This is a genomic window from Vibrio sp. qd031, assembly GCF_002100145.1.
Classification (GTDB): domain Bacteria; phylum Pseudomonadota; class Gammaproteobacteria; order Enterobacterales; family Vibrionaceae; genus Vibrio.
The window spans coordinates 1-115,343 of sequence record NZ_JXQD01000001.1 but is presented as its reverse complement, the minus strand read 5'-3'; the positions used below and the strand labels follow the sequence as shown (position 1 = coordinate 115,343).

The 115,343-nt window shown below is 45.9% G+C and carries 99 protein-coding genes and 1 riboswitch (1 of these 100 running past the window's edge); of the genes, 36 read left to right on the top strand and 63 right to left on the bottom strand.

Annotated elements, in window-relative coordinates; all coding sequences use genetic code 11:
- The 3 genes in view from ST37_RS00495 to ST37_RS00485 are tightly spaced (at most 12 nt apart) and all read left to right on the top strand, a layout consistent with a single transcriptional unit that may run on beyond the window.
- Positions 1 to 313: the 3' end of a sugar kinase gene (locus tag ST37_RS00495; protein WP_084882468.1), read on the top strand. 647 nt of this gene lie to the left of the window's left edge; 313 of the gene's 960 nt are visible here — the last part of the coding sequence; its start codon lies beyond the left edge, outside the window; it ends in the stop codon at positions 311 to 313.
- Positions 314 to 325: 12 nt separating this feature from the next.
- Positions 326 to 970, top strand: coding sequence for a bifunctional 4-hydroxy-2-oxoglutarate aldolase/2-dehydro-3-deoxy-phosphogluconate aldolase (locus ST37_RS00490; protein WP_084882466.1), 645 nt, complete (start codon positions 326 to 328; stop codon positions 968 to 970).
- A gap of 1 nt (position 971) precedes the next feature.
- Complete coding sequence (locus ST37_RS00485) at positions 972 to 2,075, top strand: 3,6-anhydro-alpha-L-galactonate cycloisomerase (RefSeq protein ID WP_084882463.1); 1,104 nt, start codon at positions 972 to 974, stop codon at positions 2,073 to 2,075.
- An 83-nt stretch (positions 2,076 to 2,158) separates the two neighbouring features.
- Here ST37_RS00485 and ST37_RS00480 read toward each other — a convergent pair whose 3' ends face one another.
- The 6 genes from ST37_RS00480 to ST37_RS00455 form a co-directional block, all read right to left on the bottom strand.
- Positions 2,159 to 5,059 carry a beta-galactosidase gene (locus ST37_RS00480; RefSeq protein WP_084882461.1) on the bottom strand — a complete coding sequence of 967 codons (2,901 nt, stop codon included), beginning with the start codon at positions 5,057 to 5,059 and terminating at the stop codon, positions 2,159 to 2,161.
- A gap of 8 nt (positions 5,060 to 5,067) precedes the next feature.
- Complete coding sequence (locus tag ST37_RS00475) at positions 5,068 to 5,709, bottom strand: hypothetical protein (protein WP_084882458.1); 642 nt, start codon at positions 5,707 to 5,709, stop codon at positions 5,068 to 5,070.
- 22 nt (positions 5,710 to 5,731) lie between these two features.
- On the bottom strand, positions 5,732 to 6,196 hold the full coding sequence (locus ST37_RS00470; protein ID WP_084882456.1) for a YhcH/YjgK/YiaL family protein: 465 nt from the start codon (positions 6,194 to 6,196) through the stop codon (positions 5,732 to 5,734).
- A 51-nt stretch (positions 6,197 to 6,247) separates the two neighbouring features.
- Positions 6,248 to 6,925, bottom strand: coding sequence for a GlyGly-CTERM sorting domain-containing protein (locus ST37_RS00465; protein WP_084882453.1), 678 nt, complete (start codon positions 6,923 to 6,925; stop codon positions 6,248 to 6,250).
- 59 nt (positions 6,926 to 6,984) lie between these two features.
- The gene (locus tag ST37_RS00460) at positions 6,985 to 9,879 is read right to left on the bottom strand and encodes a beta-galactosidase (RefSeq protein WP_084882451.1); all 2,895 of its coding nucleotides are present in this window, start codon (positions 9,877 to 9,879) and stop codon (positions 6,985 to 6,987) included.
- Between the two features lie 66 nt (positions 9,880 to 9,945).
- Positions 9,946 to 11,208: a carbohydrate porin gene (locus ST37_RS00455; RefSeq protein ID WP_084882448.1), complete on the bottom strand. Its 1,263-nt coding sequence runs from the start codon at positions 11,206 to 11,208 to the stop codon at positions 9,946 to 9,948.
- Between the two features lie 379 nt (positions 11,209 to 11,587).
- On the opposite strand from ST37_RS00455, the gene ST37_RS00450 reads away from it, so the two are divergent.
- From ST37_RS00450 to ST37_RS00440, 3 genes are all read left to right on the top strand, one after another.
- Positions 11,588 to 12,664 carry a family 43 glycosylhydrolase gene (locus ST37_RS00450; RefSeq protein ID WP_084882446.1) on the top strand — a complete coding sequence of 359 codons (1,077 nt, stop codon included), beginning with the start codon at positions 11,588 to 11,590 and terminating at the stop codon, positions 12,662 to 12,664.
- Positions 12,665 to 12,731: 67 nt separating this feature from the next.
- Complete coding sequence (locus ST37_RS00445) at positions 12,732 to 15,233, top strand: glycoside hydrolase family 2 TIM barrel-domain containing protein (RefSeq protein WP_084882442.1); 2,502 nt, start codon at positions 12,732 to 12,734, stop codon at positions 15,231 to 15,233.
- 96 nt (positions 15,234 to 15,329) lie between these two features.
- Positions 15,330 to 15,920 (top strand): NAD(P)H-dependent oxidoreductase, encoded by a 591-nt coding sequence (locus tag ST37_RS00440; protein ID WP_084882440.1) that lies wholly within the window; start codon positions 15,330 to 15,332, stop codon positions 15,918 to 15,920.
- Between the two features lie 199 nt (positions 15,921 to 16,119).
- Here the strand turns inward: ST37_RS00440 and ST37_RS00435 are convergent, their stop codons facing one another.
- Complete coding sequence (locus ST37_RS00435; protein ID WP_084882438.1) at positions 16,120 to 16,452, bottom strand: PBPRA1643 family SWIM/SEC-C metal-binding motif protein; 333 nt, start codon at positions 16,450 to 16,452, stop codon at positions 16,120 to 16,122.
- A 266-nt stretch (positions 16,453 to 16,718) separates the two neighbouring features.
- Here ST37_RS00435 and ST37_RS00430 point away from each other — a divergent pair, with 266 nt between their 5' ends.
- Complete coding sequence (locus ST37_RS00430) at positions 16,719 to 17,147, top strand: hypothetical protein (RefSeq protein WP_084882435.1); 429 nt, start codon at positions 16,719 to 16,721, stop codon at positions 17,145 to 17,147.
- Between the two features lie 60 nt (positions 17,148 to 17,207).
- A complete protein-coding gene (locus ST37_RS00425) occupies positions 17,208 to 17,660 on the top strand; it encodes a GNAT family N-acetyltransferase (protein WP_242426158.1) in 453 nt (150 codons plus the stop codon).
- 92 nt (positions 17,661 to 17,752) lie between these two features.
- On the opposite strand, the gene ST37_RS00420 is transcribed toward ST37_RS00425, so the two are convergent.
- Together ST37_RS00420 and ST37_RS00415 are read right to left on the bottom strand one after the other, a co-directional pair.
- On the bottom strand, positions 17,753 to 18,130 hold the full coding sequence (locus ST37_RS00420; protein WP_084882433.1) for a DUF393 domain-containing protein: 378 nt from the start codon (positions 18,128 to 18,130) through the stop codon (positions 17,753 to 17,755).
- A 57-nt stretch (positions 18,131 to 18,187) separates the two neighbouring features.
- Positions 18,188 to 18,865 carry a DNA alkylation repair protein gene (locus tag ST37_RS00415; protein ID WP_084882430.1) on the bottom strand — a complete coding sequence of 226 codons (678 nt, stop codon included), beginning with the start codon at positions 18,863 to 18,865 and terminating at the stop codon, positions 18,188 to 18,190.
- A gap of 301 nt (positions 18,866 to 19,166) precedes the next feature.
- Between ST37_RS00415 and ST37_RS00410 the strand changes: the two genes are divergently transcribed.
- The 3 genes from ST37_RS00410 to ST37_RS00400 all read left to right on the top strand — a co-directional run bounded on the left by ST37_RS00410 (position 19,167) and on the right by ST37_RS00400 (position 21,999).
- A complete protein-coding gene (locus tag ST37_RS00410) occupies positions 19,167 to 19,619 on the top strand; it encodes a DUF302 domain-containing protein (RefSeq protein WP_084882427.1) in 453 nt (150 codons plus the stop codon).
- Between the two features lie 447 nt (positions 19,620 to 20,066).
- On the top strand, positions 20,067 to 21,335 hold the full coding sequence (locus ST37_RS00405; RefSeq protein WP_084882425.1) for a GGDEF domain-containing protein: 1,269 nt from the start codon (positions 20,067 to 20,069) through the stop codon (positions 21,333 to 21,335).
- Positions 21,336 to 21,420: 85 nt separating this feature from the next.
- Positions 21,421 to 21,999, top strand: a complete 579-nt coding sequence (locus tag ST37_RS00400) for an HD domain-containing protein (RefSeq protein WP_084882668.1) — start codon at positions 21,421 to 21,423, stop codon at positions 21,997 to 21,999.
- 78 nt (positions 22,000 to 22,077) lie between these two features.
- On the opposite strand, the gene ST37_RS00395 is transcribed toward ST37_RS00400, so the two are convergent.
- From ST37_RS00395 to ugpC, 8 genes are all read right to left on the bottom strand, one after another.
- A complete protein-coding gene (locus ST37_RS00395) occupies positions 22,078 to 22,485 on the bottom strand; it encodes a MarR family transcriptional regulator (protein ID WP_084882422.1) in 408 nt (135 codons plus the stop codon).
- An 8-nt stretch (positions 22,486 to 22,493) separates the two neighbouring features.
- Positions 22,494 to 23,435: a CDF family Co(II)/Ni(II) efflux transporter DmeF gene (gene dmeF, locus ST37_RS00390; protein ID WP_084882419.1), complete on the bottom strand. Its 942-nt coding sequence runs from the start codon at positions 23,433 to 23,435 to the stop codon at positions 22,494 to 22,496.
- Positions 23,436 to 23,678: 243 nt separating this feature from the next.
- The gene (locus ST37_RS00385) at positions 23,679 to 24,437 is read right to left on the bottom strand and encodes a hypothetical protein (protein ID WP_084882415.1); all 759 of its coding nucleotides are present in this window, start codon (positions 24,435 to 24,437) and stop codon (positions 23,679 to 23,681) included.
- Between the two features lie 11 nt (positions 24,438 to 24,448).
- Positions 24,449 to 24,904 (bottom strand): outer membrane beta-barrel protein, encoded by a 456-nt coding sequence (locus ST37_RS00380; protein WP_143698077.1) that lies wholly within the window; start codon positions 24,902 to 24,904, stop codon positions 24,449 to 24,451.
- Positions 24,905 to 25,155: 251 nt separating this feature from the next.
- Positions 25,156 to 26,301, bottom strand: coding sequence for an amidohydrolase (locus ST37_RS00375; RefSeq protein WP_084882411.1), 1,146 nt, complete (start codon positions 26,299 to 26,301; stop codon positions 25,156 to 25,158).
- 219 nt (positions 26,302 to 26,520) lie between these two features.
- A complete protein-coding gene (aldA, locus tag ST37_RS00370) occupies positions 26,521 to 27,966 on the bottom strand; it encodes an aldehyde dehydrogenase (protein WP_084882410.1) in 1,446 nt (481 codons plus the stop codon).
- 66 nt (positions 27,967 to 28,032) lie between these two features.
- On the bottom strand, positions 28,033 to 28,779 hold the full coding sequence (locus ST37_RS00365; protein ID WP_084882408.1) for an FCD domain-containing protein: 747 nt from the start codon (positions 28,777 to 28,779) through the stop codon (positions 28,033 to 28,035).
- Between the two features lie 419 nt (positions 28,780 to 29,198).
- Positions 29,199 to 30,287 (bottom strand): sn-glycerol-3-phosphate ABC transporter ATP-binding protein UgpC, encoded by a 1,089-nt coding sequence (gene ugpC, locus ST37_RS00360; RefSeq protein ID WP_084882406.1) that lies wholly within the window; start codon positions 30,285 to 30,287, stop codon positions 29,199 to 29,201.
- 270 nt (positions 30,288 to 30,557) lie between these two features.
- Here ugpC and ST37_RS00355 point away from each other — a divergent pair, with 270 nt between their 5' ends.
- From ST37_RS00355 to ST37_RS00335, 5 genes are all read left to right on the top strand, one after another.
- On the top strand, positions 30,558 to 31,814 hold the full coding sequence (locus ST37_RS00355; RefSeq protein WP_084882405.1) for an ABC transporter substrate-binding protein: 1,257 nt from the start codon (positions 30,558 to 30,560) through the stop codon (positions 31,812 to 31,814).
- A 69-nt stretch (positions 31,815 to 31,883) separates the two neighbouring features.
- Positions 31,884 to 32,750: a sugar ABC transporter permease gene (locus tag ST37_RS00350; RefSeq protein WP_242426156.1), complete on the top strand. Its 867-nt coding sequence runs from the start codon at positions 31,884 to 31,886 to the stop codon at positions 32,748 to 32,750.
- Complete coding sequence (locus ST37_RS00345) at positions 32,750 to 33,646, top strand: carbohydrate ABC transporter permease (protein ID WP_084882403.1); 897 nt, start codon at positions 32,750 to 32,752, stop codon at positions 33,644 to 33,646. Before ST37_RS00350 ends, ST37_RS00345 begins: the two co-directional genes overlap by 1 nt.
- Positions 33,647 to 33,818: 172 nt before the next feature.
- Positions 33,819 to 35,069: an ABC transporter substrate-binding protein gene (locus ST37_RS00340; protein WP_084882402.1), complete on the top strand. Its 1,251-nt coding sequence runs from the start codon at positions 33,819 to 33,821 to the stop codon at positions 35,067 to 35,069.
- 71 nt (positions 35,070 to 35,140) lie between these two features.
- Positions 35,141 to 35,959: an SDR family oxidoreductase gene (locus ST37_RS00335; protein ID WP_084882401.1), complete on the top strand. Its 819-nt coding sequence runs from the start codon at positions 35,141 to 35,143 to the stop codon at positions 35,957 to 35,959.
- Between the two features lie 12 nt (positions 35,960 to 35,971).
- On the opposite strand, the gene ST37_RS00330 is transcribed toward ST37_RS00335, so the two are convergent.
- The gene (locus ST37_RS00330; RefSeq protein WP_084882400.1) at positions 35,972 to 37,144 is read right to left on the bottom strand and encodes a multidrug effflux MFS transporter; all 1,173 of its coding nucleotides are present in this window, start codon (positions 37,142 to 37,144) and stop codon (positions 35,972 to 35,974) included.
- Positions 37,145 to 37,245: 101 nt separating this feature from the next.
- Between ST37_RS00330 and ST37_RS00325 the strand changes: the two genes are divergently transcribed.
- Positions 37,246 to 38,190: a LysR family transcriptional regulator gene (locus tag ST37_RS00325; RefSeq protein ID WP_084882398.1), complete on the top strand. Its 945-nt coding sequence runs from the start codon at positions 37,246 to 37,248 to the stop codon at positions 38,188 to 38,190.
- 17 nt (positions 38,191 to 38,207) lie between these two features.
- On the opposite strand, the gene ST37_RS00320 is transcribed toward ST37_RS00325, so the two are convergent.
- Positions 38,208 to 39,233 carry a LacI family DNA-binding transcriptional regulator gene (locus ST37_RS00320; protein ID WP_084882397.1) on the bottom strand — a complete coding sequence of 342 codons (1,026 nt, stop codon included), beginning with the start codon at positions 39,231 to 39,233 and terminating at the stop codon, positions 38,208 to 38,210.
- Between the two features lie 196 nt (positions 39,234 to 39,429).
- On the opposite strand from ST37_RS00320, the gene ST37_RS00315 reads away from it, so the two are divergent.
- Positions 39,430 to 40,629 (top strand): enolase C-terminal domain-like protein, encoded by a 1,200-nt coding sequence (locus ST37_RS00315; protein WP_084882395.1) that lies wholly within the window; start codon positions 39,430 to 39,432, stop codon positions 40,627 to 40,629.
- Between the two features lie 64 nt (positions 40,630 to 40,693).
- On the opposite strand, the gene ST37_RS00310 is transcribed toward ST37_RS00315, so the two are convergent.
- Complete coding sequence (locus ST37_RS00310) at positions 40,694 to 43,207, bottom strand: EAL domain-containing protein (RefSeq protein ID WP_084882393.1); 2,514 nt, start codon at positions 43,205 to 43,207, stop codon at positions 40,694 to 40,696.
- Positions 43,208 to 43,700: 493 nt separating this feature from the next.
- Here ST37_RS00310 and ST37_RS00305 point away from each other — a divergent pair, with 493 nt between their 5' ends.
- Positions 43,701 to 46,064: a sugar-binding domain-containing protein gene (locus ST37_RS00305; protein ID WP_084882391.1), complete on the top strand. Its 2,364-nt coding sequence runs from the start codon at positions 43,701 to 43,703 to the stop codon at positions 46,062 to 46,064.
- A 101-nt stretch (positions 46,065 to 46,165) separates the two neighbouring features.
- Here the strand turns inward: ST37_RS00305 and ST37_RS00300 are convergent, their stop codons facing one another.
- From ST37_RS00300 to ST37_RS00285, 4 genes are all read right to left on the bottom strand, one after another.
- Positions 46,166 to 49,324, bottom strand: a complete 3,159-nt coding sequence (locus tag ST37_RS00300) for an efflux RND transporter permease subunit (RefSeq protein WP_084882390.1) — start codon at positions 49,322 to 49,324, stop codon at positions 46,166 to 46,168.
- Entirely contained in the window at positions 49,324 to 50,475 is a 1,152-nt protein-coding gene (locus ST37_RS00295) for an efflux RND transporter periplasmic adaptor subunit (RefSeq protein WP_242426153.1), read from the bottom strand. The genes ST37_RS00300 and ST37_RS00295 overlap by 1 nt, the downstream gene beginning before the upstream one ends.
- A 312-nt stretch (positions 50,476 to 50,787) precedes the next feature.
- Entirely contained in the window at positions 50,788 to 51,561 is a 774-nt protein-coding gene (locus tag ST37_RS00290; protein WP_084882388.1) for an IclR family transcriptional regulator, read from the bottom strand.
- Positions 51,562 to 51,639: 78 nt separating this feature from the next.
- Complete coding sequence (locus ST37_RS00285; protein WP_084882387.1) at positions 51,640 to 52,401, bottom strand: FCD domain-containing protein; 762 nt, start codon at positions 52,399 to 52,401, stop codon at positions 51,640 to 51,642.
- Positions 52,402 to 52,751: 350 nt separating this feature from the next.
- Between ST37_RS00285 and ST37_RS00280 the strand changes: the two genes are divergently transcribed.
- Positions 52,752 to 54,986, top strand: coding sequence for a beta-galactosidase (locus tag ST37_RS00280; RefSeq protein WP_084882385.1), 2,235 nt, complete (start codon positions 52,752 to 52,754; stop codon positions 54,984 to 54,986).
- Between the two features lie 57 nt (positions 54,987 to 55,043).
- Positions 55,044 to 56,282, top strand: a complete 1,239-nt coding sequence (locus ST37_RS00275; RefSeq protein ID WP_197687437.1) for a hypothetical protein — start codon at positions 55,044 to 55,046, stop codon at positions 56,280 to 56,282.
- 304 nt (positions 56,283 to 56,586) lie between these two features.
- Here the strand turns inward: ST37_RS00275 and ST37_RS00270 are convergent, their stop codons facing one another.
- Together ST37_RS00270 and ST37_RS00265 are read right to left on the bottom strand one after the other, a co-directional pair.
- Positions 56,587 to 56,970: a nuclear transport factor 2 family protein gene (locus ST37_RS00270; protein WP_084882383.1), complete on the bottom strand. Its 384-nt coding sequence runs from the start codon at positions 56,968 to 56,970 to the stop codon at positions 56,587 to 56,589.
- Positions 56,971 to 57,041: 71 nt separating this feature from the next.
- Complete coding sequence (locus ST37_RS00265; protein WP_084882381.1) at positions 57,042 to 57,902, bottom strand: NAD(P)H-binding protein; 861 nt, start codon at positions 57,900 to 57,902, stop codon at positions 57,042 to 57,044.
- Between the two features lie 195 nt (positions 57,903 to 58,097).
- On the opposite strand from ST37_RS00265, the gene ST37_RS00260 reads away from it, so the two are divergent.
- Positions 58,098 to 58,358 (top strand): DUF5062 family protein, encoded by a 261-nt coding sequence (locus ST37_RS00260; RefSeq protein ID WP_084882380.1) that lies wholly within the window; start codon positions 58,098 to 58,100, stop codon positions 58,356 to 58,358.
- Positions 58,359 to 58,598: 240 nt separating this feature from the next.
- Entirely contained in the window at positions 58,599 to 59,378 is a 780-nt protein-coding gene (locus ST37_RS00255; protein WP_084882378.1) for a PhzF family phenazine biosynthesis protein, read from the top strand.
- Positions 59,379 to 59,499: 121 nt separating this feature from the next.
- On the opposite strand, the gene tehA is transcribed toward ST37_RS00255, so the two are convergent.
- Positions 59,500 to 60,432 (bottom strand): dicarboxylate transporter/tellurite-resistance protein TehA, encoded by a 933-nt coding sequence (tehA, locus tag ST37_RS00250; RefSeq protein ID WP_084882377.1) that lies wholly within the window; start codon positions 60,430 to 60,432, stop codon positions 59,500 to 59,502.
- A gap of 292 nt (positions 60,433 to 60,724) precedes the next feature.
- Here tehA and ST37_RS00245 point away from each other — a divergent pair, with 292 nt between their 5' ends.
- Complete coding sequence (locus ST37_RS00245) at positions 60,725 to 61,561, top strand: LysR family transcriptional regulator (protein ID WP_084882375.1); 837 nt, start codon at positions 60,725 to 60,727, stop codon at positions 61,559 to 61,561.
- Here ST37_RS00245 and ST37_RS00240 read toward each other — a convergent pair.
- From ST37_RS00240 to ST37_RS00230, 3 genes are all read right to left on the bottom strand, one after another.
- Positions 61,558 to 62,109, bottom strand: a complete 552-nt coding sequence (locus ST37_RS00240; protein ID WP_084882373.1) for a hypothetical protein — start codon at positions 62,107 to 62,109, stop codon at positions 61,558 to 61,560. The two genes, ST37_RS00245 and ST37_RS00240, sit on opposite strands and share 4 nt — an antisense overlap.
- 61 nt (positions 62,110 to 62,170) lie before the next feature.
- A complete protein-coding gene (locus tag ST37_RS00235) occupies positions 62,171 to 63,949 on the bottom strand; it encodes an alkyl sulfatase dimerization domain-containing protein (protein ID WP_084882372.1) in 1,779 nt (592 codons plus the stop codon).
- Positions 63,950 to 64,127: 178 nt separating this feature from the next.
- On the bottom strand, positions 64,128 to 65,000 hold the full coding sequence (locus tag ST37_RS00230) for a LysR substrate-binding domain-containing protein (RefSeq protein ID WP_084882370.1): 873 nt from the start codon (positions 64,998 to 65,000) through the stop codon (positions 64,128 to 64,130).
- Positions 65,001 to 65,105: 105 nt separating this feature from the next.
- Between ST37_RS00230 and ST37_RS00225 the strand changes: the two genes are divergently transcribed.
- Positions 65,106 to 66,380: an MFS transporter gene (locus ST37_RS00225; RefSeq protein WP_084882369.1), complete on the top strand. Its 1,275-nt coding sequence runs from the start codon at positions 65,106 to 65,108 to the stop codon at positions 66,378 to 66,380.
- 7 nt (positions 66,381 to 66,387) lie between these two features.
- Here ST37_RS00225 and ST37_RS00220 read toward each other — a convergent pair whose 3' ends face one another.
- Positions 66,388 to 67,014 (bottom strand): histidine phosphatase family protein, encoded by a 627-nt coding sequence (locus tag ST37_RS00220; protein ID WP_084882367.1) that lies wholly within the window; start codon positions 67,012 to 67,014, stop codon positions 66,388 to 66,390.
- 258 nt (positions 67,015 to 67,272) lie between these two features.
- Here ST37_RS00220 and ST37_RS00215 point away from each other — a divergent pair, with 258 nt between their 5' ends.
- Positions 67,273 to 68,211, top strand: a complete 939-nt coding sequence (locus ST37_RS00215) for a VCBS repeat-containing protein (protein WP_084882365.1) — start codon at positions 67,273 to 67,275, stop codon at positions 68,209 to 68,211.
- A gap of 344 nt (positions 68,212 to 68,555) precedes the next feature.
- Here the strand turns inward: ST37_RS00215 and ST37_RS00210 are convergent, their stop codons facing one another.
- The 14 genes from ST37_RS00210 to ST37_RS00145 form a co-directional block, all read right to left on the bottom strand.
- Entirely contained in the window at positions 68,556 to 69,317 is a 762-nt protein-coding gene (locus tag ST37_RS00210) for an HAD-IIB family hydrolase (RefSeq protein ID WP_084882363.1), read from the bottom strand.
- Positions 69,314 to 70,096, bottom strand: a complete 783-nt coding sequence (locus ST37_RS00205) for an endonuclease/exonuclease/phosphatase family protein (protein WP_084882362.1) — start codon at positions 70,094 to 70,096, stop codon at positions 69,314 to 69,316. The genes ST37_RS00210 and ST37_RS00205 overlap by 4 nt, the downstream gene beginning before the upstream one ends.
- Before the next feature lies 1 nt (position 70,097).
- A complete protein-coding gene (locus tag ST37_RS00200; RefSeq protein ID WP_084882360.1) occupies positions 70,098 to 70,946 on the bottom strand; it encodes a carbohydrate ABC transporter permease in 849 nt (282 codons plus the stop codon).
- Entirely contained in the window at positions 70,943 to 71,824 is an 882-nt protein-coding gene (locus ST37_RS00195; protein ID WP_084882359.1) for a sugar ABC transporter permease, read from the bottom strand. The genes ST37_RS00200 and ST37_RS00195 overlap by 4 nt, the downstream gene beginning before the upstream one ends.
- 66 nt (positions 71,825 to 71,890) lie before the next feature.
- A complete protein-coding gene (locus ST37_RS00190) occupies positions 71,891 to 73,180 on the bottom strand; it encodes an ABC transporter substrate-binding protein (protein WP_084882357.1) in 1,290 nt (429 codons plus the stop codon).
- Between the two features lie 22 nt (positions 73,181 to 73,202).
- On the bottom strand, positions 73,203 to 74,222 hold the full coding sequence (locus ST37_RS00185; protein WP_084882355.1) for an ABC transporter ATP-binding protein: 1,020 nt from the start codon (positions 74,220 to 74,222) through the stop codon (positions 73,203 to 73,205).
- Entirely contained in the window at positions 74,219 to 74,980 is a 762-nt protein-coding gene (locus ST37_RS00180) for a DeoR/GlpR family DNA-binding transcription regulator (RefSeq protein WP_084882353.1), read from the bottom strand. The genes ST37_RS00185 and ST37_RS00180 overlap by 4 nt, the downstream gene beginning before the upstream one ends.
- A gap of 519 nt (positions 74,981 to 75,499) precedes the next feature.
- Entirely contained in the window at positions 75,500 to 77,302 is a 1,803-nt protein-coding gene (gene atzF / locus ST37_RS00175; RefSeq protein ID WP_084882352.1) for an allophanate hydrolase, read from the bottom strand.
- Positions 77,303 to 77,312: 10 nt separating this feature from the next.
- Positions 77,313 to 80,903, bottom strand: coding sequence for an urea carboxylase (gene uca / locus ST37_RS00170; protein WP_084882350.1), 3,591 nt, complete (start codon positions 80,901 to 80,903; stop codon positions 77,313 to 77,315).
- 91 nt (positions 80,904 to 80,994) lie between these two features.
- A complete protein-coding gene (locus ST37_RS00165; protein WP_084882349.1) occupies positions 80,995 to 81,633 on the bottom strand; it encodes an urea amidolyase associated protein UAAP2 in 639 nt (212 codons plus the stop codon).
- A 10-nt stretch (positions 81,634 to 81,643) separates the two neighbouring features.
- Positions 81,644 to 82,402 (bottom strand): urea amidolyase associated protein UAAP1, encoded by a 759-nt coding sequence (locus ST37_RS00160; protein ID WP_084882347.1) that lies wholly within the window; start codon positions 82,400 to 82,402, stop codon positions 81,644 to 81,646.
- Positions 82,403 to 82,412: 10 nt separating this feature from the next.
- A complete protein-coding gene (locus tag ST37_RS00155) occupies positions 82,413 to 83,198 on the bottom strand; it encodes an ABC transporter ATP-binding protein (protein ID WP_084882345.1) in 786 nt (261 codons plus the stop codon).
- The gene (locus ST37_RS00150) at positions 83,191 to 84,021 is read right to left on the bottom strand and encodes an ABC transporter permease subunit (RefSeq protein WP_084882344.1); all 831 of its coding nucleotides are present in this window, start codon (positions 84,019 to 84,021) and stop codon (positions 83,191 to 83,193) included. Before ST37_RS00150 ends, ST37_RS00155 begins: the two co-directional genes overlap by 8 nt.
- Before the next feature lie 32 nt (positions 84,022 to 84,053).
- Complete coding sequence (locus ST37_RS00145; RefSeq protein WP_084882342.1) at positions 84,054 to 85,127, bottom strand: putative urea ABC transporter substrate-binding protein; 1,074 nt, start codon at positions 85,125 to 85,127, stop codon at positions 84,054 to 84,056.
- A gap of 64 nt (positions 85,128 to 85,191) precedes the next feature.
- A riboswitch (guanidine-I (ykkC/yxkD leader) is annotated at positions 85,192 to 85,288 on the bottom strand.
- A 413-nt stretch (positions 85,289 to 85,701) separates the two neighbouring features.
- Here ST37_RS00145 and ST37_RS00140 point away from each other — a divergent pair.
- Complete coding sequence (locus ST37_RS00140; protein WP_084882341.1) at positions 85,702 to 86,046, top strand: hypothetical protein; 345 nt, start codon at positions 85,702 to 85,704, stop codon at positions 86,044 to 86,046.
- Positions 86,047 to 86,192: 146 nt separating this feature from the next.
- On the opposite strand, the gene ST37_RS00135 is transcribed toward ST37_RS00140, so the two are convergent.
- From ST37_RS00135 to ST37_RS00085, 11 genes are all read right to left on the bottom strand, one after another.
- Positions 86,193 to 86,747 (bottom strand): hypothetical protein, encoded by a 555-nt coding sequence (locus ST37_RS00135; protein ID WP_197687436.1) that lies wholly within the window; start codon positions 86,745 to 86,747, stop codon positions 86,193 to 86,195.
- A gap of 179 nt (positions 86,748 to 86,926) precedes the next feature.
- The gene (gene eno / locus ST37_RS00130) at positions 86,927 to 88,228 is read right to left on the bottom strand and encodes a phosphopyruvate hydratase (protein ID WP_084882339.1); all 1,302 of its coding nucleotides are present in this window, start codon (positions 88,226 to 88,228) and stop codon (positions 86,927 to 86,929) included.
- On the bottom strand, positions 88,218 to 89,189 hold the full coding sequence (locus ST37_RS00125; protein ID WP_084882337.1) for an aminoglycoside phosphotransferase family protein: 972 nt from the start codon (positions 89,187 to 89,189) through the stop codon (positions 88,218 to 88,220). Before ST37_RS00125 ends, eno begins: the two co-directional genes overlap by 11 nt.
- Before the next feature lie 9 nt (positions 89,190 to 89,198).
- Positions 89,199 to 90,677 (bottom strand): aldehyde dehydrogenase family protein, encoded by a 1,479-nt coding sequence (locus tag ST37_RS00120; protein WP_084882335.1) that lies wholly within the window; start codon positions 90,675 to 90,677, stop codon positions 89,199 to 89,201.
- Between the two features lie 11 nt (positions 90,678 to 90,688).
- A complete protein-coding gene (locus ST37_RS00115; protein ID WP_084882334.1) occupies positions 90,689 to 91,930 on the bottom strand; it encodes a hypothetical protein in 1,242 nt (413 codons plus the stop codon).
- Between the two features lie 202 nt (positions 91,931 to 92,132).
- On the bottom strand, positions 92,133 to 92,951 hold the full coding sequence (locus ST37_RS00110; RefSeq protein ID WP_172400897.1) for a class II fructose-bisphosphate aldolase: 819 nt from the start codon (positions 92,949 to 92,951) through the stop codon (positions 92,133 to 92,135).
- Positions 92,935 to 93,879 carry a carbohydrate kinase family protein gene (locus ST37_RS00105; RefSeq protein ID WP_084882331.1) on the bottom strand — a complete coding sequence of 315 codons (945 nt, stop codon included), beginning with the start codon at positions 93,877 to 93,879 and terminating at the stop codon, positions 92,935 to 92,937. Before ST37_RS00105 ends, ST37_RS00110 begins: the two co-directional genes overlap by 17 nt.
- A gap of 8 nt (positions 93,880 to 93,887) precedes the next feature.
- On the bottom strand, positions 93,888 to 95,408 hold the full coding sequence (locus ST37_RS00100; RefSeq protein ID WP_084882329.1) for a hypothetical protein: 1,521 nt from the start codon (positions 95,406 to 95,408) through the stop codon (positions 93,888 to 93,890).
- Positions 95,409 to 95,533: 125 nt separating this feature from the next.
- Complete coding sequence (locus ST37_RS00095) at positions 95,534 to 96,514, bottom strand: ABC transporter permease (protein WP_197687435.1); 981 nt, start codon at positions 96,512 to 96,514, stop codon at positions 95,534 to 95,536.
- Positions 96,515 to 96,525: 11 nt separating this feature from the next.
- Positions 96,526 to 98,001 carry a sugar ABC transporter ATP-binding protein gene (locus ST37_RS00090; RefSeq protein ID WP_084882327.1) on the bottom strand — a complete coding sequence of 492 codons (1,476 nt, stop codon included), beginning with the start codon at positions 97,999 to 98,001 and terminating at the stop codon, positions 96,526 to 96,528.
- 62 nt (positions 98,002 to 98,063) lie between these two features.
- Positions 98,064 to 98,972: a sugar ABC transporter substrate-binding protein gene (locus tag ST37_RS00085; protein WP_172400896.1), complete on the bottom strand. Its 909-nt coding sequence runs from the start codon at positions 98,970 to 98,972 to the stop codon at positions 98,064 to 98,066.
- 391 nt (positions 98,973 to 99,363) lie between these two features.
- On the opposite strand from ST37_RS00085, the gene ST37_RS00080 reads away from it, so the two are divergent.
- Entirely contained in the window at positions 99,364 to 100,272 is a 909-nt protein-coding gene (locus ST37_RS00080; protein WP_084882324.1) for an AraC family transcriptional regulator, read from the top strand.
- A gap of 100 nt (positions 100,273 to 100,372) precedes the next feature.
- Here the strand turns inward: ST37_RS00080 and ST37_RS00075 are convergent, their stop codons facing one another.
- Both ST37_RS00075 and ST37_RS00070 read right to left on the bottom strand, forming a co-directional pair.
- A complete protein-coding gene (locus ST37_RS00075; protein ID WP_084882322.1) occupies positions 100,373 to 101,371 on the bottom strand; it encodes a LacI family DNA-binding transcriptional regulator in 999 nt (332 codons plus the stop codon).
- Between the two features lie 219 nt (positions 101,372 to 101,590).
- Positions 101,591 to 102,592, bottom strand: coding sequence for an AraC family transcriptional regulator (locus ST37_RS00070; RefSeq protein ID WP_084882320.1), 1,002 nt, complete (start codon positions 102,590 to 102,592; stop codon positions 101,591 to 101,593).
- A gap of 253 nt (positions 102,593 to 102,845) precedes the next feature.
- Between ST37_RS00070 and ST37_RS00065 the strand changes: the two genes are divergently transcribed.
- The 5 genes from ST37_RS00065 (at position 102,846) to ST37_RS00045 (ending at position 108,283) form a co-directional block, all read left to right on the top strand.
- Positions 102,846 to 103,265, top strand: coding sequence for a hypothetical protein (locus ST37_RS00065; protein WP_084882319.1), 420 nt, complete (start codon positions 102,846 to 102,848; stop codon positions 103,263 to 103,265).
- Positions 103,266 to 103,445: 180 nt separating this feature from the next.
- Complete coding sequence (locus ST37_RS00060) at positions 103,446 to 103,982, top strand: DUF3332 domain-containing protein (protein ID WP_084882317.1); 537 nt, start codon at positions 103,446 to 103,448, stop codon at positions 103,980 to 103,982.
- 753 nt (positions 103,983 to 104,735) lie between these two features.
- Positions 104,736 to 105,497, top strand: coding sequence for a hydratase (locus ST37_RS00055; RefSeq protein WP_084882316.1), 762 nt, complete (start codon positions 104,736 to 104,738; stop codon positions 105,495 to 105,497).
- 71 nt (positions 105,498 to 105,568) lie between these two features.
- Positions 105,569 to 106,945, top strand: a complete 1,377-nt coding sequence (locus ST37_RS00050; protein ID WP_084882314.1) for an MATE family efflux transporter — start codon at positions 105,569 to 105,571, stop codon at positions 106,943 to 106,945.
- Between the two features lie 126 nt (positions 106,946 to 107,071).
- Positions 107,072 to 108,283: a cation:proton antiporter gene (locus ST37_RS00045; protein WP_084882313.1), complete on the top strand. Its 1,212-nt coding sequence runs from the start codon at positions 107,072 to 107,074 to the stop codon at positions 108,281 to 108,283.
- A gap of 154 nt (positions 108,284 to 108,437) precedes the next feature.
- Here the strand turns inward: ST37_RS00045 and ST37_RS00040 are convergent, their stop codons facing one another.
- Positions 108,438 to 108,887, bottom strand: coding sequence for a MerR family transcriptional regulator (locus ST37_RS00040; protein WP_084882311.1), 450 nt, complete (start codon positions 108,885 to 108,887; stop codon positions 108,438 to 108,440).
- Between the two features lie 313 nt (positions 108,888 to 109,200).
- On the opposite strand from ST37_RS00040, the gene ST37_RS00035 reads away from it, so the two are divergent.
- From ST37_RS00035 to ST37_RS00025, 3 genes are all read left to right on the top strand, one after another.
- On the top strand, positions 109,201 to 111,273 hold the full coding sequence (locus tag ST37_RS00035; RefSeq protein ID WP_143698076.1) for a heavy metal translocating P-type ATPase: 2,073 nt from the start codon (positions 109,201 to 109,203) through the stop codon (positions 111,271 to 111,273).
- A 77-nt stretch (positions 111,274 to 111,350) separates the two neighbouring features.
- Positions 111,351 to 111,866 (top strand): disulfide bond formation protein B, encoded by a 516-nt coding sequence (locus tag ST37_RS00030; protein ID WP_084882308.1) that lies wholly within the window; start codon positions 111,351 to 111,353, stop codon positions 111,864 to 111,866.
- Positions 111,856 to 112,491 carry a thioredoxin domain-containing protein gene (locus tag ST37_RS00025; RefSeq protein WP_242426151.1) on the top strand — a complete coding sequence of 212 codons (636 nt, stop codon included), beginning with the start codon at positions 111,856 to 111,858 and terminating at the stop codon, positions 112,489 to 112,491. Before ST37_RS00030 ends, ST37_RS00025 begins: the two co-directional genes overlap by 11 nt.
- Before the next feature lie 66 nt (positions 112,492 to 112,557).
- On the opposite strand, the gene ST37_RS00020 is transcribed toward ST37_RS00025, so the two are convergent.
- From ST37_RS00020 to ST37_RS00005, 4 genes are all read right to left on the bottom strand, one after another.
- Entirely contained in the window at positions 112,558 to 113,016 is a 459-nt protein-coding gene (locus ST37_RS00020) for an isoprenylcysteine carboxylmethyltransferase family protein (protein WP_084882306.1), read from the bottom strand.
- A 349-nt stretch (positions 113,017 to 113,365) separates the two neighbouring features.
- Positions 113,366 to 113,932: a VTT domain-containing protein gene (locus ST37_RS00015; protein WP_084882305.1), complete on the bottom strand. Its 567-nt coding sequence runs from the start codon at positions 113,930 to 113,932 to the stop codon at positions 113,366 to 113,368.
- A 317-nt stretch (positions 113,933 to 114,249) separates the two neighbouring features.
- Positions 114,250 to 114,762: a hypothetical protein gene (locus ST37_RS00010; protein WP_084882303.1), complete on the bottom strand. Its 513-nt coding sequence runs from the start codon at positions 114,760 to 114,762 to the stop codon at positions 114,250 to 114,252.
- 100 nt (positions 114,763 to 114,862) lie between these two features.
- Complete coding sequence (locus ST37_RS00005) at positions 114,863 to 115,219, bottom strand: 4-fold beta flower protein (protein WP_084882302.1); 357 nt, start codon at positions 115,217 to 115,219, stop codon at positions 114,863 to 114,865.
- Between the last annotated feature and the right edge of the window lie 124 nt (positions 115,220 to 115,343).

Genomic DNA, 115,343 nt, shown 5'->3' with positions numbered 1-115,343 from the left:
CGACATTATTGACCACCACTTAAAGCTAGGGGCAAAAGTTGTGGTCCTCAAGCAAGGCAGCGATGGCGCCACCGTAGCAGACGAGCAACAGCGTATTCACGTGTCACCTCATAAAGTTACCCCTGTTGACGCTACCGCGGCTGGCGACTCTTTTGCAGGATCATTTTGTACCCACTTTGTGAGAGGAGCATCGCTCGAGCAAGCACTATTGCACGCCAATGCTACGGCTTCTATCACAATCACTGGCTACGGCGCTGTCGCCCCCCTACCAACCCTTGAGCAGGTAGAAAACCGACTTTTAGAATCTAAATAAGGAAAGCAAATCATGGAGCTCCAAACCAAACAACTCGTTAAGCAACTTAAGCAATTTAAAGTTGTTCCCGTTATCGCCATTGATAGTGCACTGGATATACTGCCTTTGGGCGAGCAACTTGCTAACAACGGCCTACCTGTCGCAGAAATTACCTTTCGATCAGAGGCGGCAGTCGAAGCCATTCGCTTATTACGTGATGCCCAGCCCGAAATGTTGATTGGTGCCGGTACGGTTCTTAACGAGCAGCAAGTGATTGCGGCAAAAGAGGCAGGCGCAGACTTTATCGTTTCACCTGGGCTTAACCCAACCACCGTAAAAGCGTGCCAAAAGCATGGAATAGTCATTGTTCCTGGTGTAAACAACCCTTCTCAAGTCGAGCAAGCTTTAGAGTTAGGTGTTTCAACTCTCAAATTTTTCCCTGCAGAAGCCTCTGGTGGTTTACCAATGTTAAAATCACTGCTTGGACCCTATAGCCAAATTCAAGTTATGCCTACCGGCGGTATAAGTGCCAGCAATATTCAACAGTATCTCGACTTACCTGCGGTGCTTGCATGTGGGGGAACTTGGATGGTCGATAAAGGGTTAGTCAATAAAGGCGAATGGGGTGAGATTGGTCGTCTCATTCGCGAAATAGTTCAGCAATTAAAGGATGCTTAACATGTCGTACGCACAATCAACTCAAATTATCGATATTCAGACACGGCTATTTAAAATCCCACTGGATGAGATCCTTTCTGACGCAAAGCACGGGGATCACGACCACTTCGAACTCATCACAACCACTGTCACTACCGCCGATGGGCTCTCTGGCACCGGTTATACCTATACAGGTGGTAAGGGTGGTTACGCGATAAAAGCAATGCTAGAGCACGACTTGCAGCCTGTTGTATTGGGCAAAGACGCCGCCAATATAGAAGAAATATACGACTTTATGGAATGGCATATACACTATGTGGGCCGTGGCGGCATCGCGTCGTTTGCCATGTCGAGTCTAGATATTGCGCTGTGGGACCTAAAAGGTAAACGTGAGCAGCTGCCACTGTGGAAAATGGCAGGAGGAAAGAACAACACCTGCAAAGCCTACTGCGGCGGCATAGACTTGCAATTCTCCCTTGATAAGCTGCTAAGTAACATTCAAGGGTATTTGGACTCTGGCTTTAACGCAGTAAAAATCAAAATTGGCAAAAGCGATCCGCAAGAAGATATCGACCGAATTAAAGCCGTTCGTGCTCTCATTGGACCCGATGTTACCTTTATGATTGATGCCAACTACTCTCTCACAGTTAAACAAGCGATATCACTGTCTAAAGCAGTAGAAGAGTGTGACATTACGTGGTTCGAAGAGCCAACGATTCCAGACGACTACCAAGGATATGCTGCAATTGCAGAGGCCACTAACATTCCACTGGCAATGGGCGAAAACCTTCATACAATCCACGAATTCGGTTACGCAATGGAACAAGCAAAGCTTGGATTTTGTCAGCCAGATGCATCTAACTGTGGCGGGATCACGGGTTGGTTACAGGCCGCAAACTTGATCACTGAGCACCAAGTTCCGGTCTGCACCCACGGTATGCAAGAACTGCATGTGTCACTTGTGTCTGCGTTTGATACTGGCTGGTTAGAAGTGCACAGCTTCCCTATCGACCGCTACACAAAACGACCACTGGTCGTAGAGAATCATCGCGCAGTAGCGTCCGACGAGCCTGGTATCGGTGTTGAGTTTAAATGGGACATCATTGCCCAATACGAAGTCCATTAATAAATGGGGTCAGAGTCAATCGACTCTGACCCCATTGGGTTAAAAACGGGGTCGGAGTCGATTGACTCTGACCCCGTTTGCTTTTACTGACCGAAACGGCGGGTATAAAGCTCTTGGTTTACTTTTCTTGCTGACTCTACGAGTGGTTTGTAGGGCGTGTCGGTAACGGTGACAAAACCAACGTTATAGTTCTCGCCGTCCCAAGCTCGACCCGTTGCTGGTGAGTCCATGTACTGGAACCAGTGCGCACCGACAAAGTATGGGTTATCGATAACGCTACGCATATAGTGGGCATAGGCATCTGCCCTGCCTTGCTGGTTATCCATACTCACCAATCCTGGGTGAAACAGTCCAGAGTCGGTAGCACCGAAGTGAAACTCGCCAATAATACTTGGCATGTCCAATTCTGGTAAGTGCGACCAGTCACCCTTCGAATTAAGATCTTTTGCATACAAGTTGTAGCTCATAACGTCCACATACTTAGCGGCTGCGTTAGCGGCTTCTGGGGTTATCCCCCAATCAGAAAAGCGCGATCCCAAGTTCAGATGATTAGGCAGTACATTCTGCATTTCTTCGTCTACCACGCGGAAAAACTGGTCTGCTAGAGCCGACAGCAAAACACTCAGGTCTTGTTTCGTTGCCTCAGATAAGTCGCTTGGCAGGCTCACCCCTTGTGCAAAACTTTCCCACGACTCAAACGAGGTACTCCATGCCGCATTGAGCTTTTCGATAGAACCGTACTGCTGTTGCAGTATGTCATCGAAAGCCTTCTTAGCGGAACTTTGTTGCGAAGAGGCTTTCAATCCTGACAGCGCAAGAGCGTAATGGCTAGCATCAAATTGAGTGTTACCCCAGCTCAACTCGTTGTCGACAAAATATCCAATACAAAACGGATCATTATCAACGTCATCGGCCACAGATTTAGCCATGGTCGCTACAGAACGCCTAAACTCAGGATCAAATGGGTCGTGCATTGGACCCCAATAATCGTTCCCTGTGTTAATACGCTGATGGCTGCCTACAATCCAGCCGTGAGCCGTGTACGGTACCTTGCCATTGCCGTAAAAACTTGGATCAGACCAGTTGCCTAGAGAGGTAAAGCCCCAATCCATCATTCTTGCCAAGGTAACGTCTTGCCATATCGCCAAGGCATCTGCTTGAGACGACTGCTGATATTTACGCTGTAAGTTTGCCCCATAAAAACTAAACACTTCCCCATGCTTTAGCGGCCCTGTATGGATCATTTGGGTATAGTTGTAGTTTTGTGCGAGCTCAGAGTCGTAATCGGGTAATTCGGTAAACATTCCGCGACGCAGTGGAGAGAGCTGCGCTCGAGGTTGAGTACTTTCAAGATACCCACTCTTAGCCACTTGACTCGGTCTTAGATCATCGGTTGCAACGTCCGTGATGTCCGAAAATCCAATACCTGTGGTGGTATAACTATCATCCATACGAATATTATCAAGACCAGTCGCGAAGTATAAGTATCCATCAGGATCGACAAGCGCCCACTTTCCGTTGACCTTTTCCGTTCTAAAATAGCCAGTTGCGTTCAGTTTTGGACCATCGCTCCACCCGCCATACGTTGAACGGTCTGGCAGTAGTGCGGCTTTTTCAAGAAGTGCGTAGTCCTCTGCTGCGCGAGATTGTAAGTCCGCTAGATCCGTGACCTTTTCTGGCCACTGCTCTGCAGTATACTGACCAAACTCGTCGATGATATTACTGTAGCGACTGGTGTCATTGGTCAAGTTTGGAATAAGACGTAAATTATCAAATTCCAACTCAGCATCAGCTAATGGGTTCATCATATAGAGCTGAAAACTGACTATATTGGACAAATCGAGCTCTGTTTCACCCCAGCCAAACACAACCTGTGTGGCAGAGAACGCTTGTTTAGGCGGTTCGCCTCGCATTCCAGAGTTCATCGCTTCAGCTAAGTCTTTAAGCGTAAAGTAATATGTATCTTTCGACTGCGGCGGAAGCTGAACATACCCAGATCGACTGTGAACCACTCCAGTGGCCCCGCCCCCCAGCTTTTCGTCCAGGTCGTCATCGACACGCACAAACAGTTGCACACCTTTATCGCCGAGGTTTTTCGCATCAAACGCTAACGCCACGTCACCATATTGCGTCCAGTCCCATGATTCACCTTGAGTACCAGCAGAAAACTTAACGGTTGGATAAGCTTCAGCTGTAGAATATTGAACTCGCAGCGCGTGACCACCGTTATTTTCAACACGCGTTACCTCTGTTCCTAATTTTAACTCTAGAATTGAACTATCAGGGTCATCAAACTGACTTAAGCTCAGCACGGTAGGTACCGTGGCAGACGCGATAACATCCTCGCGAGCCTGAGATTTCACAAAATCGCCAGTACGCTCAATAAAGGCAATATCGTGCAGCCTCAAGCTTTGCTTAGGTGCAGGCCCAACAACATAGAACTGGAACTCAGAAATAGTTTTAAGATCTAATTCTTCGCCACCACGATAGCCGTCCATGCCCATCTCAGAGCCGTTAAATAGATAGTCGACAGTTTTGGTTTCACCAGCGGCCAGCTCGATAGGTTTATCCAGTTGATGAGTCGCAGCGCCCATAATACCAATGGAATCCGCAACTTTTAACTCAACACGCAATGGTGAATCATTAGGGTTTTCTAAGGTCAGCGTTAAACCACCTTTTGTATTCCAATCGGCGCTACCGTCGACAGGCCGAAACTTCATATTTGGCCATTTACTGTTGGCATCAGCTTGGCTTACTTCATCAAATTCAACCAATACACTTTCAGCTTCAACCGTGTAGCGACTGTGTTCGTTCGCCGCCGCAGCTAAAAAAGCAGCATCGGTTAACACAATCGGAGCGACGCTTGCTGTCATGTCAGTTTGTTGCGCTACCGTCGATGTATCTGTCGTTTGTGTACTGCATCCTAAAGATGCTAAACCGGCCGCAATGGCTATTGCAACCGCGGTTTTTTTTATTGTTCCCATAGCACCCTCTACTTAATGTACTCGATCGCTTGAACTTGAATCATCTGTTCGCCAATAGGACCCACAGCGTAAAACTGAAATTCTGGTATTTGTGTTAAATCGAGTTGCTCACCACCACGGTAGCCTTCTAGCCCCATTTTTTGGCCCGAAAATAAGAACTCAACTTCGCTGACACCGGTTGGCAAAAACAGAGGTAGATCCAACTGATGCGTTGCAGCGCCCATGATGCCAATGTTATCCGCAACTTTCATTTCGATGCGGGCCTCGCCGTCTCCGAAGTTTTCAAACGTTAACTTAAGCCCTTGATATTGACTCCAATCATAAATACCGGCAGCGGGTCGGAACTTCATATTTGGCCACTTTGATGCGGCTTGAGACTGAGTCACTTCGTCAAAGGTTATTGTGACAGCGTCACCTTCTACTTTGTAAGAAGTATGGGTGTTTGCTGATTTACTTAGAAACTCAGCATCTGCAAGTACAATCGGTGCTGATAGGTCGACATTCTGTTCTTCTGTAGTCATATCGACGGCACCGGTGGCAGCCGACCCAGAACAACCTGCGATCACTGCACTGGCCATTAGTGCTGATAAGAGATTACGTGTTTTCTTGCCGGTAATAGCTTGAGAGATCTGAGTAAGGGTAATAGTCATGATTCGTTCCTTTTTAAATGTATTATTCGAATAACGTTGCTGGGATTTTGATGATGGCTTTTTTAACCTTTGAAGGTGTGGTTAAGCAGCACAGTGGGCGATGTACTTGATTTGGATAAAACACCGCAAAATCACCGCTGCGCAGTTCGATAAATTGCTCTTTTTCTACAGCATCAAAAAACATCACATCGTTGTCTAAGTTGGTTAGTTGTTCACTTTGTGCGTCTATGTGATAAGAAAAGCCAATTTTTTCCTCCCCAGATAACACGATTTGCACGTCGATATAGTGCTTGTGAATTTCAGCTTTTCGCTCATTTAACGGCTCAGTTGCTGCATTCGCAACCACAACAAACGCGCCTGGAAAGGCGAGTTCATACTTACCTTCGGGTTGCGCTGCAGCAATGGGTAACGCTTCTTCAACCATAGCGATGATGCGTTGGTCACAATAAGCTAACTGGGAAAGCCGTTTAGTATTGCCAAATAACATGGAGATTTTCCTTAACGAAAAAAGGCGGCCCGAAGGCCACCAGTGGAAGGATTAACGACGGCGACGAAGCCAGATAAATGCGGAAAGTATGAGTATGGAAACAGCTCCCATACTTCCACCTTCGGTCCGATAAGAGGGAGTATTACTATCTGGTGGAGTATTACTATCTGGTGGAGTATCGGATGAAACGCCACGCACAGAGTCCACCTCTACAGAGCCTTGTAAAGATGCCCATGTAAGAGCATAAATTCGGATATAAGCAACTTCAGACAAATTGATATTTGAACAGGTAGCAAGATCGAGTGTCATTGTCTCCATTTTCGCAGCGGCATAACCATATTGTTCATGGTTACAAACTTCACCACTCGAATCTTCTAATCGAAATCCGAAGTCAATGCTACTTCCAAACGTGTTGAGCACATCAAACTTCACTTCGCTATATGAACTAAAATCAGTGGTTGTTCCGCCAATACCACCAAATGATACTCTTTGATAATTGTCTGCAGCATTTGCATTCCAAGAGATTTTCCACACGTTACCGCTTGCAAGAGAAAAACTCGCATCAGGCGCTCCTAACGAGTGAACGGCGCCAAGCTCATCGTAATACGTCACTGAATCAGTTGGGCTACCAATAGTACCTTCAAAGGTATTGATGAGAATTTCTTCACTCATTGCACTGAAGCTAGTTAGCGATGCGGCAATCAGAAAGCTTGTTTTCACATTATTCATATTATGTCCTTTTAAAAGTGGGACGCTTACAAAGCAAACGCCCCAAAATGTCGATAAAATTACTTCATCGTTCCAAATCGATTGTCATAGAGGGTACGGTTAAACTCGGTAGCAGCCTCAATGAGCTCCACATACGGCTCGTCAGCGATGGTGACAAAACCAATGTTGTAGTTTTCACCATCCCAAGCGCGGCCAGTTGCCGGTGAATCTAGGTATTGGAACCAATGCGCACCAACAAAATACGGATTGTCCACGACGGACTGCATGTAGTGGGTGTACATTTCGGCGCGTTTCGTCTGATTTGCAACCGTCACAATGCCACCATGGAACAGACCTGTGTCCGTCGAGCCAAAGTGGAACTCCCCTATCACGCTGGGCTTATCTAGCTCCGCAAGCCACTGTTTAAAGTGCGCTTTCTTAGGGTCATTTAGGTCATTGGCGTACAAGTTGTAGCTCATAACGTCCACGTATTTCGCCGCGCCTCGAGCAATCTCTGGTGTCACACCCCAGTCAGCAAATCTAGCGCCCATGTACATGTGGTTAGGTAGCACTCGATTTAGCTCTGCATCGACCGTTGAAAAGTACTTATCTGCCAACAGCGTCAACATGTCTGAGTAATCCGATTTCATACCCGCTTTTAATGCGCTGCGGTGTTCAAAGCTCGCATCAAAGGTTTCCCAACTGCTGATTTGCGTTTTCCAAGCACGATTTAGCGCATCTATGGTGGTGTATTTCTGTTTAAGGTGGGCCGAAAATGCCGCTTTGGCAGGGCTCTGTTTCGCATCAAGGCTCAGCGCATTAACGATTAGGCCGTAGTGGTTGGCTTCGTTCATTACGTTGCCCCAGCTAATCTCGTTGTCGACAAATATGCCCACAAGCCACGGATCATTCTTGTCTACTTGCGCGGCAACACCTTCTGCCATTTCGCGTGTACTGTTGACAAACTCAGGATCGAACGGGTCATGGATAGGCCCCCAGTAATCATTGCCGGTACTGATGCGTTGATGATTACCATTGATCCAACCATGTGCTTCATAAGCAACTCGCTTGCTGCCAAAAAACATGGGGTCAATCCAATTGCCAAGGGTTGTGAATCCCCACTCTTGCATTCGGTCTAACGTGACTTCTTTCCACATTTCCAACGCAGAATCGCGATCTGTCTGGTACTTACGCATCAAGTTTGTTCGATAAAAGCTAAACACTTCCCCTTTTTTGGTTGCGCCTGAATGCACATAAGGTGCGTAGTCGTAATTAACGGCATAAGGGTCGTCGTCGTCAGGTAGCCATTCGAACATGGAGTTACGCAGCTCAGACGCGACAATTCGCCCTTCACGTTCTGCAGGATTGTCAAAATCCACACCCGTCATTGTCACCGTGTCGTCCATGCGAACATTATCGAGACCGGTCATAAAGAACAGGTAACCTTGTGGGTCAACAAGACTCCATTTGCCATCGACTTTTTCAGTTCTGAAATATCCGGTAGCGTCTAGTTGAGGTCCAGCCTTCCAGCCGCCATAAAGGCTTCTGTCCGACATAGGTTTAACTTGGCCTAGCTTGGCAAGCTCTTCTTGGCCAGCGGCAATCAACTGTTCATCACTGGTGACTTTTTCGGCCCAGGTGTCACCGCTAAACTGCCCATATCGATCCACAATATTGGTATAGCGTGACGTATCGGCGTCTAAATTCGGAACCAGGCGTACCGAGTCCATAATGATTTTGGCGTTGCTTGTTGGGTTTTGTAAGTACAACTGGAACGACACGATATTGCTCACGTCCAAGGAGGTTAATCCCCAGCCATGGCTGATAGCTTGTGCACTGTAAGACTTTTTCGGTGGTTCGCTGCGCATGCCCGACGTCATGTCACCAGCCACTTCCGCCAGCGATAAATAGTAGGTTGAGCGTTGGTTTGGAAGCAGGGTCATATAGCTCGATAAGCTATCGTTAACGCCATCTGCGGTTCCACCCCAGTTTTTATTCTCGGCCTGATCCACTCGCACAAACATTTGCAGCGCATCGCTACTTGGGTTTTCGATATCAAACGCTAGATTAAAGTCACCAACCTCAGACCAATCGAAAGGGCTACTACTCTTAAAAGTGAGGTTTGGATAGGCATTATCGGCAGTGAACACCACCTCTATCGCTTTTCCATCGTCACGTTTAATACGTTTAACCGTGGTTGATGTGCTTCGATCTGAAATGAGCGAAGGCATGGTATCAAAATCGGTCACCATTTTAAGCGTTGGGATTGGACCCGCCTCAATCACTTTTTCCTGAGCAGAAACAAAGTCGCCTGTAGAATCTACAAGAGAAAAGTTATCCAAAACCACTTGTTGCGCATCCATGGGGCCTTGTACGAACACTTGCAACTCTACAAGTCGACGTAAATTAAGTTTTTGCCCATCCCAATAGCCATCTAACTGACGTGTCCCACCGTTAAAGAGCATTTCTACCTGTTGGGTTTCGCCAGCTGGGATCGTCACTGCATAATTAAGTTGATTTGTAGCGGCGCCCATTTGCCCAACATTATCGACCAGCTTAAAGATGATGTTAGCGGGCTTGTCTGTGGGGTTGGTCACATCCACCGTGAAACTGCCTTTATCATTCCAGTTCCAGGGTTCGCCTTGAGGGAAAATTTTTACGTTTGGCCAGTAGTTGTATTTGTCGGCCTCTGACACAGCGTCAAAATTGATAGCAAGAGCACGTTCGCCCTCAGTAACACCGTCACCAGAGACAGGTTTTACTGTTGCGTGAGTCGCAGAAGCTGCGCTAAAGAACGGTGTAGACTCAAAGTCAGGAGCCACACTAGTGTCACTTTGTTCGGTTTTTGAGATCGGCGAATTAGACGTTGTTGACGATGTCGAACACGCTGTCATCGTAAAGACAGCCACTCCCAATGCAGCGCATAGCGAAAGGGACAACGGCGAACGAGAGTATGTTTTAGAAGAGTCATTCATAGGAAACTGCACCTGTGAAAAACGCCCTAGCAAAAACTTACTAGGGCTAGATAAAAGAGGAAGGGTTTACCACCAAGCTTCGAACTGAGCACCAAAAGAGAGTGCATCTTGGAGTTTGGCATCGCCGTAACCAAATCGAAGGTCTTCATCCACATAGGTTGCAAAGAAGCGGATCACAGGACGGTCCCATGCGCCGCTACCAATATGAATGTTTTGAGAGAAAGTGACTTTGTAGCCTGCGTTAGTGTCGTCGGCTGATGTTTCGTAGCCTTTGAAGTCCATAAACTCGTAACCAAGTTCAAGTTCCGAAGACGTACGTTGGTTCCAAGCGTAAGAGTTACGCAACACAAATACATTCCAATGCGACTGCACAAAATCTGTACCGTTTACGTTACCGACACTCTTAGCAGCGCCTTCGCCACCGTCCCAGATCTCAGTTTCGTGCTGCCACAAGTACGAGATGCGAAAGTCATCGGTAATCCCTTTGTTGCCTTGCCAAAATGCACCAATTTGTTGATCTGGACGTCGCTCCCAGCTACGAGTAATTGACGCTGAGGTATTAGCGCTATAACGAACAAAAAACTCATCGTTATTCACCCAGTCGCCAAAGCGCACCTTTGCGGCAAGTTGGAAGGCATCGTCTGGCGTGTCAAAGTTTTCGTCAGCAACCGCAGGCCCCATGAATGTGCCATAGTTAGCATAGAGGGCTAAACGACCTGTTTCGGACACAGTGATGTCGGATAAGGAACTGGTAAAGGCAATTTGTTCACCCTTGTCTGGTGATTCGTCGTATAGATTGCGCGTCACCCCTAAGTGAAGGGAAGCAAAACCTAGATCGAAATTGTCCATACCAAAGCCCGCACCATCATTTGACATGGCTTGCGAATCATTAAGAAAAACATCAACACGGTTGTAGTAACGTTTACCTGCCCACAAGGTAGCTGTTGGGTTTGATGGGATCACACCACTGCCTTCTACCAACAATTCATCAAGCGCTAATGCACTGCCGTAAACGATATTGGTCTTTACACCCCACGTCATATCATTTTGCGGCGCCCAACCATAAGAGGTGTGCATTTCAAGCCAGTTAGCTTCATTGCCTAAACGACCACCGGAGCTGTTGGTGTAGCCGTTACCTTCCAATCTAAAAATATTAATGCCGTTGTTGGCCCAATCATACGCGCCTTGATTAAGGATCGCATCGTTAGTAATGCCGATACCGCCTTTCGCGTAACCATGAAACCCAAAACCCTCATCGATAGCTGCATACGATGGCAAGCAAACAAGCATTGCGCTACAAAGAGTGGAAATACGAAACGTATTTTTCATTGTTCATCCCTTTTATAAATTTTTTTGATTTTTCTTTTTGGTAAACCAATAATGCTGATTCGTTGATAAATCTAGAGTGGTTAACGTTAAATTTACGTGACAGGTTTATCAATTTCCGTTCATGGTTGACAATGCAAATCAAATTAGACCATACGTAACAACAAAGCATCCATTCCAATAAAACTATAAAAAACAACATCTTAATACAGATAAAGCCATCAGTTGCATACTGCTTCTGTCGCACGATTAATTCACCAAATTGTGTGTTCCATCACTGTTCCATAGAATTTTTAGTGGATTATGACCTGTGTCACTGAGAAATTAGACAAATTGGTTTACCTTTGTCGTTAATTAATATTATTTGAAACCCGAGACTCACATGGAATCTAAAAAACTCAGCGCAGCATCCCGTCGCGCTCTTGAGCGTGGCTACGATCAACGTGGCCCAGAATGGATGATAGAATTTGACGTTCACGAATTGACTGGCGACTTCGCCTATGAAGAAGGTGTGATCCGTCGTGACCCAACAGCGGTCATAAAAGTCGACGATCTATACCACTGCTGGTACACAAAAGGGGAAGGTGAAACCAAAGGATTTACTGGCGATATAAACGATAAGGTTTTTCCATGGGATAAAACCGAGGTGTGGCATGCCACCTCCAAAGACGCAATAGAATGGAAAGAGCAAGGCCCAGCCATTCAGGCCGGTGAATCTGGACGCTTCGATGACCGCGCTGTGTTCACACCAGAAATTCTTGCTCACGATGGTAAGTACTATCTGGTGTATCAAACCGTTCAAACGCCTTATACCAATCGTCAGTACGAAGAAATCGCCATCGCATGGGCAGACTCTCCATACGGGCCATGGAACAAGTCGGATGCCCCTATTCTAAGTCCCTCAAAGGACGGTGAATGGTTGGGTGAGGAAGACAACCGTTTTCATGTTAAGTCCAAAGGCAGCTTCGATAGCCACAAAGTCCACGATCCTTGTTTGATGTTCTTTAACGGCCAGTTCTTCCTTTACTACAAAGGGGAAACCATGGGTGAAGAGATGAATATGGGTGGGCGCGAAATTAAGCATGGTGTCGCTATCGCTGATAATGTTTTGGGGCCTTACATCAAATCGGACTACAACCCTATCTCTAACTCTGGCCACGAAGTCGCGGTTTGGCATCAAAATGGTGGCATAGCGTCACTGATTACCACTGATGGACCAGAAAAAAACACCATTCAATGGGCTGCTGACGGCATCAACTTTGAGATTATGTCTCATATTAAAGGCGCTCCAGAAGCGCTCGGAATATTCCGTGATGCACAGGAAGGGACTTTCCAAAACCCTGGTTTGAACTGGGGTATATGCCACAAATACGATCCAAGTTGGAACTGGAACTACATCTGTCGTTACACCATTAAACGACAAGTGTTAGACGCTGGTACTTTTCAAAACAGCAACTAGGCCGCCTCGCGATACGTTATTAACTGCATAAAGGTTTCCTATTGGAAGCCTTTTTTAGGACCCATCTATGCCTCGTCAAATTATAGACTTTACTCCCGGCTGGGAGTTTCAACTCTCTGATCACCTGCCGCAAAGCCCGCTATGGCGCTCAGTTTCTATTCCTCACGACTGGAGTGTAGAGCATCCTTTCGATGAAGCGCTAGACGGTGCAACGGGCTATTTACCTGGCGGCATGGGTTGGTATCGGAAACGCTTTTCAGCACCTACTCTCAAACCTAACCAGCGAGTATTCATTGTTTTTGATGGGATATATAACAACAGCGAGCTGCGTCTCAACGGGCAGTTATTGGCCCGTCATCCTTATGGATATTCACCGTTAAAAATTGACATCACGGACCATCTCGATTCCAGTAACGAGCTGATAGTAAAGGTCGACAGAAGACGATATATCGATAGTCGTTGGTACACCGGCTCTGGTATTTATCGCGCAGTGAACATGTTTATTGTTAACGCTACTCATATCGACATTTGGGGGAATCAGCTTACTGCAGATCGCATTTCACGCGAGTCAGCCACGATCACTCAATCACTTTCGGTTAACCTTCCGCGATATCTCGAGTCTGCTACACAACAAACGCTGCAGATAAAGACCTCATTTTTTGATTGCCAAGCTAACATGGACAAACCCGTTGCCTGTCATTTACATACTGCTTCTGAGTTTGATTTTGACTGCATTAAGCACTCTCAACCGATTTCTTTTGAGTTTTTGCTGCAAAACCCTAAGCTTTGGTCTCTTGATTCACCAAATCGATATCAGGTACTTACACAACTGATCGTAACCGACGAGAACGGCCAACAAGTCTGTGTTGACGAAGATACCCAGCCATTTGGATTTAGAACCATTCGGTTTGATCCCAACAATGGATTTTTTTTAAACGATCAGCCAACCAAGATTAAAGGCGTCTGCCTACATCATGATGGGGGCTTGGTCGGCGCTGCCGTGCCAGACGCAGTTTGGAGGCGCCGCTTGTTAAAACTCAAACAAGCTGGTGTCAACGCTATTCGTAGCGCCCACAATCCCGCTTCATTGGCTTTCTTAACGCTATGCGACGAGTTGGGGTTATTAGTTCAAGATGAATTTTTCGACGAGTGGGATTACCCTAAAGATAAGCGCCTCAACATGGGCGAACAACACGAAGATTTTTACTCTCGTGGGTACACGCAGCACTTTCATCAATATGCTGAGTCCGACCTAAAAAACACCCTTCGCAGCAGAGTTAACCACCCTTGCATATTCATGTGGAGCATTGGTAACGAGATTGAGTGGACGTACCCAAGAAACGTGGCGGCGACTGGATTTTTTGACGCCAGTTGGGACGGCAATTATTTTTGGAACTTACCGCCCCACTCGCCCGAGCAAATCAGCCAACATCTCAAAGAGTTGCCTCGTCAGCAACACGATATAGGCAACACGGCAAAAATGCTTAGTGGTTGGGTCAAGCAATTAGACACCTCTCGCCCCGTAACCGCGAATTGTATTTTGCCGTCTGCCAGTTACCTATCTGGTTATGCGGATGCGCTAGATGTGATTGGGTTTAGCTATCGACGCGTGGTCTACGATTATGGCCACCAGCACTACCCTAATCTGCCAATAATTGGTAACGAAAACCTGGGGCAGTGGCATGAGTGGAAAGCCGCAATAGAACGCCCACACATCGCCGGTATATTTCTTTGGACTGGGATTAACTACATGGGCGAATCTCATGGCCAATGGCCAACTCGCACCACCGACAGTGGACTGTTAGACGCCGCTGGGTTCGAAAAGCCGTCACATGCCATGTTTAAATCATTGTGGTGTGACGAGCCCGTATTAACCATGTTCACGCAGTCTGCGGACAGCACTGACCTAGTTATTGCACCAGAGGATAACGCCGCCTACGAGGCTGACCCAGACGCATGGCAACAAAAGCTCTGGACGTGGCCACAACGAAACCAGCATTGGAACTATGAAGAGCAGCAGATGGTGGTTGTTGAAGTGTATACCAACTGCCCAGCCGTAGAGCTTCAACTTAATGGGCAGTCTATGGGCAAGCGGATTCTATCAGAACACCCCGATCGCATACTCCGTTGGGCCATTCCGTTTTCACACGGCACACTCACGGCCATCGAAAGCGATCTTGACGATATCGAGTCTGATAAACGCCGCGCTTGTTCGTGTTCGTTGACCTCGGCTGACTCACCAAGTGACGTAGAAATAAACGTAGAGTTTAGCGACCAAGACGGTGCATATCGACATATCATTTTGAAAAATATAGACAGTCAACAAAGAGTCGTTCGTCATCAACAGGTGACTTACCGCATCGAGATTGAAGGTGGCAGGCTCTTAGGTGTCGACAACGGTGCTAAGGACAGCTTACAGCCCTACCAAAGCAACACCATTACAACCCACAATGGGCAAGCACTTGCGCTTGTTGTACTCGAAAAGCAATCAGCCACGCTCAGTGTCAACGGTGTCTTGTCCAACCCAGAGAATAGCAATGTCATCGAAAGGACGCGTCAACTTTCATAGCGGTAACACTACACCACTTAGCTCTATATCTAGCTCTTGGTAAAGCCAAGTGGTGTAACCAAAACCATAAACCGATACAACTGAACGAGTTAAGAGATGAATAACGTATTAATCCTAAATGGTGGCAAGCGCTACGCGAGCGCAGAAGGCAATTTAAACCTCGCTATGACGCACCTCGCAGAGGAGCACTTGAGGAGTTTAGGGCATAAAGTTAAAGTCACTCACATTGCGCAAGATTATGATATAGAAGCAGAACTTGATAAATGGCAATGGGCAGACGTGGTGATTCATCAATCTCCTGCCTGGTGGATGGGCCCGCCTTGGATCGTCAAAAAATACATTGACGAAGTGCTTACCGCTGGCCATGGACGTTTGTATCAAAGCGACGGTCGAACAAGAAGTGATAGTAATAAAAATTACGGTGCAGGTGGGTTGATACAAGACAAGCAATACATGTTGTCCGTAACATGGAATGCACCACTAGAAGCGTTTGAAGATCCGTCTCAATTTTTTGAGGGTGCGGGTGTCGACGGTGTCTATTTAGCTTTTCATAAAGCGCATCAATTTTTAGGGATGTCGGCTATGAAAACCTTTATGTGCAATGACGTCTTAAAGAACCCTGCTATTGACGGCGATTTTGAACGCTATAAATCACACTTAGATGACGTTTTTAAACAGACGCCATAATGGTTTCAAAACAGATAATTTCTGTGAGACTACCTAAAACTGTATTTACATTGCCTGGTTTGTGTATAAACAAGGCGAATGTGCGTAATCTCTATAAACTCCGCTATCAGAGGTTCGACTAGTAATGGTCTAATAACTGGTCGTCCAATAGCGGATTTTCTACGCATTATTGAGTAGGTATATCAAATCTCGACGCTGCTTAACCGCAGCACTTCTTGAATTTTTTCCCACTGCCACAGCTGCATGGATCGTTCCGGTTAGGAGTTTTCTCAAATACCATTGTTTTGGGCTTGTTTAAAATCACGTCAAGCTCTGTGGTATTTTCCTGTGCATCTGAATCAACAATAATCTCAGCCACTAATTGCTGCTCAGCCACAATAGCTTCAAGCTCAGCTTTACGCTCTAACGTGTTTACTGTGAGTGAGAGAGGTGCAAGCTCGGTACCTGCTTTGACTTCACGGTCGACATTGTAGCCTGACATCACGTGGTTTTGGCGCGTCTCGATACGGCCTTTAAAAAACATTTTTGACATACTGAACTCATCACAAATAACAAAGATAGGCGGCGATTATACGCATCGGGTGTCGATAAAACAGAGTTAGATCATGTACCCTACGGTTATTACGCACTAACGTTAATAAAATTAGCAGCTTACACAGTTGTCATCGGTTAACAAAGAACTGCCCAAAGGCGTTAAAACGGGTAATCACTCAAAAGTAGCGCAGTTTTGTTGACCAACAGGCAAAGGAACCGGACATTAAGCACTACGCCGTCGCGATAACACTATAGGTATACAACATGCACAGCGATACCACACTTATCGAACTTTTTAGCTATGAAACGGGTAACAAACAGCTTAGTGATGTGATTGACGTAAAGTTAGCCGTCAAGGCAACTGTTCCGTTTCAAACATGGCATGGCAACAAGCGAGCGTTAACAACAGAGGATGTTATTAGTGGTCAATGGGTGAAAACTTGCACCGCAGGATACATCACAGAGCTCTCGTTTAATCCGGATGGGCGCGTCGATGAATTTCGTCTGTTCGATCGCTTTCACACTCAAGGAAATTGGACTCTTGAACATGGGATTCTGTCTGTGCAAATAATGAAAGGCGAAAACCAGTATCAATTTGATGTTGTGGGTAACAGTGACGTTAATATTCATTCGGCCATAGAACGCAAAAATGGACGACTACACTCCTACCTTAAACTCATGCAAATCAAATAGCCTAATCACGTCGACAGAATGAGCGACAACCAAGGCGATGTTTAGAGGAAAATTAAGTTAATGAAAAGACGCGATGATGGCTGTTATATCACTGATTTTACCCCTGCAATGACCCAAGAATTGCAGCACTTATACTTGGAGTGTCGCACCAAAGCATTCAACTGGCTTGATACACAAACATTTTCACTGCGAGATTTCGCTAACGATACCAAGGAAGAAAGGATACGCGTGGCTGTGAAAGGCTCTAAAGTCATTGGGTTTTCATCGCTGTGGCTTCCTGAGCGGTTTATCCATCACCTATATATCTCTCCCGATTACTTAGGCCAGGGGGTTGGCTCGATGCTGATTCGAGAGTTGAAGCTTGACCACAAAAAACTACGCTTGAAGTGTATGGTAAACAATACCTCAGCGATTGAATTTTATCGTCATCACCAATTTGAATTGTCATCCACGCACCATGACAATGAAGTGCCTTATCACTTAATGATTTGGACCAATAACCTCAATGAGTAGTACCCCTTACTAACCTGAATAACCAAGCTCAGTAACTAGGCTCAACCTAACAGCGTTGACCATTCATAAGTGATGCCAAGCCTGTATCTAGGCTAACGACCGCAGTTGCATTTTTCGGCCCCAGTTAACCACTTCGAAATGCGATATCGATGGCGCGCAAATAAGACGTAAGCTTTGTCTGCGGCGGGCTTAACGATGGGCCAACGTAACGGGGCGTATAACCACCCACGCCCTAACAGGGACCAGGCTTTATGTGCCGCATCTAATCCAAGCAGCAATTGACCCTGGCTATCATAGGCGTGCAAAATCTCATTAGCTTTCTCGTAGTTCACGTTGGGATAGCGCATGAATTCTTCACTATTGATATCGACACTTTTAATCTGACGACGTTTGTCGTGCTTTTCTAGCGAGCTCATTTCTCTCGCACACAATGGGCAAGTCCCGTCATAAAAAAGCGTTAGCTCAATCATAGTGTTTACTCTTTGTGAGAAGGTTAATCTTAGATACGCATTGAAGGCTTTGAGCGATCAACCTTTTCTGTGTAGCCATTTCAACCCTTCGCGTTTGGCGAGCCCTTCGATTGAGTGTTGTTCAATAAAGCTCACTACCCAGTTAGCATCGGTTTTTGAATACTCTCTTAACATCCAGCCGATCGCTTTTTGAATGAAAAACTCGCTGTCACTGCGGTTTTCTAAAATGATTGCACTGAGCATCTCAACATCGGTGTCGGTTTTATACTTTAGTTGATACAGCAGCGCCGTTCGGCGTAACCAGATATTCTCAGACCGTCGCCACTTTGAAATATATTGAGCGGTTTGTTCGGGATAGCGGTTGAATAATGAGCCAACCACATGCGTTGCCAACATGTCGACGGTATCCCACCATGATTTAGTTGTTATCCAGCGCTCCACACTCGACAGCACTTCCACGGGCAGTTGGGTTTTACTCTTGATCAGCATATCCACTGCCACCATTTGATACTCACGCTGCGGTTTCGACCATAGTTCATCAACGAGTTCAGGGATTTCGACTGCACCTGGAAACCTCTTCTTTGAGAAAAGTGGTTTTAGAGCCTCCCTGCGTGGGCCCGATTTTATTCCATAGAATTCGAACTGCCCCCGAAGGTACGCCTTCATATATTTGGCGTCCTTCTCGTTTGCAAGTGGAATAAGTGCTAAATGAACATGTTCAATCCAAGGGTGCATAGAGTATCCCGAATGATTGCTTAAACGCGGTGAGTATAACGCAACCGTTAGCCTTCACTGAAATCTAGATTTCTTACCCAGCCCATGCCCGCAATTCTGTGGGCAGCATAGTAAGCGGTGTAACTTATTTTTGGATGAACAAGACTAAGCGCCGATTTTGCACTACGTTTTAATGGACCATGGACCACCACCTCAGGTGTTCATACGATAACATTTACAATCGCTAATCCTAGTTGAGCTCGGATCACCCGAAGTCATTCTGCAGTCCGAGGACAGCGTCTCATTAAACTTAGAGGTTACTATGAAAAAGTTACTCCCATTTGGCACCGCCTTGTTATTACTTTCCTTCTTTACCGATGCCTCTGACGGATTAGTGAGATATGAAAGCCAATATTCGGTAAAAGAAACCGCTGATCGCTTTGAAAGCATTGCCAAAACGAAAGGGCTCACCGTGTTTGCGCGGATAGATCACCAAAAGAATGCACAAGGCATTGATTTGCCTCTTCGCCCCACCGAAGTGATTTTGTTCGGCAACCCCAAAGTGGGTACACCTCTAATGCAATGCACACAAGAGGTCGCCATCGATCTGCCGCAAAAAGTCTTAGTGAGCCAAGATGAAGATAACATTGTCTGGCTGGCCTATAACAATCCAAACTACTTAGTCACTCGACATGACATTACTGGGTGTGACGACGTGGTTAAAAAGATATCAGGTGTATTGCAAGGCCTCGCAAAAGCGACTGTCGAAAAGTAGTCCGTGTTGAATAATGCTAACTCTATGAATGGGTGCGCAATGCACCCATTTCTCTTTGAGTGACTGCATCTCAAACTTCAAGCACCGCTAGCGATACAAATCGTTACAAAACTTGAAGCGCGTCTCGATTCTGGTAATTTATTTCACTAAAAACCGTTGATAATTGACCCTATAAAATGGTGTGGTAAAAAGGGTACTTACGGTTTCCCGTTCTATTTAGTTAGCTATTTTGAGCCCAGTAATGAGCTCAATATCTCCCTAATTTACACAGTAAACAACCTCTGTTGAGAGCCAGTTCAAACTCAGTTGTTTCAAGTAAGTAGCGTAACTCAAACCGTTAACCGAAATTCGAATTATCGAAGTGGATTTTGATGTCTGGTGATCCAGGCATGACCTGTGCAGTGTAAGCCTTAAGCATGACTTACCGCTGTCGTATAGGGACGTAGTATGATTCAGCTTTATTCATTGCCTCTAATTGTCACCTCAAGTATCAGTTTGATTTTAGGGCTATTTTATATGCTCTTGCATTATCGGCTGAAGACTCGTTACCAAGAATCTGTAAAGTACTACTACGTGTTTTCTTTGTCTGCCTTAGTGAGCGGCATATTCTTGGCCTCATTTGCTGTACTGGTAAACTCGGGATCTAATCTAGACATATTGAGTATTTCTAACCGTATAGCGATCATAACGTCAATGTTCACTATCGTATTAGGCTTGCATTTCTACGTGTCATTTTTTGACTACAAAGCACCCGTCTTTTTGAAGTGGTGTTACGCCATCTGTCTAGTCTTTTCCGTATTAGCGATTATCCCAAGCCCCTACTTCTTGGCGAAAGAGTTTTACCCTACTTCACAATACTATGTAGGGCTCGCTTTTGGGCCGCTATTTCAGCTTTGGGGTGCTTGGGTTTTGTTACTTGCTGCCTACTGTATCGTTATCCTGTTTCGCGTCTATCTACGAGAACATCGTGACGAAGAAAACCTATCACTCGGTACGGTACAGCTGCTGTTAGTCGCCACAACGGTTTGGATGGTAACAGGCGTTGGAGACACACTTACTGGACTGCAAGTCGTTGATTGGCCACCATTAACTTGGGTTGGCTCGTTTTTTGTCACTTGCTGTATCGCGTGGATACTCGTGCTGCACATCGACAAATTGTACGAAGATAGGCAGCAGATGAGCAATCGCCTTATGTACGATCATCTTACCCAGGCTTTTTCACGCAGTTACTTCGAAATACGCTTAACTCACTCGATTCAATCGATGTCACGCAGTGATCCAGACCGACTGTACATTTGCCTGTTTGACGTTGATGACTTCAAATCCGTCAATGACCAATATGGCCATGTTAACGGAGATGCCCTGCTTAAATCGATCTCCGAAATTGCCAAAGAAATAACACGACCATTAGACTGCTTTGCCCGCTTTGGTGGTGACGAGTTTGTGTTGCTGCTAACAGGGCTGCAAAACGACGAACAAGCGCTCACCGTTGTTGAGCGGATCCGAACGCGAATATATGAAACAGCACATGGAGAAGGGTCTCAGCAGTTCAGAGCAACCTGCTCTTTTGGTATCGTGAGTGCGGGCGGGGAGCACCTGTTTCAAGCCGATCTTGCCAAGCAGTTGTTGACACATGCCGATCAAGCTCTTTACCATTCAAAACATCAAGGAAAAAACGCCAGTTACTTAAAGCGTCTGCCTTTATTCGACTCATAACAGGTCGCTACTATATACTGGCATCAAGGAATGTAGAGTGCTAAACACGTATCGAAGCCTATTCGAGCAATTTATCCTAGCAGAGATGGTCCAAGATCCTGCTCACGATATTAACCATGTTCGACGGGTTGTTAAAACGGCGCTTTCATTATCTGAGCAACAACACGCTGAGATAGAGGTAGTTTTACCCGCGGCCTACTTACATGACTGCTTCACTTTTCCCAAAAATCACCCTGATCGAGCCACCAGCTCCACCATTGCCGCTCAAAAAGCGGACGCATTTTTGCGATCTATCGACTACCCTCAGCAATACCTAGAAGCGATAGAACACGCGATCATAGCTCACAGTTATAGCGCCAATATTAAGCCGAAATCACTGGAAGCAAAAATCGTTCAAGATTCAGATAGGCTTGATGCATTAGGTGCAATTGGTGTATCTCGTTGCCTACAAGTGAGTAGTGGTTTTGGCGCGAGTTTGTATCATGGTGATGATCCTTACGGTGAACACCGCGACCTAGATGATAAGGCGTATGCCATAGATCATTTTCAAACCAAACTTTTTAAGCTTGCCGACTTGTTGCATACCAACGCAGCCAAGCGGGAGGCAAAATCTCGCATCCAGTTCATGGAACATTTCCTAGAACAACTAAACTCAGAAATGTAATCTCAGTTTTCCTTGTTGGCTATGTGAGAATCAAAGCATTCCAGCTCTATCCTCACCACAACAAAGACACACTTTTCCTTAAAACTCGCGATTCATTTTCACTAGACAGTTTGCTAAAACTTGAACGGACTCATCATCAAGATGTCGAGTGATATCTTCGGTGAGTTGAAGATGCATGTGGTTATGATGCTGGTATAGATCGTTCCCTTCGGGGGTTAATCCCACCACTATAGAGCGTCTATCTTCACTGTGCGGATAACGAGCAATTAAGCCAAGCTTAACCAGTTTATCCACCTGCACGGTGAGCGTTCCGGTTGTGATCCCTAACCGGTCGGCTAACTCTTTCATGCGCATTGAGCCGTGTGACCCTAACACCTCAACAGTGTGGACCTGAGCCAAGGAGTAGCCAGTCTCTTTAACCACAGACTGTTCCCAAGACGATAGCTTGTCATAAAACTCTATAATTAGGTTGTTTAGGGTGTGCATAGCATGGCTCAACAGTGATTCACTTCAACGGTTAGGTGATGAAGTTTAGCAAATTTCGTTAGCTCTTGTTTAAACGATTCAGCGCTATTTTTCGTTGCAGTAACAATCACTAACGAGGCTGCGTAATGATCGGCACTGACCTTCCAAATGTGGATATCTGTCACTTTGGTCTGCCTGTGGCGCTCAATAATATCCACGATTTCTTGTTGATAGGCAGAATCAATATTTTCATCTAACAATATCGGGCTGGTTTGATTTATTAGGTTTAACGCCCATTTAGTAATTACCAGTGCGCCAACAATTCCGATAATAGGATCGAGCCACACCCACCCTACGTATTTCGCGACTAACAGTGCCCCAATTGCGAGTACAGACGTTAATGCATCGGCAAGGACGTGAAAATAAGCGGCTCTAAGGTTATGGTCTTGAGCATGATGGTGACTGGACTCCGAGTGAGGATCATGTTGATGAGCATGATGATGCGAATGATCGTGAGTGTGTTCATGCCCAAGAATGAAAATACTCACAACGTTTACCGTCAACCCAATTGCTGCGACCAATATGGATTGATTGACCTGAATGTTGATTGGCACAAATAGACGATGCACCGACTCACCGACCATAACCAGCGCCACTATCCCTAACGCGATGGCACTGGTGTACCCGCCAAGAACCCCGACTTTACCGACCCCATACGAAAACTTTTCGCTATCTATGTGTTTTCTGGTGTAGCGATAAGTAAACAGCGTAATGCAAAATGCAGCTGCATGCGTGCCCATGTGCCACCCGTCTGCCAGCAGTGCCATAGACCCGTAAACCGTTCCAGCAATGATTTCGACCACCATGGTTACTAGGGTAATCGCGAGTACATACCAGGTTCGACGTTCATTTTTCTGACTGATAGAAGAAAAATTGTGGTGGTGAGTGTGTTTAGTAATGATCTCGTTCATATCCATATAACTTGATAATCAAAATATAACCAACTATAGATATTTTGACTATCAAAGTAAACGAGTATGGAGATTTACTTTTGTGGTGTGGTATTTACGTTGATTCGATGGATAGCAGGACTGCTATCCATCAGAGGGCTACTAGGCTCACCTCACTATAAAGTGAAAGCAATTAAATCGAGTTAGCATTTGGTTATTTGCTATTTCTGAAACGCCACAAGCGGCCAATACTCTAGAGCGCTTCTACTGTAGAGCATAGAAAGGAGTCCCTGCCGGATTTCGATACAGCATTTTAAGGACCGCCATCGATGTGGTATTCCATTTGCCAAAATAATCAAAATGATGAAACAGCCCCAGTGCGTGCGCCATTTCGTGCAATACGATGCCTTTGTCCCAACTGCATTGTCGATTACCAAGATTAACCCACAGCAGTGTCGATGGTTCAAACGTGTGTGTATTAGTGTCGACATTAATGCTTAAGCCACCATCATAAGGCCCTTGACCCGCATTTGCGCACATAGTATTTGGGTTGGTGGTGTATTGATGTGAATAAAACGCCGAATCGATTGAGAAGACAATACCGCCTTCTATATTGTGAGTAATCTTGAAGGTGTCTTCGTCATAGCTGTCATTACCGATGTTTTCTTCGGCATGCAAAAAATTTCGGTATTGCTCAATATCTTCATTTAAAACCTGTATCTCGCTGAATGAAACACCGAGCTGATTCCTCATAACTTCGACTGATTCCAAAATACTCTTTGGCACGCTCTGGCCAACGTCTGTGACATAATAAAGCGGAATAGACGACGTAGTATCAAAGCGAACCGTTCCGCGTTGATCAAGACCGTGTAAATAGGGGAAGTGGTTTATCGAACGATTCGACGACTCTAAGTATGTTGCGAGAGTATTATGATCCACCAGCCCATCAGTTTCACCGGTGATCCCAAAACAGCCCAATAAGTTTAACGACAAGCCACAGATAACCAGCGATTTAGCGTTCATGACAGTCATCCTCAAAACAAGTAGCTCAATTTAACCGTTAACGCTTCGATATCCGACACGCCGATTTTGTAAAAATTGTATTCCGCGCCAATGGTTGCTCTTTGGTGTAGGTAGGTTTCTGCGCCAAGGCCATACACAAATTGTGCATCGATATCCGCTTCGCCATTGAATACATGAAACCCTAAGTTGCCGTACATTGTAAATGTCGCGAACTGGTACCTAGGTTTTACTTTAAATGACACTGTATCGTACGTGGTTTTATAGCCAGAACGATAATCGTCACCGAGTCGATCGATGCCAATTTCGGCCCCTAGGTAAGGCAAAGGCGTGTAACCTAAATGCAGCCCATAACCATGACTGGCAGCGCCATTAACATCGGTTAAGTTGGCATTGATGCCACCATTAAAAACGGCATGTACTGGCATACTTAGCATGACAAGTACGCCACTGAGTCGACTTAATTTCACTTTGTTATCCGCGTCTAAATGCAATCAACCCTTTCTTTTCGATACGGAAAAGAAAGGGTTGATCTGTTGTAAATGTTGATAATAATACAGTAAAGGATTTAAAAATATCCTTTAAAAACATTTAATTACAAAACAGTCACTTTGCAGTAAACGGAGCAGCTCTTACCTGTAGTTAGCGCACTACACAGCGAAGTCAATTGCCTAAACAGGCAGCGCATACACACTATGCTTGTTACCCAAACTATTGTAATCTAACAATGTATTTGCTTAACGATAGACATAAACAGAGTACTGGCGGTCTCAATGATCTCGTCGGGAAAGTCGTAATCGGGGTTGTGCAATTCTGGGTGAGACTCCCCACTGCCAATACAAAAGAGTGCCCCAGGATAGTGAATAAGGAACTCCGAGAAGTCTTCCGACCATCTCATGGGCTCACGCAATTCGTTAACCTTCAAGCCAAGGTGTTTGGCTTGTGTGCGAACGATATCAACATGCGCGTTTGAGTTCACGGCGGCGTTAAACGGCTCGTGCCAAGAGTGCTTAACCCCGAGCCCACTGTGCTTTTCAACCTCTTCTAACTTTAAACGAATCTTCGATTGCATAGCCTGAAAGGTCGAATTACTGTCGCTACGCAGCGTGGCCATTATTGTTGCTCTACCCGCAGAGACACCAAACGCTTCCTCACCCAGTTGAGCGCTTACAATGGTGACCAAAGCAAAGTTTTCCGTGTATTGCGAAGATAACCCTTCTAAAAACTGTAAAATCTCTATCATCGCCTTAGCGGGGTTTAGCCCATTTTCTGGGTACGCTGCGTGCGACGTCTTTCCTTCAAGTTGAATGCTCACTCCCGTCGATGCGCAAGCAAATGTGTTGTCTTTGATAACCACTTCATGCAGAGAGTGACCGGGAAGGTTGTGATACGCGAACACATTATCAATCTTTAGCTGTTTGAGTTCGGCAGAGTCAAGCATTGCTCTGGCACCCACGCCTGTTTCTTCTGCTGGCTGAAACAGTAAAATAACCTTTCCGCGTTTGGGTGGAGTCACCGCAAGCTTCTCTGCTACAGCAAGTAGCGATGCAGTATGCCCATCATGACCACAAGCGTGCATGATCCCATGATTGACCGACACATGCGAATGTGTGGCTTTTTCTTGAATTGGCAACGCATCAAAATCGGCCCGCAGTAACGTTGTCTCACCGTTTTGCTCACCCGCAACAGTACAAATGACACCATGACCGCCAATGCCCTCTACAGGGTGTAACCCAAACTGTCGAAGTTGCTGAGCAATAGTAAAAGCGGTATTGGCTTCGTGACCGGACAACTCCGGGTGCCTGTGGAGCTGCTTTAGAAAAGACTCGGCCTTAAAGCCGCTAGCTAATTGACGTTCTGTTTCCATTACACACATCATCCTTAATGCGGCAAAATACATTCTGCATTAAAGAATATACAAAACCTGTGCGCGTTACTATTCACAAATAATAGGGCTGTCACTCAGTGATTTACTGCCTAAGAAAGCAACTCTCAATAACAATGGGCAACGACGCAATACAACATGGTTGAGCATTAGGCAAAAAAAAGCCACCCGAAGGTGGCCATCAAGAATCCATCGTGCAACTTAGTCGCCAAAGTTCACGTAAAACGTCTTCTTCTCTAGGTATTGCTCAAAACCATATTTACCGTCTTCACCGCCGGTGCCACTCAACTTATAGCCATTGTGGAAGCCCTGATGCTGCTCGCCATGGCCACGGTTTACATAGATTTCGCCACATTCGAGTTCGTGGGTAAGACGTTGAATATACTTCATACTTTGGGTACAAATCATCGTCGCAAGGCCGTATTCACTATCGTTGGCATAGCCTAAGACTTCTTCAAAAGAATCAAACTTAATCACCGGTAGAATAGGACCAAACGCTTCTTCATGGACAATAGTCATAGACTGTGTCACATCCGTTAGAATAGTGGGTTCAAACCAAAAGCCTTTTTCAAACTCACCTGTCGTTAAGCGGTTACCACCATGCAATACCGTTGCACCTTCGGCTTTTGCTTGCTCAACCAATTCAACCATATGCTCGACTTCGCGTCGGTTCACTTTTGGTCCCATATCCGAATCTTCATGCATTGGATTGCCCACTTTAAGTGCTTGCACTTTTTCCATGAAGATTGCCATAAACTCATCATAAACCGCAGAATGCACGTACATACGCTCGTTACAAGTACACACTTGGCCGCAGTTATCAAAACGTGAATGCAGCGCAGCGGCCGCAGCTTGCTCTAAATTGGCATCTTCCATCACAATGAACGGCGCTTTACCACCAAGCTCTAATTGAACATGCGCCATGTTTGCTGCGCATGACTTAATGATTGATTGCCCAACAGGTGTTGAACCGGTCATGGTTACCATGTTAGTAAGCTCGTGGCCAGTCAATGCACCGCCTAGACTAGATCCACCACCGGTCACAATGTTTAGCACCCCTGCAGGGATCCCTACTTTTTCGGCTAGGTGGCCAAGCTCCAATGTCGCCAGTGGTGTTTCCGATGTTGGTTTCACCACAATTGCATTACCTGCTACCAACGCAGGACCAATTTTACGACCCGCTAGTGCTAGTGGGAAGTTCCAAGCGGTAATGGCTACAACCACGCCACGAGGGATTTTTTGGATCCAGATATGCTCGTCGGCATTATCCGACTGCACTATGTCTCCGTCCATCTGGCGCGCCCAGTCACAGGCGTAGTCAATAAACGATGCGGTAACATCCACTTCGCCACGTGCCACTTTAAGCAATTTGCCTTGCTCTTGGACGAGCAGTTCTGCCAAGAACTCACGATTCTCTCGGATTTCTTGAGCAAATTTTCTTAGTAGTTCAGCACGTTGACGTGCAGGGACTCGTTTCCAATCGGCTTGAGCGCGCTTTGCGACGCTTAGTACATAATCGGCATCACTGGCATCACCATCTTGGATCTCTGCAACTACTTCTTCAGTTGAAGGGTTAATGACTTGATCAATTTTGCCATTCTTAGCATCGACCCACTTTCCATCGACATAGTTTTGGTAACGTTTCATAGCTTTTCCATTCGTTATAGGAAGCTCGCTTCCTGTCTTGTTTGTAAAAGATTGTGTTGCTGGAATTCACATGTCTCCAGCGAAAAAAAAGTCGTCAATATCGGCATTGATGCCATCGCTGGTGGCAATTTTCATCAACTCCACCTTACTGTTTTCAATGTGCTGCCACACGGCTTGCTTCACGTCTTCGGCAGCGCGGCGTTGCAGCGCCAGCAAAATTCGTTTGTGGTCACAAATCCACTGAGATTGCAGATCGCCCTCGTGCAAGTACTTGTGATTTAGTGCTTTCCACAACGGATTTTGAGTTCGTACTGACTTCCACATTTCTGTGGCCTGATCGATCAACACGCGGTTCTGAGTCGACTCAGCAATCAATTGATGAAATTCATGGTCTAACTCTTCAAACTTTTTGCTGTCGCGGTTAATTTCATTTTCTTGAGCAATTAGAACTCGCTTGAGCGCTTTCAACTCATTAAATTTGATTTGAGTTGCGGCAAAACAGGCAATATTACTTTCCACGACCTGGCGAGCTTGCAGCAATTCGAAAGGGCCAATATCGTTATACTGGTTCGGCGGCCCAGCTTGGACCGGCTTAGATTCGATAAAGTAAATACCCGCGCCCTGCTTTACTTCAACTAAACCTTTTAGCTCCAACATAATGATAGCTTCGCGAATGGTGGCACGGCTGGTTTCAAACTTTTCACTCAATACGCGCTCTGAAGGCAATCTCTGCCCCGCTTTAAATACGCCACTTTCAAGCAACTCTTCAATTTGGGTGCCAATTTCAAAATAGCGCCGTTTATTTGATAACATCCTTTGATACTCCTAAGGCCACTAATGGTTGACCAAGATAAACTTTGTAAACCATTAAAATAACTTGATTGAAAACTGAGTAAATCAAGGTTTAACGGGTACTTGACGATCAAGATACCCGTTAATTATACGTGACTGTAAATATTATAAGTAGGATCTACGTCATAATTTATCAACCAAATGCAATTTTCAAACCCATATTGGTTGACCATGAAGTGATACTTACCTACCATTATCCTGTCTTACTAAGACACATCCTATAGAATGCGATGGCTCAAGCCTGTATCACGCTTGTTGCTCATTAGCTTACCTATTTTGCTCCAGCTCGCTGGAGCTTTTTTTTTCGCAAAACATTTACTTCGATATACGATTCTCACAAAAAAAGCTGCCGAAGCAGCTTTTTTTAGTCCAATAATGGTTTAGCTGGTAATACAGTTTCCGTCTTGATTAAACACATGACAATCTTGAACATGCAGCCCAAGCTTGGTGGTTTCAAACGAATGAATCTCTTTGTCTCCAGGGTGATGTACGATGAATCCACCTTGGCCTGCAAAATTACCAAACAAGTAGGTACTGTTTCCTAATCGTTCGACCACTTCACTAGAGAACTCTATTTGATAATCTCCTGTTCCACCAATTTCTAGATGCTCAGGACGAATACCGACATTAACTTTATCGCCAATATCGACTTTACCTTGAACCTCTGTCGGCAATGCCAATACTTGGTCATCGTTTAACTTGACGTGCAATAGCGAATCGGTCATATCGACGATTTGTGCTTCAATGAAGTTCATTCTTGGAGAGCCAATAAAGCCTGCAACAAACATGTTTACTGGTTTGTTATACAGCTCTAAAGGCGATCCTACTTGCTCAATTTGCCCTTCTTTAAGAACGACAATTTTATCGGCTAACGTCATTGCTTCAACCTGATCATGGGTTACATAAACCATAGTTGTATCAAGCTCTTGGTGAAGTTTAGCTATTTGCAATCGCATCTCAACACGAAGTTCTGCGTCGAGGTTAGATAAAGGTTCATCAAACAAGAATGCGGCTGGGTTTCGAACAATTGAGCGACCAATTGCAACGCGCTGTCGCTGTCCACCCGACAGCTCTTTAGGACGTCGTTGAAGTAGAGGTTCTAGTTGGAGCGTTTTTGCCGCCAACAACACTTGTTTCTTCGCGTCCTCTTTAGACACACCGTTCATTTTTAGGCCAAAGCCCATATTTTGTTCGACGGTCATATGTGGGTATAGCGCGTAAGATTGAAAAACCATAGAAACCCCGCGATCTGCAGGCTCTGCATCGTTTACCAATTTGTCTGCGATATATATGTCGCCATCCGAAATGGTTTCTAAGCCAGCGATCAAGCGCAGTAGCGTAGATTTACCGCAACCTGATGGACCAACAAATACTACAAACTCACCATGTTTGATCTCTAGATCAACACCATGAATCGTTTGTACTTTACCAAACCGTTTTTTCACACCTTTAAGTTGAATATCTGCCATGGGATCAGCCCTAATATTGTTATCAATGATTCGTCAACCAAAATAACTCATATACAGACCATTGGTTAACATCTTTTCGTTTTTTGAACAGTTATTGTGACCAAATTCATAGAAAGCACTCAATTGTGACACTTTATTAGGCTCTATTTTGCTTAATTTGAGCCTTGTCACATCAGTGGTTGACAATGGTTGTTAACCTAAGGATGAATTTGGTGAGCCAATTTAATTTTCACTTGGCAAACTGGAAAACAATAATTAAGGATTGAACCCATGAAAATGAAAAAGGTTGCTGCGTTTACTGCAATCGCTCTGTCAACAATGGCCTCTGCAGCCATCGCACAAACAGAACTTGAAGTCGCAAGCTGGAAAGGCGCTGGCACTGAAGTTGCCAATTTTCCTGCAATCATTGAGCGTTTCGAAAAAGCTCACCCAGACATTAAAGTGAAGCTCAACTATATGGCTCGTAACGACATGGTTACCACCATTCCAGCTCGCTTCCAAGCCGGAACGCCACCAGATGTTCTGATGGTTGACCGCGAGTTTGTTACTCACTGGGGTGGCAACAACCAATTGATGGATTTGAGCGAAGAAGAGTTTATCTCTCGCATTCAACCTGCTCTGCGTCCACATTTAGGTCTTGGAGATAATACTTACTACGCGATGCTACAAATTTCAGGCATGGGTGTATACGTCAATGACGATCTAATGAAACAAGCGGGTATCACATCATACCCAGAAACGTTATCTGAATTTACTGCTACTTGTGGCAAATTGCGCGAACAAGGCACGTTACCACTACTTTTAGCGGGCAACAACGGTAACTGGACACCGTATGTATTCTTTTTAGCACTTGCTCTGGCCGACGCTGACGTTCCTAGCCAAGACCGTTTAGCTAAATTTAACAGCGGGGAGCTAAAATTTGTCGATGACGCAGCGGTTAAAGGTGCTTTTGAAGCATTCCGTACACTGATTGATGCTAAATGTTTCGATCCTAAAATTTCAGCGGGTACCGACCCTTGGTCTGTTGGTCTAACAACCTTCCAGTCTGGCCGCGTAGCGATGCTGCCACAAGGGCTTTGGAATATCACTCCGTTCGCAAAAGATGCACTTCCAGAAAACTTTAGCTTGCACCCATTCCCGTCCGCAAACGGCACTCAAGGTATTACCATGGACTACTTAGGTCCTGGTTGGGCAATCCCTGCTGCTGCGAAAGACAAAGAAGCGGCTAAAAAATGGATCGATTTTTGGATTCAAGATGAGAACCTAACACTGTTCTTAGAAGCTGATACTGCATTGACAACCCTTGAAGGTGGTACTTCAGGCCTGCCAATGGACATCGCATCAAACTACGTTGAGTCTCGCAATGAAAACCGTTACGTGACCTTCCCAGTTGGAGCTCTGCCAATCGAATTGACCGATGACATGATGAATGCCGTGACGTCATTTATGTTAGACCCTAGCCAAGATTACAACAAAATCTTGCAGCGCTGGGATAGCATCGTCGAAAAAGATATTTCTCGTCGATAACCCTTTTGGTGACTGGGTTTACCAGTCACCTCTTTTTTGTAAGTCGTTATGTAATTTAAGGAATTGGTTGTGAAAATTGATAAACGATTTTATTTCCTTGTGCCGGCCTTATTGGTGTACGTCATCTTTATGATCTACCCGGTATTAAAAGGTGTGTCGCTCTCGCTGACCGAATACGCAGGTGTTGGGGAGGCGACCTGGGTAGGGATGGAAAACTACCAAGAAATATTTCAAGATGAACGCTACTTAAAAGTGCTTCGTAACACGCTTGTTTACGGCATTGTGGTGGTGGTTTTTCAAAATGGTATTGGTCTCATTTTTGCTGCCATATTAAATAGCTTACCCGCAGTTAGAGATATGTTTCGTACTGCGCTACTCGTGCCTTCTATGCTGTCGCTAGTGATTGCAGGTTACGTGTGGCAGTACCTTTATGCACCAATGGGCGGTGGCTTAAACGAATTGTTGGGCGCTCTCGGGCTACAAAGCTTGCAGCAAGTCTGGTTAGGTGACTCGGCGATTGCCTTGTTCTCCGTTGCTGCAGTACATGTCTGGATGTTCGTGGGTTATTCAACTGCGATTTTCTTAGCTGGTTACGCCGGTATATCGTCTGAAATCAAAGACGCAGCACGTATCGATGGTGTGTCGCCTGTTAAGTCTTTCTTCCATATTGATATTCCGTTGCTCGCACCCGCGATCACCGTCAACATCACATTGGCTACAATCGGTACCCTTAAGTCGTTCGAATTCCCATTCATCATGACTTTGGGTGGACCAGACTACGCCACCATGACGTTAGGGCTGAAGATCTTCACGCTGATCTTCCAAGACTTTAAGTATGGTATGGCTGCAGCATTGTCTGTGGTAATGATTCTTCTGGTTGCCATTATCACCATGGTTCAAAACAGTTACCTACGTGCAAGAGAGGACCGTATCTAATGAACAGTTCAACTCCACTAAAGACTAACACCGTAAGCACTAAGCCTACATCAAAACGTCTTAATGCGTTGCTCGCACCTCGTAACATCAAAAAGGTCACAATGACCACTCTGATGTCTCTGTGTACGCTGATCATCTTGTCACCGGTTTTCTACATGATTTTCATGTCGTTTAGAACGCGCCGCGAAATCATGCTTGATCCACTTGGCATGCCAAAGACCATTCAGTGGGAAAACTACGTCAACGTTATTGGCGACATGAACTACTTTGGTACCTTGTTCAACACTGTAGGTATCACAGTAACCACCATTTTCATGGTGGCCATGCTTTCGTCACTGGCGGCCTATCCACTAGCAAGAATTCGCGGCAAAATGTCGAACTTCCTGTACTTCTTCTTCCTACTCGGGATGATAGTACCGCCGTTCGCAGCATTGACCCCTCTGTACCTGTTCATTCGCGATTTAGGCCTGTTGGATACGTTTGCTGGACTGGTTATTGTATACACCGCGGGTAATTTGCCACTGGGTGTGTTCTTTTACACCAGTTTTATTAAGGCCATCCCCAAAGAGTTAGAGGAAGCTGCTCGATTAGATGGTGCAAGCTACTTCAAAACCTATTGGTACATCATCTTCCCGATGCTTAAGCCTATTACGGGTACACTTGCCATCTTTGTGACCTTGTCTTGTTGGAATGACGTAGTGAATCCACTGCTGTTTATTACCACAGAAGCCAAGCTCACACTGATGCCAGCAGTACTTCGATTCCTAGGAACCTATTCAGTTGACCCAACCCAGCTGTTCCCAGCTGCAGTATTGGCTTCACTACCGCTACTGATTGTGTTCTTCACCCTATCTAAACAGATCGTTAACGGCATGACCGCGGGCGCTGTTAAATAATTGAGTGTGCCCTTCCATGTGAAGGGCACTTCTTAGAATTTAAAGGAGGCTACACACTAAATACCAACATAAAAACAAGGAATTACCGTTATTTTTTTATAACTCGCCTTGCGAGATTACAAAGACTATCACCCTACAAATAACGATTAATTATCAAAGGAATGTTACAGCGATGAAACTACAAAAATTGACACTCTGTACTGCTATTGCCGCTGCTATTATGGCTTCAACATCAGTTGCTGCTAAAACTGAACTTGAAGTCGCAAGCTGGAAAGGCGCTGGCGCTGAAGTTGCGGATTTTCCTGCAATTATTGAGAGATTCGAACAAAAATACCCAGACATTGAAGTAAAACTGTCCTACATGGCGCGTAATGACATGGTGACGAGCATCCCTGCACGTATGCAAGCGGGCAACCCACCAGACGTAGTGATGGTTGACCGAGAGTTTATACTGCATTGGGGTGGCAACGGCCAACTTAAATCTCTTAACGACCTCCCTTTTGTCGAACGCGTACAACCTAACCTTCGCCCTTACCTAGGCTTGGGTGACGACGTCTACTATTCCATGCTAGAAGTTTCGGGCATGGGCGTATACACCAACGACGACCTTTTAGCCAAAGCTGGAGTGGATAGTTATCCACAAACCATCGATGAACTCGTTTCAGCCTGTGGCAAACTAAACGATGCAGGCATTCAACCAATGCTATTGGCAGCAAACAATGGTGGATGGACACCGTTTATTTACTTCTTAGCAATGGGCTTAGCAGATAGCGACAACCCTGATCATACTCGCATTGATAAACTCATTAGCGGTGAGCAATCGTTCGCAAACGATGAGTCGATGAAAATGGCCTTTGAAGGTTTCCGCAAGATGATCGATGCTAAATGTTTTGATCCTAAAATCTCTGCCGGTACCGACCCATGGTCAGTGGCCTTAACCACCTTCCAATCAGGTCGAGTTGCAATGTTGCCGCAAGGTATGTGGAATATCACTCCATTTATGAATGACAGCTTGCCTGAGAACTTTAGTTTCCATCCATTCTCTGCGATCAATGGTGATACAGGCATCACTATGGATTATAACGGTCCAGGTTGGTCTATCCCTGTTGCAGCCAAAGACGTTGATGCGGCCGAAAAATGGATTGATTTTTGGATGACCGATGAAAACCTACAAATTTTCCTTCGTGCTGATACGGGTATCTCTACGTTAGTTAATGGCACGTCTGGCGTCCCTTCAGTCGCTGACCCATTTAAGTCAGCACGTAGCGCGGGCCACATGGTAACATTCCCTGTAGGTACAATCCCACCGCAACTTGGTATCGATATGCCTAATGACATTACGTCGTTCATGCTAGATTCAACACAGGATTACAACGAGATCCTTAAACGCTGGGACAAAGTGGCTGCTAAAGAAAGAAAGTAGCGCTTAAGCGTCAGCCATAGTTGAAATAAGCCCGCTCATCGCGGGCTTATTTATTGAATGCGGGAGATACCATGAAACAAGTAATTGTGATCACCGGAGCCACTGGTGGCATTGGCAGCATGCTAGCAGAAGGATTAGTAGACGCGCAGCGACACATCGTATGTATAGGGCGAAGCGAAAATAAGCTAGTTAAACTTGTCGAAAACCTAGCCCACACTCACCGCCGCCATGCCGCGCAATACTCTTACCAAGTTGCCGATATGCTGAACCAACGTGATGTCGAAAGAGCAATAAGTAATACTGTTCACCAGCATGGTAAGGTCGATATGTGGATCAACAACGTTGGAGTTAATCATCACGATGCAATGGGGCCCAGTTGGACTATTGAACCAGCGGTGTGGCAACAAGAGGTTGAAGCCAACCTCTACAGCGCCTATTTAGGTTCTGTTGCAGCAATAAACATTATGAAGTCACAACCCAGAGGCTATATTGTTAATTTTGGCGGTGGGGGTGCCGACCAGCCAAAGACGTATGGATCTGCCTATGGCGCCGCAAAAGCCGCTGTGGTTAAGTTTACCGAAACCTTGCAACAAGAGTTGTGCGCAGAGCAGATTCCGTTGTGCGCGTTTTGTATCAATCCAGGGTTTATTAAAAACGAACGAACACTAAAGCTCACCAACTCAACCGTTGCTACAGACTATATGCCACACCTAAAAGCCGCAATGGACAGCGGACAAATGTCCGACATAAACGATACGTTATGGTTACTTAATTCGATGTTGTCTGGTGAGCTCGACCACTTAAGTGGCCGCTATTTACTGGCCGACACCATTCAGCAAAACCTTAAACAGCCGATTGGACACGACCAGTTTTGTCTCCGCGTCCAATAGACCTCTGTTCACTTAGTGAGTTGCTTGTTGCAACTTAGAGCGACGTTTAAAAATGCCGTACCAGACAATCGGCAGAATCGCTGCCAATGCCAGGGCGTGTACCGAGCTTAACGACAATGCGCCTATTGCTGCGACAACAACAGAAGCACCGGCCATTTGGAAGAACCCCATCAATGAGGAAGCTGTCCCTGCTCGTTGCGCGAAGGGGGCTAATGCCGCTCCACAACAGATAGCCAACACGATACAAAACCCCGTACTTGCGATAAATACGGGACCCATGAATGCAAATGGGTGAGCAATATGACTAAACGTCACCAACAATACAGCTGCCAAGGTGCACATCCCAATGGCCAGTTGTAATGCGCGATCTTTACCCAGACGAGCAATAACCATTGGTGCGGTAAATGATGCGATGATATTGATTATTGCGTTGCTACCAAACCACACCGAAAATGCCGTTGGGCTTAAACCCAGTTCAACCATAAGACGTTGCGGCGCGATACTCACAAACGCAATGATTATCGCCATAGCCAGCATGACTAACCCCACATTAAACCTAAATGTTGGGTTGTGGATGATTGGCTTATATTGCCCCCAATTAATGAGATTGTGTTGAACAATAGTATTTTGAGGACGGGTTTCTGGGAGTTTCCACAGTGCAATTAACATTACAAACACTGCATAACCCGTCATGAAGTAAAACGTCGAACGCCAACTCCAGGTTTCACTTAGCCAACCACCTACGAGTGGGGCTAATGCTGGGATCACACAAATAACACCGTTAATGTAACTGTATATTGTCGCAGATCGCTCTGCCGAATAACTGTCTCGAACGCCGGACATTACGCCAACCGAAACAGCACAAGTACCTAAACCTTGTAATACCCGTGCAAACCACAACACTTCAATTTGCAAAGCCATTGATCCAACAACAGCGCCTACAATGTATAGCATAAGGCCAAAAAATATCATCGGCTTGCGACCGTACCGATCCGCCAGAGGTCCCGCAAACAACTGGCCCATACCTAGCGCAGCAAGAAAAATCGGAATGGTCGATTGAACGTTAATCATTGAAGTGTGTAGGTTGTCAGCCATCTGAGGCAGGGCTGGCAAGAAGATATCGATCCCCATAGGGCTTACGATTATCAATAGCAAAAACAGATAGATAGGCGCTTTCTGCGTCATAGGTATTCTCGTCAAAAATGTACAGGGCGAATACTAACAAGCTTGCGATATGAATAATATTGAATTATCTTCATTCATAAATTTCCAAAATGGAATATTAAATGAAGCTTGACCATATCGACCTCAATTTACTGCGCTTAATGCTGGTGTTACTCGAAGAAAGAAGCGTCAGTCGAGCCGCAGAGCGCCTTAATGTGAGTCAATCTGCGGTAAGTAAACAATTAACCAAGCTTAGAGAGCAGCTCGGAGAGGTTTTAGGCGATCCACTCTTTATTCGAACTGGACGTGGACTTACGCCTACAGCACGTTCGGCGGCACTTGAAACACCACTTCGTCAATGGCTACGCGACTCACACATCATGTTATTGCCAGAGTCCTTTAATCCCGCAAAAGACGAACGTAGCTTCACCATCAGTATCTGCGAAACGGCTTTTCCAACGATAATTCCGCGTTTAATGCCCAAGCTGAGACAGCGCGCACCCGGATTGCAGCTCAGCATCGTTCCTAAGGTGAAAGAGAGTTTGAACCAGCTTAATCAAGGAGATTTAGACTTACTCATCGCTGCTAGAGACACTGACCAACGGGCTCAATCCCCGTTTCACATCTCTGACTTGGCTGGTCAACCGAATAAAGAATTGTACAAAGATAGGCACGTCTGTTTAGTCAGCGAATCTTATCCCGTGTCTGCCTCTAATTGGGACGTTGCGCTGTTTCTGGCGACGGATCTTGTCAGGATATTTGTTGAAGAAAACGAATTTTGGCTGCTAGATAGAGTCGCAGGCGAACTAGGCCATCGAATAGAAGACAAAGCAAAAGTGCCCGATTTTCACTGCGCGGCATTGCTCGCACAACACACTAATATGATGCTGGTTTCGACATCCATATTTGCCGAACAGTTGGCACAGCGGTATTCGCTAAAACCATTACCGCTGCCCTTTGAAATGAAACCGGTTAGCTATCGCATGCTATGGCCTGCCATGCTTGAACAAGATTCAGCTCACCAATGGCTAAGAGAGCTGATATCTGAGTGCTGCAGTGACCTTTAAATCAAGATTGACTGCGACTAAGTTGCGAGTAGCTCCATGAACTCATAAGGAATCACGACTTGTTTTATGCCTGAACACGCGCCAGTTGCCGACTCAATCGCCAGCTGGGCAAGCGTCTCTCCTGCCCGATTAAAATCCTGATAGTAGCAAGCAATTGGAATATCCAGCATCTCCAAAAGACTTGGCGTTGCGGTCGAACAGTACACCAGCAGATCCTGACCAATAGTTCGGTTGTTAGATACCGCAATCTTCTTAATTTGATGAACTAAATGCGGTGATATGGTGATAATGGCATCGCACTCTTGGACCACTTTCTCCATATGAGTCCGAGTAGCACTGTCATTGCTAACATCCACTTTAATTAACTTAAACAAGGCTTTGTTGGATGATTGAACAGTTTGTTGAGCATCTTCAAAGCCTCTCAGCTGATGCATGTAATGCAGGTATGGCTCTTGCGATACAACAAAGGCGATACTGGTTCTACCTTGAGCCACTAGACGTTTGACGGCATCAAACACAAAGGCGTAGTTGTCGAAATCAAAGCAATGCATTGACGAGGACTTATCAGCGAGACCAAAGGCCACTGTAGGTATCTGACGCTCGTGTAAACGAGCGACCCTAGCGTCATCCTCTTCAAGCTGCGAGACCACGAAAGCATCGGGATTGAACGTCGTTAAATAGGCGTCTAACACCTTGTCTCTTTCTGAGGCCGAGGTGTATGGCAACAGTTTCATGTTGTAGCCACTGGCTAAGCATCGACTTGAAAATGCAGCGATCAAATCGTATTGCGCTGCCCCCATCGTTGCTGAACTGCCTTGGCGATCAAAAGGTAACATAATGGCAATGTCGTAGCTTTTTCCCGTTCGCAATGCCTTACCGGCAAGACTCGGTTGATAGCCCAACTCTTTCGCTGCTGTCATAACCACATCAATGGTCTTTTGCTTGACGATATCTGGCGATGAGAAGACGCGGCCCACTGTTGCGGGTGACACCCCTGTTGCGCGCGCTATATCTTTGATCGTTATGTTTTTATTTACGGCCATATCTATGTCGTGAGATCACAATTATTGAAGGACAATTGATCCTATTGATTGACGCCAATATAGCACAGCGCTATCTTATTCACACCAATGAGAACGTTATCATTAATACCGCAACCATCAATTGATGGTTTTTCTTGAGCCCATAATGAGATCGTTCTCATAACTCCTGTATACTTTAACTTTATAAGGCAACACAATGAAACCAACCTTAATCACTGACATCGAAGTTATCCTCACTCGCCCAAAAGATCACAACCTTATCGCTGTTAAAGTTCATACTGACCAAGGCGTGTACGGGTTAGGATGTGCAACCTTTCAACAACGTCCATTATCTGTAAAGAACGTAATCGAAGAGTACCTAAAACCGCTACTGATTGGTCGCGATGCCAGTAACATAAATGACCTGTGGAATATGATGATGGTCAACGCATACTGGAGAAATGGCCCTGTGTTGAATAACGCAGTGAGCGGTATCGATATGGCGCTGTGGGATATTAAAGGAAAACTGGCAGGCATGCCTCTCTACCAACTACTCGGTGGCAAAGCCAAAGACGCTATCGATGTCTATTATCACGCAGATGGCGCGACCCCCGAAGAAGTAGAAAAGAATGTGCGCGCTTTGATGGACAAAGGTTTCCGACATATCCGTTGCCAAATGGGACTGTACGGTGGTAAAGCAGCCATCCCCCACATCAACAAGTCACAAACACCGGGCGCGTACTACGACCAAAAAGCTTATATGCGCAGCGTGGTAGAGCTGTTTACTCATTTACGCAGTAAGCTAGGATACGAAGTAGAGTTGCTGCATGATATTCATGAGCGTTTAACTCCAAACCAAGCACTGCAATTGGTCAAAGACCTCGAACAATTTAAACCATACTTCATCGAAGATCCGCTGCCACCGCATCAAACGGAATGGTTAGAAATGATCAGGCACCAAACTTCTACCCCAATTGCCATCGGCGAACTGTTTAATAATCCTATGGAGTGGCGACAGATCGTTGAGAAGCGTCAACTCGATTTTATGCGTGTACACATCAGCCAAATAGGCGGGATCACGCCGGCAATTAAATTGGCGCACTTATGTGAAAACTATGGCGTCCGTATGGCTTGGCATGGTCCGCAAGATATGACACCAATAGGTCACAGCGTTAATTTGCATCTTAATATTGCGTTATCCAATTCTGCCATTCAGGAATGGGATGGACCCAATGACAATATTCGCAAAGCCTTTCCTGGAGTCATTGAGGCCGACAATGGTTACTTGTATCCAACCGATCTGCCGGGTATTGGTGTTGACTTGGATGTTGAATTTGCAAAAACCTTTGACCTAGACTGGGGAGTCCAAGAATGGACTCAGTCTCGCACACCTAATGGTGCTATACACACGCCATAACAAGTAGTATTTAAGCCTTGTTCTCTCTATAGAGTAACACTCGGCATTTTACAGCCTTTTATGTTTAGCGATGAAGGTAAGCAACAGATTGCTTCTCTTCATCGTGACTATCCTGCAATCGTTGAGAATACTTAGTTTCAAATTCCAACATAGGGATCGCGCCAGACCAGTAAAACCCTTGCCCCAGTCGTCCACCTAATGCTTTGACCGTCTGCTTCTCATTTGCATTTTCAATACCTTCAATCACCACATTAGCATTGAAAGCGGCAGCTAAACCAATCAACGATCTTACGATCGTTTGGTGGGTGAAATTTTTATCGATGCCGCGGGTGAACATGATATCGACCTTCACTTCATCAATGTCCAATTGGCTCAAGTACGCCATCGATGAATACCCAGTCCCAAAATCATCGATAGAAATAGCAAAACCCAACTTTTTAATGGCAATCATTTTTGCAATACAGTCTTGCGACATTTCCATCTCACACGACTCAGTAATTTCTAAAGTAATGCAACCGGCTGGTACACGAAATTTATCACGCATGTTTTTTAGATAATGGACAAAGTCCTTTTGCTCTATATCCAATGCAGAAATATTCACCGAAAAGCGCATATCGCGCGGCTGCGTGGCGACCCACGAGAATACACGTTGGAGCACATACTTAGTCACGCTATAAATCAAACCACTCTGCTCTGCAATGGGTATAAACACGCCCGGGGACACTGATCCTAGCTTTGGGTGGTTCCAACGAATTAATGCCTCCCCCCCCACCACAAGGTTACTGTTTAAATCCACTTGAGGTTGAATAAAGATGTCGAGTTCATTGTTCGTAATTGCCGCTTTCAAATCGTGGAGTAACTCAATGTGTTTTTGCACTTTATTGGCCATGGTTTGGTTATATGGCAACCATCTTTTGTCGGCCTTTTTGGCCTCCAAAACCGCCATATATGCCTTTTGATGAAGATTCGGTAATTCGTCCCAGCCGTGATCAATGCGAGCCGTTGCTGCGCGAATATATACATCAGAGAGAAAGCAGCTATTATCAATCTGGTTATGCCAAATTTTGAGTAACGCTTGTACCTGCTTTTCTATCGGCTCTTCGTCGGTGACATAAATAAGCGTCTTATTAGGGGGGATACACACCCCAAAATAATGCTTATCGATCTTCAAATCGATCTGCCATGGAAGCTGCGAAATCTCCTCAGACATATTTTCGAGCAGTGATACAGTAGAGCGCGTAACAAGGTCGGTGCCCAAGGTGCCAATTATATCGTCCAATCCCTCCAGCTGGATCAACACCATACGAATTCGCTTCGGTTCTATTCCTGACTTAACAAACTGCTTGGTGAGTAGAGCGTGAGTGAAGTTCTGGTTGGGCATATCCAACGTTTGGTCTATTAAACGATGCTGCTTCTCCTTGTTTTCTTGAAATCGTAATCGAACCCCTAAACTTACCGACAATAATAATTGCTCTGCTAACGCGCCCAGCAAAAATGCGTGCATAAACAACACATTTTGCGGCAGAACATTAATATAGGTGAGGTAACCGCCCACCGCTCCTAATGAGACCCCTACCCAGGACAACAAGTAATAAAATGCGGGTCGATACCCTTTACGAAGTGTGTGAACGGCGCTGCCAATACAGATATACAGCACGATACCCATCATCGGTACAGTGATGAACATTCGTTGTAAGTTGGTGATATTAAATCCAATTATAATGAGTGGGATAAAAACCCAATAACTGTGTTTGATGTACCGCGCGAGGCGTGGCCTAAACCGCTTAATCTCGAGAAATTGATAGCCAAATTGCAGCGCACTCCAAAGCAAAAGCAAATGCATGATCCCCATATGGTTGGCTAACCAATGGCACATCGCTTCGGGCAATATGAGGTAACCAAAACCATACAGCGGTGCAAAGTTAAGTAACATAAATACTTGAAACACCAGATACCATGCATATTGCTGATTGTGGCGGTTTAACGCGAACACAAAACTGTTATAGATAACCAGAGCAATTAGCACACATATCGCTCCTCCCCAAAGAAAGTAGGTTACTGCCTGGTACTCAGCAAAGCTCTTACCGTCCATCATTACAAGCGGCATGATGCCTGGACCATCGGTTTGTTTATAGATAAGGACCGTCGTGGACTCAGAGGAGTCGGCTGAGAAGCGGAAGTACATACCTTTGTAGATGGAGGTTAACGATGCGCGGTCATTGATGCCTAACTGCTTGCTGGTTTGAAGTTGGCCATCTTTGAATAAAAATACATCAAGATGCTGTAAAAGGTGGTTTTGAAATACTAATACTAAGTCTTTTGACTGGCTAAGTTGGTCGGTTTGAATATTGAGTTTATACCAATAGCCATCGTCATCAGGTGACACCGATTGTGCATATAAGCTGGCGCTATAAAGATCGTTAAGATACATATCTTGCGCGGTCACATTAGTAGAGCCGACCGCTGTTAGCAGCGGGCTGTTCAACCCCACTTTAGTGAAGGAGTCAGTCACCGTAATGGTTTTGGCTATCCCCACCTGGCTGACGACAACCAAACATAACAAAATTAACCTAATCATAGCCTGACGATTCCCTATATTAAAGCAACGCTCAGCTATCTTGCTGACTTACTTACACTTCATCAGAAGTCTTGTTGCTTCTATCGCTTAGAAATTCTCTACAGTCACTTGAAAGTATAGGAAAGGCTATTTGCAGATCAACTAAAGTTATGCATTTGGTATCATTATTTAGTCGAACTAGACCGCTGCTTTATGTCGATTAACCAACCAACATTCAAAACTTCCTTTCGAAGTTTTTTGCTATTTATAGTGCTAATCCACTGATTACGTGTTCATTTATACGTCTCTGTAACAGTACATTTACTACCGATTATGTCGTACGACCTTTTCTCTCTAGCTAGACAAAAATAATTAATTAATTTGGTTCCTCTCAGTACATTTTTGCGATTAATAACTCATCTTTTGCGATCATGATCATCAATGCCCTCGTTAAAATGATTTATATTTAAATAAAGAATTTATATAGAAATTTGTAGGTATTGGAAACTGAACTATGACAAGGATAAATCTAGACCTCAGCGGTAAACGCTGGCAAATGGAGCGAATGCGTCCCGAACAAGGCGTTAAGGAAGGATTGCATTTACTCCCCGCGGAATATCAAGGCACACACTTTAGTTGGAACTTCGCCAAGGTACCTGGGGACGTGTACACCGACCTTTATCGTGCCAACGAAATTGACGATCCCTACTTTGGCCGAAATATGCATAGAGCAAAATGGGCTGCGGACTACGAATGGTGGTACAGCAGGCGTTTTGCGCTGCCCAACGAGATGCAAGGCAAACACATTCGTCTTATTTTTGAAGGGGTCGATTACAGCTGTGAAGTCTGGTTAAACGGCCATTACTTGGGCCGTCACGAAGGGATGTTTTCAGTGTTTGAGTTTGATATTAGTGAGGTCGCGAGCTTTGCTGATTGGCGCGACGGCTCCAACATGTTGATGGTTAAGCTGGATCCACCACCTAAGAACTACCGTAACTGTGGCGGCAAAAAAGTGAACTTCTCTGGTGATTATTTCTCTGGGTTGGTTCCGTTTGGCATTTGGCGCCCTGTTAGAGTCGAAGCGACAGACAAAGTACGTATTAAAGACATTCGCACTGATGTGAAAGTGTTAGGCGATGCTCAAGCTAAAGTCAGCGCCATCTATACTGTCGTAAACCATTCCAATACCTCACAAGAGGTTATCGTTAATTCATCACTAACAGGAAAAAACTGCAACACTCACACCTTGTATACCGAGCAACAAACCGTGGTGGCACCGGGTGAAAACCAAGTGGAAATGACACTTGAGGTTGACGACGCAAAACTCTGGTGGCCTTGGGACATGGGCGATCAAAACTTGTATACGCTTGAAGTACAAGTTTCTCAAGATGGCACAGAGATGGATCTAACCCAAGAAACCATCGGCCTTAGAGAAGTAGTTATGGATTACAATCCTGGTTACAGCCGAGAAGAGGCAGAGTTTCCTTGGACTTTTTACATCAACGGCAAACGACACTTTTTGCGCTCTGCCTGTTGGGGTGGTCAACCGTCTTTCCTTTACGGTCAAAATAGCCTTGCAAAATATGAAGACCGCTTGCAATTGGTCCGAGAAGCCAACATCAACAATTTACGTATTTTTGGCTGGCACCCACCAGAAATCCCAGATTTCTACAACATCTGTGATGAACTGGGTATCACCGTTTGGACTAATTTCACCTTGGCGACGCAAGCCTATCCGAGCGACGAAACCTTTGTAAATGGCGTTCTTCACGAGTGCATTGAAACCGTAAAGCAGCGTCGCAACCACCCGTCTCTCATCTATTGGATGGGCGGTGAGGAAGTATTTTTCTCTGGCGCACATGAAGAGAGTGGCAACAAAGCGTTGATGGAAGTCATCGGTGAGGCGGTAGCGCAATATACCAATACGCCTTACGGTCTTGCATCACCACTAAGCTCAGAGTCTGCGCAAAATATGGGGTTCAAAGCTCATGAATCCATTCACGCCAATGAGCACTACTATCAAGGTGGTGCGGAGTTTATGGAAGAGTATTACCCGTCTTTAGACTGCTGCATTATTCCCGAATTAACGGCAGCATCGGCACCGTCCATCGACAGTCTAAAAAAATTCATTCCAAATGACGAGCTTTGGCCAATGGGGCCAAGTTGGGCCTATCATTGGGCCGACATCGACATTTTAATTAATCTAAATTTTGAAGTGTTTAACGACTACAAAATGGGTTCATTGGAAGAGTTTGTCGAAGCAACACAAATTGCCCAAGGTACGGTGATTCAGTTTGCACTAGAAACCTATAGACGCCGCAAACCAAAAATGAGCGGTGTGGCATTATGCCATTTCATCACTCATGTGCCAGACATCAAATGGGGCGTGGTTGATTTCTATGGTGAAAAGAAAATCAGTTACGACTATTTGAAACGCACCTATCAACCTTTGCTACCGAGTCTTGAGTTTTCAAAAAGACGTTGGCAAGCAAGTGAACCGTTTGAAGCCAACCTATGGATTGTCAACGACTACCAACGTGAATACTCTGAACTTTCATTAGAGTGGACAGTCCGTTATCAAGATCAAAATACTGAGTGTCAAGGCTCAATCATGGCGGATGTTGATGCCGATTCGGCGTCAAACCTTCACCCTATCAAATGGGTGTTACCAAGTGACGCGAAAGGTAACTTTGAGGTGTATTTAACGCTTAAAGATTCTACCGGTAAAGAAGTGGCCACCAACCACTACACTCTACTGGTTGGCGATCAACAACAAGCGAAACAGCAAAGTCTCGAGTATTTAGCCAAAGCTCAGCAACGCATAGAAGAGCATGGCCACTGCGTCTATCGCTATTGGCCTGAGATGTGGGAGTCGTGAGTTTGCAACCTAAGCTATTTGTGCATTAACGCTTGGCACAATCCCAATAAAAAGAGCCACTTGTCAGTGGCTCTTTTTTTCAAACAATATTCATAAACAAGTTAGGCGGCTGAGCTTTCTAGCTCCCCTTGTTCAGTTGTCACTGCTTGTTTGCCCTTTTTCTTCGATGATTTAAGACGCGCAAGTTGCTTTTCCAACTGTCTACTTACAAATTGCGGCGACTTAGTGCGAGCACTCAATAAGCGGTACATCATCGGTATTACAAAAAGCGATACCAGCGTTGAGAACGCCATACCAAAGAAAATAACCGAGCCCACTGCCACTCGACTTTCAAAGCCCGCACCGGTCGACATGATGAGTGGCACAGCACCAGCAAGAGTGGTGAACGCGGTCATCATAATTGGACGCAATCGACGTGACGCGGAATTGATGGTTGCTTCTTCAAACGGCTGCCCTTGGTCACGCAGCTGGTTGGCAAACTCAACAATCAAGATACCGTTTTTGGTTACCATACCAATAAGCATGATCATCCCAATCTGGCTGTACATGTTCAAGCTTTGGTCAAGCAGCATCATACCAATAAAGCCACCAAGAATACCCATAGGAACGGTGAACATCACCACCAACGGACTGACAAAACTTTCAAACTGCGCAGCCAAGATTAGGTATGCAATCAATAGTGCTAAACCAAAGATGGCCATAGTACTCGATTGGTTCTCTTTGAAGTCTTTAGACTCACCAGAGTAGCTAATTGTAATATCGGCAGGAAGCTGTTCTATTGCTTGTTGGTCTAAGAAGTCAAGCGCTTGTCCCAAGGTATAACCATCAGAAACCGTTGCACTTAACGTCACTACTTTTTGTTTGTTTAGACGGTTAAGACGAGACGCTGACGCGACAACTTGAGTATCTGCAACAGTATCTAGAGTCACAATACCACCGCTTTCAGTTCGGATGTAAATCTGGCTCAAATCGGTGCTGCTGTTAAAGCTGTCTTCACTACCGCGTAAGTAAACATCGTACTCTTGACCACGTTCGACATAGGTGGTGACGCGCGAGCCGCCTAAGACGACATTTAAAGTATTGGATAAATCCGAGTAGCTAATACCTAGGTCCGCTGCGCGCTGCTTATCAATCGCAATGATCACTTCAGGAGTGCTTTCATTGTAATCGATGCTCGCACCTTCCATATAGGGGCTGTCTTCCGCAATGTGTTGGAGTATTTCGCCCCACTGTGCAAGCTCCGTATAGTCAGGGCCACCCAATACAAACTTCACTGCCTCATCAGAGCCACCACGACTGCCTGGCATCATTGGAATCGTTCGCACATCAATGATGTCACCAACAGTTTTACGGATCATGGCTGTGGCTTCTGCCGCGCTAAAATCTCGCTCACTCCAATCCGATAGTGGCATAATAACGAAGCCAATATTGTCGCCACTATTACCACCAAACGCTGGGGATTGAGAGCTGTACGCCGCAATGTAACCTTGGTCCATCAAAATTTGAAGTTTCTCTTCCACTTCCTCAATGTTACCAGCCATACGATTAAAGCTGGTCGATTCTGCGCCGCGGATCATCATAAATACAACGCCGCGATCCTCAGTTGGAAAAAGTTGTGACGGCACTTGTGTGGCCACTTGGTAACTGCCGTAGACACAGCCAACAATAATCAACGGCGCTATCCACCGGATCGTCATAGAACCACGAAGCAGCCAGCGGTAACCCGCTTCCAAACGACCAAACGCTGCATTTACCACACGGCTAACCCAGTTTACGGTCTCTTTTTGCTTAAATAGCTTACTGCCCAATACTGGCGCAAGTGTTAACGCCACCAATGAAGAGGCTATCACCGCAGCAGACAATACCACCGCAAACTCGGTGAACATGAGTCCCACTTGGCCATCCATAAAGGTTATTGGCAAAAATACAGAAGCCAAAACAACGGTAGTTGAAATAACCGCAAAGCCCACCTCTCGCGCGCCTTTATAGGCCGCAACCAGTGGCGTTTCGCCTTCTTCAATGTGGTGGAACATGTTTTCGATAACAACGATGGAATCGTCCACCACCAGTCCAATAGCGAGGATAAGCGCCATCAGTGTGACTAAGTTAATCGAATAGCCCATAAAGTAGGCCACAGTAAACGCGGTGATGAGTGAGATTGGAACGGTTACAGCAGGAATTAGGGTTGAACGAGCTTGGCCAATAAAAATGTAGAGAACAAGAACCACCAAGCCGCCTGTTATCACTAGCGTGCTGTACACCTCTTCGACTGAACGTTCAATAAATACCGTCGAGTCATAGTCAACGCGTAATTCACTGCCGTCGGGTAAAAACGGTTTAACCTTTTCCACTTCTTCATGCACTTTTTGTGCAACCTTCAGTGGATTGGCGTCCGATTGAACTTCAACACCTAATCCAACTGCCGCAGCGCCGTTACTGTTATAAATGGAGTTTTCGTTCTCAGCGCCTTCATAAACAGTCGCCACATCTTGCAGATAAATCGCCGACCCGTCGTTGGCCGTTTTCACTTTTAAGTATTTGAAGTCTTCAACCGCATTATATGAACGCTCAGTACGTACCGACATGGTCACACTGTCGTTGCGGATCTCACCGCCCGGTGCTTCCAAGTTTTCGGCTCGCAACGCATTCGAAATATCGGTCACACTGACGTTTCGACCGGCCATCAACTCAGGAATCAACTGTACATACATGACTTTATTGAGGGCACCGTTTACCGATACAGCACTAACGCCGTCAATCAGATCAAATCGGTCCACCAGCACACGGTCGGCGTAATCGGTTAGCTGAGTTCGATCCATCGTCTCCGAGGTAAAGCTGATGTACATCGAGCCTTGGCCTTGAGAGTTACTTTTGGTAATGATGGGTGTGTCGGCATCGGACGGCAAATGACGCTGTGCCTGAGAAACCGCTTCACGCACATCACTCAACCCTTCATTGATATCATGGCTGTAGTCAAACGTGACCGTTATGCGCGAGCTGTTGGCGCGAGATGTCGATGAGATTTCATCAATGCCGCTAATACCGGCCAATTGCGACTCTATCTCCGATGTCACCTGTGATTCGATGATGTCGGCAGAAGCGCCGCTGTAGGTTGTGCTGACTGAAACAACAGGGTTGTCCATGTCTGGCAGCTCTCGCACTGGCAGACTGGTAAAAGAAATATAGCCAAACACGATCAACAGCAAGCTGAGTACTATTGCGCCTACGGGACGCTTTACTGAAATATCCGAAATCAGCATTAGCTGTCTCCCTTAGCAGGCACACCTTGGTCAGCAGCGTCTTTTTCTTGAGCGCCACGACCGTCTGAGATCATAGGGCCTTTTGGCGTGTCGTTTTGGTCTGTGATCAAGCTACCATCGCGCAGTTTGACAGTCCCTCTCACCACAATGCGATCGCCAATGTCCAATCCATCAGTCACTACCACCTGCTCGTCATAGCTACTACCAAGCGATACTTCGGTTCGCATCGCTTTGTTGTCGTCACCAACAAGATACACATAACGCTTGCTGCCCGAATATTCGATAGATTGCACCGGAACAATAGGTTCAAAAACAGGCGCAAATTCCAGTCCAACCGTCATTAGCATGCCCGGCTTAAGCTGCGTATCTGAGTTAGTGAACTCGATGCGTGCAGTCATGTTAAGAGAGTCGGGATTTACACGGGTATCGACGGCCTTTAACGAGCCAGTAAATTCGACACCTGGCCACGCTTGGCTGGTTGCCGTTGCTTTCAAGCCGCCTCCAGAAAGTTGCTGCATGTACTTTTCAGGAACTGAAACGTCCACATACATGACAGAAAGGTCATCGATAGTCAGCAGCTCTGTCGCAGTAGACACCATTTTACCGCGGCTAAAGTTGATAAAGCCTGTGGTACCAGAGAATGGGGCTTTAATATAAAGCTCTTCAAGATCATGCTGAGCGCTTGCCAACTTCACTTCGGCGATTTGCACTTTTGCACGCTGCCCCGCTATGGATGTTTGAGTGATCGCTTTTTTCTCGGCGAGGCGTTCATATTCGCCCAGAATGCGCTGCTCTTCCGCCAACGTCAGTTTTGCTTCTTTAACGTTCATTTCTGCCATGGCGGTATCCAGTACCACCAACACTTCATTTTCTGCCACTTGTTGGTTATTTTGAACCAATATTTTGTCTACACGTCCCGCGCTTTCAGGGGCAATAACCACCGATTGGCTCGCTTCAAGCTTGCCGACTAAGTTAAGTGTTTGGTGTAATTCGTGCTCTGCAACGGTGGTCGTTTCTACTAACGTTGCTTGCGCGGCGCCTGATCTCGCACCGCCAGGGCCACCCGGACCACTTGGGCCTGCTGCATACACTGGAAGGGTAAGTAGTTGAGACGCGACGATGAATGCGACCATTCCATAACGTAATTTCATAAGGAACCTTTATGCTCGAAAATTGAAAGATGTAATCGGTTACAACGCATCATACAGAACACAATGTCGAATAACGTAAAGGTATGTAAAGTTATGAAAATCAATGCTAGCTAGCTGTTAATTTACACAACTAGACGCAATATTAAACAGTTTTTTGGGGGGACGCGGATGACGTCAAGAAATGAACTGCCTCAATAGCGCCAACGGGGGGCAGTGTCAGCACAACTTGCGCATTTATGGCGCGCATCGAATGTCAATAATGCTCATACCAATCCCTTAGAGCTTGGTCATTAGCTTAAAACAAAACAGCTACTAGCCACCTAATTGCTCGGTAATGTTGAACGCAGCCTGTAGAAGTTTTGCGATCAGTTCATTTTGGCTCATAACCTGATTCAATGGTGTAGGCATCGTTGATAGAGACAACGCTGCGATCACCGATCCCTGATGTTGACCAATCAACGTTGAGTAATCGGTCACCCCAGCCACAAATGGGCTGTCAGCAATGTGGTATTGCTCATCACGAATTTGAGCTAGTCGGGTTAACAACGTCGCCTTGTCACCTTTGGTCATACTTTGAAATGCGTCATCTCGTTCCAAAATCATGTCCTGGACTTCATTGTTGCTGTTGGCCAACAAGATGTTCCCGGGGCTGGTCGTACTGGTTGGGATCAAGGTTCCTTCCGCAATACTGAGCGACACCGGTGCGTGGCTAGAGGCATGGACGATAACCATAGTTTGACTCTGATAAAGCATCGTTAAATAACTTGAGCACCCTGTGGTGAACGCCAAGTCTTCCATATGAGGCAGCGCACACTGCCTTACTTTATCGACAGGGTTGATCCGACGAGAGAGATTATAGAGCTTTAGCGATACGCGATACTTACCGGATACATCATCACGATGCAGATACCCTCGAGCTTCTAAACCGACGAGAACACGATAGATTTCGTTTGGCGAGCGGCCTAAAGCAACGGCGATATCTGCTTGCGAACAAGGCGTCTCTTGTGAGGCGAGAAACTCTAAGATATCCAAGCCTTTATCTAATGCTGGTACGGCGTATTTGTTGGTCGTTGGCTTGTCTGCCATAGTCGTTATCACACTCTACAAAGACACAAGCCGAAGACGCAGCTTCGGCTTGAAATGGTATTACTAAGTTAAATCAATCTAGGTATCAAATTCCATAGCGAAGAAATAGTCATCCAGATCCGCATCGGCGCCATCGCTGTTGGCTATTTTAAGCAGCTCTTGCTTGCTGTTTTCAATGTGCTGCCACACCGCTTGGCGAGCGTCCTCTGCGGACCGCTTTTGCAACGCTATAAAAATACGCTTGTGGTCATTAAGCCATGTGCTTCTTAGATCGATATCGTGCAGATATTGATGATTAAGCTCTTTCCACAGCGGGTTTTCCGTTCGCACTGAACGCCACATGTCGTTCGCCTGATTGATGAGCACTCTATTTTGCGTCGACTCTGCAATTAAACGGTGGAACTGGCGATCGTACTCTTCAAACTTTTCACTGTCCCCATCGAGCTCATTTTCTTGCAAGCTTAGAACACGTTTAAGCTCACGCAACTCATTGATCTTAATTTGAGATGCCGCAAAGGCTGCAATATTACTTTCGATGATTTGTCTTGCTTGAAGCAGTTCAAAAGGCCCTATGTCACTGTGCGGGACAATACTCATGCTGTCGATTTTTTCAGGAGAATCGATAAAGTAAATACCCGCACCCTGCCTCACTATTACTAAGCCTTTCAGCTCCAACATGATAATGGCTTCGCGGATAGTCGCGCGACTCGTCTCAAAGCGCTCACTAAGCTCTCGTTCAGAAGGCAGTCTTTCGCCTGCTTTAAATACGCCTGAATAGAGCAGTTCTTCAATTTGTAAACCAACGTCAAAATAACGACGTTTAGTAGTAGGTTCTCTCATGGGTATACCTTCCTAGCCAATAGCTCAAACGGCTAAATTAGCATCACACATAAACCGAAATCCGAATTGGTACAGTTTAACTGATCTAATTGATTGAGCAATATCTTGTCTATCTTTCTTGGTATTGTATGACAAACAGCGCTTGGTAACTTTGACCGCTTTCTCATTGCCTTAGAATAATCGACTAAAAAGTGAGTAACAGTTTCATTAGTCTAATAATTTAACCACTGCACTTCAGATTACCTTGTGAGAGCGGGATCAAATATTGGTAAATGAGAACCACAAACTGGTAAACAAATAATTATAATTGGTCTAGTATAAATCCAATCCTAATAACGTTTGGAAAAAACATGTCCGCTTCTTCACTTTCAGTCATCACACCGTTGCTCACTTTCGACAGCATGACGATTCCAAACCAGATCTCTGCTTTTAATCAAACATTGTCCATGAAGCATAGTGACGATGAATACGCGCTACACTTCGCTTCGTTAAGCCAGCAACACTTCCACACTTCATTAGATTTAAAGCCTTTTGGTGACGAAAGGTGGGATTGGAGCACCTATGGCGATTTCTGTTTAGCACTGGAACTGAGTAATACCAACGCCCGTTCAACGCAAGTATTTATCAACTTGTTCGATCGCGCGGGCACGATGCACAGTCGTAGCATTACCGTAGATGGCCATTCTAGAAAGACTTACCTTATTGAACTAAAAGGCGAGTTTTTAAAGGGCAAAACCAACTACTACTCGGGATTACGCTCTAATCCAGCGCCTTGGTCGCACGACAGTGAATACGCGACTTGGATGTGGGGTTCAATGAATGTAGACCTCACCGATATCGTGCACATTGAGCTGAGTATCCACGGTTCACTTATCGACCACCAATTGGCACTGCACAGCGTCAACTTGGTTAACAGCCCAGACACTAACCCGCACTTTCTAGAACAGATCATTGACCGTTATGGGCAAAATGCCACAGCGCAGTATCAAGATAAAATCGAATCGGATGAGCAACTAGCTGCACTCACCAAGCAAGAACTGCTAGAGCTTCAAGAAGGCGCTTTACCACAACGTTCAAAATACAGCGGTTACACCGGGGGCCAGCAATACCAAGCAACAGGGTACTTTCGCACCGAGAAAATCGACGGCAAATGGTCGCTTATTGACCCCGAGGGCTACCCTTATTTCGCGACTGGAGTCGACGTCATTCGATTAGCGAATGCCTATACCATGACCGGTATCGACTACGATCATAGCCTGGTGCCACAACGAGATCCCAATGATCTCACACCTGAAGATTCTATTGAGAAACTTCCCATATCTGACGAAGCAAGAGCCAGCGCAGTGGTAGCCAGTCCGCTTCGTAAACACTGTTTTCAGTGGTTACCAAACTATGACGAACCGCTTGCTGAGCACTACGGATACATGCGCGAGCTGTTTGAAGGGGCGCTTGATGCTGGTGAAACCTTTAGTTTCTACGCCGCCAACCTAGAGCGTAAGTACGGCAAGGCGCGCTATTTAGAGCAATGGCGAAACGTCACAATCGATCGCATGTTGAATTGGGGCTTTACTAGCCTAGGAAACTGGGCAGCGCCCGAATTCTACAACAACGATTCTATCCCTTACTTTGCAAACGGTTGGATAATTGGTGACTTTAACGTCGTCTCTAGCGGTGATGATTTCTGGTCTCCCCTTCCAGACCCGTTTGATCCCGTATTTCGTGAGCGAGCTGAGGCAACCGTGTTACAAATAAAACACGAGGTCAAAGACTCACCATGGTGTGTGGGGATCTTCATCGATAACGAAAAATCATGGGGGCGCATGGGCACTATTGAGGGGCAACACGGCATTGCCATTCATACTCTAGGCAGAGATGCACGCGAGTGCCCGACTAAATCTGCGTTTGTTGACGCCCTTAAACAGAAATACACCAGCATAGACGCACTTAATCATGCTTGGCAAACCGACATACAGGACTGGCCGTCATTGAGTTCAGGTGTCAAAGATTTAGCCCACAATGCAGCGCAACTCGACGACTACGGAATGCTATTGGAGGTGTTTGCCTCTCAGTACTTCAAAGTCGTCAATGAGTCGCTTAAGGCACAGTTGCCTAATCACCTCTATTTAGGTGCCAGATTCGCCGATTGGGGCATGACGCCGGATGTGGTGAAAGCGGCGGCAAAACATTGCGACGTGATCAGTTACAACTACTACAAAGAGGGGCTCCATCCACAGCAGTGGTCTTTCCTTGAAGAAGTCGATATGCCTAGCATCATTGGTGAGTTTCACTTTGGCTCTAAAGAAACCGGCTTTTACCACCCAGGGTTAGTCAGTGCAACCAATCAAACAGAGCGGGCGCAAATGTACGAAGACTATATGCAAACAGTCATCGACAATCCGTATTTCGTTGGTGCTCACTGGTTCCAATACTTAGATTCGCCAATTACTGGCCGCTCCTACGACGGTGAAAACTACAACGTTGGGTTTGTCTCTGTTGCAGACGTTCCATACAAGCCCATGGTCGAGGCGGCAAAGCGCATCCATACCCGCATGTATACGCAGCGGCACACCGCTAAAGACAAATAGGCAAAAATACACCAGTCAACATCCCAAACTTCAACACACAGTTAAGCAAGGATAAAGATGAAAAAGACACCACTTGTTACTCTCATCGCGGTGACGCTCACCGCATGTGGAGGGGGCTCTGGCAGCTCAAATTCAGGCAGTAGCCAACTCACTCGTCACGATTCGCCGCCAAACAGCAGCAGTCAATTAACCACCATATCGAGCACAGGCTATACCGCTGGGCACGATACCGAAAACATGACCGGTTTACCTGTACCTGCTTTTATCGACGCGACCATGGAATGGCAACTGCAAAGCCAACTTAGCGATGATTTTAACTACACTTTTACGCCAACCAATAACATCACCACCGAATTTGGCTCTGGAAAATGGTATAACTTTTATCATAACCAATGGGACGGGCCGGGTGCGACATACTGGAAGCCTGATCACGTATCGGTTGACGGTAATGAAGGAAAATTGAAGCTACGCACCTCACGCAATCCTAGTACCAGCAAACAAGATAAGCCTGGGGTGAATACGGGCTGCATCTCTTCCAACGCGACGGTGCAATATCCGGTGTTTGTCGAAGCAAGCGTTAGCATGGCCGACATATCTTTGGCCGCTGCTGTATGGTTGCTCAGCCCAGATGACACACAAGAGATTGACATCCTAGAAGCCTATGCGGGCAATGGTAACGGCAACGGATACTTCTCTAAGCTTATTCATTTGAGCCACCACTCATTCATTCGCGATCCTTTCACCGATTATCAGCCTAGAGACCGTAACAGTTGGTGGGAAAACACCACCAGCAATGGACCTCTTGTTCAAGGCAACTACGACAGTTGGGGCGAATACAGTTGGAATAATGGGACGAGACAGTACCTGCAAATAGGGGTGAACTGGATTAACCCATGGCATTTTGAGTATTTCATCAATGGGGAGTTAGTGCGCGTGCTGTACGCAAATGCGTTTGCGACCAAAATGAACGATCGCTGGGAATACAGCTACCCGAAAGTCGCAAACGACGACTTAGTCATCGATGGCTACCAAACGATAGTGACCCATTCAACCGACAATGGCGACTTTGACTTTGCCGCGCTAAAAGCGGCAAGTAACGCCTCAAAGGTTTCGGTCATTGACCCATACGACTTTCAAAAAGGCAAAGGCTTTCACAAAGCGGCTGACATCATCATAAACATGGAGCTACAAAGCTGGTGGACACACGATCCAACAGACAGTGAACTTCTCGATAGCAGCGGCAAAACGACGATGCTTGTTGACTGGGTTAGAGTGTTCAAACCTGTAAACAAATAGCCCGGTTTTTAAAGGCGCACTTGTCATCAAATGCGCCTTTTTGTCCTCGAACGTCATTATCAACCAGCCGAGTCTCCCGCCCTCACTTTTCAGCCAAAAAATCTCCTAGTGATACAAATCGGCATTTTTTTAAAGACCAATATGCCTATTTCTTCAGCATTGTGAGAGTTATAGTAACTCTTACCGAACGGCAATGGGTTTCTAGCCCAGTCAATGACGCAATCAGCGCCACATGCTTTGAAGCAACACAGATATTGCGGTCAAAAGATGCCAAAGTGGTGATGGGTGATGCTCAATCGTAACGTTAATTCATTCTATTGCCATTAAGCGTAGATTCAGGAATTTCTCGCATCGCACCCCAGTGTTCAACAATTTTACCGTTATCATCAAACCTAAAAAAGTCCATCGTCACGTATCCCACATTGTCTAGCCATGTTTGATGCGTATGCAGTGCCACCAAGTCCCCTTCAGCAATGGCACGGACAAACTTGATCTCTTTTTCTGGGTACTCAGCCTGCATCCGTTCAAAGTACTGGATAAACCGCTCCGGTCCATTTCCAACTAACGGGTTGTGCTGAATGTATTCGCCACCAACGTATGTCTCTACTGCCTCTCGGGGTTTTCCGCGATAAGCGGTTTCGTAAAATGCGAATGCTTTGGGTTTATTTGCTTGAAGATCGTGGCGCATACTGCGCTCCGGTATATCTCGAATTAATGGTCCTTGCGTTGATGCGATAAGGTGAACCTGCACCACGCAAGTTATTGCTGAGGGTTCGATGCTTTTAGTGAAGAAAAATAACTGTCCCACGATTGGTGAGCACGCCCCGCCGCCGCGTCAAAATCGCTCGGATTATTGGATTTACCCTCGCGGATCCCGTGATAAATTCCCGCGATCACCGTACCGATAAAATCCCCTAGCTCTGCCACTCGGTCTTGCTTGTACTCGTCGACCGTCATGGACTCAAATTTAAGGTCAGTGCCAAACGCGAGGTTTAAATAGCTCGCGAGTTCGGTTTGCGTTAGCGCATCTCCGTGAAGGTTATAAGTGCTCCCATTGTGTTTATCTTCAGTAAGCATTCGAGCGTACGCATAACCAAGCTCTTGGCGTGTGGTATACCCGCACTTTCCGTCGGCCGCGCAATTTACTATCTTGCCCGCTTTTTTGTAGTTTTCGATGTACTCAACATCTGGCTCGATATAGATACCATTGCGACCAATGACCCAATCGAGTCCACTGTCACGTATGTCTTGTTCGGTTTGGCGATTGCTTTGGATCACCGGCGAGAAAGCCGTGCCTTCTTCCGCGCCTTGCACGCTGGTGTACACCAGTTTTTTCACCGCTGCCGCTTTTGCCGCGCGAATGACGTTTCGGTGTTGCTCAATACGTTTGTCTGGCGCATCCATTCCAGAAACGATGAGTAAAGTGTCAACACCTTGCAACGCTTGCTCTAACTGCAAAAGTTCATCGTAATCACCCGCCCTAACTTCAACACCAAGATGCTTGGCTCGTTGTGGCGTTCTCGCAAGCGCTATGACGCTCTCGGCAGAAGTACACTCGACAACCGCTTCTACAATCGCCGAACCCAACTGACCACTGGCGGCCGTCACTGCAATTTTCATAGACTTACCCTTACTTCCCTAACAAAGGTCATCTCTAATACTAGAGAAAAAACGCTCACCCCGCCTATCAGCAGTGCGCATTAATTAAGCAAACAAGCATAAACCCGCCCACTACGTCTCACTTTGGGGTCAGAGTAAATTCGCAAATTCACCAGTTTGATATACTTATTTCACGCTAACGTTAAGGAAAATACCATGTCCAAAACCACAAAACTGCACAATGAAGATAAGCTGGTCAAAAAGGCGTTAGAAGTCGGGCTGAAAATGGCAACGATGCAGGGATTTAAGCTTCCTACCTCGCCACAGCCGACCAAAGTGAAAGCTGTGTACTTATTCTTGGTCGAGGTGAATCAAATTACGCCACTGCCCGCCGAAAAAGAAGATGGTGCAAACATCAAAAAACGCCTCGCGCTGTGGATCCATAGCGTGCTACCAGACAACGACCCGCTCAAATAGCCCTTTAGGGCTTAACCCACTTATAGACAAAGACGCGAGGGCAACATTGGTGTTGTTTCTTGCGTCCACAATTTCGCAACTCGCCATCTTGCCCATCGCCGCAATACCCATTTTTCTGCACACCGTTTATACCCTTCATTACTGGAGAACCTTCGGCTAAAGTCGTTGAACAGCCTGCATTTATCCGTGTTATCGTATAGTTTAATGACGCTAGTATTCGAATTGATTAGGAGAACATGTATGGACATCAAGCTATACCAAGTCGACGCCTTTGCCACCAATGTCTTTGAGGGCAATCCCGCGGCCGTATGCCCACTCGATCACTGGCTTGATGACCACAAGTTGCAAAAAATTGCCGAAGAGAACAACCTATCTGAAACGGCGTTTTTCGTTCAGACAGAAACCAACGTAGAACTGCGATGGTTCACTCCTGAAGATGAAGTTGATCTTTGCGGTCACGCCACTTTAGCGGCGGCGCATGTGCTGTTTACCCACTTACACTACGCACAGCCGTCAATCTCGTTTTCAACTCGAAGTGGCATCCTCATTGTCGAAAAAACCGCTGAGGGATATAGCATGGATTTTCCTGCCACAATGCCAAGCGAAATAGACACACCAGCGACCTTAATCGACGCATTAGGGGTTATACCTAAAGCAGTCTACTTAGCCTTTGACTATGTGGTGATACTGGAGAACCAACAACAAGTGTCTGACCTAAAACCAAACTTTGCGAAAATGGCCGAACTCAATCACCGTGGGGTCGTCGTCACAGCGAAAGGCGACGAGCATGATTTTGTCAGTCGATGTTTCTTTCCTAAACTCAGAGTCAATGAAGATCCAGTGACAGGCTCAGCCCATTGTGAACTCGCGCCCTATTGGCAACGCAAGTTGAACAAAGACACCATGATCGCCAAGCAACTGTCTAAACGTTCAGGCGTTGTTCGCTGTGAAATCTCTGGTGAGCGAGTAGTGTTAAGTGGTCATGCGGTGGATTTCATGCACGGTACGATCACCCTATAGCTGTGTAAGTTAATTTTTTTGCCGCCAACCTCGCAATACTTATCGTAGATTGGAGTGCTGCCAAATAGTCACGGCGTACAGGTTGCTTTCCTTTTTGCCTGCTTATGGTCAGGCACAAGCACTATAGTTCGCGCGCAATAAAACTACCTAGCGTTCGCACACTCAGATAACCAATAAACAAGTTTGCGCCAATGAACACAGGTATCGAAATAACCTCTGCCGAGCCCACTCCTGCCGCGGCTAGTTTAAGGCCACTTACTGTGGCTGCGGCAATGCCGAATGTATAAGCCCAATACGAAGGAGAAAAAGGTTGAGAGCCTAACCATTTACCTAATCGAATACCTAACATAAGTTGATACAAACCATAACCCCACATCATTAGGATCCAGTGATCATTGCTGCCTGGCGTAATCGACAACCAAGCCATGGCACACACGACAGGTGGAGCAAACTGGATACCCAGTAGAGGTCTTTGCATAGTCGGAACCTCCTCTGCCAGCCAAATGCGTTTAATGATGAGCGACTCCATCGCCAACCAAGAAAACACGCCTGCCCCCAAAAATAACCATGCCCAATCAGGGTAGCCCAATGCGCCAAGTGCAGCAGCACTGGTAAAGTTACCGGCTACGGTTGGTAAATATAGGGTAGGAAGTGAATCTAAATTACTGCGGCCACCTTTCCACATAGAGCCATTGTGCCAAAGCGAAAAACCAACATGCCAAACAATACCCGCTGCGGTGAGTACCCAAGCCAACGTGCGTGAATAAGGCAAAACAGCAAGAACGATAAGTAATGTGGACACTCCCAATAGTGCAGGAGTGCTGCCTTGCACCGGATGGCGAAACTCTTGAGCGACCAAGGCAGGTTGTCGCACCGCTTGAACCATATACACAATGAGAAGCGTCAGCCATACCAATGTAGCAATACCCAATAAGCTTTCACCAATATACCGAGGTATTTGCCAAAGTGAGTATGCAACACGCCAAGCCTGCCCTAAACCGGACAGCCCAAGAACAATACCAAAATAAGAAGCGGGGATAGTTGTACTACGCATCTGGTGCTCGGTTGAAATCGAAAACGGACTACATCATATTCGACATTCTAGAGAAAAAAACTCGATAAAATCAAACAACTTAAAGTTCTTTGAACCGGTGCACCTACGTAGTCTTAACGTTAAACGTGATTTCTATCCAAACAAAACGACTCATTAGACAAAAAAACCATTCATTCAGATTTGATGGATTCCCCTTTCGTATAGAGTGACGTTACACTAACGGCATAGCCGTGCTTTATATATTTTTGACCATTCGCAAACACATTGACCCGGTTCTCATAGGCTGCGTATTATGAACTTAAACCTTCTGAAAATTTTTGTCACCGTCGAACAGCTTCAATCAATTTCACTGGCAGCGGAAGCCCTTAATATGTCCCAGCCTGCGGTGAGTCAATCGCTTAAAAAGCTTGAAACTCAGTTAGGGGAAAACATTTATGTTCGCAAGGGTAGAGGAATTGAGATTACTGAACGAGGTCGAGCAATAGCCAGTCAGTGCAGCCAAGGCATCGAGTTAATTGAGGGAGTATTTAACCAGTCTCGCACCTTATATGCCTATTGTGATGAATCGCTTCTCTACCAGTTAACGGGGATTAAAGGGTTGGTTTTTAAGCTTGTCCCCTTTGATCAAGAGAGCATTTTGGCTGACCTTCGTAGCCAAAGGATTGATCTCGCCATTAACCATGTGACGACAACCGACCCAAGTTTCATCGCTGAAGAGATATATAAAGAGCCTTTAGTGGTGATATGCAGAGAAGGACACCCCGATGTCGTCGACAAGCAGATTTCTTTCGAGCAGTATATGGAAGCTCAGCACATCGCCTATAAGCCAAAGAGAGACGGATTGCGACTCATCGAACTGGTAACCAATAAGCGACTGGAACACAGGGCTGAGGTTGTGGAGGTATCCTCCTCATCTTCAATGTGTATGCTCGCATCTCAGTCAGATTATTTTGGTGTTATTGGCGCGTCTCTAGCCAATCATTGGGCATCTAGACTAAACCTTCAAACTTTACCTATGCCAATGCCATACAAACATATTTCGGTACAGATGATATATCACCGCCGACACCTTCACGATCCAGTGCACAAAAAAATGCGAGACATTATCAAGTCTCGCTTACCTAATTAAGCTTTCTGTTGGTCGAACTTACACTTTATTTTATGAATAAAACGACATGTCTCATCACCTTCTGTAAGCAATGATTCAACCTCGACATAGTAATCACGATTTAGACTAGTACCGGTATTCAACTCCATCGCCAATATGATGTTACGACAAAAAGATCCACACCCTTGCCCCTTTGTTAATGCCATTAATTGGTCACATGCGGGACAGGATGTTTCAACCCGCACAGGATCTAGGTACTCATTTCGCTCCCAATGACCAGTGACGCCAAAAACTGGATCCTCAAAATCATGATAACGCCCAATAGAGCGAGGGCAAGACGGGTCGATTTTCATAACTCTGGCAATATAGTTGGCACGTAGCTGTCCATATTTTGTAAATGCAGGTATCCAAAAAGCCTCCCATCCTCTCTCCCCATGCTGTTGGTAAGTGCGATAAGCCAGTCTAATTAAGCCTTTGTTCACTGCTCTAACCACTGGCCTCAACCAAGCATGCTTTTGGGCTGAACTCATTGAAAAATGCAGCGCATGAGCAAACAGATTCACTCTCATTGTATTTCCTCTTAACCTCTCTTCACCCCAACATTTATGAGGATGAAGAGAGGTTTTTTGCTTAATCTAAATAGTCAAAAGTAGTTGGATAAAGTGGAATACTTCTATGTTCGTCAAATACCTCTAGCAGCATCAGTGCTTCACCAGACGCAATTTCGCTCGCAGACTTATTGCCTACGTAGTAATCAGCAAAGTCCTGTTTGGATACTTTCAACTCTACACCTTCCGACGATGGTTCGGCCGAGTATTCAGCAATTGAATTGCGGATTTCTAACGAACTCTTGTTACCTTCAATATTAAATATAAGTGTGCCTTGCAGCCCTTTCGCACGAGAAGGGTTCATTCGAGTTCTAAGGTAATTTACAGCCAAGTCAATTTCGCTGAGTACCCAATCGCGGCTTTGAGTTCCAGACAGCGTAATCTCGTCATTTCCTTCAAGGCTCATAGCGCCAGCTATATAAAAGTTACGCGCGATAAACCCTTCGCTGTTTTGACCCAATTTACGCAACGTATCTGCGAACAATTGTCGTGTTTGTTGGTCACTTGGTGAATTGAAATAGAGTGCCGACGCGAGTTCTTTTGCCCATAGATACTGCTGTGAATCCATGGCTTGCTGCCATTTATCACGTAAATTGTTTTCTCCACCGGCTAACTCAATCATTAGCTTTGCTTTTTCGGTATCAGGCAAGTTATGAATGGTATGAGGATGACCTGAAAAATAACCATGATTGTGGGTAGGGAAAGCTTCTGGGAATGTCTCAAATTGCCCATAGCTATTATTTACGTAGTGACTTTCCATAATCGACTCAGGAAGAACCATGTGGTGCTTAAGCTGATCAGCGGCAACGCCCATATTAGTCAGTCGAATCGCCTGATCATAAGTAAAGTTGCGCGCATCTAACACGGCGTTAATATTTCTCTTAATATTCTCTTTACCAACTAACGCTTTTGCACCAGCTCCTACAGTTAGGACGTATTCTGGCTCTAGGTCGCGAATATCCCTTAGCCCTTGAGACCAGGTACTAGGATCGCGATACGCATCACCTCGCAAGGTATACATGTTTGATGCTGGCCATACTACATTATCAATCACCATCTCATATTCTGGAATATAGAAAGTAACGGTATCCTTAGTATCGGTGACATGGTGATAACCTATAATTTCCAGTCCACCAATCGTGATTGATTGACCATCTTCTAAGGTGTGGGTTGCTGGCAAAAAGGCACTTTCATGGCCTAGTTCTACTTTCAATGGTACTGCCGAAGCGTCTGGACCACTCTTTGGATTAGCATTTCCGTAATGTATTTTTGCGCGACTTGCGAGATGAGGTTGCATTTCATCAATTGCGGCATTCGCTTGCCCATCGCCAGAGCGGGCTTGAACAATTTGATTTAAGTCTGGGTGAGCCACAATCACTGCGTCATCACCATCAAGCAGTGTTCCGGTTCCTGCAACATAGTGATTGTGATCGTACAACACGCCAATGACAGGTTTATCGCTAATGTTCTTACGAATATAATCACGGTATTTCGCACCATCCGCTGCACTTTCACCCGTACTGGCGATGATAAGACCTTCGTCTAACTCAATGACTACTGGTGTGTATGCTTCCCCTTCCAGAAAATAGACGTTATCTGTAATCTGTTGATGTTTAGTTTCGTTACCCATGCGACTAACAGGCGCAAGTTTTGTCACTGCGGTAATATTAGCAATGGACCCATTGGGCAGTTCAGCTACTGTATTGGGAGTGGGATTTCCATTATAGTGATCCCACTGGACAGTAGCTGAAGAGTAGCTGGTAATAGATAGCAAGCTTAATGCAATGAGAGACTTCTTCATCATCAATTCCTAATTGTTTTCTGGTCAAATCACCATGACAGCAATCTTAATCAGCGCTCTGACAACAAAAAACACATCAAAAATATATCGGATATAAGAAATACTTATATATTGGTCTTACACCTTTACTGCCTTAATGCGAGTCGAAGGAATCAGGAACCTCCAGTGAAGAACGAACTCACACATACCGCTTCACAAACTCAATAAACGTGCGGTCTGCCTTCGACAGGTATCCTTGCTTTCTCCAAGCAAGTGAGAGGTTCAATGTAATGGGTTGTTTAAACGGGATCCCAACCACGTCTTTTTCATGCTCTGTGACCAGGTTCAATAATGCAGTGATCGCAAATTCTTGCTTAACGATGGAAAGGATCATTGGCAGCAAGTTAGTTTCAAATGCGATTTTGGAGTCGAGTTGATACTTTTGTGAGGTGGCATCAATAAAATCACGATGGAAATAGCCGGATTTGAACATGATCAGCTCTTGAGCAAAAAATTCTTGGTAGGAAATTGACGCTTGGTTGGCAAGCGGGTGCTGCTTTCCAACTACGGCGAGCATTTCAGAACTCAATAGGTGGTCGGTTTCCAAATCTTCCGGTACATTTTGATGATTAATGACACCAATATCCAGTTCACCATTTAGCAGCATCTTACGAATAGACGCAGTACCCGCATCGATTATGGTGAGCTTTAAGTTGGGAAACTGGCTTTTGAACGCCATTACCACTTGTGGGAAAAAGTAACAGCCCATCATACTGGGTGCCCCTAATCGCACCTCTCCTTTGTCTAGCCCTTTTAACTCATTCATAGCGAGTTGAGCGTCTTCAAACTGCTGAGTGATCCTTTTAGCATGCTCAAACAACACTTTGCCTTCTTCGGTTAAGGTGATCGACTTCTCTCCACGTCGAAACAAAACCAGCTCAAGCGTTTGCTCCAGCTTTTTAATGGAAATACTCAGCGCTGGCTGTGCAATGTGGAGCGCTTTAGCCGCTTGTGTGAAGCTGCCAAACTGAGCAACCGCTAAAAAATGGCGCAATGATTTTGATTCGAGCATGGCAATATAATTTATATATGGATTTGATAGTTTTAATATATTTCTTTAATCAATCTTAAGCTGATAAGTTGTTCACAAATCGCATACTCACATAGGCTCAGCGCCATGATTGACAAAGGTAGCCCCCAATACAAACGAATCACGCAGTCACTTGCGATTGGCTCGTTCATCATATTTTGCAATCTCTATCTTTTTCAGCCTATTTTGCCTTATATGGCGGTTCAATTTGCCGTTTCTGAAACCCAAATAAATTGGCTCTTTGCCGCGACGACTCTTGGCATATCCATCAGCTTGGTGCCTTGGGCAATTGCCTCTGAAACCTTTGGGCGCAAACCCATTATCCTGCTCAGTCTTTTTGCTATTCCAGTCATCGGATTGAGTATGGTATTTACCACCACACTACTACAGCTTGTTATTGCTCGAGCACTGATGGGTATTGCGGTCGCCGCATTTGCTGGGGTTGCGGTCGCTTATATGGTCGAGGAGCTAACACCAAGAGCGTTCGCTGTGGCGATTGGTGGCTATATTGCAGCCAATTCATTGGGCGGTATTTTTGGACGCATTTTGGGTGGTGTGCTCACCGATTATTTTGATTGGCGCAACACCGTTCTGGTTTTTGTGGTGGGGTCTTTGATTGGGGCGCTGTTTATCGCTTTTACACTACCGAAGCAATACAGCTTTACACCGCAAAAAAGGATGCTCACTCATCACAACCGCTCTGTGTTACTACACTTACAAAACCGCACACTTTGGCTAGCCATGCTAATTGGTGGCGCAAACTTTGCGCTGTTTGTTAACCTCTATTCGGTAATGGGGTTTAGACTGGTCTCAGAGCCGCACTCGCTCCCAGTGGGCCTGGCTTCGCTCATTTTCTTATGCTATTTGGCAGGTACCATCAGTTCAAAGCTGACCAACCAATGGGTACAACGTCATGATCCTTTGAGCGGCATCTTACTCGGTGCTTGTGTTAGCCTAAGTGGCATGTTGATCTCAGGTTCGGAGTACATACCATTGATGCTGGCTGGTTTACTGCTGATCAGCGGCGGTGCATTTTTTGCCCATACGTTGGCGTACTCATGGGTAAGCCAACAAGCGACCACAGCCAAAGCTACCGCGACAGCGCTGTACCTAGTCCACTACTACATCGGCGGCAGTCTTGGGGGATTCTTACTGCTCTACTGCTGGCAAAGTTTTGGATGGTATGGCGTGATGGCAGGTGCGTCTTTGCTTTACCTTGCCATTTTCATTTGGATCCATCAGATAAAACAACATCAGCTGAAGACGTCTGAAAATAAAATGACCGTATCAAAAAACATAGTCAATGTTTGTGACCAACAACTAAGGGATCATGTAACGAATCAACTGCAGAAAGGGCCCTAGCCGTACTTTATGTGGTTAAGTGATTCAATTGCTTAACGAGCCAAACATCGGTTGTTGGGTAGTAGACCAGATCTATAAAACTGAGATCGCCAAGCGCAAAAATCACACTAGGCGTGTTGGCGGTGGGTTTTATGCCAAGTGCTGCGCTCACTGCAGCGTTGATCATTTTACCATGTGAGACGATCAGCACCTTTGAATGACCACTGCGCAGTATGTGCTGCAGTGCGAGTAAACTTCGGCAATGAAGCTCTACTTCAGACTCGCCATCTGATGCGCTTTTGATGTACGCCTCATATGGGTTCACGAAGCTAGCTTTTGGGAAACGCTTATCGGCATCGGCGAAGGTTAACCCAGCAATAGATCCATTGTCTTTCTCCTGCCAGTTAACCCCAACGTCCAACGGCAAATTAAGACCATTGGCAATGATGGACGCAGCGCTCATCGCACGTTGAAGCGGGCTAGATACAACGGTGTCAAACGAGCGACCTTCTTCTTGCCAGTGTGCCAATCGTCGCTTGGTTTGCTCAACACCCACCTCTGTTAGTGGCGAATCATATCGCCCTTCGCAACGTTTCTCATCATCCGCGAGCGAGCGTCCGTGTCGCAGCAGTGTTATCTCTATTGGTTGACTCATCTCATACCATTTCAGCGTTAAGAAAATATAAAACTCTACTTACTAACAGTACTTTGTCGCGCAATTTTCGGTCAAATCAATAGGCGACATTTGTGAGAAAGTTTCATGACCGAATTAACAAGAACTCGAAATATCAGGTATGGTAAACCCTATATTACTGTGGCCGCTATCAACAAATTACCTTGGATAGCTAAGATTTGGATTGGCAGGCATTTGTATAGTGTGAAAACCCCATCGATTTATAAAAGGAAAGCAAGGATGCGACTTTTTAAACACGGCACTAATTGTCGACACATCATTAATCGCCATCAAAGCACATTTTGGATGTTTTTGGGGTTTATACCACTGTACTTTATTATCGCTGCTACCACTGCTCATGCGTCGACTGACAGTGGTTCGACAACTTTTCCAGATAACCCTGTTAAGGTTGAAGGCAACGTACTAGAGTTTTTAGCCAACAACTTTGCGCAACTTCCAGAGAACCAGGTCACCACGAACAACGATGCCTCCGTCTATGCGCTATACGCGCAGCCAACCACGCGGTATCGACACGGGATTTTAGGTGACTCTACTGAAGCGCAGCAGCTAGTAGTGATTCAAGATGGCATGGCTTACACACATACCCTAACTGAAAACTATGTATATGAAGACATTCAGCCTCGCCTATTTGATGTAGACAATGACGGTAAGCCTGAAATCATTACCATTAGAACGCACCTAAATAATGGTGCTGGGGTCATGATCTATAAAATCGTGGATAATGTGCTGAGTGAATACGCTTGGGTTAAAGAAATAGGCATAGCCAATCGCTGGCTTAACATTGTTGCGAGCTATGATTTAGACAGCGATGGCATCGTAGAACTGGCCTGGATCCAGACACCACATATCGGCGGAGTGCTCAAAGTTGCCGACATTAAAGCCGGAGAGCTAGTTGTACTTGATGCATTATCAGGCTACAGCAATCATGCTATTGGAGAGCGCAATCTCTGTTTATCGGTGGTGACTAAAACTGAAAATGGCGTGGTCTTTTACGCCCCTTCGCAGAACCGCCGCCAAATTGCCGGATTTAGGCTCTCGGATAAGTCCATCAAAAAGGTAAACACTAATCAGCAAACTGTGGACTTTTCAATCCCTCTGCTGTCGCAACATGATTTCAGTGACAAGGTTTTAAAGGACGGCTTTTGTACTGGGTTGTAGGTTTAAGTATGTGCAGGATCTGCTTAGCTTAAGCGCGCATTTTGATCGCATACTTGAATGGACGCGATTGCAGTGACTTCGCATGCGTTGTCTTTGTGCGCCAACTTGAGAGCAAGATTTTGGGTTAAGAGCGTAAACAGGCTCACGGCCTTGGTTAGTGGGGTCATTGGCTCAATGGATAGAAAGCATTGCTACCAGATCTGTATTAGGAGGTTCAATGCATTCCAAAATAACCTAATTGGCCTTAGTAACTAGGATGACAATTCTGGCCAGTCTAACTGACCATCACTCACTTACTATCTACATTTACTAGCTACTTATAAACCCTAGTAAACCACGATGAACTACCGCAAAAGCCCATCAACCCACTCACTAAACCCAGCGCCGCCAGGCAATGACATTATCTGTTGAGGTTTGTGGTGTAATTTGTCGTAGAAAGGTGCGATGTTTGCAACCGCTGCCGTATTAGTAAAATACCCAAACATAGCGTCGTCGTTAAGTGAATCTCCGATATAGGCACAATGTTGTTTAATTTGCGGTTCCGTCCATTGTGGCCGATGTCTCGCTAACCACTGTAAGGCACCCTGTTTCTTGTCATGTTGACCTAGCCAAACGTTAATATGAATTGAACTTGCTGTGGCTTTAAATCCATTGGCGTGGATAAAGTCTAAAGCCGCTTGGATTTCAGCATCGCTCGACCCCTTACGCTGCTGATTGTAGTCAATGGCCAAATCGTAGCGGCGATAAGTATTGTCCTGAGCCAACGCTAGTTTAGGGAACATTGCTAAGACTTGAGAGGCAATGTCGGTAAGTCGGCGGTGATGATCGCGTCGTTGACTCTCTTGCTGAGTCTCAATATAGCGCAGTCCTGCCTCATTGCGTTCAATGCAAAATGCTCCGTTCTCTCCTATTACCGCAGAAACCGGCCACAAACGAGCCATCTGATCACACCAACCGGCACAAGCGCCAGTCACAGGTATAACCTCAATGTTGGCATCGCGCAGTTTGTACAGCGCAATCAAAGTATCAACGGGTAACTCTCCATGTAGGGTTAACGTGTCATCGACATCAGTAAAAATTATCTTGGGTGGAATATTGGTTGTCATAAGTTTTCTATATGTAAAACGATAGGTTGATGGTCAGATAAAGTGGTTTGTGCGTCTGTCTCCACTTTTGCACCTAGCGCGTAATTGTTGGTAAAAAAATAGTCACGTCGATCGGCACCATGCTTCCACTGCTTAATATCAAAAATGCCGCAAGTGGGTTGTGGTTTGTTTGCGGCCAAATCTCGCCAATGTCGTTTACTGGCAAATAGCTGCTGATATTGTTCCGTACTATCTGCAATATTAAAGTCACCGCAAACAATGGTGTCGATGGGCAAAGCACGCGGCATATACAAACCCTCGGTCGCCTTACTCGGGTATTGTTGGAGGGTTTTTGCCACGGCAACAATGGCTTCAATTTGCTGAACTTGGGCGCGCCTATGCTGTTCACAAAAATACTCTAGATGACAGGTGAGAACTCGAACAGCCTTTTCTTGATAGGCAACAACAAGCTCCCCTACTGAACGCGGCATGTGTTGCTCTGCCTGGGTAGGCGATGGCAACAAACTGTGTGCACGCCACTGTATTGATGTACCTTTTAGTGCACCGATTGCGTTGCCAAACTCCGTCCACTGACCATTGTGGGAGTAGCTCAATGACGGAGCGAAATGCCATTGATAATCGGGTAATGCTCGTTCAATCGACGCAATATAAACATCGTCAACTTCTTGCAGAGCAATCACTTCGGCTTTTTGCTGCGCTATATATTGGTGCTGCTGAGAGGCTTTATCTTCTCCATAAGCATCTACACCATTTTGCACGTTCCAACTGACAATACGCATATTATTTGAGCCCCGCGTTCATAAAAGATTGCATAAATTGACGCTGGAAAAGAAAGAACATCGCCAGTAAAGGGGCAATGGCAATTAGCGTTCCTGCACTCAGAACGCCCCAGTCCACACCGACCTCAGGAGATCCAAACAGTGCCAAGCCCACGGTAATCGGTCGACTGCTTTCGGTATTGGTGACAATGAGCGGCCACAAAAAGTTGTTCCAGTGATAGCTCAACGACACTAGTGCGTAAGCGAGATAGGTAGGTTTTGCCAATGGTACATACACTTTGCAAAGAATGGCTATGCGACTCAAACCTTCGACACGCGCCGCATCTTCTAATTCCTGCGGTACTTGCATAAAGGTTTGGCGCAGTAAAAATATGCCAAACGCGCTCGCAATATAGGGCAATGCAATACCTAAGTAAGTATCAATAGCGCCAAATTTAGCCACCATTTGATAGTTCTCGACCACTAACGCTTCTGGCATTACCATAAGTTGAATAAGCACTAGCGCAAAGACCAATCCACGACCTCTAAACTCTATCCGAGCCAGCGCAAACGCTGCAAGCGTACAGACAATTATTTGAAAAAACAGCAGCAATGTGACGGTTGCGAACGTGTTCCAAATATAGCGAATAAAAGGAGCAACTTGCCACGCCTGACTAAAGTTTTCTAATGACCATTTACTCGAGAAATCTAAGTAGATCGCATCCGATCCTGTGTGAAATGCCGCCCAAACCATATAGAGCAGTGGCAATACCCACAGCACGCCTACAAACCATGCGCCCAATAAGCTCAATGCGTGATTCACTTTTAACCAGTGCTGCGGCGAGTAAGACAGTTCAGTCGTGGTATTCATCGGTAGTGGACTCGCTTACGGCTTAATAGGAATTGGATAGCAGAGCACCCAGCCAAAATCACCAGTAACACCATGGTGAGTAGCGCGGCATACTCGCGATCAAAATAGGCGAACGCAGTTTCATAGATGTAGTAGAGCAACAATGTACTGGCGTTGTTTGGACCACCTTTGGTTAAAATAAATAGATGATCAACGACCTTAAAGGCATTAATAACCGCATTAATAAACACAAACAGCGTCGTTGGGCCTAACAGTGGAAGGATGAAGCGTCGCAGACGATAGAAATAGCTTGGCGATTCGATCCTAGCGGCGTCATTCAACTCTTTTGGAATCGCTTGCAATGCTGCGAGATAAAAGATCATAAAAAAGCCAGCTTCTTTCCAAATCGCGAGCAATATTATGGCGCCTAGTGCGGTATTTGGATCCCCCAGCCAGTTCAATCCTTCAATTCCAAACATTGCCAATACTCGATTAAACAAACCGATGTTTGGTGAATAGAAAAACAGCCAAATATTCGCCGCGGCCACCATTGGCAGCATGGTTGGTAAAAAATAACAGAGTCTTAAAAACCCTCGGCCAACAAACTTTTCATTGACCCACAGCGCCATAATAAGCGCAAGTCCCATAGACACTGGAACGGTCACAATGCCGTACCAAAAGTTATTGACCAGTGCTTTCCAAAATACGGGGTCTTGCTTGAGGTCGGCCAAGTTATCCATCAAAACTAAGCCTGTGTCATTGCTGTAGGAGCTAGTAAACACGCTGCTGTAAAACGAATTAAACGCTGGAAAATAGGTAAAGCAGCTTAGCAATACCAACGCGGGCAATAGCAGCAACCAAGCCAATCCTGAATTTGACGATAATAGAGAACGAAGCATAAGAGTTATCTGTGTGAGCAATGCGCTGATACAATTGATCTATCAGCGCATTGGTTTTACTTGAACTTAACCGCGATTAGCGCGACGTAGGATTCGCTCTGCTTGAGACTGAGCAGAATCCAGTGCTTCTTGTGCACTGCTTTGGCCTGTAAGCGTAGATTGAATCGCATCATCTAGTACACGACGTACTCGCCCTGCTTCATAGGTGGCTAATTCAGCAGTAGCCACTTTAAGCTGGTCACGAGCTACCAAGGCTTGTGGCAGTTTTTCAGCATGAGCGGTCATCTCTGGCGTATCATAAGCCGCTTGACTGACACCAACGTAACCGGTGGCAATACTCCATTGAGCGCTGCGCTCTGGCGCGGTCATAAACTTAACCAACTCGTAAGCGGCTTGTTGCTCTGACTCACTGCCGCTATTGAGCAGGTAGAAGTTACCGCCACCTGTTGGAGAACCCGGTTCGATATGAGCAGGCAACTGAGCCACACCTACATCAAAACTGGCGCTGTCCATGACGGCCGTTAAGTTGCCTGTTGAGTGCCACATCATCGCCGTTTTTTGCTCTAAGAACTCTTGACGAAGTGTCCCCCACTCAATGGTTCCCTCAGGCATCACCTTATGTTTGCTGCCTAAATCACGCCAGTACTGTAATGCCTCAACCATAGGCTCGGAGTTAAAGTTAACTTGGGTACCCTCGCTGTTCATTAACGTCTCGCCTTGCTGCTTTGACAGCGCACCAAACATCCAATAAGGGTAGCCCGTCGAAGGGATCATTAAGCCCCAACGTTCAACATCACCGTTCGCCGATTTCTTGGTTAATTTACCCGCAACCTCAGCCATCTCATCCCATGTTGTAGGCGGTTGGTCTGGATTAATGCCAGCATCACGGAACGCATCCTTGTTGTAATACATGACGATGGTCGAACGCTGGAATGGAATGCCATAGGTTTTCCCGTCTAACTGACCATTTGCCATCAGTGCAGGGTAAAAGCTTTCTAACCACTGCTGATCTTGATCCGTCTTAACAAAGTCATCAAATGGACGAATCACTCCATCATTTTTTAGCGCCAGCAAATCAATAGAAAACATCACCGACGTTTGTACTGATTCACCTGCATTCAGTGCTGCCATCGCTTTTACACGGGTATCGTTATAGTTACCGGCGTAAATCGCGTTAACATTCACATTTGGGTTATTCGATTCAAAATCGTCAATCATGCCATCAACCACTTTCGTTAATGGGCCACCGACTGCAACGGGGTAATACATAGTAAGGTCAACTTGCTCTGCACTTACATTAGCTGCGGCAAATGATGCGACCACCCCTAGTAACGTAAGCTTGGTATTAAGTTTCATTTGATTATTCTCCGTAATAAAATCAGTTAATTGCCATCTTTTCTCTAATCAAAGAAGGCTGAATAGCAGCGTGAGTTTTACTGCAAAATTGGTGTTGATCTTCAGGATTCCAATCAATTAATACTGATTGGTCGGGTGTAAACTGTTGCCAGCGCTCAACTTTGACCAGAACGTCGCAATCGTTGTGCAAGCGGACTTTTAGTAAGGTGCTGTCGCCGTGATAATCGGTATGAATGACACGTCCAGATATTCCTTTTTGCCCCAACACGATATCCTCTGGTCGCACACCTATCAGGTCGTCGACGCTAGGTAACGAAAACACATTCATGGCAGGAGAGCCGATGAATCTTGCGGTAAACGTATTATTGGGATGGTTATACAGCTCTTGTGGCGTGCCAACTTGCTGAATTTGGCCTTCGTTGAGTAATACGATTCGATCCGCCATCGACATCGCTTCCACTTGGTCATGCGTTACATAAATCAGTGTCAGTCCAAGTGATTGCTGAAGTTCTCGGATCTCTGCTCTCATCTCAGCTCTGAGCTTTGCATCAAGATTAGAAAGAGGCTCATCCATCAAGCAAATTGGATGCTGGCTAACAATTGCTCGTGCTAGTGCAACGCGCTGGCGCTGACCACCGCTAAGTTGACCAGGTAACTTGTCTTGCTGATCGGTAAGCGACACCAGGTACAGAGCGTCTTTTAAGCGCTCATCCCTTTCACGCTTAGAGACTCGGCGTGCTTTTAGACCAAACAAAATATTCTCTTTTACCGACAGATGCGGAAACAAGGCATAAGATTGAAACACCATTGAGATATGACGCTGTGAAGGCGAGAACTGAGTGATGTTACAACCGTCAATAGAGATGTTTCCTGCACTTGGCGGCTCCAGCCCTGCGAGTATTCTCAATAGCGTTGACTTGCCGCATCCTGATGGGCCTAACAGGGCAATAAACTCGCCTTTTTTAACCTGCAAGCTCACATTATTAATTGCGCTAAACTCGCCAAATTGTTTGTTGAGTTGTTCGATGTTCAAATAGCTCATGCCGCATTCCCCACACAATGAAGCTGTACCTGATGGGACTGACACAGCAGAGAAAGCTGCTGCGATTGGCAATCTGTATAAAGAGTGTCGATAAAGGAAAGAGTGGAGATACTGACACTGGCATTTCGCTGATACTTACTTGAGTCGGCAAGTAATACGGTTTTTCGGCTATTCTTTAACATTGTTTTTGTTAACTCCCCTTCATCAAACTGAAACTCGAGCAGTTCACCTTCGCCTGAAATACCGCCGATCCCTAACACGGCGACATCGGCTCTAAATGATTGAAAGAAGTTTTGGGTTTGAATTCCGCTGACATCTCTGTGTTGGTGGCGTAACCGCCCCCCCGCAACCCACACATCAATATTGGGCATTTGGGTCAAATAAGAGACTGCATCCAGATTGTTGGTAACAACGGTTAGAGAGATATCCTTAGGTAAGCTTTTGGCAAATAAGGCCGCCGTAGAGCCGTAGCTTAGAAAGACCGTATTGCCGGATTGAACTTCCTGGCGTGCCTGCTCGCATATTTGCTGCTTCACTTGCTTGTTGGTCACAGCGCGTTTACGAATGGATAGATTATCTCTGGCAGGAGGTAAGGTGATCCCACCATGTTGCTTGCGAGCTAAACCAGACTCACACAAAGCATTAATGTCACGTCTAATGGTTTGAGAGGTCACGTCAAAAACAGTTGCTAACTCTTCAGTAAGCAGACTGCCTTGTTGGTTTAACTGCTCCAAAATTTTCTGTTGACGCAATTCCATATCTTCATTTGAACCTTGAAAACTTTCATACGAAGATAGTGATCCACTATTTCAGTTTGGTGGCAGTTCTATGATTAAAGCGTTAACAAACCGTGACACTAATAATCGATACAGGGCTTGTGACGATACTAATTACGGTGACCTGTCTAACAAGCTTATTCTCAATCAAAGGTTGGAGACACGCCAGCACAAGAATGTTCATTTGAAAATCGCTGTACATAGATAGCGGCGCAACCTCAGCTGAACTGCTCCCCCATATACGTCAAGTATTCCAGTCTTAAGGTACGTTAATAGGCACATATCCATTGAGTGAGTAATAAGCTGCTCACGACGCGACATCCTGCTCAGCCTAGTACTAACACAGTAAAGCTGCTTATCTATTTGTCTCTTAACTTCCCATAAAAAAAGCCGCTAAAACAAATCAGCGGCTTTTACTTCTAGAAATTTGGTTTGGGGTTGGTAATGTTGAGCTTTAATCGTGGTTCCACGGTCTATCAACCAGCGTACACGCGCTACTAATTAAGCACTTTGAGCCAAAAATTTCCGCCACCCTCCTAAGTGTGTGATCTCTTTTGCACCTACAAGCCCTATTGACTCACAGATAAAGCCTTTAACCCATTCACCCGATTCCAGTTCAACGGTTCCTAAGCCCAGAGGGTGTGGGATCTGTGCCAATAAAGCGCCCACTTTGTTTTTTGGCATTCGCCACACTTCCACTGCAATGGCTTGGCCATTTTCTTCGTTTCGAACCAAACCCGGTCTCAAAGGTGGTCCTCCAGCTAAGCAGTAAAGCGAGTAATTGCTGGATGTGAGAGTACTTTGTTTCAAGTTGGCGCCCAGTTCAATCATTTGATGATTCAGCGCCAAGTCCTTCATATGCGCTCCGCAGACCAACAAATCCATGGTTTCTACGTTAGGTAAACTGCGACCTGTCGCGCCCAGAGGCAAATTCATTATTTGCTCCCAGTGATGGGCAAGCGACAACAGCGACTCATCGTTAAAGGCGTGGCTAAACAAGGTCACACCAAAAGGCAGCCCCGTTTGGGTGAAACCTGCTGGCATAGCCAGTGCACTGTAATCAAGCAAGTTCATAAAGTTAGTGTAGTAACCAAGATTTGAGTTTAGCTCGATTGGATTCGCCTCAACGTCATCAATGGTATAGATGGTTCCTGCGGTTGGAGTTAACACAACATCGACGCTCGCCATTAAGCGATCGCATTGCACCTTGTAAGCTTGCAGTTGATACATCGCTTTGTACGCCTCGCTGGCCAAGAGTGATTTGGCCCCTCCCACTATGGTTTGGATCACCTCTAGGCACTCAGCGCCCTTTTGCTGGTAAAACTCTTCAATCGCAGCATAACGCTCGGCTACCCAAGGACCTTGATACAGCAAACTAGCGGCGTTTTGAAAGGACTCAAAATCGAAAGGGATCACCGTTGCGCCAAGTGATTCAACGCGTGCTACGGCTTGGGCATAAAGCTTCTTGTATTCCTCGTCACCAAAGAACTGCAGATGTTTCTCGGTTAAGACACCTACTCGAGTCCCTTTAAAAGAGTGCGGTTGCGATTGAGACGGTTGCTCTACCGGGCGGGCGTAACAATCATCACTGTCATACTGTGCGCCCACCTTGTACAACAGTGCGAGGTCTTGCGAACATTTGGCAAAAAAGGTTACGCAATCCAAGGTTCTACATGCGGGCACTACGCCACTGCAGCTAACCACACCTTTGGTTGGCTTTAATCCATACAAATTATTAAATGCCGCTGGCACGCGCCCAGAGCCGGCTGTATCGGTACCCAACGAAAAATAAACCTGCTCAGTAGCCACTGTTACTGCGCTGCCAGAACTTGAGCCACCCGAAATATACTGAGGATCAAAGCTATTGCTGACCGCTCCCCAAGGGCTTCTCGTTCCCACTAAGCCGGTGGCAAATTGGTCTAGGTTGGTCTTACCCAGTGGCACGGCTCCAGCGGCAATAAGCACCTTAACGATAAACGCCGACTCTTTCGGTTGATATCGATAGGCGTCACAGCCCGCGGTCGTTTCCAGTCCTTCGAGATCGATGTTGTCCTTGATGGCGAAAGGAACCCCATATAAGGGAAGATCGCTAGCATCTCGTTGAGATAATCGAGCCAGATAATCATCGAGCTGCTCATCAGAGATCACCGCAAGCCACGCATTCGATGACTCAGTGCGAATACGATCCAGCTTGTTTTTCAAATAAGCTTTCGGCTCTAGAGCACCTTGTCGATAGGCCTCCACAAGCGATTGAATTGTCGTAGGTTCAGCAGATGTTGTTGGCTTATTTAATTCTATATTCATTTCTTAGCTCCTATGCTTCACAGGTATTTACGACAACTAATGGCTCGCCCGCATGAACCTGAGCGCCGGCATCATGACAAATATGGTCGATCACACCTGAAACGTTTGCTGTCACCTCGAGTTCCATCTTCATCGCTTCTAATATCATCACAACATCGTTCTCTTTGACGGTTTGACCGGGCTCTACTAGCACCTGCCAAATGTTACCTGCCACATGGCTTTCAATGGCCTCTTGACCTTCATCAAGCTGCGTAAACACCGTAGACTCCTCGATTTCAGTTGCGACAAAATTAGCCTGACCCGTCTCTTCCCAGCGTTGTCTTTCTGCTTCAAAAGCGGTTTGCTGGCGGGTTTTACAAGATTTGATCTCTTGCGCATGCTCGTCTAGGAGCTGCTGATAATCGGCCAAGCAAAACACTGTCTCTTCAATCTTCATTGGGAATTGGCCGAGCGGATGTTTTTCACGAATATCAAGCAGCTCGTCGGCACTGACTTCGTAAAACTTAATCTGATCAAAGAAGCGCAGCAGCCATGGCTTATCAAACACATCCGTTTGGCGATAACGGTTCCACATCTGCAGCGTGCGGCCAACAAATTGATACCCCCCTGGACCTTCCATCCCATAGACACACATATAGGCACCACCAATGCCAACGGCGTTTTCCGGTGTCCAAGTTCTGGCTGGGTTGTATTTGGTGGTCACTAATCGGTGGCGTGGATCCATAGGGGTAGCTACGGGGGCGCCCAAATACACGTCGCCTAAACCCATAACAAGATAGCTTGCGTCAAACACAATCTTTTTGACGTCATCGACAGAATCTAACCCATTGATTCGGCGGATAAACTCAATGTTGTCTGGGCACCATGGTGCATCTTTTCGCACGATTTCGTCATACTTGCGAATGGCCAATCGAGTGGCTCCGTCATCCCAAGACAGGGGCAAGTGGACCACTCGAGCAGGAACCTTAAGGTCATCGATGTTTTCTAGTAAAGACTCAATCTCTTCCAGCTCAATGAGAAGATCTTCTCGCGGCAAAACCAAATTATCGTAATGGATTTGTAGCGAGCGAATACCTGGTGTAAGTTCCTGAACACCTTGTAGCTGTTTTTCCTGTAATTTCAGCATTAACGCATGGACTCTAAAGCGTAAGCGTATGTCGAGTTTTTGTGGGCCATACTCCACCAACAGGTAGTCTTCACCACTTGGGCGGTACACCACCTGCTCACCAAATTTTTCTGCGGGTATGGTTTTAATAACGGGCGAGCTCGGCGCTTCACGATCTAGCGCTAACTCTTCAACATTTGCCGTCGTCAGCTGATCAAGTTGATGACGCTCCGCTTGTTCAGCACTTGCTATAGAAACCGGAATAAAGCGAATTTTATCACCCGCCTTTAATTGCCCCATCTTCCACAAATCGGCTTTTATGATGGTCGCAGGACATACAAACCCACCTAAACTTGGGCCATCAGGACCTAAGATAACGGGCATATCTCCCGTAAAGTCAATTGTCCCCACCGCGTACGCATTATCGTGAATGTTTGATGGATGAAGACCTGCCTCACCGCCGTCTGCGCGAGCCCAGTTAGGCTTTGGCCCAATCAACCGAACCCCTGTGCGACTAGAGTTGAAATGTACTTTCCACTCGGCATCAAAAAAGGCGTCGATATCGTCGTCGGTAAAGAAATCTGGCGCACCGTGTGGACCGTAAATCACGCGAATTTCCCACTCATCGGTAATGCGAGGCTGTATCACGCTAGTGAGATTCGACGCTGTGTTTGATTCGCTCGCATTAAGGTGTAGCACATCACCAGAGCACAAAGCACGTCCAGCGTGGCCACCAAACTGCCCTAAGGTAAAGGTTGAACGACTGCCTAGATACTCTGGACAGTCGATGCCACCGTCAATGGCCAGATAGGTTCGAGCACCTTCTAAGATCTTACCTAACTTAAGGGTTTGGCCTGCTGCAATATCAATACGCGTGCCCATAGAGACACTATCACCCTCAAGCGAAGCTTGAATGGTGGCTCCGGTTAAACACACAGACGTTGCCTGGTTAAACTTAAGAGTGGGTCCCGATACGATGATCTCAAGTCCCGCACAATCAAGGTTGTTTCCCAACAAAGTGTTGCCGAGTTGAAAGCTTAGGCAATCCATAGGTCCAGACGGTGGAACACCGATGTCCCAATAACCGGTTCGTGCTGGGTAGTCTTGGATAGTTGTTTGAGTACCACCGCTAATCACATCAAAAGTGTTGGGTTGGTATTCAAATTGATTGAGAGACTGAGTTAGTACCTGACCGTCTTTAACAAGTTGGCTGTCCAACAACTGACTTAGGTAAGCTTTATTGTGCTCAATCCCATAAATTGTACTGTCATCCAATGCTAGCTTTAATTGTGAGAGCGCTTCATCGCGGCTCGATGCGTGCACAATAACTTTTGCCAACATCGGGTCAAAAAATGGCGAGACTTCAACACCGGCCTCTATCCAGTGTTCAACACGTAAGTTGTCTTGCGTAGCCCACTCGACGTGGCTTAACAATCCGGCGCACGGCTGGAAGTTTTTATTGGCATCTTCTGCATACAGGCGCACCTGAATCGCATGCCCTTGCGAGCGTAAATTTTGCCCTAAGGCGGCAAGATCAAGGTCATTTGCGCCTTGACGCACCATCCATTCGACCAGATCAACACCAAAGACTTCTTCTGTAACGCCATGCTCTACTTGCAAGCGCGTATTCACCTCTAAAAAGTAGAATTCTTGACTGCGTTGGTCGAGAACGAACTCCACAGTGCCTGCATTGCGGTAGTTCACCTGCTGAGCTAATCGGATAGCGGTATTTTGTAAATCTGTTCGTGTTTGCTGGCTTAAGTTTGGAGCAGGGGTCTCTTCAATCACTTTTTGGTTTCGGCGCTGAGCGGAACAATCACGCTCACCCAGTGCCACCACATGCCCTGCTCCATCACCAAAAATCTGTACTTCGATATGGCGTGCTTGCTGAATGAATTTCTCTAGAAAAACACCGCTGTTACTGAAGTTATTCTCGCTTAATCGCTTAACACTTTCGAACGCATCCGACAATTCTTTCGCGCTGCTGCAGCACTGCATACCGATGCCACCGCCACCGGCGGTACTTTTAAGCATGACTGGATAGCCAATGCGTTCAGCTTCTACTAGTGCTTGCTCTTTTCCGGTGAGTAAACCAGTACCTGGAAGCAATGGAACCTGAGCTTTCTGTGCCACTTCGCGAGCAGAGTGTTTTAAGCCGAAGGTCCGCATTTGGTCTGATGTTGGCCCTAGAAAAACCAACCCCTCCTGCTCACAACGCTCGACAAACTCAGGGTTCTCACTTAAAAATCCATAGCCGGGATGAATGGCTTCTGCGCCCGTCTGTTTTGCAATCTCAATGATTTTGTCTTGATCAAGATAGGTGTCTGTCGCTCCTCCTTTACCCAGCGAGCACGCTTGGTCAGCAGCAACAACATGTAAACTTTGGGAGTCCGCCTCGCTGTATACAGCGACACTCGAGATATTGAGTTGTTTTAATGTGCGGATAATTCGACAGGCAATGGCACCACGGTTAGCAATTAAGACCTTACTAATCATAATTTCGTCCCTAAAACCCGGGTCGTCCCGGAAAAATAAAGAGCATTCGATAGGGTCGTCCCTTGCTCATTTTTTAATTATGTGACTGACTTTATTGCCAAACAATCATTTCTACAGGCGTAGGATTGTAGGCATTACAAGGGTTGTTTAACTGAGGGCAGTTAGACATAAGAACAATCGTATCCATGTGCGCTTTAAGCTCAACGTACTTGCCCGCGCCGCTAATCCCATCTTCAAACGTCAGTCCGCCGTCAGAGGTAATTGGCACGTTCATGAAGAAATTGATGTTGTGAGTGATATCGCGCTTGGACATGCCAAACTGTTCATTTTCAGCCACCGCAAGCAACCAACTGTCTCTGCAAGCGTGCATGCATTTCTTTTCGACAGAGTAACGAACGGTATTGCTTTCGGTTGCGCACGCGCCGCCTAATGTGTCGTGTCGCCCACAGGTATCCGCGACAATTTCAAGCATCACGTTACCAAGATCCGATAAAATCTTAGTCCCTGCCGTCAAGTAGACATTGCCTTGCTCACGGATGGTATCTATCGCGCTATAGCGCTCCGAAGGATCGGCGGCACTGTAAAACAGTGTATCCGCGGCTTGATTGCCTTCTAAATCTAGAATGCGTAGGGTTTGCCCTTTTTTTATCACCTTCATGTAGTAGTCCCCGGCAGGAACAACGTCACGATGCAAGGCGGCTTGCGGATCTAATTGGCTTTCTAAAATCATAATGCGTTCCTTAACAGCAGTGACTAGTGGCGGGTGAAGTAGGGTTTGACTGCGCTAAGTAGCGTCGATTATTTTCAAATCCACGCGCATTCTCGTCTCGATGGTTGTAGCAAACATCGCTGTCTAGGCGCTTTTCCGATTCGAATACACACACTTCGACTGGTTTGAACGGGTACTCAGTCTGAGGGTTCATTGGGTGTGGACAGGTGGTCATCACCACTAAAGTATCCATCTCAAATCGAAGCTCGATACAATCACCTGCTTTGCTGTGGGATTCACCAAAAACTAGGTTCCCTGCGTCATCTGTCGACACTTTACTAAACAAGTTTACGTTGGCTGCTAAGTCACGTTTGCCTAGCCCGTATTTAGCGACTTCGACAAGCAAGGCATCAAACCCATTTTGCTTCCACTGGTTACGATCGCTTTGGTAATCGCGCTCGCCCCACTTTTGCGCGACTTTACGCTTGTTTGCAACGCCACATACCGTGTCTATCCAACCTGTGTCATCACGAACAATAGAGCAAAAAATCCGCCCCATATCAGAATATAGGCAGTTACCTTGGGTAAGTTTAAACGTGTGTTGACACTTCAACGTGTCGGGGGCGTTGTAGCGCTCTAGCAGGTTGCTAGGGTTGTAGAACAGCAGGCTCATGTTTGCCCCACCTTCTACATCTTTAAATTGTACTGTGTGGCCTTTTGGTACGACCATCGACCAATGAGAGGCGCCTGGAAGCGTATCGGTAAAAAGGCTTTCCTGATTTGCTAACATAATGTGTCCTTTATGCGATTTTTTTCTGAATCAAGTCAGGCATCGAATGTTCAACTTGTTCTGTAGGAATATCAAAAGTGACTTGAGCGCCGAACCTTTCTGGCGCTTGTTCATCGTTTCTGGCGTGATCAAATACCCATAAACGGCTGCCTAGGTGAAAGCCTTCACTCAAATCATGGGTGATCATAAACACCGTCAAGTTTTGTTCTTTCCATAAAGACTTCACTAAAACGTGCATATCCTTACGGATGCCAGGATCGAGCGCACCAAACGGTTCATCGAGCAGCAGGATGCGAGGCTTCTTAATCAGTGCTTGCGCTATCGACAATCGTTGTCTCATGCCCCCTGATAGCTCGTGCGGATACTTATCTTGAGCAGACAAAAGCCCAACTTGATCTAATATCTTTCTTGCTTGCTCGATCGCATCTTGCTTACGTTGCCCAAACAACCGTCCTAACAGCCGAGAAGAGGTGCCTTGAGTGTCGACTTCTAACCCCAGAACAACATTGTCCAGCGCCGTTAAATGCGGAAAAACAGAGTACTTTTGAAACACAATTCCGCGCTCTACACCCGGCTCCTGACTCAGAGGTTCCCCATCCAATAGAATCTCTCCACGAGAAGGGGTCTCAGTGCCTAGCAGCATGTTTAAGAACGTCGTTTTCCCGCAGCCTGAAGCACCGACAATGCTGATAAAGTCACCTTGGTTTACACTCAGATTGAGGCTTTCGAGTACGATGTTGCTGCCGTACTCTTTCCACACTTGATTGATCTCGATGATGGGTTGTTGATCAGCCATTTTCTTCTCCTTGCGTCTGGTGATACCAAGGGCTTAGTTTTTTCGATAACAAGCGCAATAGCCAATCCATGCAATAGGCCAATACTGTGATCCACATGACGTAAGGCAAAATCACATCCATCGATAAGTAACGTCGAACTAAAAATATTCGATAGCCCAATCCTTCTGTTGCCACTATGGCTTCTGCGGCAATAAGAAACAGCCATGCACTGCCTAATGTCAGCCGAACCGCTTCAATTAACTTGGGCATGATCTGAGGCAAAATGACTCTGACGATGATTTGCCAACTGTTGGCGCCCAGTGTCTGCGCTTTTATCAACTGCTCGTCGGGTAAGCTCTGAACTCGCAATTGAATATCTCGAATGATGATTGGACAGACACCAATCACTATCAGCACAACTTTCGACACTTCACCTACACCAAATGAAATGAACAAAATGGGTAGTATTGCCATCGGCGGAATTAACGAAATGGTGGTGATCACCGGTGACAGTGATGAGCGCACCAATGGGATGATCCCGGTCGCCACGCCTAAGCAAAGACCAAGTAAAGCGCTGAGCCCTATTCCCCACGCTAAGCGGGTCAAACTGGCAAATGTGTCTGTCCAAAGCAGATACTCGCCAGTACGACGGCTTGGCGTAAACGCCATTCTTTCAATGGCGTCAGCAAAGCTACTAAAGGCAGGGAGTAACTTATCTGCCGAGTTGGCTGCTAGCCTCGCATCGGAGGCAACAATATAAACCGCCAGCAAGATAAGAAACGGCATCACACCCAAGAACACTCTTCCCTGTCGAGAAGGGCGACGATTAATGAGCTTGGTCATAATAACTCCATAGATAATGACCTAAAGGGAGATTACAGCTTCTGGTCTGCGGCCATTTGCATGTACTCAGAGGTAAATCTCAACTTGATATTGCTCTCGTCACCGTATACGCCAGCAGGGGTCTCTATACCAATGAATCCAGCATCAGGAGCGCCCTCACCAAGCAAGCCATGCTCAAACGAGAACTCACTCACTTTTTGCATGGTGGTGGCCAGTGCAGGGCTTTGAGTAAAGCTCACCGCATCACTGGCTGAATAAAACATATTGGTCGATGCAAGCTGCGCCTTATATCCGTCGAGATCCGTGCCAGAAGCTTGCGCCATAAAGGTTTTCGCTTCGTCGCCCTCAGACTGTGACTCCATGATGGCCATGATTTCATACCAAGCACCGGTAAGCGCTTTACCCAACGCAGGGTTGTCGTTAAGTGTCTCGGTATTCACCACCAAAAGGTCGATGATTTCGCCAGGAATATTTGAAGAGTCAAAGACAAAAGAAGTGTCTGGCTGAGCGGTGATTTCGCTAAGAAGCGGGTTCCAAGTGACAACAGAAGAAACGTCGTCTGTGCTAAATGCTGCGACTAAGTCAGCGTCAGAGGTGTTGACCACGCGGACATCTCGCTCACTCAGTCCTACGCTCTCTAGCGCACGCGCCATAAGGTAGTGAGAAACACTGAGTTCCACTAAGTTAATCGACTGCCCTTTAAGGTCTTCGAGTGCTTTGTCACCTTTAAGGACAATGCCGTCGTTACCGTTAGAGAAGTCGCCCACAACCAGTGCTGTAGAGTCAATGCCACTGGCCGCAGGAATGGTTAATGCGTCCATATTGGTCATAACCGTGGCATCAAACTGGCCGGTGGTAAATTGGTTGATGGACTCGATATAGTCATTAACCTGAACGACGTCGATTTCAATGCCGTATTTATCCGCCCACTTATCGAGAATACCGGAGTGATCAGCGTAATCCCAAGGCATCCAACCAACGTAGATAGACCAAGCCAATGTGAATTTCTCTTTTTCTTGAGCGAGGGCAGAAGTAGAAAAGGTAGACGCAAGTAACGCCGCACCGACAAGTGATGTGATTAGACTTTTCTTAAATAGAGCTTTCATTGGAATCTCCTCCTGGAGTCACTGGGATATCGGAACAAGAGACATAACCAAGTGGCTTGGTTTAATCTCCCGGGCTTCTATCCCTCCGTGTGACCCCTTGCGAGGTTGACAACTCTCGACCCAGACACTGCGCAGCAGCCGGAACCCTAGATGTCTATTTCCAAATTGTGGTTAACCGTTCCTATACAGGACCACTTAACATTATGCTCTTGCGAATACATTGTGATTAATCCAAGGATTGTGCCATGATCACTAATCTTTAATTATCAACACTTTAGGGTATATACGTAATTAAATTCACAATGCTATTTCGATCCTATTGGTGCAAACTCCCCAAAGTGGTGCGCCATTTAATCAACAAACCTCAAAGAAACGTGAACACATAAATTGGCTGCTCTACTCACCAACATTTGCATGACACAACAGCAAAACCTTGCGTATCACATAACCAATTTTTGCTATGGGTACACAAGTTTTTTTCACTCTGTTTACTAAGGTGCTTAGCTTGATATAACACCCAAACCTACCTATAAATAGGTAGGTAATCCTTCATCACGACACGGAGGGAATGAGTATGAGTATTCAAATAGCGTTCTTGCTGGTGTTCATTGCAGGTGGCTTGTCTGTGTGGATATTAATGCGAATGTCCAATCGGGTTGAAAAGGATCGAATGGCGGTGATCAAACACAAAATCAGCGCTATGAATGGGAAAGTGAAAAGAATAGATCAAATTGACAGAACTCACTGTCCATTCAGTTCGGAATACCAAGATCCCGACTTAACCTATAAGTTTTACAAGGTTAGCTACGATAAGCACAACCAATCGAAAGTGTGCTGGGTGACGCTATTAATGAGCCAGCGGAGCTATGGACCAAGTAGCGCAATTCAGACTGACTGGGTTTGGCGTGATTTAGCCTAATTTAGTGTCTGATTGTTGCCAAGCCTATGGTTCAACAAACAGTAAGCCCTTAAAAATTAAAGCCCACGTTCTCCCTTGTCATTTCAACAGAGTTACGTGGGCTTCATTGTTCTTATGAGTGAACTGTTCTTATTTGTTACCCGTTCTTATTTGTGAACAATTAAGGCATCAATAATTGGATCCTCAGAAGCACTCATCACATCAGGGTTCACACCGTAGTGGCGACTGGTAAACGTAAAATCATGACCTTTGGTGTCTATGTTGTTGATCGCGCTTTCACCGCAGTTAAACGAAACCGTGACCGTGCCATCGATGTTTTTATCCCAAGAGTGAGAGCTAATATGCCTAACTCCATCGATTAAATATTTATCTCCATCGTAGGCGGTAATCGAAGTGAAAAACTTATTCTCTGGATCATTGAACGTCGTTGTGTAACAAACGTCTGACTTCAATTTTGGGCTGTTAGAGTATTTATTACCAACAAATGCTTCTGGGCTTGCACCACCCCAACCTGCCGCGTTTTCCAGATTCCACTGGTACAGATCAGTGAGCTGATCCGACGTTCTTGGGAATGTATGGGTAAACTTCTCCATGCCATTCACTTCTTGGGTGTATTTTTTCACCCAAGTTTCAACCTCTTCATAATCGTAGGATTGAACCTCGTAGTCCAACGCAAAATTAAACTCATGAACGTTTACCAAATCCAGCTGACTCGCCGCATATCGCCTGGTAAAGAGCTTATTATCATGTACGCGATATTGAGAAAGACCTATCGATTACTCATCAATAGGTCTTTGCTGATGTATCCAAGTTGAGGGAATTGATATCAGCAATGCCAGTCATACGTAACCCAACATAGCCTATTTCGCTATATGAGCAACTACGCCACAATACTGGTGCTGGTTAACTTAGCGTATATTGTGCCTCCTTCAAATCGCGCGTTGTCGCCTAGTTGCTGCGCAATGCGAATGACCTCATTCCACTTCACCATGCGCTCGCTGCGAGTAAATGAGCCCACTTTTAATTGCCCTGCGTCGGTTGCGACCGCAAGGTGAGATATAAAGGCATCTTCCGTTTCACCAGAGCGAGCTGAAACAACTGGCAGCCATCCTGCTTGCTGCGTAATTGCAATCGCCTCTAGTGTTTCTGTGACCGTGCCAATCTGGTTAAGTTTAATTAGCACACTATTAGCTAAGTTTTGGTCTATGCCCTGTTTAATGCGAGCAATATTGGTGGTAAAGAGATCGTCGCCGATGACTTGAATTCGGTCCCCTACTTGCTCAGTAAATCGTCGCCACATTTCAAAGTCTGTGTCGGCAAACGGATCTTCTATCGATAGCACTGGATAGGACTCGCACCAATCCAACATCAATTGTAAAAACTGCTCAGATGTGTAGCTTTTACCGTCAAGAGGTAAATGGTAGAGGCCGTCTCGATAGAGATCACTGGCAGCAATATCTAGTGAAATTGAGACCTCTTTGCCAGGTTCATAACCCGCTGTGGTAATGGCTTCAACCACAAACTCAAAGATAGCTTGATGATTATCAAACGTTGGCCAAAAGCCCCCTTCGTCAGCGGCGCCAGCCAACAGACCCCGCTCTTTAAGAAGAGCTTCGGCAGTGCGATAGATATTAAAGGTCACTTCTAGGGTATCTTGATAAGTCGTTGCGCCATTGACAATGATCAGGAAGTCTTGAATATCGGTGCGCCACTGCGCGTGTGCACCACCACCCACTAACTGGATCTCGGGTAACGGCAACAAAGTCCCTGAGCCTGTTGGTGCGAGCGACTTGTAGAGTGGTAGCTTGAGTGCCTTTGCTCGTGCATCAGCAACGGCAAGTGACACTGATAAAATAGCATTGGCACCTAATCTCGATTTATTGTCAGTGCCATCTAACGCGCACATTTGACTGTCGACGTCAGATTGCTTTTCTACAGACTTGCCAATAAGCGCTTGTTGCAGCTCGCCTTTTACGTGCTCAATCGCTTTAAATACCGACTGTCCCTTAAAGCGAGACAGGTCACCATCACGCATTTCTAAGGCTTCAAACTGGCCTGTAGAGGCGCCCGAAGGCACCATGCCCACACCACGCGTTCCATCGTCTAAGGTAACAACGGTTTCTAGTGTAGGCTGACCTCGAGAATCAAAAATTTGGTAGGCGTCTATCTGTTTAATGTACATCGTTTTTTACTCCTAAAATTAGCTGTTCCACAGAAGAGGCCGGATAGGCCAATTGCGATAATATCCATTGCCTTATCTGGGCCTTTTTATCTGTATTAAGGTATTCAACTGGCGATTTTCCATCGAGCCTTGCTAGCATCATGTAAAGTGACAGGGTAACCATGTGTTGTGCTTCAAGTTGTGAATAATGGGATGATCCCAGTGCGTGTTGATAGGCATCGATGAAGTGCTGCGCCAACGCGCAATAGTCTGACTGACCAAAATGGTGCGCTTTGAGCAGAAGATGATGGAGCATAAAGGCCACATCAAATGCAGGGTCACCAAACCAAGCAACTTCGCAGTCCACTATTTTAATTGCCTTAGCGGACACCAAAATATTTTTGGGACTAAAGTCACCGTGCACTAAGCAGCGTTTAGTGGTTGCTACTCGCTCTATCAATTCGGTGATCTGTGTAGCTAAACTTGGATGATTAGAAATCAACGATTCAAAATAGGGCTCAAGACGTAATTGGTAGAAATTTTCGTCCGAATCAAACAGCGCTTGTACATTGCTGTCGTCCCAGCTCAGGGCGTGAATATCCCCTAATGCCTGTCCAATGCGGCTCGCCACTTCAACCGAGCACTCTCCAACCATTAAGCGCTTTTTCCAATCTTTGTACTCGGCAGGAAGATACTCCATGGTAAAAAGCTGCTCTTCTTCTAACGAGTTCAAAATTTTAGGAACATAGTTAGGCAGCCTATCCCCAACATAGGTCAAGTAGCGTTGTTCGAAGATATTGCGATTGGTGTTTGCAAACCATTCTTGCTCTACATTCAGCTTGGCCAGCGCTCGCTTGGCAACAAAACGGCGCTGCTGGTCCTCTATCAGATAGATCTCGCAGCTTACCCCGCCCGTAAGCGGGGTTGCTGTCGCATGCTGTTTAGAGACCACATCGTGTTGCTGCAGTATGTCCAAAATCATGCGAATTCCTTAGCGCACTGCGGCAACTGATTGATGGCGTAAGTAACCTTCAAAGGTCGCTTTACTGTTTACTCCACCCCCACAGCCACTCTTATTACACGCGCCATAATGCAGGCCATACTCAAACACGTTGTGAGCGTTAATCCAGCTGTTCCCTCCAACTAACTGATGCGCGAGCACTTTGGCTTTAGCGAGGTCTTGGGACCACACACTGTTGGCCAAACCATAGAGGTTGCGGTTAGCTCGCTCAATCACTTCCTGCTCGTCGTTAAACTTCAGCAAGAACGAGACCGGACCAAAGATCTCTTCGATGGCCCACGGGTTATCATCGGCACCGGCCAAAAGTGTTGGCGTGATGTAGTTACCATCACTTAAGCTTTCGTCGCTAGGTCGCACACCCCCAGTGACAATAGTCGCGCCATGAGCCTGAGCATCGCCTATGCATTCAAAAATCTTGGCTAACTGTTTTTTAGTACAGATGGGGCCCATCTGCGCACTTTCGGTTAGGCCACGTCCCAATACAATCGATTCAAATGCCACTTTTGCTTTGGCAACAAATTCATCGTAGATATCATCATGGATATACCATCGCGATGCGGTGCAACACACTTGTCCAGCATTGAGCGTAATTGCCCCTGTCAGTCCTTCTACAGCGGCGTCTACGTCTGCATCGCTACAAATAATGGCTGCACCTTTGCCGCCTAGTTCTAATTTTGCTGGCACTAGATTACGGCCACAGACTTCACCAATATGACGGCCTACCGCCGTTGATCCCGTAAACGACATCAGCTTTATGCGTGGGTCAGAAATAAGGGCTTCACCCGCAACAGAACCACTGCCTGGAAGAACGTTAATAACGCCCTTAGGAAAACCGGCTTCTTCGGCTAACTTGGCTAAATATAGTGTCGATAACGGAGTCTCAGAGGCAGGTTTAATCACCACTGTATTACCCGCAGCAAGTGCAGGAGCAATCCCCCAAGCGCACAAAGTGAACGGGAAGTTCCAAGGGAAAACAAACGCCGCCACACCATAAGGTTTTTTCACCGTGTGGCTGTCTGTGACTTCCAGTCCGAGTTCGACCTCGTACTGTGCCTCTACCGCAAGGGTGGCAAAATAGTCGTAGCTGTCGGCCGCAAAGGGCACATCAAAACCCGTTGCTTCGGCTTTAGGTTTACCAACATCAATAGATTCTAGTTCGGCCAATATATCTTCATCACGACGAATCAAACTCGCTAGTTTTTGCAGCAAAGCTTGTCGCTTAGCAGGAGCGGTTGCTCCCCACGACTTAAACGCCACTTCTGCATGGCTAACCGCATCATTCATATCTTGCGGCTGCGCCATTGCTATTTGTGTCACGGCTTTGTTTGTTGCCGGATCGACCACATCAATACTTTGACCCGATCGTAGCCACTCTCCGTTGCTAAAAAACGCCAGTGGTTTGTTTTCAAGAAAAGCCAGGGTGTTTGGGTTTAGAGTCAGTTGTGTCATCTCTTTTGCTCCTAGTTATTATTCGCTACCGCTACAGCGGTAAATGAGAGGTCTAATGTGGCGATATGCCGCATAACTGCCGCCTCCATAATTGTGTTGAGGGTTGTAGGGTGTTGAGTAGAGTCTGTTGCGAGTGCGAGTTCATCGGACGTCAGCTCGAACAAACTGTTAATGCATGGGAAGGTGACGGTTTGCTGCGCTTTAATCCCGTAGCAGCTTGGTTTATCCATATAAGTACGTTGGCTTCGGCTATGCTCCAAACCTTGGCAACTCGAACCAATTGCTGCCTCCATCCCGAGCGCGTAGGTACGGTCAACGCCTCCTTGATAATCTGCCCACGGGGTAAAGTCTCGACCGCCGCAATGATTCCAATAGTTCATCGATTGAGCATTGACTTGGTTAGGTAGTCTAGAGAGCGGAATCACCGACAGATACGCCAGGTTTAAATAGGGATTAACGCACAAGCTCCACAATAGTTCGGGGTTATCCGTAGTGCCTGACACGAAATCTGAGTGCCCTGTATACCCATCCATCTGGTGTAAATTTTTCTGTCTTGCAGACTTAGTCGGTGCGGCTGAAAAATCGGTAAATTCAAGGTTGGGCTCTAACTGAGTGGTTTGATCAAACTCGGTTCCTGCCGGCGCCACTTTAAAGTGATTGCAGTTGTTAAACACCAGACATCCACGTTCTAAAAAGGGCGCGCCCAAGGTCGTATGCCATGCAAGATTAATATCGACGGCTTGTTCATTTGGGTTATGGACTTGCAACACGCAGTAGTGCGCACTCTGGTCTGCATACAAATAGTCCCATTTTTGGTATTGAAGTTGGCGATACTGGCCTTGCAGCTGCCAATGCGCGATGTTGGCCTTGTGATGGCTGTGTTGGTACTCAACGTCCACTTCATAACAGCGATTAAGTTGCCAGTTTGTATTGGCGCAATCTCCATGGGGTAATAGCTGATCATTGCCTGGGCCAAACGTTGGCGCACATGGGAATGTCCCTGCCGCTTGCCTCAATAATTCAATGCCCCAGTAGCTGGATTGTTCGGGATCGTTACTGTCCATGAACCCAGATTGAGACGCCTTAAAGTGAGGCTGCCAGTGAGTGTTAAGCCAAACTGCCCCGTCTTTATCGCGTAATCGCGTTGAAAACTCGGGAGTCATGCCACCAAAGTGTTGAACAAACAACCGGGTCGATGAGTTGGTGATCCATACTCCTGATTGCCCTAAATATGACGACTCTTGAACTGGCATAATGGCTCCTTGTGCTAAATTTTGGGTGCAGTAACCCCCAAAAAGTGTGTCACTTTCTGTCGTTGAAAAAACTTTTAGCTGTGAACTGCGTTAGCGGGCAGTCCACTGGTTTAAGCGCGTGGGTTGTAGGGAACCTATTGAGTGCTAAAGGCCGTTAACCTGCTAACACCTAACACAAGCCCCCCCACAACATTGGCACTGTCTAGCTCAGCATGTCCGTATATTTTTGGACCTCTTGCTCAATTTTGGGCAGCACACGTTGCATCGTCAGTGGTGGATAGGCCGACAATCCATCAACCTCAATCTCGTGCCCAAGTGTTTGCATATAGGTGGTATGTATGGCCGTGCCTACGTTGATTTTGGTAATTCCCATGGTGATGGAATGGCGAATATCGTCGGCGCTGATGCCCGTACCGCCATGTAAAACCAGTGGCGTACTAACAGCCTCATTAATTTGCGATAAGCGTTCAAAATGTATTTCTGGCTCGCCATCGTAATAACCGTGCGCGGTTCCTACGCCAACCGCGATCAGATCCGCACCCGATTGCTCTGCTAAGGCTTTAACATCACTCACCGCTGCAAGATAATCGCCGTCGGTAAATCCGCGACCTCGGATCTTGCCGATTTCAGCTTCAACCACCACACCTTTAGCGTGCGCATAATCAGCCACCTTTTTAGTGCCCTCAATGTTTTGCTCCAAACTTAACGCAGAGCCGTCATACATCACCGAGTCAAAACCGGCATCGACCGCCGCTAAACAGAGCTCTATATCGTCACAATGGTCGAGATGAAGATAAATTGGCACTGTGGCGTTTTTTCGCAGCCCTTGAGTCATCGATACAATAAGATCGAGACCTAAAGCATCCACCACGCTGGTATACGCCATCAAAAGCACCGGCACCTGCTGTTTTTCTGCAACCGCTACGATGGCTTTACCGTCCCAGATATCATTGAAATTGAAACCAATAATGCATTTACTGTTTTGGTGATATTCTTTAAGTAGCTCAGACAACGGCTTCATAATTATTTCCCTGTAATTCAATTTGTTGGTAGTTTTTGATTGCGCCTGTGGAGCCATATTGCTGAACCACTATCGCACCTGCTCGGTTGGCAGTGTGTACAGCATCTTTAAAGGGTAACCCGCGGGCAATTGACGCTAGAAATCCACTGACAAACCCATCACCGGCACCCGTCGTGTCGATAACACCGTCAATAGGTTTAGCGTTCACCCAAAAACCTATTTGGCCATCATGGGCGTAAGCGCCTTTTGCTCCCGCCTTAATCACAACCTGTGACACTCCTGCATCAACAAAGTATTGCGCGCACTCTTCGATGGTTGATTTTCCGGCGATCTGTTGGGCTTCGTTGAGTGTTGGTAGAAAGTAATCCAGGTTGGGTAACATAGGCCCAATGGTCTTTAACCACCGACCTCTATTATCCCACCCCACATCCAAACTGGTCTTAACACCTTGCTCGCGAGCCTTGGCAAACAGTTTGGGTAGCCCTTTTTCTTCAAGGCTTGGCAGCAGAAAGAATCCGCTACAGTGAACTATGTCGTGACGTAAAATTGCACTCTGATCGAGATCGCTTAGCGCCAGACTGTCAACGGCCCCACCACGGTATAAAAAGACTCTCTCACCGTGCTTATCCACCAGAGCAATCGCAACACCGGTCGAGTCACCGTCTGTTTGGTTGACGTACTGGGTATCGATGCCTTCTCCCGCATAAGTGTTCATAAGCCAATCGCCAAAAAGATCGCTTCCTAATTTGGTGTGCAAACTCACTGGCACGCCCATTGCTCCGAGGTTAAGCGCGACGTTAGCCGCATCGCCCCCTGGCTTCGTCGTCACCGTATCTAGCAGGGTCACATCTTGGGTAAAATGGAATGAATCAGTAGGACCTACTATCAGATCCGCGACCGCCATTCCTACGCATGCGATAGATTTCATAGCGCCCTCTACAATCGTCCAAAGCCGGCATGTTGACCCGCGTTGCACACTGGCAACTCTTCAACGCCTAACCAATAATTCAACACTTTTAAATCACTTAAGAAATGTCCGCGACCGACAATCCAATGGTGGTCAAGGCCTTGATCCAAGATAGTGCCTACTAGCTGTGCTGCCGTATGCTCGCGCGTTACAACTTCACCGTAGGTGCCTCTAAACTTCATGTCTGATTCCACAATATCGCCCTCAAAGGCTAATACATGGTCTATCGATGGAGCCTGATACTTAGCAATGGTTACCGGACCTGGCTCAACCAAAAACTCAAACAACATGCCCCAGGCGGTGTCGCTGTCGTAGTTTTCTAAAATGCCGTGTTTACGAGACTCAAAACCGCTGCCTTGTTTTCTAAGACGAGTTGCTGCCGAGCCGTTGTGCCAAACGCCTAAACGTTCACCGTCGTCAGATAAGTACGATATGTCAGAGAGCATAGGGATAGCAGCACCTGAAGAAAGCTCGTTAAACAGCATCATGGTGATCATTGCGCCTGTGTCCGCCTCATCCGACACCACAATGCCCTGGTCATTCATTAGCGCCATTGCTCCGTCACCTGCCACATTAAAGTGGTCAAATAGCTCTGGCCAGTTTTTAAAGCTGACACCGATGTACTCGCCCTCGCGCGCCACCGTCATCAAGGCGAGAGAGAGTCGAATGGTGTCGTGGACTTGTTTGTCAGGAACGTTATTGAACTTGCAATCAGGATCGTTCAATATCAGTCCGGCGACCTCAGCAACGTCGTGCTCAGAGAAATCCGCCATACGCGAGGTGATATCAACCAGATTGACCCGGTCAAACCCCAGCTCGAGCTTCTTCATAATTGCAATTTCGTTGATTTCACAGTCGTAAAAGCCCGGAACGCGGCTTGCGCCAGCAATCAATGCTTTGCGACCGCGAATATTGCCCAAAGCGCGGCTTACTCGTGCAAATCTCTGCACCTCTTCGGCTACGCGAGGTTGGTCTTCGTTGCAAAACAGCCACTGATATTTCACATCCAATGAATTGAGTATGCCCAATACAAAGTTTTGTGAGCACAGTCTGTTGGCCTGTAAATTTACACCATTACCCATAGGCTCAGGCATTGCTAAGCTAAATATTGGGGTTTGATGTTTTGCCAGCCAAGAGCCAAGTTGAGACCCCACCTCACCAGTGGTATACGCAGAGTGGCACAATACAATGCCATCTAATCCGCCGTGCGCCGCATCATCTAAGAAAGCTTTAAGCTGCAAATGGTCTTGAAACGGCTCTGGAGCTACAACCAGTTGATACTCCTCACTTGGCAATGCGTCTTCAACAATTTGCGCAACCTTGGTGGTGGTCTCGCGCGCCAAATCCCAATTAAAATGGATTTCTATCGCGACAGAGACAAAGGCGATCCTTGATACGCGCTGTGCTTTCGGTGCAGGTATAAGTGAGGCGATAAACTCACTGGCGACGCCGGGTGAAAATTGCGCCTCTGCAGTTGGTGTTGTTGTCATTGTTAATCTCCATTTACTAACGCTTTAATGCACTATCTCTAATAACCTAATCGGTCCACTTAACGAGGGCTAAGTCGCCCTCAAAATCTCATAACGAGTGAGGGCATCCCCTCTAAAACAGCGAGCTACTTGCTCTTGTGACTGGTCAATTGGTCGAGGCCAACTGCCGTCAGTAGCACCATTCCTTTCACCACCCACTGCACATACTCGTCAATGTTGAGTAGGATCATGCCGTTTGACAGCACGCCCATGATCATCACACCAGCGATCACACCAGTAAGTCTTCCTGACCCACCCATAATCGAGACACCACCAAGTACCACCGCGGTAATGATGTCCATCTCGTATCCTGTACCGCCGCGTGGTTGGCCGCTGTTTACTCGCGCCATCAATACGATGCCGGCAAATGTGGATAGGAAGAATCCAATCAGGTAAACCTTGGTTTTAAGTCGCTCAACATTAACCCCAGATAAGCGCGACGCTTCTTCATTACCGCCAGTGCCATACAGGTGGCGACCAAACGCGGTTTTGTTCAGCAATACGTATCCAAAGATGAACACAGCAACCATAAGAATGACGGGGAAAGGAATGCCAAACACCCAACCTTGACCGATAAATTTCACGGACTCTGGAAGGCCATAAATAGGCAGACCGTCGTTAAGTATGTAAGCAACGCCGCGAAGTGCGGTCATAAGACCTAAGGTGGCAATCAGTGGTGGAATGCGGATCTTGTTGATCATCAGTCCTGTAATAGCGCCGAAGAACAAGCCAATACCTAACGTACCGACAACCGCAATAATCGGAGGTACGCCAGCATTAAGCATCAGCGCACAGGCCATCCCGGCTACACCGATCATCGAGCCTACGGACAGGTCGATACCGCCAGTAAGAATGATCATTGTCATCCCCACCGCGCATATGCCGATGATGGACACTTGTCTTAAAATATTGAGCAAATTGACCTTGGTTAAAAAGCTGTCAGACAGCAGGCTAAACGCAATCACCAATACGATGAGAGCAATAAAAATCCAGTACTGAGACAGCAATGTAAGTAGATTTTTGCTGTTCCATTTTTCCACTGGCATCGATACTTGAGAGTTTTCCATAATCGATTCCTTTAAAATCCTGAAGCGTATTTGAGTACCGTCTCTTGGCTGTACTCATTAGGGAGGAGTTCTTTCGCGATAGCGCCTTCGTGGATCACCAACACGCGGTCAGACATGCCCAGTAGCTCTGGCATTTCTGAGCTGATCATGATGATGGAGACGCCTTTCTCGGTGATTTGACGCATTAAGTCGTAGATTTCGGACTTTGCACCCACATCAATACCGCGGGTAGGCTCATCAAAGATCAGAACCGAGCAATCATTTAGCAACCATTTGGCTAGCACCACTTTTTGCTGATTCCCGCCAGATAGATTGCCAACCAACTGATCGATAGAAGGGGTTTTCACATTCAATTTTTCGATAAACTGAGCGGTCGCCTCTCTCTCTTTATCGGGCTGAATGATCCCCTGCTCTGCAAATCGTGACAGACACGAATAACTCACATTGTCACTGATCGACATACTCAGCAGTGCGCCTTGCGTTTTGCGATCTTCAGGGAGTAATCCAATACCGGCATTAATGGCATCGTGAGGGGTTTTGACTTGCAGCGTGGTGTTATCCAGCACGACTTCTCCCGAGGTCATTGGGTCTGCACCAAATATTAGGCGGGCAATCTCTGTTCTACCCGCACCAACCAAACCGGCTAATCCCAGGATCTCTCCCTTACGCAGGTTAAAGCTAACGTCGTTGACCAGCGGAGACGATAGGTGCTTGACCTCCAATGCAACCTCACCAACTGGATGCAGTCTAGGTGGGTACTCATTGGTAATGGTGCGCCCTACCATTAAGCGAATCAGCTCATCCTCATCGACTTTGTCGATGTCGCAGGTGGTGATGTATTGGCCGTCACGTAAAATCGTCACGCGATCGCACAGGTCAAACACTTCATTGAGCCTGTGGGAGACATAAATAATGGTCACCCCCTGGCTTTGCAAGCGTCTAACCGCCTCATACATAAATTTTACTTCTTGGTTGGTCAGAGGTGCTGTCGGCTCATCCATGATCAGCAAACGGCACTCTTTGGAGACCGCTTTCGCCAGTTCGACTAACTGCTGAAAACCAATGCTCAAGGATTTAATTTGAACCGTTGGATCGATATCAGCACCAAGGCTGTCGAGCAGTTCACTGGCCATTTGGTTCATGCGAGGCTTGTCCAGCAACATGCCTTTATAAACCTCATTACCATAAAATATGTTCTCGGCAACGGTGAGCTCCGAAAACAGACTTAACTCTTGATAGATAGCGGAAATTCCCAAATCAATAACCGCTCTAGGATCACCACTTGGCAGTGATTGACCTTCAAATACGACTTCACCTTTGGTGGGGTTTATTGCCCCAGTAATGGTTTTAATTAGCGTGGATTTTCCGGCACCGTTTTCACCCATGATGGCGTGAACTTCACCGGCTTGCAGATCAAAGCTGACGCCAGCCAGTGCTTTAACACCGGGATACTCTTTCACTACGGATTTAAGACTCAAAATCGACATAAGTGCATCCTTTCAAAACTGGATTATGGGAGCCAAATGAGGCTCCCCATCGTGGCTCCGCTCTACTTAGCAAGCAGTGGGAACATTTCGATTTTCACCATTTCATCAATTGGGCCGTCATCTTTTACTTTCAGTGCGACTTCGACAATCATCTCGCCAGTCACGTAAGGCGCGATATCAACAGTGCCTTTGTACATCGTGTTTTGAGCGATTTTATTTTGCGCTTCTTCGGTAGCATCGAGTCCAAACAGTGCAAACTCTTCTTCGTTGACGCCCATACCTTTAAGCGCTTCAAACGCGCCAAGGATACCTGCGTCGTTCATGCCAACGAAGACACGCACATTTGGACGTGACTGCATAACAACTTCTGCAGCGCGAGCGCCCGTTTCTGGGGTGTAACCGCTCTGCTCGGCTGCAATCACTGCGTTTGGAGCAAAGTCCATGATGCCTTTTTTAATGCCGTTAGTGCGTTCAACCAATGCAGAGACTTCAGGCTGGCCTAGTACGGCAACTTCTGCTTTACCGTCCATGTGATCGGTTATGTACTGCCCTGCAAGCTTGCCGACTTCGTAGCCGTATTCAAACTCAATTAAACCAATTTGGGCGTCTGCACCTTCCATTGCTTGGTGGGCGTTGACCACGGGGATGCCGTTTTCATGGGCAAGCTTAATTAATGGCTCAACAGCAATGGCATCAATTGGGCTGATCACAATCGCGTCCATGCCTTGAGCCACGAAGTTTTCAACGGCGGCAATTTGACTTGCCGGGTCCGATTTTGCATCGTGTATGGTTACTTTTACGTCCAACGCTTTTGCTCTGTCTTTCACACCATTAGTCACAGCGATAAAGTAAGGATTCGCTAAATCCATGGTGGTGTAACCTATCTTGGTGGTTTTTGCTTCAACGGCGGTTGCAACGACAGACGCTGCAAGTAGTGCGGTACCTAGTAGTAACTTTTTAATATTTTTCATGTTTACCTCAGTTCCATCCATTTGGTAATCAATCACAAGTCAATACAGCTCACTTTGGCTTTGATTTATTTGTGGGTACTGGTGTAGGGCCAGTAATCACTAGCCTACGTGATGAAAAGTCACTGCACTGGGCGTTTTTTGTTCGCTTCTGGTCCAAAATTAGCTTTGGGCTTGCACTATGATGGGGCTCACAAATTGGCTAGACCAATTATTGAAAACGACCTTTTAAGGTCACAATAGAAGGATTATTTAGGGGTAACACCATGATTTTATTGCTATATTTTTCATTAAATTAGCCTTTAGTCGCAGCTGTGACCCGATTCTAGTATTGGTCACCACCCGCTATACAAACTCGAATTAAATGTTAACAATATAATCTTCAGGTCATGTATTGAGCTGTATCGAAGCGTCGAATATCGTTTATATCGAAGTCGGAGTCGAAGGTTTGAGAGCAATTAAAGAAAATGTTCTATGTACTACCGAAACATTTACCGCGTACTTATTTGAAGGGGAGCAATTTAACCATTCTTATCATTTTCATTTTGAAATTGAGATCGTCCTAATAGTCAAAAGCCATGGCAGTTTGGTGATCGGCGATCACATCTCTACCTATCAGGAAGGGGACGTCTATCTGTTTGGTCCAAACCTCCCACATTCGTTTGTGTGTGGTACAGATACCCACCTTGCTAAGTCATTAGTGATCCAATTTGATAAGAACTGTTTTGGCGAGCTGTTTTTCTCGTTGCCTGAATTTAAAACCATTAATCTATTACTCGAAAAAGCCACCTTGGGGCTAAGGCTTCGCCAAGACGCCAATGATATTTCCAGCAGGATCAGTCAAACCTGCTCGACGCAGGGTGCGAATTCCATCATTAGCCTGTTAAAGTTATTGCATGAATTGAGCAGCAACGAGAACGTAGAAACAATATTAGATGACTTCCACCTACAGCAGCACAGTATTGAAACCCACCGACTCAATGCCGCCATCAATTGGGTGGATGTCCACTTTAATAAGCCAATACAGCTAAGCCAAGTCTCCGAGCTGGCCGCGCTTACTGAGCACGCTTTTTGTCGCGCGTTTAAACGAGCCACAGGTAAGACGTTTTTGCAGTATTTAAATGACAAACGGGTGCACGAAGCAGCCCAATTGTTGATCGAAACAAACCGGCAGATCACCGACATTGCCTACGACGTCGGTTTCACTAACATCAGTAGTTTTAATCGCTACTTTAAAAAGGTGAAACAGCACTCCCCGTCAGACTTTCGCAGAAGTTTTAATATCCTTGAGCAAGATAGCTGACTGCATTAGCCGGGCATGTTTGCTGAAGAATATTTGACTCAACAGACTACCATTCAATGACAATGTTTAAGCTAAACCCAACTTGGTACGCGACCGACAATCAGATAACTGCGGAGTTTCTTTCTATCAACTTAGGGACAAACTCTAATTCCTCTTCTGACACAGAGGGAGTCGCGTCTTCAAGCAGTTGTATCGACAAATTGGCGGCGCATTCGGCCATTTCTCTGATTGGGTAGCGAACGGTCGTCAATTTAGGGTACAGGTAACGCGCAAGTTCGATATCGTCAAACCCCACAACGGACACTTGCTCGGGGATTTTGATCCCTTCACTATGCAGATAATCCAAAACACCCGACGCTAACGCATCGTTATAGGTCACAATGCTGCTCGGCAACTCGCCTTGTTCTGCAAGCTGTTTAATTGCGTTATATCCTGCCTCAGCAACTGGGTCACAGTGCACTACCCACTGGTCATTAAACTCGATACTGCGATCTTCTAGTGCTTTTTGATAACCCAAATAGCGATCGGTGGCATCCTGAATATCTTCACTTGAACCTATGTAGGCAACGCCGTTGTGGCTATCTAACAAGCGCGAAACGGCAATATGCATTCCTTGGTGATTATTTAGAAACACGCATCGCTCTTTGATGGCATCAATGTAGCGATTGATCACTATCATGCCGGGTATTTCTCGGCTGTATTGAGTGAGCTCTTCGTCGCAAAGGCCTTTCGAATGGACAACCAAAGACTGGCAACGATGACTGAGAAGGTACTCAATCATGTTTTTTTCTTCTGTTGCATCGTGATAACCATTACAGATAAGAAGGTGCAATCCCTTTTGACGGGCCACCTCTTCGATACCTTTAACCATTTCGCCAAAAAAGGGGACGCCAACATCCGACACTAACACACCAAACATTTTTGAGGTTTTGCTCACCAGTGCCTGCGCAACCGCGTTGCGGCGATACCCAAGTTGGCGTGCAGCGTCATGCACCGCTTTATAGGACTCTGGACTGATTTTGGAAGAGCCGTTAAGCACTCTAGATACCGTGCCAACCGACACATTCGCCACTCTTGCTACATCTTTGATTGTTGCCACACGGTCCTCAATAACTTTATATGATTCTAATTTCCTAAGTTAAGGATAATAACCATTTGTATCGAGCAAGTCTTTGAGCGATGCCCTGATATTGAGTTTCATCATACAATTACTGGGTGAATCCCATTCCGTGAAACGAAGCTGCTAGTGCACAAAGCAGCAGCAACCACGATAAATGCAATAAAAGTAGAAGCGCCAAGGCTCCGTTCTCAACTGAAGCTAAACAGGTTTTCTCACTGTTTGCTTGTATACATTGGGCGTCAGACCTGACATGCGTTTGAAGGCTCGCGAGAAATGAGCGAGATTGGCGTAACCGAGTTGGTTAGACACGTACGTTAGAGAATGCCCTTCCTCGATTAATTCGCAAGCGACCGAAAATACTAAGTTGTCTTTAATTTTTCGAAACGAGGTTTTTTCCTTCGTGAGTTTTCTTTGCAGTGTTCGCACAGAATAATCGAGTAACTCAGCGGCATATTCGATCGTTAAATCACGCTCTCTTACGTAAGGTTTGAGTACTTCAAATACATTGTCGGTAAAACTAGTATGCCACTCCACCAAAGTGGGTTTTTCTCCCAATGCCGCAGAGCTCAGTGAGATCGGCTTGGTCAGCAACTCGTTCGGGATCCTTACGCTGGTGTATCGATTTTCGACGAATATCCTGCAATGACTTGGCACCATGTTCTTGATAATATCAACATCTTTACCTTTCAATGTAATGGTCTCTGGCTGCCAATTACGATTGAGTAGCGCACTCATTAGCTGTTGAACATAACTAATGGTAAACGCTTCTGTCCATTGAACATAGGGGTTGTTTTTACCGATAGATTCAACGCAAAACCAACTCTGCCCATGCTCTTGCAAAAAGAAAACTGAGCTACTTGGTGTGTCAGCCGTAAAGATGGCGTTTATATCGTTAAGTGCATCGCCAATCGTTTCATACCGTTTAAATTGATGCAAAATCACCGGCAGGATCCGTTGTCCAATTGCCATGTTCAATATTTCGATGAAGCTGTTAACACCTAGCTGTGTCGACGCCAAAAAGATAAGACGTTTAATAGAGTCCGATGGAATAAACTCACTGTCAGAATTAAGTAGGTCTGCTGGCAAGCCTGCATCTTCCAAAAGCTGATGCAGATCCAATCCAAATTCTGTACACACCTGCACTAAGACTTTTGCATAGTTGGTATGTATTACTGGAATATCAAACTCACGCTTTCCCACGCACCACTCTCCTTGTGTCTACACCAATAGATTTTAGCCACCACTCAACGGGCGATTGCGTCTTAACTCACTTTACCACATTTGCTCACGCTCGCTATGCAACCATAGTTAACTTGCATACAACAGGTTACCGAAATAGATGGCGTAAAATGGTAAGTATAGATGGTATCAATCATTCAAAATGGTTTCATTCGCTGAGGGGCAACAATCAACTTAGCAAACCGTTATCACTACTAATATGAAGAGAGACAACATGACTTCGACTATTCCGTTTCTAACTAAATCAATCATTGGTATCACTGCAGTGGTTATTGCTAATCAATACTGGTCTTGGTTTACGGTAGACAGTCTTAACACCGCAATTCTTGTCGGCGTTATCATGCAGGTTTGTTTGAGCTTCTTCATTTGGTTAGAAGGTTACGCCGCTAACAAATGGCAGCAAAAAGGCTCGACCAAGCTGCACAAGATTGGTCGTGGCGTGACCTCATACATCTCATTGGTCGGTGGTAAATTTGTCACCATGGGTATCATCGGTGCCTTGTTTGGCTCTTCTGTGGTCATGACTGGCTACTTCAGCGGTATCGTTGTGTTCTTCGGACTGATCTTCCTCATTTTGGGTCTAGAAAAAGCCGTAGAAAAATCGTTTTACACCTCTGAACTCGAGACCGCGTAAGCACAGCCGATGCAGTTTCCAGCGTCGCAAATAATTAAACATATTCTAGCAAACTGACTGATTCAGTTTCGATTAAACAAAGCATGGTTGTAATGTAGCGCAAAATGATAAGCCTGATTCATTCATCCAATGGATACTACAACCGTTCTACCAAACATCTTAAATTTAAAAGGTAACTTAATGAAAAACATCGCACTTAAAGTCATTGGTCTTACAGCTCTAGCAGCGTCATTAACAGGTTGTATCGGTAGCAATGCTGTTACCAGTAAGGTAATGAAATTTAACGTTGAAGTTGTTGATAACCGCTATGCTCGTGCAGGTGTAAACTTCCTGCTGGCTCCTGTGTACGGTATCACCACAGCGGCTGACTATGTGTTGTTTAACTCACTAGAATTCTGGACTGGCAGTAACCCTCTAAATGGCAATCCACACATTTTTGATTCAAAAGTAGACACCAAATATAAGATTAATGATGACCTAGCTCCGAGCCTCACTGATGCGCCAATTGATGAACTGTCTAATCGCACCATTCAAACCGGTGAAATGCACAAAATTGATGACAACACTATCCAAATGGACATCGTATATAACAATGGTGACACTGCCACTCTTACCGGTGTGAAAAGCGGCGAGCAGGTAAGTTATTACATGGATGGCGAGCTGGTATCACAAACCACGATCTCTGAACTAGAAGCGGCGAGCAGCGCTCAATCTTAAACTATTAACGCTTACACGTTAATTGAAGAAACCCAACAAAAACAAAGCCCATACAATGTGGGCTTTGTTTGTTTTATTGCAGCCAACCTTGTTTTACTCGAAACAGTAAACTGACCTGGGTTTTAATGTATGCAGTTAGAACGGCAGCCTTAGAGTTAAGCAGTAAGCTGGCCATAATACCAAGTGCACCTACGTCAGTGCATAATCGTTTTCATCGCGCATCCCAACATTGACCACTTAGTAGCCTAGCCCACCCGCAAAGCTAGTGAATTCAAACTCGACCATTGGGGTCTTACTGGCTTGACTGTATTCCATCAATAACGCGATGTTCACCCTGAATTCCCATAATTTCTTGTGTGCAAAGCTACAATAATTGTCTTATTTTATCGCACACAATTTTCGGGCAACAGACCAACAACGAAGAGTGTGGGTTAGCGACGGTTTTCACTCTCTTTTGTTACTGTTTGGAAAACCACTTCGTTGATGCAATTTAGCCTAGGTGACTGTAATGCATATAAAATTTTGTCTATACATTCTTCACATTTGTTCTCAATATGTCATGCAATAGCTGAAATTACGAAAAGCTGTGCTTAATTAAGCCTCATCACGCTACCGATTCAATTACCGCTCTTTTTACCTTCTGTATCCAAGGTTGGCTATTTCTGGTGAGTACAGCATCACACTCTTATTACCTGTAACTACCCAAACGGCAAATTTTTCCTTAAACTACGCGAAAAATAAAGGTGGTATAATATGACAAATAATTCCTCTCTCGCAGCGCAAGAGCTGCTAAGTCGCCGCATTGCAGGCACTAAAGCCCCACGGATAGACGCGTCTATCCGTCCAGAATCTCTAGACGACGCGCTGGCCATCCAATCAGCGATGGTTGACATCCACCCAAGTACCGTTGCAGGCTGGAAATGCTTACAACCTCTAGCGGAAAACAAATTTGTTGTCGCGCCAATCTTTGCTGCCGATGTTCAATCAGGCGATACGTGTGAGCTTTTTGCTGACAACGGCGTTGTGCGCATCGAACCTGAAATCGCGTTTGTATTGGCAAAAGACCTGCCAGCTAAAGAAGGCGGATACACTGAGCGCGAAATTGACGCGGCAATTGGCTCGTGCCACATGGCGCTGGAGCTTATCCAGTCACGTTTTGCTGACGACAGCGACGCTGAGTTTTTCGAAAGACTGGCTGATGGTCTAGTCAACCAAGGTCTGTTTATTGGCCCAGAAATCGACCGAGAAACAGCGTTTAATGCAAGTAAGATTGCCATTACCGCAACTCATGGTGACAAGGTTCAAACCTTCGACGGCACGCACCCAAACACAATGCCATTGCGCCCTATTTACTGGCTGATTAACGAAATGACTCAACGTGGTGTCACCTTTAAAGAAGGTGAAGCGATGATCACTGGGTCTTACTGCGGGATCGTCGAATTCGAATTTGATCAACCAACCACCGTTAACTACCAAGGAATCGGTGAATACACGGTTACATTTTCGGCGAAATAATCATTCGTAGATAATAAACCATCGCTATAAGGTGATGGTTTATTGCTACCCAATGTATGGACAAGGTTTGAATGCTGCTGTCTCAACCTTACGTTAAAAAGAACTTTTCTCTTGCGTGGCCGTTAGCCCTTAACGGTCTATTAATGCAATCAATGTTGCTTATTGATACCTTTATGGTCTCGCCACTTGGGGAAATCCCATTGGCTGCTATGGGTATTTCTGGCACCATTCTAGCCGTTATGCTGGCCATACAGATGGCGCTGGCCAACGGTAGCCAATTGGTATTGAGTCGTGCCGTCGGCTCGCAATCTCAAACAACCCTATCCAAAGCCTTTTGGGCAGGGCTTCTCATTAACTGTTCGGTCGCTACCCTATTTTGGACTTTACTGACACTTTTTGACCAACCGTTAATCACTGCGCTCACCGGCGACTCACAGTTACAAATAGAGATTGGTCACTACCTTGGGATCTCTAAATATCTGGTCGTACTAACCGCTATCACGCAGGTAATGATTGCCCTGCTCAATGGATTAGGCAAAAGCAAAATACCGTTTAAAGGTTTTTTGATTGAGTTACCCCTAAACGCTGGCTTGTCTTACTGCTTTATTTACGGTTTTAGTCTAACCAACAACCTGTCAATGGAAGGACTGGGCGTGCAAGGTGCCGCAATAGGGAGTGTGCTAGCCATATCCGCGCGGCTTCTCTTTTTGGCCTTATCCATAAAGCGCAGCCCTGCTGTTTCGCTATCTCGCATCGTTCTTAATAGCGCTATGTTGAAAAACATTAAGCAGCACTTTCATGAAATATTTCCCGTAGCCGCAAATGTCACAATATTAATGTTGGGCGCAAACATGTATCAGTTGATGTACACCCAACTCGATATCTATGCGTATGTTGCGATCACCTTGGTGGCTCCTTGGCTTCGCTCTGGAACGCAGTTTGTGGGTTCTTGGTCTCAGTCATCGGCCATAACCATTAGCCAAGCGATTGGGTCTAAAAACCTCACCGATCTCAGTAAAAATATCAACATCAGTATCGATATCGCTGTGGGGATTTCTTTTGTTGTCGCCGGTCTATTTGCAGTGATGAGCCTAGTCATTGCCAACGTGTACCCACATCTAGAAGAGTCCACCTACATCGCGCTTGCCGCTATCGCTCCGCTGTATATTATTTTGCCTATCGCTCGTGGCTACAATACGGTCCATGGCAATATTTTGCGTGCGCTCGGCAAATCAAAAGACGTCTTTCGCATTAACTTTATTGGGCAGTGGATGATTTCGATTCCGCTGTGTGCGGTGTTGGTACTGATTTTTGATTGTTCGGTGTTTTGGGCGTTTGCGGTACAACCGTTTGAAGAGATCATCCGCGCGCTGCCTCTGCGTCATTTGGCACGAAAAACCTTGGCGACCTTTGACCAGCAAGCCGCAGAGAAACTCATGTATGAGTAAACTCATTTAACGCACTGATCTTACTCTGACTTTATTAGTCTTTTCTTTGATTAGAGGCGTGCATGTCGCGTTGGCTACCTTTACACTATTAAGACTTGTAATCGCCTCTAAAGATAAGGCTAATTCATGGATATAGACGCAATTTATACCACCCTAGGGGTTCTCTTTATTGTGGTATTCCTATATTCAATTTTGGCCGCAAAACTGGAAGACACCATCCTATCTGGTCCGATGGTATTTATTGCCATAGGTTGGGTATTAGGCACGAGTGGTCTGGGGCTGATTGGCTCTGGCACCACTCCGACCGACTTACGTTTTCTTGTCGACATTACCTTAGCCTTAGTCTTGTTTTCTGATGCCGCACACTCAAATCTAAAAGTCGTTAAAACTCAGATCTTATACCCATCAAGAATGCTGCTGATCGGTCTACCAGGCGCAATAGTGTTAGGCAGCATCGTGGCGGCTTTGTTCTTTAACCAATTAACGCTGATCGAAGCAGCAATACTGGGCACTATGCTCGCGGCCACCGATGCCGCGCTAGGAAAAGCCGTCGTTAGCAATCCAAAGGTCCCCGCCCCCGTAAGAGAAGGATTAAACATTGAAAGTGGGCTCAACGATGGGTTATGCGTTCCCATTTTGCTGATTCTGCTGACCCTTTCCAACCCTGCATCAGAGGGCGTCACCTTAGGATATGGCCTATACCTAGTGGCAGAAGAGGTTGGCATTGGCCTTGTCGTTGGTCTCAGCTTCGCGTTTATTGGCGCCAAGTTACTTGAAGCCAGCGCAGCAAGACAGTGGTTAAGCGAAGTTTGGGTGCAAGTCACGGTGATGGCGATTGCGTTATCGAGTTTTTATGTCGCTCAAACGTTCCATGGCAGCGGATACATCGCCGCTTTTTCAGGGGGCTTGTTATTTGGTTATTTGCTGTCAAAAAAGACTCACCAATTGGTTCTAGCCACCGAAGGTATGGCCGAGCTGTTCGCCATGTTCACTTGGATCTTGTTTGGCGCAACCCTACTAGGCACACTGTTTGACCATATGTCTTGGCAAGTCGTGGCTTATGCCGTAGCCAGTCTCACCGTGATTCGCATGCTCCCAACCTACTGTGCGTTTATCGGTACTCGCGTACCGACTAGGGAGCGCCTATTTATGGGATGGTTTGGTCCCCGAGGACTCGCCAGCCTTGCTTTTGCTGTATTAGTGATTGACGCGCAAGTTGAGCACTCTAGTTTCATTGCCTTGGTGGTAAGTACAACGGTATTGTTTAGCTTAGTCGCCCATGGTATTTCGGCGAAACCGCTCGCCGAAAAGTTGGGTCGTATCGAACGCAAGAGTTAAGAAAGGTGTCGGAAGAAAATTTAGATTGTTCAATCTCTAAAACGTTTTTGGACAAAACCTTGTTAGAGTAATCACTTAAATTAGAGAAATGCGGATAACTTTCGTATTAGAAAATCGCTTAGTGATGTGTCCAGTATGGTTAATGCAGATCGGTCTAATGAACACCACCTAAATGACCATTTTTGCTTATAGAGATGGAACTAGTGTTTTTGTTGGTCTTGAGCTTTTTTACAATCCCGCATTCGTGCAGCTCATGTCCAGACCCGCATTCACTCTTGAGTAACTCGAGTTCACGCTCTAGCAGTTTTAGCTCTTTGATTCGCTCTTGTACATGCTTTAAGTGCTCACTAATAACCTGCACTATTGCAGAGCACGATGTGCTGTCTGAGCTCATAATTTGCAATAATGTTCGTATTTCATCTTGAGTCATATCCAACGCCCGACAGCGACGTATAAACAAGAGCCTCTCAAGATGGATAGCAGCATAATAACGGTAATTGTTCGCAGACTCTCTTTTCGCCTTTGGTAATAGCCCTTGTTTTTCATAGTAGCGCACTGTCTCAACAGGACAGTTTGCTTTCCGAGCAAGTTCTCCAATTTTCACTGATACCTCTCTATTTCTTGACCCTGTAGTGGGATCAGGCTTTTTAATGTAATTATAGTCCATTAAAGAGATGGTTAAAATGAGCGATTCCACAAGTAAAAAAGTCAACTCTGATAGCAAATCATACTGTGCTTCAACATGCGTTGAGACCCCAGTGACAAGTGATTGTACGAACAATAAATTACAGTCGGAGTTAGAACAGAAGCCTAGCAAAAATATTAGTAGTTCGTGTTGTACGTCCTCACACGAGGAGCTTAAAAGCTTATCTAGATCTGAGGTAGTAGGAGACAATATCCGCACGCAAGTTCGCATTATGCAAATGGATTGCCCTGTTGAGGAGCAACTAATTCAAAAAAAATTAGGGGGAATGGAGCAGGTTAAGAGCCTTGAGTTTAATCTAATGCAAAGAGTCCTTACAGTGACTCACTCCCAAGGCTCTTTGGAGGAGATTCTTTCTTCGATTCGTTCACTTGGATTTGAACCAACCATCTCTGACAATGACCAGCCAACTAATAACGTAAATGAGCATAAAAGTGGCTCGGAAAAACCGTTTTGGCTGTTAGCTTTCGCCGCATTTGCAGCAATAGGCTCTGAAGCTGCACATTGGGCTGAGATGCCTGTATGGATTCAGGCCGCGCTCGCATTGATAGCTGTGTTGTCTTGCGGGGTTACAACTTACAAAAAAGGCTGGATAGCTATACGCAACGCCAATCTCAACATGAATGCATTGATGAGTATTGCCGTTACCGGTGCGTTTATCATTGGTCAGTGGCCAGAAGCTGCCATGGTGATGGTATTGTTCACTATTGCGGAGTTAGTGGAAGCAAAATCCCTAGACCGAGCAAGAAATGCCATCAGCTCACTGATGAGCTTGACTCCTGATACTGTCATGGTCAAACAACCGGACGCTTCTTGGAAAGAAGTCGATGCTAAGATCGTTCAACTTGGCGAGCGAATCAGGGTAAAACCCGGGGAGCGAATTGGTCTCGATGGTCAAGTCGTTAAAGGGCAAACTACTATTGATCAAGCACCGATTACTGGAGAAAGTATGCCAGTTGATAAAGTAGCGGGAGATCCTGTATATGCAGGGACTATAAATCAGGCAGGTTCATTTGAGTATACTGTAACAGCTGTGGCGAATGATACGACACTTGCACGCATTATTCATGCTGTCGAAGAGGCACAGGGAGCTAAAGCTCCGACACAACGTTTCGTAGATCGTTTTTCTCAAGTTTACACACCACTAGTCATAGCTTTAGCTCTCGTAGTCGCCGTGCTACCACCTTTAATGGGTTTTGGGACGTGGTTCGACTGGATATACAAAGCACTTGTCATGCTTGTAATCGCATGTCCTTGCGCTTTGGTAATCTCAACCCCAGTCACAATTGTTAGCGGCCTTACCGCAGCTGCCCGTAAAGGTATTTTAGTTAAAGGAGGAGTGTACCTAGAGCAGGGCAGAAAACTTGAAGCACTTGCGTTAGATAAGACAGGGACGATCACCCATGGAAAACCAAAACTAGTTGACTCTGTGGTTCTTGATTGTTTGAACGAGGAGCTTGTTTATTCAATAGCATTCAATCTGACCAATCTCTCTGACCACCCTGTTTCAACTGCGATAGCCAAAGCGCTGTCAGCGCAAGAAAGCGTAGATGTAGAAAACTTTGAAGCAGTAGCAGGTGCTGGAGTTTCTGGAGTCGTTAATGCGCAGAGATACTATCTTGGAAATCGCCAATTAGCGGAAGAACACTTTAAGATATCAGGGAAATTAGAAGCTGAGATCCAACTTTATGAAAAGCAAGGAAAGACAGTGTCATTACTCCACAACGGTTCCCATGTAATGGGGCTTTTCTCCGTAGCTGATACTGTAAAAGAAAGCAGTCACATTGCTATTCAGCAGCTTCACGATCTGGGTATTAAAACGATCATGCTCTCAGGGGACAATCCGCATACTGCTTCCGCCGTTGCGACACAAGTAGGTATAGATGAAGCGCATGGTGATCAATTACCAGAAGACAAGCATCGCTTTATAGAGCGTTATGCATGTAAAGGAACTATTGGCATGGTTGGAGATGGCATCAATGACGCACCAGCGCTGGCTGCCGCAAATATAGGTTTCGCTATGGGGGCGATGGGTACAGACACAGCAATCGAAACAGCTGACGTTGCTTTGATGGATGATGACCTTCGCAAAATACCCGCATTTGTTGGCCTCTCTAAACGTACTCACCAAATACTGGTTCAAAACATCACATTTTCTCTAGCAATCAAAGCTCTGTTTTTAGGCTTAACTATTGTTGGGATTGGTACCATGTGGATGGCTGTATTTGCAGACGTTGGAGCAAGTTTGATTGTCGTGGCGAATGGTTTAAGGCTCCTGAGGCAGTAGTCAACGAATATTATCCATAGTAAGTTGTCTCGATGATATTACAGAGCAAATTAACTTTCTGAATCCTTGGAGGTATTTTGAAAACACTAACCAACTCAACCCTAGTTGGGTTATTCTTGCTTCTGTCCAGTGTGGGCATGGAGCTGTTCGGACTTTTTACGCAATATATTTTGGGTTTCGAGCCTTGCGCGAATTGTGTACAAATACGGCTCTTTATTCTGTTTATAGGAGTGGCTGGAATACTACATCTATTTGCCCAGGGCAATGCCGTTGCTAAGATATCAACCTTGCTGTTAGCGATGGCTGGAGCTGGTTTATCTTTATTATTTTCGTGGGATAATCATCTAGTTGAAACAGGACAAAAACTATCAACATGCGGTTTCGGCTCTCCATTTCCGAGTTTCCTGCCTCTTGATATTTGGATGCCTGTTATGTTTGAAGCTAAAGGTCCTTGTGGTACACCTTCACCACTATATGGAAATATAACTTTTACTGACCTGTCTATTTGGGGTTTATCGTTACTTCTTGTGGCGATCTTACTACTACTGTCAGCAACCATCTATCAACTAAAGGAAAAAAAGGATGATGAATAAGAACAAGATTGTAATTGCTATCACTTTACTAATGGGCTTATTACTTGCAGCCTTTATGTTTAGTTGGTATCAGCAACAAAGCAGTGGTGGCACTGTTACAACAGATAATAAACTTGAGAGGACTTACTCACCAAGTTTCGGCCCTGAATCAGCAAAAGTCACCATCGTCGAATTTTTTGACCCTGCTTGTGAGGCGTGCAGAGCTTTCTACCCTTTTGTTAAGAAAATGATGGACGAAAACCCAAATGATATCCGACTCGTGTTGCGCTATGCTGCCTTTCACAAGGGGTCGGACGAAGTGGTGTTAATGCTTGAATCAGCGCGACGTCAAGGGATTTACAATGAGGTACTGGTACCTTTGTTGGCAAGACAAAACGCTTGGGCCTCTCACGGCAGTCCTAGCCTATCTACCGCCTGGGAAATTGCAGAGGAAGCTGGGCTGGATATCGTTAAAGCCCGTGAAGATATGAAGGACCCAGACTTAATAAGAGTGCTTGAACAAGATACTGCCGATATTAAGTCCCTAGGGATACAGAAAACCCCCACTTTTTTTGTCAATGGAAAACCTCTAGAAACCTTTGGCTCTCAACAGCTTTATGACTTAGTGCAAAGTGAATTAGAGTAAACATAACTCCTTGCTGAGTGCCTTGAGCATAATACTCTAGGCACTCGCTCTATAAACTACGAACCTCTATAACCATCGTCTAACTTCCCGTTGATACTGTTTGTACTCGTTACCGAATAGACCTTGGAGCGCTCTCTCTTCAGGTATGATCTGGAAAATTGTCATGTAGGAAAAAAATAGTGGGACAATGAATAGAGATTTGACATCCCCTAATAGAATCCCAAAAGCGAAAAGAAACAGCAAAAAACCAAGATACATTGGATTTCTTGAATACTGATATATTCCAGAACGTACAAGGCTGCCGGAAGATTCAGGATCCATTGGGTTCACAGTAGTTTGATGGCGCTTAAACTCCCACACCCCTAACAAGCTAACAACCGCAGCTGTAATACTTATTGCCACCCAAAACGCAAATCGAATGGTAAAGGCTCCATCTGTTAGTGCACCGCTACTTACCATGAACATTAACAAAAAGCAGATTGAAAGTTGTATTAGTGGGGGGATTTTAAGTTCCATAAATTTCATAAGTCGTCCTTGGTATGATGTTAAAAGTAGGCTCTATTCGACAATCGGAAACCTTGTTCCAATTACGTCCTCGGCTAGAAACTAGGAAGTTCACGGTTTAGATGGGTGCATCTGTAGAATACGATGCCCATACATCCAACTATACACCTTGAATATTACTCCAGAGTCAATCATTATTTGATAGCTATTGTTCATTAACGTTTTAACTTCGTAGTAAGCATTGAAATGTTAACAACGTAAAGAAGAAATAATCGAGGATTGTACAAAGAAATATTGAAAAAAAGATACGAGCATAATTCAACAAAAAAAAGGCGCTTTGGGCCAAAGTTCTCAGCTAAGGGAACACACATTAGGTGCTGTGTTTTATAAATGAGCTTGTTGCTTTATACAAAGTTATCAAGAAAACAACCATCAGAAAAAGACTTAGATTTGTTAGTGATTCAATTCCTAGCCGCTCAAAAGCTGACCCAAAGAGGTACCCACCACCGACTAAAATTGTTGTCCATGTCAGTGCTGAAGCAAAGTTAAATAAAGTGAATTTCATCCAGGTAATGTCCGTCAGTCCAATAGGCAACGCCCCAATTGTTCGCATACCTTTTGGGTATCGGTAAATGAATATATAAGAGGTATCGTACTTCTCTGCTAGGCATCTAGCCTTTTGCAGTGCACTGGAAAGTCGTCCTTTCGCAGTAAGCAAGCGAGGTCCGTAGATTCTAGCTAGAATAAACCGTAGTTCGTCCCCGAGATATCCACCCAAGAGAGTAACAATTGCGACGTACTCGATGTCAAGAGAACCTAGGTATGCTACGTAACTAGCAAAAAGAGGTAGCCATCCGCTCTTCAGCGCACAGTAACCGAGTAGTATCCAATAAATTGCTAGTCCATATTGGTCAGTTAATAATAACACTGCTTCCATTTTATCATCTCGTCGGCAATTCGTAATTCATGTTTTTGAGCCATGTTGACTCTTTAGGTGTCTATACGATCGAAAATGGTAACTTGTTCAATAAAAGTCTCCACCCTAGCGAGTAGACATTACACAGCTTAGAAAAAGTAGGTCAAATCACCTGACTATGGTTTTTTATGTTGAGCCGTTCTGGCAAGGAATGGGGCAATTTCGAGTTAGTTCTTTAGCTCTAACACGTGAGTTTTGCATTACGATTTCTATGGGCTAACTCCCGCGTTTGCAGCTGATTTGGAGTGCAGCGGAACTAATCTGACAACATACGCTTGTTAGAGGTTGCTGGCATAGACTTTGTACCTTTGATCCTTGGTTGGGTTTACCAACATATAGTAAGACCGGAAATTTCCACGAACTATGTGCTTCCTAAAGCGCTCTTGCTCTAGCAAATCTTGCCAAGGATATAACCACATTTCAGAAACAACATAATCCTCATTAAGATGCACAAACATCAAGTGTGTGGGGATTTCCTCCCCTTCAATGTTTGGGATCGAGCTAGTTCGAGTCCATCCACTATTAGTACCACGACGAGTTTTAACCGATATGGCCATTCCAGTAATTGTCTCAACATCATGCTCGAAGCTGTCATCTACAAGGTAACCACCTACAGCAATCTTTGTGTAAATTTCACCTAGCCATCCTACTAGCTCATCTCCTTTGAGCACTTTCCCATCAGAGTGCTCAGCTAGTAGTTCTCTGATTTTTCTCTGAGTCATGGAGAGTGTTACGAATAAACCTGAAAAATCCTTTTCTATTCGATCCATTGAGTCGAAATCGAAATCCATTGAAAACCTCTAACGCTGTAATGTAGGCCCAGCCACGCAGTGGCACCCTTAATTGCAAATCCTATACCACCGCCTTGTGCGGTGGTGATTGTTTGCTTTTTTAAGCATTGAAGTAGGTGGCCAGATCGTTTTGAGACCAACCGCCCCGACCCGGTTTTCCGGGTGCGCCCGCAAGACCCGGTCTACCGGGCCTGCCCGCAAAACCAGGTGTTCCCGGAGTACCACCAATGCCTGGACGACTAGGTAGATACCCTGTGGAATTACGTAGAAAACCTAAAGCCTGATTACGATTGTCGTATAGCACTCCGGCTTCAAACCAGCCAACATGCTGACCACGAAGTGAATGCACATTGTCTCCGTTTAACCAAGCTATGACTTGGCCTCGGTTATTACGAATGCAATCGTCATTTAAAATCATTGTTGCTTGACCATTTTTACCAAAAATCCAATCTGACACATTACTCTCCTTGATGCTTAGACATAATGACCCCGACGAGGTGCTAGCCTCCAGTATCGTGGGTTAGCTTGACGCCAGAGCCATAATTAGTGTGCAAACAACTAAATCTGGAGGCTAGCATGAA

Bases quoted from the DNA above. Each gene is read 5' to 3' on its own strand.
- ST37_RS00450 (WP_084882446.1), top strand. From the start codon at position 11,588: ATGGAATCTAAAAAACTCAGCGCAGCATCCCGTCGCGCTCTTGAGCGT.
- ST37_RS00480 (WP_084882461.1), bottom strand. From the start codon at position 5,059: ATGGGAACAATAAAAAAAACCGCGGTTGCAATAGCCATTGCGGCCGGT.
- ST37_RS00400 (WP_084882668.1), top strand. From the start codon at position 21,421: ATGGTCCAAGATCCTGCTCACGATATTAACCATGTTCGACGGGTTGTT.
- ST37_RS00490 (WP_084882466.1), top strand. From the start codon at position 326: ATGGAGCTCCAAACCAAACAACTCGTTAAGCAACTTAAGCAATTTAAA.
- ST37_RS00235 (WP_084882372.1), bottom strand. From the start codon at position 63,949: ATGAAGAAGTCTCTCATTGCATTAAGCTTGCTATCTATTACCAGCTAC.
- ST37_RS00205 (WP_084882362.1), bottom strand. From the start codon at position 70,096: ATGCGTATTGTCAGTTGGAACGTGCAAAATGGTGTAGATGCTTATGGA.
- ST37_RS00255 (WP_084882378.1), top strand. From the start codon at position 58,599: ATGGACATCAAGCTATACCAAGTCGACGCCTTTGCCACCAATGTCTTT.
- ST37_RS00015 (WP_084882305.1), bottom strand. From the start codon at position 113,932: ATGGAAGCAGTGTTATTATTAACTGACCAATATGGACTAGCAATTTAT.
- ST37_RS00320 (WP_084882397.1), bottom strand. From the start codon at position 39,233: ATGGCCGTAAATAAAAACATAACGATCAAAGATATAGCGCGCGCAACA.
- dmeF (WP_084882419.1), bottom strand. From the start codon at position 23,435: ATGAACGAGATCATTACTAAACACACTCACCACCACAATTTTTCTTCT.
- ST37_RS00440 (WP_084882440.1), top strand. From the start codon at position 15,330: ATGAATAACGTATTAATCCTAAATGGTGGCAAGCGCTACGCGAGCGCA.
- ST37_RS00345 (WP_084882403.1), top strand. From the start codon at position 32,750: ATGAACAGTTCAACTCCACTAAAGACTAACACCGTAAGCACTAAGCCT.
- ST37_RS00420 (WP_084882433.1), bottom strand. From the start codon at position 18,130: ATGATTGAGCTAACGCTTTTTTATGACGGGACTTGCCCATTGTGTGCG.
- ST37_RS00045 (WP_084882313.1), top strand. From the start codon at position 107,072: ATGGATATAGACGCAATTTATACCACCCTAGGGGTTCTCTTTATTGTG.
- atzF (WP_084882352.1), bottom strand. From the start codon at position 77,302: ATGAATATAGAATTAAATAAGCCAACAACATCTGCTGAACCTACGACA.
- ST37_RS00145 (WP_084882342.1), bottom strand. From the start codon at position 85,127: ATGAAAGCTCTATTTAAGAAAAGTCTAATCACATCACTTGTCGGTGCG.
- ST37_RS00265 (WP_084882381.1), bottom strand. From the start codon at position 57,902: ATGAAAATTGCAGTGACGGCCGCCAGTGGTCAGTTGGGTTCGGCGATT.
- ST37_RS00375 (WP_084882411.1), bottom strand. From the start codon at position 26,301: ATGGAAACAGAACGTCAATTAGCTAGCGGCTTTAAGGCCGAGTCTTTT.
- ST37_RS00280 (WP_084882385.1), top strand. From the start codon at position 52,752: ATGTCCGCTTCTTCACTTTCAGTCATCACACCGTTGCTCACTTTCGAC.
- ST37_RS00305 (WP_084882391.1), top strand. From the start codon at position 43,701: ATGACAAGGATAAATCTAGACCTCAGCGGTAAACGCTGGCAAATGGAG.
- ST37_RS00210 (WP_084882363.1), bottom strand. From the start codon at position 69,317: ATGACAACCAATATTCCACCCAAGATAATTTTTACTGATGTCGATGAC.
- ST37_RS00260 (WP_084882380.1), top strand. From the start codon at position 58,098: ATGTCCAAAACCACAAAACTGCACAATGAAGATAAGCTGGTCAAAAAG.
- ST37_RS00405 (WP_084882425.1), top strand. From the start codon at position 20,067: ATGATTCAGCTTTATTCATTGCCTCTAATTGTCACCTCAAGTATCAGT.
- ST37_RS00010 (WP_084882303.1), bottom strand. From the start codon at position 114,762: ATGGATTTCGATTTCGACTCAATGGATCGAATAGAAAAGGATTTTTCA.
- ST37_RS00215 (WP_084882365.1), top strand. From the start codon at position 67,273: ATGCGACTTTTTAAACACGGCACTAATTGTCGACACATCATTAATCGC.
- ST37_RS00330 (WP_084882400.1), bottom strand. From the start codon at position 37,144: ATGACGCAGAAAGCGCCTATCTATCTGTTTTTGCTATTGATAATCGTA.
- ST37_RS00125 (WP_084882337.1), bottom strand. From the start codon at position 89,189: ATGATTTTGGACATACTGCAGCAACACGATGTGGTCTCTAAACAGCAT.
- ST37_RS00425 (WP_242426158.1), top strand. From the start codon at position 17,208: ATGAAAAGACGCGATGATGGCTGTTATATCACTGATTTTACCCCTGCA.
- ugpC (WP_084882406.1), bottom strand. From the start codon at position 30,287: ATGGCAGATATTCAACTTAAAGGTGTGAAAAAACGGTTTGGTAAAGTA.
- ST37_RS00140 (WP_084882341.1), top strand. From the start codon at position 85,702: ATGAGTATTCAAATAGCGTTCTTGCTGGTGTTCATTGCAGGTGGCTTG.
- ST37_RS00385 (WP_084882415.1), bottom strand. From the start codon at position 24,437: ATGAACGCTAAATCGCTGGTTATCTGTGGCTTGTCGTTAAACTTATTG.
- ST37_RS00455 (WP_084882448.1), bottom strand. From the start codon at position 11,208: ATGAAAAATACGTTTCGTATTTCCACTCTTTGTAGCGCAATGCTTGTT.
- ST37_RS00460 (WP_084882451.1), bottom strand. From the start codon at position 9,879: ATGAATGACTCTTCTAAAACATACTCTCGTTCGCCGTTGTCCCTTTCG.
- ST37_RS00185 (WP_084882355.1), bottom strand. From the start codon at position 74,222: ATGAGCTATTTGAACATCGAACAACTCAACAAACAATTTGGCGAGTTT.
- ST37_RS00090 (WP_084882327.1), bottom strand. From the start codon at position 98,001: ATGTCGATTTTGAGTCTTAAATCCGTAGTGAAAGAGTATCCCGGTGTT.
- eno (WP_084882339.1), bottom strand. From the start codon at position 88,228: ATGTACATTAAACAGATAGACGCCTACCAAATTTTTGATTCTCGAGGT.
- ST37_RS00415 (WP_084882430.1), bottom strand. From the start codon at position 18,865: ATGCACCCTTGGATTGAACATGTTCATTTAGCACTTATTCCACTTGCA.
- ST37_RS00120 (WP_084882335.1), bottom strand. From the start codon at position 90,677: ATGACACAACTGACTCTAAACCCAAACACCCTGGCTTTTCTTGAAAAC.
- ST37_RS00470 (WP_084882456.1), bottom strand. From the start codon at position 6,196: ATGTTATTTGGCAATACTAAACGGCTTTCCCAGTTAGCTTATTGTGAC.
- ST37_RS00465 (WP_084882453.1), bottom strand. From the start codon at position 6,925: ATGAATAATGTGAAAACAAGCTTTCTGATTGCCGCATCGCTAACTAGC.
- ST37_RS00245 (WP_084882375.1), top strand. From the start codon at position 60,725: ATGAACTTAAACCTTCTGAAAATTTTTGTCACCGTCGAACAGCTTCAA.
- ST37_RS00020 (WP_084882306.1), bottom strand. From the start codon at position 113,016: ATGAAATTTATGGAACTTAAAATCCCCCCACTAATACAACTTTCAATC.
- ST37_RS00290 (WP_084882388.1), bottom strand. From the start codon at position 51,561: ATGGCAGACAAGCCAACGACCAACAAATACGCCGTACCAGCATTAGAT.
- ST37_RS00060 (WP_084882317.1), top strand. From the start codon at position 103,446: ATGAAAAACATCGCACTTAAAGTCATTGGTCTTACAGCTCTAGCAGCG.
- ST37_RS00180 (WP_084882353.1), bottom strand. From the start codon at position 74,980: ATGGAATTGCGTCAACAGAAAATTTTGGAGCAGTTAAACCAACAAGGC.
- ST37_RS00300 (WP_084882390.1), bottom strand. From the start codon at position 49,324: ATGCTGATTTCGGATATTTCAGTAAAGCGTCCCGTAGGCGCAATAGTA.
- ST37_RS00110 (WP_172400897.1), bottom strand. From the start codon at position 92,951: ATGAAGCCGTTGTCTGAGCTACTTAAAGAATATCACCAAAACAGTAAA.
- ST37_RS00325 (WP_084882398.1), top strand. From the start codon at position 37,246: ATGAAGCTTGACCATATCGACCTCAATTTACTGCGCTTAATGCTGGTG.
- ST37_RS00055 (WP_084882316.1), top strand. From the start codon at position 104,736: ATGACAAATAATTCCTCTCTCGCAGCGCAAGAGCTGCTAAGTCGCCGC.
- ST37_RS00025 (WP_242426151.1), top strand. From the start codon at position 111,856: ATGATGAATAAGAACAAGATTGTAATTGCTATCACTTTACTAATGGGC.
- ST37_RS00395 (WP_084882422.1), bottom strand. From the start codon at position 22,485: ATGCACACCCTAAACAACCTAATTATAGAGTTTTATGACAAGCTATCG.
- ST37_RS00220 (WP_084882367.1), bottom strand. From the start codon at position 67,014: ATGAGTCAACCAATAGAGATAACACTGCTGCGACACGGACGCTCGCTC.
- ST37_RS00225 (WP_084882369.1), top strand. From the start codon at position 65,106: ATGATTGACAAAGGTAGCCCCCAATACAAACGAATCACGCAGTCACTT.
- ST37_RS00150 (WP_084882344.1), bottom strand. From the start codon at position 84,021: ATGACCAAGCTCATTAATCGTCGCCCTTCTCGACAGGGAAGAGTGTTC.
- ST37_RS00435 (WP_084882438.1), bottom strand. From the start codon at position 16,452: ATGTCAAAAATGTTTTTTAAAGGCCGTATCGAGACGCGCCAAAACCAC.
- ST37_RS00195 (WP_084882359.1), bottom strand. From the start codon at position 71,824: ATGCTTCGTTCTCTATTATCGTCAAATTCAGGATTGGCTTGGTTGCTG.
- tehA (WP_084882377.1), bottom strand. From the start codon at position 60,432: ATGCGTAGTACAACTATCCCCGCTTCTTATTTTGGTATTGTTCTTGGG.
- ST37_RS00095 (WP_197687435.1), bottom strand. From the start codon at position 96,514: ATGGAAAACTCTCAAGTATCGATGCCAGTGGAAAAATGGAACAGCAAA.
- ST37_RS00410 (WP_084882427.1), top strand. From the start codon at position 19,167: ATGAAAAAGTTACTCCCATTTGGCACCGCCTTGTTATTACTTTCCTTC.
- ST37_RS00285 (WP_084882387.1), bottom strand. From the start codon at position 52,401: ATGAGAGAACCTACTACTAAACGTCGTTATTTTGACGTTGGTTTACAA.
- ST37_RS00190 (WP_084882357.1), bottom strand. From the start codon at position 73,180: ATGAAACTTAATACCAAGCTTACGTTACTAGGGGTGGTCGCATCATTT.
- uca (WP_084882350.1), bottom strand. From the start codon at position 80,903: ATGATTAGTAAGGTCTTAATTGCTAACCGTGGTGCCATTGCCTGTCGA.
- ST37_RS00085 (WP_172400896.1), bottom strand. From the start codon at position 98,972: ATGAAAAATATTAAAAAGTTACTACTAGGTACCGCACTACTTGCAGCG.
- ST37_RS00315 (WP_084882395.1), top strand. From the start codon at position 39,430: ATGAAACCAACCTTAATCACTGACATCGAAGTTATCCTCACTCGCCCA.
- ST37_RS00475 (WP_084882458.1), bottom strand. From the start codon at position 5,709: ATGACTATTACCCTTACTCAGATCTCTCAAGCTATTACCGGCAAGAAA.
- ST37_RS00340 (WP_084882402.1), top strand. From the start codon at position 33,819: ATGAAACTACAAAAATTGACACTCTGTACTGCTATTGCCGCTGCTATT.
- ST37_RS00445 (WP_084882442.1), top strand. From the start codon at position 12,732: ATGCCTCGTCAAATTATAGACTTTACTCCCGGCTGGGAGTTTCAACTC.
- ST37_RS00105 (WP_084882331.1), bottom strand. From the start codon at position 93,879: ATGAAATCTATCGCATGCGTAGGAATGGCGGTCGCGGATCTGATAGTA.
- ST37_RS00355 (WP_084882405.1), top strand. From the start codon at position 30,558: ATGAAAATGAAAAAGGTTGCTGCGTTTACTGCAATCGCTCTGTCAACA.
- aldA (WP_084882410.1), bottom strand. From the start codon at position 27,966: ATGAAACGTTACCAAAACTATGTCGATGGAAAGTGGGTCGATGCTAAG.
- ST37_RS00230 (WP_084882370.1), bottom strand. From the start codon at position 65,000: ATGCTCGAATCAAAATCATTGCGCCATTTTTTAGCGGTTGCTCAGTTT.
- ST37_RS00160 (WP_084882347.1), bottom strand. From the start codon at position 82,402: ATGTTAGCAAATCAGGAAAGCCTTTTTACCGATACGCTTCCAGGCGCC.
- ST37_RS00430 (WP_084882435.1), top strand. From the start codon at position 16,719: ATGCACAGCGATACCACACTTATCGAACTTTTTAGCTATGAAACGGGT.
- ST37_RS00335 (WP_084882401.1), top strand. From the start codon at position 35,141: ATGAAACAAGTAATTGTGATCACCGGAGCCACTGGTGGCATTGGCAGC.
- ST37_RS00295 (WP_242426153.1), bottom strand. From the start codon at position 50,475: ATGAAATTACGTTATGGAATGGTCGCATTCATCGTCGCGTCTCAACTA.
- ST37_RS00240 (WP_084882373.1), bottom strand. From the start codon at position 62,109: ATGAGAGTGAATCTGTTTGCTCATGCGCTGCATTTTTCAATGAGTTCA.
- ST37_RS00165 (WP_084882349.1), bottom strand. From the start codon at position 81,633: ATGATTTTAGAAAGCCAATTAGATCCGCAAGCCGCCTTGCATCGTGAC.
- ST37_RS00275 (WP_197687437.1), top strand. From the start codon at position 55,044: ATGAAAAAGACACCACTTGTTACTCTCATCGCGGTGACGCTCACCGCA.
- ST37_RS00200 (WP_084882360.1), bottom strand. From the start codon at position 70,946: ATGAATACCACGACTGAACTGTCTTACTCGCCGCAGCACTGGTTAAAA.
- ST37_RS00155 (WP_084882345.1), bottom strand. From the start codon at position 83,198: ATGGCTGATCAACAACCCATCATCGAGATCAATCAAGTGTGGAAAGAG.
- ST37_RS00270 (WP_084882383.1), bottom strand. From the start codon at position 56,970: ATGCGCCACGATCTTCAAGCAAATAAACCCAAAGCATTCGCATTTTAC.
- ST37_RS00065 (WP_084882319.1), top strand. From the start codon at position 102,846: ATGACTTCGACTATTCCGTTTCTAACTAAATCAATCATTGGTATCACT.
- ST37_RS00365 (WP_084882408.1), bottom strand. From the start codon at position 28,779: ATGTTATCAAATAAACGGCGCTATTTTGAAATTGGCACCCAAATTGAA.
- ST37_RS00115 (WP_084882334.1), bottom strand. From the start codon at position 91,930: ATGCCAGTTCAAGAGTCGTCATATTTAGGGCAATCAGGAGTATGGATC.
- ST37_RS00035 (WP_143698076.1), top strand. From the start codon at position 109,201: ATGCAAATGGATTGCCCTGTTGAGGAGCAACTAATTCAAAAAAAATTA.
- ST37_RS00050 (WP_084882314.1), top strand. From the start codon at position 105,569: ATGCTGCTGTCTCAACCTTACGTTAAAAAGAACTTTTCTCTTGCGTGG.
- ST37_RS00485 (WP_084882463.1), top strand. From the start codon at position 972: ATGTCGTACGCACAATCAACTCAAATTATCGATATTCAGACACGGCTA.
- ST37_RS00100 (WP_084882329.1), bottom strand. From the start codon at position 95,408: ATGACAACAACACCAACTGCAGAGGCGCAATTTTCACCCGGCGTCGCC.
- ST37_RS00310 (WP_084882393.1), bottom strand. From the start codon at position 43,207: ATGATTAGGTTAATTTTGTTATGTTTGGTTGTCGTCAGCCAGGTGGGG.